The sequence below is a fragment of the Enterococcus sp. genome, assembly GCF_022711995.1.
Lineage (GTDB): Bacteria > Bacillota > Bacilli > Lactobacillales > Enterococcaceae > Enterococcus_D.
Genome location: NZ_JALAHI010000116.1, coordinates 1 through 105,458, shown reverse-complemented (window position 1 = coordinate 105,458; position 105,458 = coordinate 1). Strand labels below are relative to the sequence as shown.

Annotated in this window: 90 protein-coding genes, 2 pseudogenes and 1 riboswitch; of the genes and pseudogenes, 24 read left to right on the top strand and 68 right to left on the bottom strand. The window is 42.3% G+C overall.

The window, feature by feature from the left end:
• Positions 1-665: 665 nt before the first annotated feature.
• Entirely contained in the window at positions 666-1,553 is an 888-nt protein-coding gene (locus Q0A12_RS11840; protein WP_291292851.1) for an Rgg/GadR/MutR family transcriptional regulator, read from the top strand.
• Between the two features lie 73 nt (positions 1,554-1,626).
• Here Q0A12_RS11840 and Q0A12_RS11835 read toward each other — a convergent pair whose 3' ends face one another.
• The 4 genes from Q0A12_RS11835 to Q0A12_RS11820 all read right to left on the bottom strand — a co-directional run bounded on the left by Q0A12_RS11835 (position 1,627) and on the right by Q0A12_RS11820 (position 5,201).
• Positions 1,627-2,814 (bottom strand): glycoside hydrolase family 3 N-terminal domain-containing protein, encoded by a 1,188-nt coding sequence (locus Q0A12_RS11835; protein ID WP_291292850.1) that lies wholly within the window; start codon positions 2,812-2,814, stop codon positions 1,627-1,629.
• Positions 2,815-2,936: 122 nt separating this feature from the next.
• Positions 2,937-3,467, bottom strand: coding sequence for a folate family ECF transporter S component (locus Q0A12_RS11830; RefSeq protein ID WP_291292849.1), 531 nt, complete (start codon positions 3,465-3,467; stop codon positions 2,937-2,939).
• 26 nt (positions 3,468-3,493) lie between these two features.
• A riboswitch (THF riboswitch) is annotated at positions 3,494-3,592 on the bottom strand.
• Between the two features lie 178 nt (positions 3,593-3,770).
• Positions 3,771-3,953, bottom strand: a complete 183-nt coding sequence (locus tag Q0A12_RS11825; protein WP_291292848.1) for a hypothetical protein — start codon at positions 3,951-3,953, stop codon at positions 3,771-3,773.
• Between the two features lie 21 nt (positions 3,954-3,974).
• Positions 3,975-5,201 carry an MFS transporter gene (locus tag Q0A12_RS11820; RefSeq protein ID WP_291292847.1) on the bottom strand — a complete coding sequence of 409 codons (1,227 nt, stop codon included), beginning with the start codon at positions 5,199-5,201 and terminating at the stop codon, positions 3,975-3,977.
• A gap of 251 nt (positions 5,202-5,452) precedes the next feature.
• Between Q0A12_RS11820 and Q0A12_RS11815 the strand changes: the two genes are divergently transcribed.
• Positions 5,453-6,109, top strand: a complete 657-nt coding sequence (locus Q0A12_RS11815) for a Crp/Fnr family transcriptional regulator (RefSeq protein ID WP_291292846.1) — start codon at positions 5,453-5,455, stop codon at positions 6,107-6,109.
• A gap of 139 nt (positions 6,110-6,248) precedes the next feature.
• On the opposite strand, the gene Q0A12_RS11810 is transcribed toward Q0A12_RS11815, so the two are convergent.
• The 14 genes from Q0A12_RS11810 to Q0A12_RS11745 all read right to left on the bottom strand — a co-directional run bounded on the left by Q0A12_RS11810 (position 6,249) and on the right by Q0A12_RS11745 (position 20,135).
• Complete coding sequence (locus Q0A12_RS11810) at positions 6,249-6,641, bottom strand: OsmC family protein (RefSeq protein WP_291292845.1); 393 nt, start codon at positions 6,639-6,641, stop codon at positions 6,249-6,251.
• On the bottom strand, positions 6,638-7,528 hold the full coding sequence (locus Q0A12_RS11805) for an ATP-binding cassette domain-containing protein (protein ID WP_291292844.1): 891 nt from the start codon (positions 7,526-7,528) through the stop codon (positions 6,638-6,640). Before Q0A12_RS11805 ends, Q0A12_RS11810 begins: the two co-directional genes overlap by 4 nt.
• Complete coding sequence (locus tag Q0A12_RS11800) at positions 7,525-8,388, bottom strand: ABC transporter ATP-binding protein (protein ID WP_291292843.1); 864 nt, start codon at positions 8,386-8,388, stop codon at positions 7,525-7,527. Before Q0A12_RS11800 ends, Q0A12_RS11805 begins: the two co-directional genes overlap by 4 nt.
• Positions 8,389-8,393: 5 nt before the next feature.
• Positions 8,394-9,224: an ABC transporter permease gene (locus Q0A12_RS11795; RefSeq protein WP_291292842.1), complete on the bottom strand. Its 831-nt coding sequence runs from the start codon at positions 9,222-9,224 to the stop codon at positions 8,394-8,396.
• On the bottom strand, positions 9,221-10,183 hold the full coding sequence (locus tag Q0A12_RS11790) for an ABC transporter permease (protein ID WP_291292841.1): 963 nt from the start codon (positions 10,181-10,183) through the stop codon (positions 9,221-9,223). Before Q0A12_RS11790 ends, Q0A12_RS11795 begins: the two co-directional genes overlap by 4 nt.
• A gap of 284 nt (positions 10,184-10,467) precedes the next feature.
• Positions 10,468-12,051 carry an ABC transporter substrate-binding protein gene (locus Q0A12_RS11785; protein WP_291292840.1) on the bottom strand — a complete coding sequence of 528 codons (1,584 nt, stop codon included), beginning with the start codon at positions 12,049-12,051 and terminating at the stop codon, positions 10,468-10,470.
• A gap of 15 nt (positions 12,052-12,066) precedes the next feature.
• Positions 12,067-12,879, bottom strand: a complete 813-nt coding sequence (locus Q0A12_RS11780; protein ID WP_291292839.1) for a MetQ/NlpA family ABC transporter substrate-binding protein — start codon at positions 12,877-12,879, stop codon at positions 12,067-12,069.
• A 262-nt stretch (positions 12,880-13,141) separates the two neighbouring features.
• Positions 13,142-14,233 carry a PLP-dependent transferase gene (locus tag Q0A12_RS11775; protein WP_291292838.1) on the bottom strand — a complete coding sequence of 364 codons (1,092 nt, stop codon included), beginning with the start codon at positions 14,231-14,233 and terminating at the stop codon, positions 13,142-13,144.
• 377 nt (positions 14,234-14,610) lie between these two features.
• The gene (gene metA / locus Q0A12_RS11770) at positions 14,611-15,570 is read right to left on the bottom strand and encodes a homoserine O-succinyltransferase (protein WP_291292837.1); all 960 of its coding nucleotides are present in this window, start codon (positions 15,568-15,570) and stop codon (positions 14,611-14,613) included.
• 487 nt (positions 15,571-16,057) lie between these two features.
• On the bottom strand, positions 16,058-16,831 hold the full coding sequence (locus Q0A12_RS11765) for a C39 family peptidase (RefSeq protein WP_366031327.1): 774 nt from the start codon (positions 16,829-16,831) through the stop codon (positions 16,058-16,060).
• A 198-nt stretch (positions 16,832-17,029) separates the two neighbouring features.
• On the bottom strand, positions 17,030-17,644 hold the full coding sequence (locus tag Q0A12_RS11760; RefSeq protein ID WP_291292835.1) for a hypothetical protein: 615 nt from the start codon (positions 17,642-17,644) through the stop codon (positions 17,030-17,032).
• A 268-nt stretch (positions 17,645-17,912) separates the two neighbouring features.
• Positions 17,913-18,800: a 16S rRNA (adenine(1518)-N(6)/adenine(1519)-N(6))-dimethyltransferase RsmA gene (gene rsmA / locus Q0A12_RS11755; RefSeq protein ID WP_291292834.1), complete on the bottom strand. Its 888-nt coding sequence runs from the start codon at positions 18,798-18,800 to the stop codon at positions 17,913-17,915.
• A complete protein-coding gene (rnmV, locus tag Q0A12_RS11750; protein ID WP_291292833.1) occupies positions 18,797-19,372 on the bottom strand; it encodes a ribonuclease M5 in 576 nt (191 codons plus the stop codon). Before rnmV ends, rsmA begins: the two co-directional genes overlap by 4 nt.
• Positions 19,362-20,135, bottom strand: a complete 774-nt coding sequence (locus Q0A12_RS11745) for a TatD family hydrolase (RefSeq protein WP_291292832.1) — start codon at positions 20,133-20,135, stop codon at positions 19,362-19,364. Before Q0A12_RS11745 ends, rnmV begins: the two co-directional genes overlap by 11 nt.
• A 190-nt stretch (positions 20,136-20,325) precedes the next feature.
• Between Q0A12_RS11745 and Q0A12_RS11740 the strand changes: the two genes are divergently transcribed.
• Together Q0A12_RS11740 and Q0A12_RS11735 are read left to right on the top strand one after the other, a co-directional pair.
• Positions 20,326-21,009, top strand: coding sequence for a hypothetical protein (locus Q0A12_RS11740; protein ID WP_291292831.1), 684 nt, complete (start codon positions 20,326-20,328; stop codon positions 21,007-21,009).
• A gap of 479 nt (positions 21,010-21,488) precedes the next feature.
• A complete protein-coding gene (locus Q0A12_RS11735; protein ID WP_291292830.1) occupies positions 21,489-22,349 on the top strand; it encodes a metallophosphoesterase in 861 nt (286 codons plus the stop codon).
• 66 nt (positions 22,350-22,415) lie between these two features.
• Here Q0A12_RS11735 and Q0A12_RS11730 read toward each other — a convergent pair whose 3' ends face one another.
• From Q0A12_RS11730 to Q0A12_RS11660, 15 genes and pseudogenes are all read right to left on the bottom strand, one after another.
• Positions 22,416-24,173 carry a metal ABC transporter permease subunit gene (locus tag Q0A12_RS11730; protein ID WP_291292829.1) on the bottom strand — a complete coding sequence of 586 codons (1,758 nt, stop codon included), beginning with the start codon at positions 24,171-24,173 and terminating at the stop codon, positions 22,416-22,418.
• Positions 24,166-24,897 carry a metal ABC transporter ATP-binding protein gene (locus Q0A12_RS11725; protein WP_291292828.1) on the bottom strand — a complete coding sequence of 244 codons (732 nt, stop codon included), beginning with the start codon at positions 24,895-24,897 and terminating at the stop codon, positions 24,166-24,168. Before Q0A12_RS11725 ends, Q0A12_RS11730 begins: the two co-directional genes overlap by 8 nt.
• A gap of 288 nt (positions 24,898-25,185) precedes the next feature.
• Positions 25,186-26,154, bottom strand: a complete 969-nt coding sequence (locus Q0A12_RS11720) for a D-2-hydroxyacid dehydrogenase (RefSeq protein WP_291292827.1) — start codon at positions 26,152-26,154, stop codon at positions 25,186-25,188.
• 4 nt (positions 26,155-26,158) lie between these two features.
• Positions 26,159-27,421, bottom strand: a pseudogene (locus tag Q0A12_RS11715) (amino acid permease).
• A 169-nt stretch (positions 27,422-27,590) separates the two neighbouring features.
• Entirely contained in the window at positions 27,591-28,802 is a 1,212-nt protein-coding gene (locus Q0A12_RS11710) for an MFS transporter (RefSeq protein WP_291292826.1), read from the bottom strand.
• Between the two features lie 599 nt (positions 28,803-29,401).
• Positions 29,402-29,986 (bottom strand): YitT family protein, encoded by a 585-nt coding sequence (locus Q0A12_RS11705; RefSeq protein WP_291292825.1) that lies wholly within the window; start codon positions 29,984-29,986, stop codon positions 29,402-29,404.
• Positions 29,987-30,086: 100 nt separating this feature from the next.
• Positions 30,087-31,577 (bottom strand): response regulator transcription factor, encoded by a 1,491-nt coding sequence (locus Q0A12_RS11700; protein ID WP_291292824.1) that lies wholly within the window; start codon positions 31,575-31,577, stop codon positions 30,087-30,089.
• Positions 31,561-33,306, bottom strand: a complete 1,746-nt coding sequence (locus Q0A12_RS11695) for a sensor histidine kinase (protein WP_291292823.1) — start codon at positions 33,304-33,306, stop codon at positions 31,561-31,563. Before Q0A12_RS11695 ends, Q0A12_RS11700 begins: the two co-directional genes overlap by 17 nt.
• Positions 33,299-33,919 carry a DUF624 domain-containing protein gene (locus tag Q0A12_RS11690; RefSeq protein ID WP_291292822.1) on the bottom strand — a complete coding sequence of 207 codons (621 nt, stop codon included), beginning with the start codon at positions 33,917-33,919 and terminating at the stop codon, positions 33,299-33,301. The genes Q0A12_RS11695 and Q0A12_RS11690 overlap by 8 nt, the downstream gene beginning before the upstream one ends.
• 169 nt (positions 33,920-34,088) lie before the next feature.
• Entirely contained in the window at positions 34,089-35,558 is a 1,470-nt protein-coding gene (locus Q0A12_RS11685; RefSeq protein WP_291292821.1) for an ABC transporter substrate-binding protein, read from the bottom strand.
• Between the two features lie 22 nt (positions 35,559-35,580).
• On the bottom strand, positions 35,581-36,501 hold the full coding sequence (locus Q0A12_RS11680; RefSeq protein ID WP_291292820.1) for a carbohydrate ABC transporter permease: 921 nt from the start codon (positions 36,499-36,501) through the stop codon (positions 35,581-35,583).
• A gap of 13 nt (positions 36,502-36,514) precedes the next feature.
• Positions 36,515-37,396 carry a sugar ABC transporter permease gene (locus Q0A12_RS11675; protein WP_291292853.1) on the bottom strand — a complete coding sequence of 294 codons (882 nt, stop codon included), beginning with the start codon at positions 37,394-37,396 and terminating at the stop codon, positions 36,515-36,517.
• A 254-nt stretch (positions 37,397-37,650) separates the two neighbouring features.
• On the bottom strand, positions 37,651-38,520 hold the full coding sequence (locus tag Q0A12_RS11670; RefSeq protein ID WP_291292819.1) for an ROK family protein: 870 nt from the start codon (positions 38,518-38,520) through the stop codon (positions 37,651-37,653).
• 5 nt (positions 38,521-38,525) lie between these two features.
• The gene (locus Q0A12_RS11665; RefSeq protein ID WP_291292818.1) at positions 38,526-41,210 is read right to left on the bottom strand and encodes an alpha-mannosidase; all 2,685 of its coding nucleotides are present in this window, start codon (positions 41,208-41,210) and stop codon (positions 38,526-38,528) included.
• 32 nt (positions 41,211-41,242) lie between these two features.
• Entirely contained in the window at positions 41,243-42,532 is a 1,290-nt protein-coding gene (locus Q0A12_RS11660; RefSeq protein ID WP_291292817.1) for a glycoside hydrolase family 125 protein, read from the bottom strand.
• A 154-nt stretch (positions 42,533-42,686) separates the two neighbouring features.
• On the opposite strand from Q0A12_RS11660, the gene Q0A12_RS11655 reads away from it, so the two are divergent.
• Together Q0A12_RS11655 and Q0A12_RS11650 are read left to right on the top strand one after the other, a co-directional pair.
• A complete protein-coding gene (locus Q0A12_RS11655; protein ID WP_291292816.1) occupies positions 42,687-43,745 on the top strand; it encodes a LacI family DNA-binding transcriptional regulator in 1,059 nt (352 codons plus the stop codon).
• Positions 43,746-43,766: 21 nt separating this feature from the next.
• Positions 43,767-45,920, top strand: a complete 2,154-nt coding sequence (locus Q0A12_RS11650; RefSeq protein WP_291292815.1) for a GH92 family glycosyl hydrolase — start codon at positions 43,767-43,769, stop codon at positions 45,918-45,920.
• 106 nt (positions 45,921-46,026) lie between these two features.
• On the opposite strand, the gene Q0A12_RS11645 is transcribed toward Q0A12_RS11650, so the two are convergent.
• Positions 46,027-46,836, bottom strand: coding sequence for an HAD family hydrolase (locus Q0A12_RS11645; protein ID WP_291292814.1), 810 nt, complete (start codon positions 46,834-46,836; stop codon positions 46,027-46,029).
• A 162-nt stretch (positions 46,837-46,998) separates the two neighbouring features.
• On the opposite strand from Q0A12_RS11645, the gene Q0A12_RS11640 reads away from it, so the two are divergent.
• Positions 46,999-47,994, top strand: a complete 996-nt coding sequence (locus Q0A12_RS11640; RefSeq protein WP_291292813.1) for an ROK family protein — start codon at positions 46,999-47,001, stop codon at positions 47,992-47,994.
• A gap of 99 nt (positions 47,995-48,093) precedes the next feature.
• Here Q0A12_RS11640 and Q0A12_RS11635 read toward each other — a convergent pair whose 3' ends face one another.
• Positions 48,094-48,474, bottom strand: a complete 381-nt coding sequence (locus Q0A12_RS11635) for a VOC family protein (protein WP_156247948.1) — start codon at positions 48,472-48,474, stop codon at positions 48,094-48,096.
• 286 nt (positions 48,475-48,760) lie between these two features.
• On the opposite strand from Q0A12_RS11635, the gene Q0A12_RS11630 reads away from it, so the two are divergent.
• Genes Q0A12_RS11630 through Q0A12_RS11615 form a run of 4 tightly spaced genes read left to right on the top strand, consistent with a single transcriptional unit; the run spans position 48,761 to position 54,786 of the window.
• A complete protein-coding gene (locus Q0A12_RS11630) occupies positions 48,761-50,617 on the top strand; it encodes an FAD/NAD(P)-binding protein (RefSeq protein ID WP_291292812.1) in 1,857 nt (618 codons plus the stop codon).
• 58 nt (positions 50,618-50,675) lie between these two features.
• Positions 50,676-51,614 carry a MoxR family ATPase gene (locus Q0A12_RS11625; protein ID WP_291292811.1) on the top strand — a complete coding sequence of 313 codons (939 nt, stop codon included), beginning with the start codon at positions 50,676-50,678 and terminating at the stop codon, positions 51,612-51,614.
• A gap of 2 nt (positions 51,615-51,616) precedes the next feature.
• Complete coding sequence (locus tag Q0A12_RS11620; protein WP_291292810.1) at positions 51,617-52,642, top strand: DUF58 domain-containing protein; 1,026 nt, start codon at positions 51,617-51,619, stop codon at positions 52,640-52,642.
• Complete coding sequence (locus tag Q0A12_RS11615; protein ID WP_291292809.1) at positions 52,639-54,786, top strand: transglutaminase domain-containing protein; 2,148 nt, start codon at positions 52,639-52,641, stop codon at positions 54,784-54,786. The genes Q0A12_RS11620 and Q0A12_RS11615 overlap by 4 nt, the downstream gene beginning before the upstream one ends.
• 101 nt (positions 54,787-54,887) lie before the next feature.
• Here Q0A12_RS11615 and Q0A12_RS11610 read toward each other — a convergent pair whose 3' ends face one another.
• Positions 54,888-57,536: a cation-translocating P-type ATPase gene (locus tag Q0A12_RS11610; RefSeq protein WP_291292852.1), complete on the bottom strand. Its 2,649-nt coding sequence runs from the start codon at positions 57,534-57,536 to the stop codon at positions 54,888-54,890.
• A gap of 354 nt (positions 57,537-57,890) precedes the next feature.
• Here Q0A12_RS11610 and nfsA point away from each other — a divergent pair, with 354 nt between their 5' ends.
• The gene (gene nfsA / locus Q0A12_RS11605; protein ID WP_291292808.1) at positions 57,891-58,625 is read left to right on the top strand and encodes an oxygen-insensitive NADPH nitroreductase; all 735 of its coding nucleotides are present in this window, start codon (positions 57,891-57,893) and stop codon (positions 58,623-58,625) included.
• Between the two features lie 100 nt (positions 58,626-58,725).
• Here the strand turns inward: nfsA and pepV are convergent, their stop codons facing one another.
• Positions 58,726-60,150, bottom strand: coding sequence for a dipeptidase PepV (gene pepV, locus Q0A12_RS11600; RefSeq protein ID WP_291292807.1), 1,425 nt, complete (start codon positions 60,148-60,150; stop codon positions 58,726-58,728).
• Positions 60,151-60,320: 170 nt separating this feature from the next.
• On the opposite strand from pepV, the gene Q0A12_RS11595 reads away from it, so the two are divergent.
• Positions 60,321-61,148 carry an NAD(P)H-hydrate dehydratase gene (locus Q0A12_RS11595; protein ID WP_291292806.1) on the top strand — a complete coding sequence of 276 codons (828 nt, stop codon included), beginning with the start codon at positions 60,321-60,323 and terminating at the stop codon, positions 61,146-61,148.
• A 26-nt stretch (positions 61,149-61,174) separates the two neighbouring features.
• Here Q0A12_RS11595 and Q0A12_RS11590 read toward each other — a convergent pair whose 3' ends face one another.
• The 5 genes and pseudogenes from Q0A12_RS11590 to Q0A12_RS11570 all read right to left on the bottom strand — a co-directional run bounded on the left by Q0A12_RS11590 (position 61,175) and on the right by Q0A12_RS11570 (position 68,461).
• Entirely contained in the window at positions 61,175-63,235 is a 2,061-nt protein-coding gene (locus Q0A12_RS11590) for a beta-galactosidase (RefSeq protein WP_291292805.1), read from the bottom strand.
• A 4-nt stretch (positions 63,236-63,239) separates the two neighbouring features.
• Positions 63,240-65,468, bottom strand: a complete 2,229-nt coding sequence (locus tag Q0A12_RS11585; protein ID WP_291292804.1) for an alpha-galactosidase — start codon at positions 65,466-65,468, stop codon at positions 63,240-63,242.
• Positions 65,465-65,947, bottom strand: a complete 483-nt coding sequence (locus tag Q0A12_RS11580; RefSeq protein WP_291292803.1) for a hypothetical protein — start codon at positions 65,945-65,947, stop codon at positions 65,465-65,467. Before Q0A12_RS11580 ends, Q0A12_RS11585 begins: the two co-directional genes overlap by 4 nt.
• 51 nt (positions 65,948-65,998) lie before the next feature.
• Positions 65,999-67,326, bottom strand: a pseudogene (locus Q0A12_RS11575) (PTS transporter subunit EIIC).
• 97 nt (positions 67,327-67,423) lie between these two features.
• Positions 67,424-68,461: a LacI family DNA-binding transcriptional regulator gene (locus tag Q0A12_RS11570; RefSeq protein WP_291292802.1), complete on the bottom strand. Its 1,038-nt coding sequence runs from the start codon at positions 68,459-68,461 to the stop codon at positions 67,424-67,426.
• A 163-nt stretch (positions 68,462-68,624) separates the two neighbouring features.
• Between Q0A12_RS11570 and Q0A12_RS11565 the strand changes: the two genes are divergently transcribed.
• Entirely contained in the window at positions 68,625-69,809 is a 1,185-nt protein-coding gene (locus Q0A12_RS11565; protein WP_291292801.1) for an amidohydrolase, read from the top strand.
• A gap of 96 nt (positions 69,810-69,905) precedes the next feature.
• On the opposite strand, the gene Q0A12_RS11560 is transcribed toward Q0A12_RS11565, so the two are convergent.
• From Q0A12_RS11560 to Q0A12_RS11545, 4 genes are all read right to left on the bottom strand, one after another.
• Positions 69,906-70,526, bottom strand: coding sequence for a DUF624 domain-containing protein (locus tag Q0A12_RS11560; RefSeq protein ID WP_291292800.1), 621 nt, complete (start codon positions 70,524-70,526; stop codon positions 69,906-69,908).
• The gene (locus Q0A12_RS11555) at positions 70,523-71,380 is read right to left on the bottom strand and encodes a carbohydrate ABC transporter permease (RefSeq protein WP_291292799.1); all 858 of its coding nucleotides are present in this window, start codon (positions 71,378-71,380) and stop codon (positions 70,523-70,525) included. Before Q0A12_RS11555 ends, Q0A12_RS11560 begins: the two co-directional genes overlap by 4 nt.
• Positions 71,381-71,420: 40 nt before the next feature.
• Positions 71,421-72,332, bottom strand: a complete 912-nt coding sequence (locus Q0A12_RS11550) for a sugar ABC transporter permease (RefSeq protein ID WP_291292798.1) — start codon at positions 72,330-72,332, stop codon at positions 71,421-71,423.
• A 119-nt stretch (positions 72,333-72,451) separates the two neighbouring features.
• Complete coding sequence (locus tag Q0A12_RS11545) at positions 72,452-73,777, bottom strand: ABC transporter substrate-binding protein (protein WP_291292797.1); 1,326 nt, start codon at positions 73,775-73,777, stop codon at positions 72,452-72,454.
• A gap of 293 nt (positions 73,778-74,070) precedes the next feature.
• On the opposite strand from Q0A12_RS11545, the gene Q0A12_RS11540 reads away from it, so the two are divergent.
• On the top strand, positions 74,071-74,580 hold the full coding sequence (locus Q0A12_RS11540; protein ID WP_291292796.1) for an isochorismatase family cysteine hydrolase: 510 nt from the start codon (positions 74,071-74,073) through the stop codon (positions 74,578-74,580).
• Positions 74,581-74,611: 31 nt separating this feature from the next.
• On the opposite strand, the gene Q0A12_RS11535 is transcribed toward Q0A12_RS11540, so the two are convergent.
• Positions 74,612-74,884: a hypothetical protein gene (locus tag Q0A12_RS11535; RefSeq protein ID WP_291292795.1), complete on the bottom strand. Its 273-nt coding sequence runs from the start codon at positions 74,882-74,884 to the stop codon at positions 74,612-74,614.
• A gap of 308 nt (positions 74,885-75,192) precedes the next feature.
• Here Q0A12_RS11535 and Q0A12_RS11530 point away from each other — a divergent pair, with 308 nt between their 5' ends.
• From Q0A12_RS11530 to Q0A12_RS11515, 4 genes are all read left to right on the top strand, one after another.
• Positions 75,193-76,326 carry an alcohol dehydrogenase catalytic domain-containing protein gene (locus Q0A12_RS11530; protein ID WP_291292794.1) on the top strand — a complete coding sequence of 378 codons (1,134 nt, stop codon included), beginning with the start codon at positions 75,193-75,195 and terminating at the stop codon, positions 76,324-76,326.
• Between the two features lie 28 nt (positions 76,327-76,354).
• Positions 76,355-76,690, top strand: coding sequence for a YrhK family protein (locus Q0A12_RS11525; RefSeq protein ID WP_291292793.1), 336 nt, complete (start codon positions 76,355-76,357; stop codon positions 76,688-76,690).
• 90 nt (positions 76,691-76,780) lie between these two features.
• Positions 76,781-76,996, top strand: coding sequence for a DUF378 domain-containing protein (locus Q0A12_RS11520; RefSeq protein ID WP_291292792.1), 216 nt, complete (start codon positions 76,781-76,783; stop codon positions 76,994-76,996).
• 199 nt (positions 76,997-77,195) lie between these two features.
• Entirely contained in the window at positions 77,196-78,038 is an 843-nt protein-coding gene (locus Q0A12_RS11515) for a hypothetical protein (protein ID WP_291292791.1), read from the top strand.
• Positions 78,039-78,182: 144 nt separating this feature from the next.
• Here Q0A12_RS11515 and Q0A12_RS11510 read toward each other — a convergent pair whose 3' ends face one another.
• From Q0A12_RS11510 to Q0A12_RS11465, 10 genes are all read right to left on the bottom strand, one after another.
• Positions 78,183-79,037, bottom strand: a complete 855-nt coding sequence (locus Q0A12_RS11510) for a formylglycine-generating enzyme family protein (protein ID WP_291292790.1) — start codon at positions 79,035-79,037, stop codon at positions 78,183-78,185.
• Positions 79,038-79,052: 15 nt separating this feature from the next.
• Complete coding sequence (locus tag Q0A12_RS11505; RefSeq protein ID WP_291292789.1) at positions 79,053-79,829, bottom strand: sulfite exporter TauE/SafE family protein; 777 nt, start codon at positions 79,827-79,829, stop codon at positions 79,053-79,055.
• Positions 79,826-80,935 (bottom strand): SPASM domain-containing protein, encoded by a 1,110-nt coding sequence (locus tag Q0A12_RS11500; RefSeq protein WP_291292788.1) that lies wholly within the window; start codon positions 80,933-80,935, stop codon positions 79,826-79,828. Before Q0A12_RS11500 ends, Q0A12_RS11505 begins: the two co-directional genes overlap by 4 nt.
• 36 nt (positions 80,936-80,971) lie before the next feature.
• Positions 80,972-82,453 (bottom strand): sulfatase-like hydrolase/transferase, encoded by a 1,482-nt coding sequence (locus tag Q0A12_RS11495; protein WP_291292787.1) that lies wholly within the window; start codon positions 82,451-82,453, stop codon positions 80,972-80,974.
• 44 nt (positions 82,454-82,497) lie between these two features.
• Positions 82,498-84,393, bottom strand: a complete 1,896-nt coding sequence (locus Q0A12_RS11490) for a beta-glucoside-specific PTS transporter subunit IIABC (RefSeq protein WP_291292786.1) — start codon at positions 84,391-84,393, stop codon at positions 82,498-82,500.
• A gap of 99 nt (positions 84,394-84,492) precedes the next feature.
• A complete protein-coding gene (locus tag Q0A12_RS11485) occupies positions 84,493-85,317 on the bottom strand; it encodes a PRD domain-containing protein (RefSeq protein ID WP_291292785.1) in 825 nt (274 codons plus the stop codon).
• 202 nt (positions 85,318-85,519) lie between these two features.
• Positions 85,520-86,830, bottom strand: coding sequence for a DUF438 domain-containing protein (locus tag Q0A12_RS11480; RefSeq protein WP_291292784.1), 1,311 nt, complete (start codon positions 86,828-86,830; stop codon positions 85,520-85,522).
• Positions 86,827-87,060 carry a DUF1858 domain-containing protein gene (locus Q0A12_RS11475; RefSeq protein ID WP_291292783.1) on the bottom strand — a complete coding sequence of 78 codons (234 nt, stop codon included), beginning with the start codon at positions 87,058-87,060 and terminating at the stop codon, positions 86,827-86,829. Before Q0A12_RS11475 ends, Q0A12_RS11480 begins: the two co-directional genes overlap by 4 nt.
• A 194-nt stretch (positions 87,061-87,254) precedes the next feature.
• On the bottom strand, positions 87,255-87,983 hold the full coding sequence (locus tag Q0A12_RS11470; protein ID WP_291292782.1) for an ABC transporter permease: 729 nt from the start codon (positions 87,981-87,983) through the stop codon (positions 87,255-87,257).
• On the bottom strand, positions 87,980-88,699 hold the full coding sequence (locus tag Q0A12_RS11465) for an ATP-binding cassette domain-containing protein (RefSeq protein WP_291292781.1): 720 nt from the start codon (positions 88,697-88,699) through the stop codon (positions 87,980-87,982). The genes Q0A12_RS11470 and Q0A12_RS11465 overlap by 4 nt, the downstream gene beginning before the upstream one ends.
• 94 nt (positions 88,700-88,793) lie before the next feature.
• On the opposite strand from Q0A12_RS11465, the gene Q0A12_RS11460 reads away from it, so the two are divergent.
• The 4 genes from Q0A12_RS11460 to Q0A12_RS11445 all read left to right on the top strand — a co-directional run bounded on the left by Q0A12_RS11460 (position 88,794) and on the right by Q0A12_RS11445 (position 91,804).
• The gene (locus Q0A12_RS11460; protein ID WP_291292780.1) at positions 88,794-89,537 is read left to right on the top strand and encodes a polysaccharide deacetylase family protein; all 744 of its coding nucleotides are present in this window, start codon (positions 88,794-88,796) and stop codon (positions 89,535-89,537) included.
• Positions 89,538-89,578: 41 nt separating this feature from the next.
• On the top strand, positions 89,579-90,556 hold the full coding sequence (locus tag Q0A12_RS11455; protein WP_291292779.1) for an ABC transporter substrate-binding protein: 978 nt from the start codon (positions 89,579-89,581) through the stop codon (positions 90,554-90,556).
• 227 nt (positions 90,557-90,783) lie between these two features.
• Positions 90,784-91,104, top strand: a complete 321-nt coding sequence (locus tag Q0A12_RS11450) for an arsenic metallochaperone ArsD family protein (RefSeq protein WP_291292778.1) — start codon at positions 90,784-90,786, stop codon at positions 91,102-91,104.
• 160 nt (positions 91,105-91,264) lie between these two features.
• The gene (locus Q0A12_RS11445; RefSeq protein ID WP_291292777.1) at positions 91,265-91,804 is read left to right on the top strand and encodes a serine acetyltransferase; all 540 of its coding nucleotides are present in this window, start codon (positions 91,265-91,267) and stop codon (positions 91,802-91,804) included.
• 67 nt (positions 91,805-91,871) lie between these two features.
• Here Q0A12_RS11445 and Q0A12_RS11440 read toward each other — a convergent pair whose 3' ends face one another.
• Both Q0A12_RS11440 and Q0A12_RS11435 read right to left on the bottom strand, forming a co-directional pair.
• Positions 91,872-92,486 carry a type II CAAX endopeptidase family protein gene (locus tag Q0A12_RS11440; RefSeq protein ID WP_291292776.1) on the bottom strand — a complete coding sequence of 205 codons (615 nt, stop codon included), beginning with the start codon at positions 92,484-92,486 and terminating at the stop codon, positions 91,872-91,874.
• A 218-nt stretch (positions 92,487-92,704) separates the two neighbouring features.
• Entirely contained in the window at positions 92,705-93,355 is a 651-nt protein-coding gene (locus Q0A12_RS11435; protein ID WP_291292775.1) for a hypothetical protein, read from the bottom strand.
• Positions 93,356-93,440: 85 nt separating this feature from the next.
• Between Q0A12_RS11435 and Q0A12_RS11430 the strand changes: the two genes are divergently transcribed.
• Entirely contained in the window at positions 93,441-94,097 is a 657-nt protein-coding gene (locus tag Q0A12_RS11430; RefSeq protein ID WP_291292774.1) for a cyclic nucleotide-binding domain-containing protein, read from the top strand.
• 54 nt (positions 94,098-94,151) lie between these two features.
• Here the strand turns inward: Q0A12_RS11430 and Q0A12_RS11425 are convergent, their stop codons facing one another.
• The 9 genes from Q0A12_RS11425 to Q0A12_RS11385 all read right to left on the bottom strand — a co-directional run bounded on the left by Q0A12_RS11425 (position 94,152) and on the right by Q0A12_RS11385 (position 105,348).
• Entirely contained in the window at positions 94,152-95,594 is a 1,443-nt protein-coding gene (locus Q0A12_RS11425) for a sucrose-6-phosphate hydrolase (protein ID WP_291292773.1), read from the bottom strand.
• 25 nt (positions 95,595-95,619) lie between these two features.
• Positions 95,620-97,038, bottom strand: a complete 1,419-nt coding sequence (locus tag Q0A12_RS11420) for a PTS transporter subunit EIIC (protein WP_291292772.1) — start codon at positions 97,036-97,038, stop codon at positions 95,620-95,622.
• 385 nt (positions 97,039-97,423) lie between these two features.
• Entirely contained in the window at positions 97,424-98,422 is a 999-nt protein-coding gene (locus tag Q0A12_RS11415; protein ID WP_291292771.1) for a LacI family DNA-binding transcriptional regulator, read from the bottom strand.
• 164 nt (positions 98,423-98,586) lie between these two features.
• Entirely contained in the window at positions 98,587-99,897 is a 1,311-nt protein-coding gene (locus Q0A12_RS11410) for an NCS2 family permease (RefSeq protein ID WP_291292770.1), read from the bottom strand.
• 380 nt (positions 99,898-100,277) lie between these two features.
• Positions 100,278-100,877 carry an NUDIX hydrolase gene (locus Q0A12_RS11405; protein ID WP_291292769.1) on the bottom strand — a complete coding sequence of 200 codons (600 nt, stop codon included), beginning with the start codon at positions 100,875-100,877 and terminating at the stop codon, positions 100,278-100,280.
• Positions 100,878-100,997: 120 nt separating this feature from the next.
• A complete protein-coding gene (locus Q0A12_RS11400) occupies positions 100,998-101,996 on the bottom strand; it encodes an FUSC family protein (RefSeq protein ID WP_366031324.1) in 999 nt (332 codons plus the stop codon).
• Positions 101,997-102,467: 471 nt separating this feature from the next.
• Positions 102,468-103,763: an NAD(P)H-dependent oxidoreductase gene (locus Q0A12_RS11395; RefSeq protein WP_291292767.1), complete on the bottom strand. Its 1,296-nt coding sequence runs from the start codon at positions 103,761-103,763 to the stop codon at positions 102,468-102,470.
• A gap of 21 nt (positions 103,764-103,784) precedes the next feature.
• Positions 103,785-104,390, bottom strand: coding sequence for an NADPH-dependent FMN reductase (locus Q0A12_RS11390; RefSeq protein ID WP_291292766.1), 606 nt, complete (start codon positions 104,388-104,390; stop codon positions 103,785-103,787).
• 1 nt (position 104,391) lies between these two features.
• Positions 104,392-105,348, bottom strand: coding sequence for an FAD:protein FMN transferase (locus Q0A12_RS11385; protein ID WP_291292765.1), 957 nt, complete (start codon positions 105,346-105,348; stop codon positions 104,392-104,394).
• Positions 105,349-105,458 lie beyond the last annotated feature (110 nt).

Here is a 105,458-nt window from a genome sequence, read left to right as displayed (position 1 = left end):
TCCCACGCTCTTATCACGTATAAACGGCGGGAGCAGAAGCAACTCCTTCGGAAATAAGTCGTAATACCCAAAAATTTGAAAAGCAATTTCCGTGTCTTCCTCCTTATTTCTCGGAGTTTAACACTTCTGTCCCAGCCTCTTTTCCTATCAAACGATGTATTTTCTTTGGAAATAAATCCAACTGTTACAAAAACGGGCAATCATTTTCGGATATTCCAGCTTAATTCTTGAAACAGCCCACGTCTGCCACCCTCGCTTTTTTATTTTGAGGCAAAAGAAAAAAACAGAAATCGCTGTTTTTCTGTTTTCTTCTGTTCAAGTTCCTGTTTCCTCCTAAAATTGACAGCCTGGAAAGCCTGATATACAGGACTCTGGGGAGAGGTCACCAATTTTGGAGGAGCAAATAGTAAATTATTACTAGAAACCACTTATTTATATGTGAATGAAAAAGTATCTAACCCTATTTTACAAAAGGGGTGTTAGCGTAAGAAAGAAAAAATGTTGATCATATTTTCAACTACTTCCCATGGAAATCCAAAAAATTGGAACATTTTCTTTTCCTCCTTTAATTGACTTTCCTTTAGTTTAAATGGAAAATATAACTATAGTTGATTTGGACTATTTTTTCGTCCACCTAAATTTAGGTGCACCTAGGAGGTTTTTTTTTGGAAGCCAATCAATTGCTTAAAAAATTACGAACAGAACGGAATTTCTCTCAAAGAAAGCTGGCAGCAGACATATCTGAACGCAGTACACTGGCTTCATTTGAACAAAAAGGGCATCGGATCGCTTTCGATACTCTTTACAAGTACCTCGATCGTTTAAATGTCACTCTTGAGGAATTCGAATACCATTTGACGAACAATCAGTTAAATGAAAAGAAGCAGCTTTCCAAACAATTTCACACAGCTTATTATCAGCATGATTTCGATCAGTTAGCTTGTTTGATCGAAGCGTCAAAAGGGCTCTATCAAGAGACACAAGACTTTTATTATTATTTGCTTTATAGCCAATACTATTTGATTCTGATGAAAAAAGGACAGATACATACTACTGATGAAATCGAACGAATTGAGACATCGATCAAAGACTACCTCAATCGAATCGAAACGTGGGGCAAATTTGAAATCACGATTTTCGTCAATCTCATGTTTCTGTTTACAGACGAATACATTTTATTTCAAATCGAACAATTAAATAAGCAAGAATTTTATAATAACTTGCTTAGCCTCAATTATCATATTTATTCAAAGCTATTGACTAACGCGGCCTTCCTGTTCATTGATCGGAAGCAAATCGATCAGCTTGAACAAATTCTTTTCTATATGACTAAAAACATCCCTTTAGACAATGATCGGATTCGTTTGATGATTCGCTATTTTGAGGGGATCAGCGCACTTTTTCACGGTGAAATCGATAGTGGGAAGCAAACGATTACACGATCCCTTGAAGTCTTGCGTTTTTTAGGTCAATCAGCTTATGCGAATGAACTCTCCGACTTAGCCACCAGTGTTCTTTTAGCCATCGTACCTACCGAAGAACCCTTTGGATAATCGCTGCAAAAAAACGATCTAAGGCCCCTCTTTGCCAATCAACGGCAAGACAGTGACCTTCAGATCGTTTTTTTTATTCGTTGATTAATCCTAGCGAGGCTTTCCACTCCAACACTCGTTTAACAGAAGCATCAAGGGCTTTTTCTGAGTAGTCCCCTTGCTTGATAGCAGCTATGATGACAGGAATCTGCTGCTGATACGTAGAAGACATCACTAAATCATTTCCAGCTTCCAACGCTTTCAATCCGGCTTCCGATTGTGAAATAAAGTCGGCTAAACCAGCCATATCCATGTCGTCTGTCATGATCACTCCCTTAAAATTCAGTTGATTTCGCAAGAGTTCATGGACGGGTTTTGAGATGGAAGCTGGCACGCTGGCATCAATACTGGTGACAATATTATGGGATACTAAAATACTATCTGCTCCAGCTTTGATCCCTGCTTCGAAGGGCAAAAAGTCTTTCGTTTCCAGTTCTTTCAACGAGCGATCATCCGTGACGATCTCTACATGCGAATCCCGGTTGTTGCCATAGCCGGGAAAATGTTTCAACGTTGAACCGATCTGGTTTTCTTTTAACACTGCAACCGTTCTGCGAACAAATTCGCTGGTGCCTGCTGCATCTAAGCCAATCGTTCGATCATAAATAAACGAATGGGGATCTGTTGACACATCTGCGACCGGAAACAATCCAGTAGAAATTCCATAATCATGGAAAATCGCGGCCTTTTGAGCGGTGTCCTCGTCAACTGCTTGCCAACCGCCTTGCTGGTAAAGCTGCTGAGGAGATAGAAAAGGAGCTGGTACCAAAGCGGGGTTGCGACTGATTCGAGTGACAGTTCCTCCTTCTTCATCCATTCCGATCAAGAGAGGGATGGTACTAGCTTTCTGGTAGTCTCGAATCTTTTGTTTCAATGACTCTGCTGTTTCGTTTTCGGTATCTCGACCAAATAACAGGTAACCACCTAAATGATAGTCGCGGATATCCTCCAGTTGATTGATTTCAGGTACCCGAACAAAAAATAATTGTCCAACTTTTTCTTCCAAACTCATGTGGGCCATCTGATCAGCGATCGTTGGTTCTTCCTCCACACTCGCTGTACTTTCACTACTACTTGAGGCACTGCTTGTCGATGAAGACGTTTGGACAGATGCCGCTGGCTCTTCTTGATTTGTCTGTTGATTCATCAGCCACTTCATTCCTCCTATAATAAGCAATAGGAGCAGAATGAACCCACCCATAAAGATTCCTTTTTTATTCATATGTTTCTCCTTGCTCCCTGTTTTTGATTAGTTTAGCACGCTCTTTAACAGAAAAAAAGCGAACAGGACTCACTTGCAGGTTCCTGTCGCTTTAATGGATGTTTGTCTTAATTTCTTAGTGTTTAGCTGAAACGTCGTGTCAATCGTTTATAAGGTACCGCACGGCCAACAACGTAGATCAACACTGTTTGGATTGGGAACATAATTGCCGCCTTCATTAAGCGAACAGACCAGATCGCCCAACTTGTCAACGGGATATTCAACATCATCGCCAACCAAATCGGAGTCAAAATCAATGTGATCAAAACGGTATTCAGCAAAACAACCGTCACTGCCCGTTTCCAAGTGACTTCTTTTCGATAGAAAAAGTAGCCGTAGATCAATCCCCCGATAAACGCATTGATCGTAAATCCGAAGAAGAAGGCGGATTTAGGGAAAAGGATCATTCCTGCTATATCGGCGACCGAAGCCCCTACAGCAGTCCAGAATGGCCCAAAAAGCATTCCCATGATCAATTCAGGAACAAAAGTGAAAGTGAGTTTCAAATAGGCGGTTTCAAAACCCAAAATTTGCGACAAGACCACCATCAGGGCAATCAAAAGCCCCATGACCGCGATCATATGTGCGTCGACTTTTCTTTTCATAACGAGCATCTCCTTTTAGAGCTGCTACAAATTCATGCAGCGAATGCGAAAATAAAACCGCGAACAGATCGTTCTTCGTCCAAAAGGCAACATCCCATCCTTTCGGCACTTAACGCTTTATTTCCTACTCTGATTTATTTAGGTATTTCTACCCAGACAAACTATAGCACAGATCCAAACCCGCTTCAATTTTCGTCACTCTACTGATCAAACTTTTTTGAGAATCGTTCGTTTTTTCGCTGCTTTTCGATAAAAAAACTGTGCAAGCACAGATTTGCTCCGTGAGTGCACAGCCTCTTTTTGAAGAATGAATCAGCCGATAATATTATCGTTGATCAAGACACTTTTGATTGCTTTTAATTCATGGGCGATCTCGACTTGTTCGATGGTCAAACGTTGATTGACTTCTTCCATCGAATGAATTTCTTTATTTAATTCATTAATATTTGTCACCAATTTATTTAATGCTTCTAAAATCAATTGATTGCTGTCCATTGTTTTTATACTCCTTGTTGGTTATTCTTCTTCGATCGAACGTTCTGAAGCTTCAGCATTTTCAACTACTTTTTTCGTTTTGTAAAAGAATTTATACAAGACGATGACAACCACTGGGATCAATCCACAAATGATGTAGATTTGAGAGTAGTTAAACATGCCATTCAAGCTGCCTAATGCGTAAGGGCCAACCCCTAAACCTAGATCAAGACCAATGAAATAAGTAGAAAGAGCGACACCGATTCGATGAGAATCCACTTCTTTCAAACATACGGCTTGTCCATTTGACATAAACGTACCATAGCCAAGACCGACAAAACAGCCGGAAATCAATAGCATGATGCTGTTACCTGTCACGCTTAACAAGAACAAACCTAATGTCAAAAAGATAAAGCTTGGATACATAACGGCATCTGCACCACGACGGTCAAATAAGCGACCTGTCATAGGACGAGTAAAGGTTACAGACAATGCATAAACAACAAAGAAGAATGCCCCTGCTGTTTCAAGACCAAGGTTGCTGGCATAGATTGAAAGGAATCCTAATACACTGGAATAAGATAAGCCAATCAAAAAGGCCAGTCCTGAGATAAACAATACTTTTGGCTCAACAAAACTGCTGAATGACCATTTCTTGAGTTCTGCTCTGTGTTCGGGTGTCAAGACGATGTTTTTTACTGGGAAAGCAAAACAAGCAATCGCTGTTAAGACGGAAAGAACTGTTGCCAAAATAATGATAAAATTAAAACCTAAAGAAGGTAACAGCAACATCCCAATAAATGGTCCGACAGCTGCAGCTAAACTTGTGCTTAATCCGTAATAGTTGATTCCTTCTCCATGTTTTGAAGATGGGATATAAGCTGTGACGATGGCGTTTGCTGCGGTAGACACTGCACCGTAGGCGAACCCATTCAAGAAACGAACGCTATCTAAAATGATAATATTTGATGAGATCAAATAAGCCGCCGTTGTTACAACATAAAATATCATTCCCCAACGAAGAATTGCTTTACGTCCAACTATTTCTAACACTTTACCGATATACAAGCGGGCGATCAGTGTTCCGATGATATAGATCCCTGCCGCAAATCCAGCTTGTGCTGCGGAAGCCCCTAATTCTTGAGTGGCGAACTTTGCCGTGATGACGACAAAACAGTAATAGACTAGAAAAACGATAAAATTAATTAATGTAATTGTAATAAAGCCTTTGTTCCATAGTTTTTCTGTTTGTTGCTCATGTTCTGACATTTTATGTTTTGCTCCTTTTTTTATTGTTTCTTTGCTCATTTGTCATCTGTTTCAGATGACAGGTCTAACTATACCCGAAATTTAACAACCGCGAATTCGCTTTTGTTGCTGAAAAAAAGCAAAAACATAAAACATTGACATTTGTTATTGCTTTTTGTATCGAAATGTTCTTTAATGAAATAGGAATGTTTCAATGCAGGTAACAATGAAACGGAATGAAAAGGACTATAGGAACAAGAGGAGTGCTTTGTTTGGTAAGACAACTTTTAATGGAATATTTGGAAGAAAATAACATTCCAGTCGTCATACGCAAAAAAAGGAGTTATTTGACGTATGAAGGAATCCCTGATCGTTATGTGTATATTTTGAAGAAAGGGATCATCAAAACGAGTGTTGTTACCCGCGAAGGTCGAGAATTCAACTTACGCTATATGAATGATTTCGATATTGTTTCTCTTTTTAAAGATGAATCTTCTCAAGAAGTGGAAGCGCCCTTTAATGTACGCGTGGAATCAGAGGAAGCTGAATTGTATAAAATCGTCCGGGATCAATTTTGGACAGATGTCAATCAAAATCGAGCGCTACAAGATTATGTCAAAGAATACTACCGTAAAAACTTGATGTACTCCATGAAGAAAATGCAGCAAATGCTGATGAATGGCAAATTCGGGGCAGTTTGTACGCAACTGAATGAACTATATGAAACTTTTGGTGTCCCGACAGACGAAGGCACGCTGATTGATTTTGAGGTCACCAATGAGGAAATCTCCCGCTTTTGTGGCATCACTTCAGCAAGTAGTGTCAATCGGATGATGCAGCGTTTACGAGAAAGCGGCGCCATCAAAACCCAAGATCGAAAACTATTGGTTTTAGATATTGGCTTGATTCGCGAAAACATTATTTTTTAAAAAAAATTGCAACAAACATGGGCAGATGCAAGCCATTGCAGCCTAACATCGCAGAAACTGACGCTAACCCTTTGCATTAAAAAAGCAGCTGTGACAAGCTTTTGTCCTAGCTGCTTTTTTCATTTGAAATGATTCCCGCTTAAATAAAATGAACGGTTTCTTCTACCGTGATCGTTGGATCCAAAGATTGGATCACTGGGCAATTTGGTGAAACCAGTTTGAGACAACGAATGGCTTTTTCTTGATATTCTTCAGCGATTCGAGCGTAAAATGCGATTTGGATCGAAGAAATCGGTTCTGCTTTCTTCTCTTTATCTCTGGTATAGCTGACTTCGATTTTTTCAATTTCAGCTGGTACGTGAGAATTTTCCAAAACGGAAGTATAAACATACCCACCACATGCTCCTGCTGCAGTGACGAGCATTTGCACCGGTGAATAGCCTAGTTCTCTAGCTAAGACCCAGTTCCCATTTTGTTGTGGTAATTCAAATTTATCTTTTCCTTGGATCAATGTTAATGTTTCAACAGTCATTGTTTCTCTCTCCTTACGAAATGTCCTTCTTCGACTTCTACCCAGTCAAAGATCGGACTTAATGTGATCGTTTCTTGAATATTCTTTTTAGCCATCGCAGCTCGTGCTTGAATGGGATCAGCAATAGGGGCTGCCGCTAACAGTTTCTTGGTATAAGGATGCTGTGGGCTCTCAAAAAGCCGTTCTGTCGGCGCTAATTCAACCAGTTTCCCTTGATACATCACAGCTGTCCGGTCGCTGATATGGCGGATGACAGACAAATCGTGGGAGATGAACAAGTAAGACAAAGAAAATTCTTGCTGCAGTTGCAAAAGCAATTGAATGATCTGGGCTTGAATCGAGACATCTAATGCCGATGTGGGTTCATCGCACAAGACAAAGGCTGGTCGATTGACCACTGCTCGAGCAATCCCAATCCGTTGACGTTGGCCGCCACTGAAGTTTCGAGGAAGTTTATGGATATCTTCCCCTTTGATTCCGACAATGGCCAGGATTTCTTTTGCTTTCGCTCGTGCGGCATCTTTCGTTTCTTTCAGCAATGGTTCCATCACTAATTCCAGTGCCGTCATCCGGGGGTTCAATGCCGAATAAGGATCTTGAAAAATCACTTGCATCTGCTGATAACGGTCTTTTTGTTCCTCTGCTGACAAATGAGCCAATTCTTGTCCTTCAAAGAAAACTTTACCGGAAGACAATGTTTCAAGATTTAAAATACTTCGACCCAATGTCGTTTTCCCGCTACCTGATTCCCCCACAAGACCTAGCGTCTCACCTTGATGAATCGTTAAGCTGACATTATCTACCGCTTGAACTTCTGTCACTACCCCACGCCAATTTTTACTGCGGAAAGTTTTACTGGCTGCTTCAACTCGGATCAATTCTTTCACTTGTTGGTCACTCCTTCCCAGACACGATGCGTTTTTGTGATTTCTCGAACCTGCAACACATCTGGAAGTTCTTCATGATAGTCAAAGACTACCGTTTCCCCTAAATGGGCTGCTTGCAGCAGTTTTTTCGTATAAAGATGCTGCGGCTGGTAGAAAATTTCTTCGGTGGTGCCTTCTTCCACGATCCTGCCTTGATACATGACCTTGATATAATCACACATTCCCGCCACAACGCCGAAGTCATGGGTCACTAATACCACTGAAAGATGCTCGGCCCGCTGCAACTCTTTGATCAATAGCAAAATCTGGGCTTGGATCGTTACATCTAGTGCCGTCGTGGGCTCATCTGCAATCAATAATTTTGGCTGTGCCAACAGCGCCATAGCAATCATGACCCGCTGCCGCATTCCACCGGATAGTTCATGGGGGTATTGTTTCATCCGCTGTTCTGGAAGCGGGATCCCTACTTTGGCCAACTCTGCAATAGCGATTGCTTGCGCGGATTTTTTTGACATTTTTTGACCTCTGCGAATGACTTCGATTAAATGATACCCAATGGTGCGCAAAGGGTTCAAGGAGGTCATCGGGTCTTGAAAAATCATCGCCAAAGGCAATTTATGGCGATCTGTCACTGGTTTTCCGTCAAAAACAAAAGAATCAAAGGAATCCGAAATCTTTTCTGGTAAAATTCCCATCACACTCTTCATCGTCATGCTTTTTCCACTGCCTGATTCTCCAACGATTCCCACTACTTGTCCTTTAGGAATATCTAAGTTGATTTCTTTCAGCAGTTGTTGATTGCCTTGTTTTCTATGAAAAACCACATTCAAGTTTTTTACCGTCAATAACGATTCTGTCATGATTGCTACACCTCCCGCTGCAAGACACGCTTGATCATGTCTCCAAGATTGTTAAACGAATAAATGGTAAAGATCACGAATAAACCGGGTAAGATCGCCATATAGGGCGCTCGCTGCAGACTACTTTGGGCATTTTGTAACAAACTTCCCCAGGAAGCCATGGGTTGCTGGATTCCCATACCCAAAAAGCTCAATGCCGATTCTGTCATGATTGCTCCTGAAATACTAGCAGAAGCTGCAACAATCAGTGTGGGCAAAACTGACGGAAAAATATGCCGAAAAATAATACTCATCGCTGAACGACCAATAAATTTTCCATAAACAACATATTCTCTTTCTTTGGCAGCCAGCGTTTCTCCCCGAATCAACCGGGCAATATTCATCCAAGAAAAGCCGCCGATCACAATAATGATCGTGGTTAATCCCGGACGTAAAAAGACACTTAGTACAATAACCAATACTAGCCAAGGGATGGAAGACAAAACGTCTACAAGGCGCATGAGAATGCTATCCACCCAACCACCAAAATAACCAGCCGTTAATCCCACCACTGTGCCAATCAGTGTCGCTGTGGTCATCGCCAAGACCCCTACTAATAACGAAACCCGTCCACCATAAACCACTCGAATGAAATAATCCCGTCCCACTTCATCGGTACCGAACAAGTGCCCCCAGCTAGGTGCTTGAGACATATTGCTGACATCCGTCGCATTGGGATCAATCGGAATCAATGGTGCCAGGAGGGAAAGCAAAATCAACACTGTCAAAAAGAGGAACGAAAATGCATACACAGGAGAAGAAAAAATCGCTTTTCTGACCTTTTGTAACCGATTCATGAACGACTCCCTCCTTTTCGTATTCTTGGATCAACAATCGAATAAAGAACATCGGCTAATAAATTACCTAAAATAACTAAAGTCGCCGACAACAACATAATTGCCATGATCACTGGGTAATCTAAACTTTTCGTCGCACTCATCAAATAAGGACCGACCCCTGGCCAACCAAAGATCGTTTCTGTAATGATTGCTCCGGTCACTAACATGGGCAATGCCAGACCTATTTGCGTCACGATGGGAATCATCACATTACGGCTGATATGACGACTGAAAATCTGCCATTTCGTGGCATGAAACGCTTGCTGCACCACGACATAATCCTCCGATACTTGTTGGGTCGCTGACGCCCGAATGTAACGAGTCAATTCTGGGAAAAAGGCGACTGTCAATGTCGCGTAAGGCAAAATAAAATGTTGCAGGAAGTCTTTAAAATCGCCTTCTTGCCCCACCGTATACATTCCGATAATCGGAAATAGATTTAGTCGATACCCGAAAAGATAGATCAAGATCATTGCAAACCAGAAAGTAGGTACTGCAATTCCTAAAGAAGCGACCCCATCAATGATTCGATCCCAAATCTTACCTTTATTGGCTGCCGCTAGTAATCCTAAAAGGATGGCTAACAGTAACGCCGTTAAGTAAGCTGGTAAAACCAAGCGAATCGTATTTGGGATTCGGACGGCCAACTCTTGCGAAATACTGTTTTGTGAAACTAAAGAAAAACCTAAATTACCAGAAAAAATATTTTTGATCCATAAAAAGTATTGCACTAAAAAAGGTTGATCCAAACCGTAACGTTGCCGTAAAAGATCAATCTGCTCTTGGCTCATATTTGGCGTAGTGATTGAATCAATGACATCATAGGGGGCAATGTGGATCAATGAAAAAACGATAAATGAAATAACGAATAATAAAGGAATCGCCTGCAATACTCGTTTTAAAATATATCGAAACATGTCTCTCCTTCTCTCTCAAAAAAAGCATGACAGAAGTCGGCTAAACGAAAAACAGAATACCTCAAGAAGCCAGTCAGAGCAATGGCTCAAGGAAGCTCTCGGAAAGAGGCAGATGACAGCTAGGAAAACATCCGCTTTATGCGTCCTGTCTTCCTAGCTCAGCCCCTGCAGATCCTTTCGCCTTGATGTTCCAGTCTCTAACCTCTTGATACAGCTGCTCTGATCAAAAGCAACGAGTAGCTGTCACTCTTTTTTTCTTTGTTTGACTTCTGTCACAACCATTCTTATTCCTTGATCGTCAATTTTGACATATCTTCAAATGTATAGATTGGAATCAAGCCCGCTTCTTCTACATTGGCAATACGCTTGTTGACCGCTAAAATCTTTTTATTGTCTACGATTGGATAGATGCGGGCATCATCCGCAATCGCTTGTTGCAGCTGATTATACAACTCTTTCCGTTTGGTTTCATCTAACTCAACTGCGGCTTTGGCAAACAACTCATCCGTCGTCTTGTTCTTTGTTTGGAAATAATTGGAACTGCCATCCGTTTTAAATAGCATACCATAAAGGTCAGGATCATTTCCCATAATATAGCCGCCTAAAAATAGGTTGTATTTTGTGGAGCCGGCTTTTTTCAATTCAGTGAAGATCGCTGTGCCATCGCCCCCCTCTAATGAAACATTGATTCCGGCTTGTTGCAATTGTTGTTGGATCAGTGTTGCTTGAATCGTTTGCGCTGGATCTGTTGAAGTAAATGCCAGATTTAGTTGCAGATTGGATACACCGGCTTCTTGCAATAATTCTTTGGCTTTCTCAACATTTGTCTCGTATTTTTCCACGTCTTCGGTCGCAAAAGGATTGTTAGGTGGCAAGAATGAATAAGGCGTATCATAATACTTATCGCTCAAATAAGCTGCTTGATTCATTTCATTTTTGTTCAAAGCATAAAGAACGGCTTGTCGTACTTTGACATCTTTCAAGGCATCGGAATTCGTATTCAATCCCAAATAACCAATCCGATTTTCAGAATACGGATAAATGGAAATCGTTGAGTCATCTAAATCTTCAATATCAGAAGGCAAGACAACGGCTGCATCCACTTCACCTTTTTGCAAAGCGACTTTGGCTGTATCGTTGCTTTCAATGATTCGTAATGTCACATTTTTGATGGCAGCTTCGCCACCATAATAGTTTTCATTGGCTTCAAAAGTGAAATACTCGCCGCGTTTGTATTCCTTTAATTTATAAGGGCCAGTACCTACAGGTTTTTCCGGCAACTCGTTGACCGAAAAATCAGTGACATCTTTATAAATATGTTCAGGAATGATATATGTCTCTGTTGCGATATTATTTAGTGCTGCGGCACTTGCAGAAGGCAAGACAAATTTCACCGTGTAGTCGTCAACTTTTTCAATGCTGACTGGTTTTCCGTCAACCCACAAAGCATCGGCGTTGCCATTTTCTTTTTTCACTTTTTGTTCATAGGTAAACACAACATCATCTGCAGTAAATGCTTCACCATCTGACCACTTCACATCCTTTTTCAAATGAACAGTCAGAGACAAACCGTCTTCAGCTGGATCAACCGAGTCAGCTAATGCATTTTGCGTCGTTCCGTCAGCTTCGACGATCACTAAAGGGGAGTAGATCATATTCGTCACGGTCAATCCCCAACGGTCACTCGTATTGATCGGATTCGTTGAAGAAGGATCCCCGTTAATTGCATAGGTGAATGTGTCACTATCCCCCTTTGGCGTCGTTGTATTTGCTGATGAATCTTTTGTACCCCCTGATGAGCAAGCGGCTAAGAAAAAGCCTAAGCCAATGATTGCTGCTCCCATCAATCCTTTTTTCCAATTTTTCATCGTTCTCCTACTTTCTTACCATACAGGTATACTTGATTTTTTGGTTACTTTATCAATGATTTCTTTGACTTCATCGGTTTGATAATAGTCAACGATCTTCTGATAAGTCTGATTTTCTTTGTCCTCTGCACGTGAAGCAATGACATTATAGTAAGGTTTTGACGAATCAGCGACAGGTTCCAAGAAAATCGCATCTTCTGTTGGAATAAATCCGGCATCGACCGCCATCCCGTTATTGATCAGTGAAATAGCGACATCGGTTATCGCTCGTGCGGTCTGGTTGGCATCTAACAGTTTGAAAGTCAGTTGTTTTGGATTATCGGTAATATCATTCGTCGTGGGCAGTAACCCTTTTGCTGGATCCAATGTGATCACTCCTGCCGTCTGCAACAGCAACAATGCCCGACTTTCATTTGAAACATCATTCGGCAACGCAACGACTGAACCTTCTTTCAGTTCAGAAATGTCGTTGATTTTATCTGAATAGATACCTAATGGATTAAGTGTGGTATACGCAATCGTTGTATTGGAATAACCACTTTCTTGATTGACATTATCCATAAAGATTTCTGTCAATGCTGCATGCAAGTCGATCGAACCATCTTCTAATGCCTCGATAGGCTGGCGATAATCAGTGAACTTAACGATCTGTAGATCAATTTGCTCATTTTCCAGCAATTGTTTCTGTACATATTCCCAAGCTTCATTTTGTTCCCCCACTACGCCAAGCTTGACTGTCGTCTTAGAAGCCGGTTTGCTGCACGCTGCTAAAGCAAATACTAGCAGGAGTAAAAATGCCCCAATCCATTTATTCCAACGTATTTTCATTTTTTCTTCCCCTTTTTTCCCCCTTTGAACGAAGCCTACAAAAGCTGTAGCTTTTGTACATGTCGCAGATAAACGCAATGTCTGAATAGGCTGCCTGCATTCGACCATTTCTCTGTCATTGATAAACCAAAAAAATGATCATCGGAATAACTATTCATATGTAGTGTAACTTTATCTTATACACCAAAAACTGTCAATAAAGAAACACCAGTTGATCCTTACAGGATATCTGTCTGTAGACACACTTCAGGAGAACTATTTTTTAAATTTGAGCCAATGCCTGTGTAAGATCTGCAATCAAATCTTGTTGCTTTTCGATGCCAATAGAAAGCCGCAAAAGATCTGGTGTTAACCCATAGGACTCCCGCAATTCTTTGGGAATATCCGCATGGGTCTGAGTCGTGGGATACGTAATGAGGCTTTCTACTCCCCCCAAACTCTCTGCAAAAGTGAAGAGGGAAAGCCGCCTCAAAAATTCCTTGATTTTCCCTGCATCTTTTAATCGCAGACTGATCATTCCCCCTACCCCAGGATATAAAACCTCTTTAATCGCTGGCTGACGCTTTAAAAAATCAGCGATTTCTTTGGCATTTTGTTCCTGTCTTTCAAACCGTAAAGGTAATGTCTTTAAGCTGCGAATAAACAACCAACAATCAAAGCTGCTTAAAGTAGGACCTGTCGTATTTGCAAGGTAGGTCAAACGTTCGCCAAGTGCTGCCTCTTTGGCAACAACCACGCCGGCTAGAATATCATTGTGCCCCGTCAGAAACTTCGTCCCCGAATGAAGAACAATGTCTGCCCCTTGATCTAATGGTTTCTGCCTCAATGGCGTCAAAAAAGTATTGTCGACAATCAGCAACGCCTCTATCTGGTGAGCAAGTTCAGCAGCTGCTGCCACATCGATTTCTGTCATCAGTGGATTTGTCGGGGTCTCTAAAAAGACCGCCTCAATCTTCGGATTGATTTGTGCTGTTAGGTCTTCTAATGTAGCGAAATAATGAAAATGAGCCAGCTGACGCGCTGCTAATTCTTCAAAAAAGCGAAAACTACCACCATATAAATCTCTTGATACTAAAAATTCGCTTCCGCTAGGAAAAAGATCGAAAACCAGTGCAATGGCACTCATCCCTGAACTGGTGACCACACATCCAGCCCCATTTTCTAATGTAGCTAAACCCGCTTCTAATAACTCTCTGGTAGGATTTTTGGTACGCGTATAATCATAGCCCGTGCTATGACCTAGTTCGGGATGAGCATAGGTGGTAGAAAGATAGATCGGCGCACTGACCGCTCCTGTCGCCTGATCCGAACGATTGCCCAGTTGCGTTAAAAAAGTTGCAATATCAATAGTCATACTCACATTTTCCTTTCTGTGTCTGGTCTTTTTTTGCAATAAGATAACATGATTGTCGCAAAATTCTGACGATAAAAAACGAAGTGGAGTCTCTTAAGAATTACCTTCCTTGTTGCGGGTAGAGTATCTAATTTTGCTGGCGATTTTTGTGGGACATTCTTCAAACAAGTAACTACCAAGGAAGAACCTTTTGTGAAACAATGAAGCAAAATATCCTCTTTTTTACGATTCCTTGTGGAAAACTAGTCCTTTACCGCTAGTAGCAACTATTCTCAGTCAACCTCTTCCGTTTATTTTCGATGCTTTATCGCTTTGACTTGCGAAACACAGCTTGCCTTTCAACCTCCTTCGAGATATCCCTTTGTTTCACTAAAGATTCATGCGTTCTCGTTTGTCTCTAAGTCCTCCAAATCATTTCCTATATAATAGCCACTATGTGTAGGTAAAACATGCAAATCATACGGAGTGCGCTGATACGTTTCATGGATCCAATTGCTGAAAAATAAAGAAGCATGCCCTCGCCAACGATTGACGATAGTTCCTTGAGGATCAGCGAAATAGTTTTCTGGAATCCTCGTAGAAAGTCCTTTGGCTTGATCCCGTAAATACTCCTCTTTCAATGTTTCCGTATGATATTCAAAATGACCTAACAGAAAAACATTTTTATGATCGTCAGATACCAAGATCGCTGGTCCAGTTTCAGCACTCGCAGCAATCACGGCTAGAGGTGCCTGCTGCAGCTGCGCCTCATTGATCCCGGTGTAACGAGAATGAGGCATCTTAAAAGAATCATCAAAGCCCCGGATCAACGGATGGCTTCGGGTCACCTGTTGTTCAAAAATGCCAAACAGTTTTTGCTGGTAACGGATCTTATCGATCTGGTAATGATAGTATAGACCCGCTTGTGCCCCCCAGCAGATATGTAATACCGAGGTACAATTTGTTTGACTCCAAGCCATCACTTCTTGAAGTTCCTGCCAATAATCAATTGCAGCAAAAGGCATCTTCTCGACCGGTGCCCCAGTAATGATCAAGCCGTCAAAACGTTCCTCTTGGATTGACTGAAATGGGACATAAAATTTTTCCAAATGATGACTGCTGGTATTTTTACTTTCATGTTGCTGCATCTTCACTAATTTCACTTCGATTTGCAAAGGGCTCTGGGACAAAAGCTGCAAGAGCTGATTTTCCGTCGTGATTTTTTGCGGCATTAGGTTTAGGATCGCAATTTTCAACGGTCGAATCTCTTGCTTGACCGCCCACTTTTCTTGTAACGCAAAAATATTGTGCTGCAAAATGGCTGCTGCAGGTAATTCTTTGGGAATAATGATCGGCATTCTCTCACTCCTTTTCCATTGGCTCTGATTCCTGTTTCTAATCCTTCGGTCTTCTGGTCGTTCATTTTCTGGTCTATTCTGAAAACTTGCAGTCACTTCTAAGTTGAAGCAGGATTTGCATGGTCTGCAAAGCAGTCCAGATGATGAACAGCAAAAAGTCGTCCCTTTTACCGTTTATTAACGATAAAAGGGACGACTGACTCGTGTTACCACCCTAATTCGTGCTGCCTTTGCAGGCAGTCACCTCAACAGTACCAATGATACTTGGCGCGTTATCGGGCGCATACCGTCTATTTGGCGTGAACCAAATAAAAACTCAGAGTTCATCTTCATCGCTTGTCTCCTGTCTCCTTTTTCACCCTCCGGAGTCTCTGTACCTTCAACGTAGCGATTACTCTTCTCTTCAACGTTTCATTTCTATTTGTAATTTCTAAGAATTATAATCGTTCTTTCATTCAATGTCAATTGACTTTTTTCAATAATCTGCTTATTTTTTGGAAAGATAAAGGTATTGTTGCCCCATCTGTTCATAGATTTCTTGAAGATCTTCACGGGAGACTTCACGATCTTTGTAGCCATAAGGATCATTGACATACATTTTATCCCCGTCGATTCCTGTGATCACGACGGAATGGATCAATGCAGTCTCATAAATCATGCCAGATTGCGTCGGCCATTCAAAAAAATCTGCATTGGTTGGCACTTGTAATTCTAGTGTGGCGATCATCCAGATAGGCGTTCCCTGTTCCAAAACTTCAATAATATCCTCAAAAGATTTGTCTCGACCACTCACCACTTGATAAGAGGTGCCTACCACTTGACTGGCAACTTTGGCAATAGGTTCTACCGCAACCCCCATAGCACCGTCTCCGCCATAAATATCCCCTACAAACCCTTCACGAGGATCTCCTCGATGGGTACCATCCACATATACAGGAACATAATCTAATTCAGCGGCAAGTGCATTTTTATTTGTTTCAAAGCCATAGAAGTTCAACAACATGGATAATGCGGTTACTTCACAGCCATTGCCTAAATATTCTTCATCAAATTGGTTCTCTAACGGAACATCTAGCTGGATCACTGGGTCTTTCTCTGCAACCAGCTTTTGTTCTGAGATAGTAGTGGCCAGTTGTACATCCGCAATCTCTTTTTTCTTCACATAGGGAGATTCCCCTGCTTTATCGTAAAATAACCAAAAAAAACAAAAACTACATGCTAGCAAACCTAAAAGCAATCGAATGCTTTTCTTTTTCATCAGTTTACCCCTTTCTTACTTGATTATTATACCTTGAATAGCAACCAAACGAAAAGAATTTATATTTTTAAAAATGAAGGTATTGAAAATCAAGGGCGCAGTTTTTCTGCTTAAACCATTCTGCACAACAAAAAAGGCCACAAAAAAGATAAGGAATGATGATGCTTTCCTTATCTTTTAGCAGATTGGTTCTTATTTGGTTTAAGAAAGGGCTTGTTCTTTTTTTCCGATCCCTAATTTTTTGGCTCTTGAAAAAGAGTAGATATCAAACTGCTTGCTTAATGCGCCGGCGACAAAATAAGCCAGATTATAATCCACTAAGCTATGGATCAAGCCGCCAACACCCATCAACACGAACAAGAAGTAATAAAAATTGCCATCAAAAGCGGTACCTGGTACGTTGCCGGTAAAGTAAAAGACTGCAACAACAAGCATCTCCACAATCGAATGAATCAAACCGATCACTAGGTTAAATGCTTGAAAACGGCCATTGAGCAATGTTGGCTTGCCATTTTTTAATAAGATACCGGGATTCTTTTGTAAATAAATGGCACCGATCACAGCAAAAACAACATGGGAAAGTGCCCGCAATGCAATGATTGGCGGCAATGTGAGAAAAAAGCCGAAGGTGGTTCCTAAAGCAACTGCGATTGCCATTCCTGGCGAAAAGAACATGGCCATAAATAAAGGGACGTGGCTTGCTAATGTAAAGGAAGCAGGACCAATGACGATCTTTGGCATCACCATCGGAATAACGATCCCCATACCGATCAAAAGCGCGGCAATGGTTAAATGACGAACTGAATGTTTTTTCATGAATAACTCCTCCTCTAATGTGTCTTGACACATTTATCTCGCTCATTGTAGCTTGAAAAACAAAAGGTGTCAAGACACAAAAAAATAAAGCTGTATCCCAAGTCATTCCAGACAAACATAGCCCAACCTCTCACTTTCGTTGAATTTTTTTTTACGAAAGTGCCCTCTGCCCTACTGAATAGTGGAGGCACGTCAAACGCTTCGGATTGTCTATTTGTTGATCGACTTGGATCACAGCTTTTGTAGTTTCGTTACTCATTCAGTTGTCTCAAGAATTTTTTTGTGCCAACATTTCATTGCTCAACCGGGCAAACTCGGCTAAAGATAATGTCTCCCCGCGACGCGTAGGATCGATTTCACTGGCAGCTAAACTCGCTTTAAGCCATTCTTTCGTTTGTTCATCTTTTCCATAGGAATTCTGCAAATTATTCCATAACGTTTTCCGTCGTAATTGAAAAGCCGCCTTAGTCAATTTAAAGAATTCTTTTTCGTCTGTTACTTGTACCGCAGGAGTTGCTCGGCGGGTCAATTTCAAAATCGCAGAGTCAACATTTGGTTGGGGGACAAAAACCGTCTTTGGTACGATAAAAGCCAATTCTGCCTCCATGTAATACTGAACAGCGATCGATAAAGACCCATAGGCTTTCGTTCCCGGTACCGCTGAAATTCGATCAGCTACTTCTTTTTGCATCATAACTACCATTTCCTGAATCGGAGCATGTGACTCTAAGAAATGCATCATGATGGGCGTAGTAATGTAATAAGGAAGGTTGGCGACTACTTTGATTGGCAGCTCTTCCGTAAACGCTTCTTTGATCGTGCTAGCTAAATCTGCTTGCAATACATCTTGATGGATCACTTGAACATTGGGATAAGGTGCCAATGTATCCTGTAAAACAGGAATCAAGCGGTCATCGATCTCAAAAGCCAAAACTTGGCTGGCGTGCTTCGCTAATTGCTCGGTCAATGCGCCGATCCCCGGACCAACCTCAATCACATTTGTCTGGGCATCAATTGCTGCGGTTGCAACGATTTTGCGCAAAATATTCGGTTCCGTCAAAAAGTTCTGTCCTAAGCTTTTTTTAAATGTGAAGCCATGTTTCGCTAGTATTTCTTTCGTTCTAGATGGGGTTGCAATATCCCTTTGTTCTTTCACAATTCTTCCTCCACTGTCTTCATTGCTGCTGCTAGTTCTGTTTCCGTGATACGAAACATGGCAAGACGTTTTTCCAACTGTTTGGCATTCGTATAACCAATTCGTAAAATGTCTCCCAGCTTTTCCCGTTTTAATCGCGCTTGCTGCCCCGCGATCAAGCCATAATCGGCCAAAATTTGACGAGAAATCTGTGGGCTTTCAGCTCCCTCTTCCTGGCTGACTGGCGTCACAATTTTGCGGAGCGCTTCTTTAAGTGCTTCATCACTGGCATGTTCCACCCCTAGGCTGCCTTTCTTCTTTGGTGCCGCTTGACTGCGGGGCAAAAAGGCATGTTGGGCATCCGGAACAGCTTCCATAATGATTTTTCGGATTTTTTCACCTGAAAAATCTGGGTCGGTAAAAACGATCACTCCCCGGGTCTCCTGCGCATGGGCAATTTGCGTTAAGATGGTTTCATCGATTGCTGATCCGATGGTTTCGATCGTATCAACATCAAACACTTCCTGTAATCTGCGGGTATCATCTTTGCCTTCGACGACAATGATTTCTTCGATTCGCCATCTATCCTTCATACAAATTGAACAACTTTTCGGCATTGGTATAGGTTTGTTGGGCAACTGCGTCAAAAGATAGTTGCCGCAATTCTGCAATCTTTTCGACAACATAACGGGTATAGCCCGGTTCATTCCGTTTTCCTCGGTAAGGCATCGGCGCAAGATAAGGCGCATCCGTTTCTACTAACAGTCGATCCATTGGAACCACTTGCGCAGCTTCTTGGACATCGAGGGCTTTTTTGAAGGTCACTACACCACTAAATGAAATGTGCATCCCTAAATCCAAAAAGCGCTTTGCCCATTCCCCATCACCGCTAAAACTATGCATGATCCCACCGATATCAAAGATTTTTTCTTCTTTTAAAATCTGATAAGTATCTTCCAGTGCTTCCCGAGTATGAATACTAATTGGCAGCTTCATCTCTTTGGCAATGGCGATTTGTCGGCGAAAGACAGCAGCTTGCACATCTTTGGGATCTTCCATCCAATGATAGTCCAACCCAATTTCGCCTAATGCCACAACTTTTGGCTTGGTTAAGCGATCTTGAATAAACGTCTCGATTTCTTTTGTATAAGACCCAGCTTCTGTCGGGTGCCAGCCAACGATGCTATATATCCCGTCATATTCTTGACTTAACGCCAATGATTTTTCAATCGTAGGTTGATCAAATCCGACAACTGCCATTTTGGTTACTCCAAGCTCATAGGCTCTGGCAATCGTTTCGGGAATCTCGTCATTAAATTGTTCCGCATTTAAATGCGTGTGTGAATCAAAAATCATTCTAATTCCTCCTTGTTTCCCTCTATACTCTAGCATATTTTGCAGCTTTAAGAAATGAATCCTCCTTGTTTTTTCATTCGCTAAAGAAAGTTTTCAGCAATCACGAAAAAATCAGTCCCAAGGTGGAGGGAGGAAAAATAAGCTTCGACTATAATAGACTTACGATCCATCAGACTTGGAGGTGAAAAAGATGGAAAAATCAAAACCATTTACAAAATGTACCTTACGACAGCGCTATACCTATTATCGCCAGCAAAACGCCCACCAACAATATCAGGGGAATTTCAAAAATGATTTTCAAAAAGATTTCCCAAGTTTTGCGAACTGGCTCAAGTTGCAACAAAAGCCAACTACCAATGATCAAACAGCAACATTCTCCCACTGGTTCTTATTGATTTTATTTAGTTTATTGACGGTTGCCACCTTCACGCAACAGCTCTTATTTCTTTTATTGGTTTTTGTGATCGCTGCCCTTGTCAAAGGTCCAGGGATGATTCTTCTGGGAGTTCTTTATTCGTTTTTGGTGACGCTGTTTCCACCACTAGGTCTATTGTTTTCAGCCCTTTTCTTTTTATTGACACTTAAACAATTGACGAGAAACGTGACCTTTATCTTTACAGCAATGTATTTTTACAGCTATCCGTTCTTGATTACAGCGATCCATCATTTTACAGCATGGGATGATCGATGGATCATGATTGCAGCAGTTGTTTTTGCACTGATCAGTGGTCATTTGTTGTTCAAGAAAAATTATCCCACCGCTTCTAGTAAAGCCTTTGCTTGGCGACTGCTCACTGCGCCCTATGATTGCTTGACTGTCTTGCTTCCTTCAAAAAAAGGTCGGCGCTTGCAAAAATTTTCACGTATCAAATAATTTCTAATGAGCTGTATACTCGTATCTACTGGCAGCATTTTACTTCCGGTATCGTCCCGGGGATTCCTCCTATTTGAAACCGATTGGATTGTGTTCGAGTGGATTCATTTTAAAAAAGGAGCTTTTGGGAAAATCTTTGCTTGCAACAATGGAACTGTGACGCAAATGCTTTGGCAAATATTACAGCCAAGTGAGATTGCTTGGGTTCTTTTCCTTTACCAAACAAGATGAGCAGAACAGCTTTGCTTGCCGCTAACTGTTCTGCTGTCGAAACGGTCACCGTTGTTATCCTAGCTGAATCATTTTCAATGAATATTCATTTGTTGGTCATTTAATAGGATTCCACGTTGTGTTTTTTTATCTATTGAAAAGCAATCAAAAAAAGACTTAATTTTTTTACTGAATGTCTTTTGTTTGATTGCTTTTTTGAGATGAATCTACTATGCTATTAGTTAGTTAAACAAAAAAGGAGACCCGCCATGTTGACCTTCATTTTTATCTTTTCCTTCCTTGTGGGCTTGCTTTTTTATGCCTTTATCATCGAACCGAGGCGCTTGAAACAACGGCATTATTTGATCAAAAAAGAGAAGCAGACGGTTCTTGATATTTCCAAAGCGTATGATCTTTATCAAGATGAGAAGAATGTCGTCATCGCCCATATCAGTGATCTTCACTTTTCCCATTGGTTCAAGCCACAGCGAATCAATCGCATCATTCGGTCCACGATTTTAAACAAGCCTGATTTAATCATCATTACCGGTGATTTGATTGATGATTACCGCAAGTGGCCCCATCGTTCCACCAGTCGTCTTGTTGAAAAATTGAAGAAGTTGAATGCCCCAATGGGTAAAATTGCGGTTTTAGGCAATCATGATCATTTAAGCGATGGACACTTTTTTGTAAGTGAAGTGTATAAAAACGCAAATTTTACATTATTAGATAACGAATCAATTTTTGGCTCTGACGAAAAAACTTCAATGAATATCGTAGGAATCGATAGCGCCAGCAAAAATGTGCATTATCACTACGAACCGACATTAGCGGAATGGCAGATCCTCCTGATTCATGAACCCGACTATGTCTCGCGCGTAGACAACATTCGTGATTACGACCTAGTTCTCTCCGGTCACAGTCACGGCGGACAGATTCGCGTGCCCTTTTATTTTGCCAAGACCAAAGGTGCCCTTAAATATACAGATGGCCTTTATCTTTTAGCACCGAATACATTACTTAGTGTTTCCAGTGGTGTCGGTACGACCGCAATTCCAGCGCGTTTTGCAGTGCCTCCGGAAATCACTTATTATCATCTCGTGCCGGCTGAGAAACATGCCGTAGCCTAAAACAAGCTCTTAAGCCCCCTTCACTATCTTGACTAAGATAGCTGAGCAGCTTCAGAGCTTGTTTATTTATTGGCGTAATCCGTTATAGATCGTTTCTAAGTTCCACTTCATCATCGCATAATAACTATCGCCATCTTCTCCAGGTTCAGCAATCGAGTCGGTAAAGACCGTACCATAGATCGGTATCCCTGAATCCCGAGAGACGCTTTGCATGGGGCGGGTATTGACACTACTTTCGACAAAGAGTGAAGGCACGGCGGACGCTTGCAATTGATCGACTAAGTTTTTGATTTGGGCAGGAGTACCTTCCTCTTCGGTATTGATTTCCCAGATATAGGCCGACGGGACGCCATACGCTTTAGAAAAATACTTAAATGCCCCTTCGCTGGTCACGATCAATTTCTTTTCTTTGGGAATCGCGGCAAAGTTTGCTTTGGCTTGCTGATCTAATTCTGAAAGCTGCTTGAGATACTGCTCCAAGTTCTCTTGATAAAAGGCTTGATTTGCGGGATCTTTGCTGCTTAAATGTTTGGCGATATTTTGGGCATAGATCATGCCATTTTCCAAGTTGAGCCACGCATGGGGATCTGCTTTTGTGTGATCCTCATCATCAGAAAGATAAAGCACCTCGACGCCATCACTGACAGCAAAGTAGTCTTCATCCGCTTTTTTGTTGGCATTGTTCATCAATTTGGTAAACCAGCCATTGCCGCCAGTTTCCAAGTTCAAGCCATTGTAGAAGAGCAGATCGGCATCGGTGGCTTTCTGGACATCTTCTGCCAAAGGTTCATATTCATGAGGGTCACGTCCTACTGGAACAATACTGTGGAGATTGATTTTGTCCCCTGCAATGTTTTTGGTTATATCTGCTAAAATCGAATTAGTTACTACAACATTTAACTTGTCCTCAACGGCTGCGGCTTGCTCTGTTTGCTGATAAATCAAGAAGCCACCGGCAATGGCTGCCGCAGAAACTGTTGCGGTGGTCAGCCAACGTTTGGCAGGAGTCGTTTGTTGTTTGGGTGAAAAGAGAAATCCTAAGACAAACAAGACAGCTGCAGTGAGAACGATGCTTGATCCCGCAGCAATATTAAAGGTATAGCCGATAAATAGCCCGATTACAGAAGAAGCACCGCCTAGTATCCCTGCAATCACCATCATGTGGCTCAGCCGCTTTGTATACAAATACGCTGTTGCAGCTGGCGTGACCAGCAATGCCACGATCAAGATGGTACCCACACTTTGCATCGCAGTCACAGAGACCAATGTCAAAAGCAGCATCAACAAGTAGTGATAGACTTGTACGTTCATTCCAAAGGCTTTTGCCATCATGGGATCAAAAGAAGTGATCAGCAACGGTCGAAAGAAGAGCAGGATCAGTGCCAGAACGACTAGAGCAATCGCAATGGTGATCCACTTATCGCCATCTTGTACAGCTAGCACGTTCCCAAATAAAATGTGGAACAAATCCGTAGAGCTGTTGGCAACTCCGATCAAGATGACCCCTAGTGCCAAAAAGGAACTGAAGGTGATCCCAATGGCCGTATCGCTTTTGATCAAACTATTGTTGGAAATATAAGTGATGATGATGGAAGCAAGAACACCAAAGAAAATCGCCCCCACAAAAAAATTCACCCCTAAAATATAGGATAGTGCCACGCCCGGCAGCACGGCATGAGAGATGGCATCCCCCATCAATGACATCCCTCGCAAAATAATAAAACATCCGATCACTCCGGCAACGATCCCAATCGCCACAGCCGTAATCAACGCATTTTGCAGAAAGTGATAATTGACTAATCCATCAATAAAATGACTAATCATCTGAAACGCCTCCTTTTACGATGATTGCATCGCCAAACGTTTTTTTCAAATTGGCTTCCGTAAAAACAGACGCCGTTGGTCCATAGGCAATCAACCGTTGATTCATCATTACCAATTCATCAAAGTATTCTGTCACCTTCCCCAAGTCATGATGAACGATAAAAATCGTTTTTCCCTGTTCGCGAAACGTCCGTAAAAGGTCGATAATAATCGCCTCGCTCATGGCATCGATTCCTACAAAGGGTTCATCTAAAAAAATGTATTTGGCATCCTGAACTAATGTACGAGCAATCAGCACTCGTTGGAATTGGCCACCAGATAGTTCACCAATCTGACGTTCAGCAAAATCTGCCATTTGCACAGATTCCAATGCCGTAGTGACTTTTTGCCACTCCTTGCTCTTGATGCGTTGAAAGAGAGTCAGCTGGGGATAAAGTCCCAATGACACCACTTCTTTGACTGTGATGGGAAACGTATAGTCCACTGCTGTTTTTTGTTCCACATAAGCAATCGTTTTTTGAAATGTATTGAGCTTCTTCCCTTCAGAAGTGACTGTCCCTTCTGAAGGAATCAGCTGAAGTGCGGCTTTGATGAAAGTTGATTTCCCTGCCCCGTTGGGCCCGACGATCCCAACGATAGCAGGTTGATCGACAGTGAATGATAGGCCAGTAATCGCTTGGTTTTTCCCATCATAGCTTGCCGAAATATCTGAAAATGTGAGCATGATTTGTCCTCCTTGGCATTTATATTAAAGTATCGTTTATTTATTTTTTAGGCACGCCTAACTTATGATCAATTATACCGATTTTTTAAGTGATTGCAAGGACTTTATCCAGAGATATTATTTTTGACTTAATCTTGCCAAACTTACTAAATGATTGTTTGTTTCGAGTCAGCCAGATTTTTTTTAAAAGAAAAACAAAAAAAGTTTCCACTCGACCGAGGGAAACTTTCCTATCAAAACTATTGGCTTTCAACTACTGTAACAAAAGCCACAGTAGTTGTTAGCTCTTTATTTGCCGTTGACGACATTGATTGGCTGTTGTTCTAAGAAGTGTCGATAATTTGAAACAGCAATCGTCAGCAATCGTTGGCGGGTCTCCAACGGTGCCCAAGCAATATGAGGGGTTAAGTAGCAGTTAGGCGCATGGAGCAGCGGATTGTCTGCGGTGATTGGTTCCTGAGAGACCACATCCGCCGCCAAAGCCGCGATTTGTCCAGCACTTAATGCTTCTGCCACTGCTGTTTCATCCAGCAGTCCTCCTCGAGCCGTGTTGATTAAAATCGCTGCTTTTTTCATTTGAGACAGTGCATGGGCGTCGATCATTTTCTCTGTTTCAGGAAATTGCGGCAGGTGCAAACTGATGATATCAGCTTGTCGAAAGAGTTGTTCCAAGGAAACTTGTTCTGCCCATTCCGCTTGTGGTGTTTTGGGGCGATGATTGTAATAGATGACGGTCATCTGAAACGCGTGAGCAATTTCGGCAACCGCCTGTGCGATTGCGCCATAGCCAATCAACCCAATCGTCTTGCCAGCCAGTTCCATCAAAGGTGTCTGCCAATAAGAAAAATCGGGACTATTCTGCCAATCTCCTTGATGAACCGATTGGTTATGCCTGCCTACTTGATTGGTCACCTCAAGCAATAATGCAAATGTCGCTTGTGCCACTGAATTTGTACTATAACTAGGAATATTGGTTACGGTAATTCCTTGTGAGGTAGCCGCCTCTAAATCAACAACATTGTAGCCAGTTGCTAAGACCCCGATATAGTTTAATTGTGGGCAAGCCTGGATCACATCTGCGGTGATCGGTGTTTTATTTGTCAAAATCGCTTCGGCATTACCGATCCGCTCAATTATTTCTAGCCGATCTGTATACGAGGTGCGATCATAAACCGTCACCTCCCCCAATTCTTCAAAACCTTGCCAGTCCAAATCGCCAGGATTCAAGGCATAGCCATCAAGTACAACGATTTTCATTCTTTCACTCCTCTCGTTTTGCTTTTGCATAAAAAACAGGAATCCCTAATAAAGTCACACCGATCCCCACTATCGCTAACCAAGTGTCAGTGATCAATGTCATGATCAAAATAAAACAGCCACCTAGGATCGCGATCAATGGAATGATGGGATAGAAGGGAACTTTATATGGACGCTTCATCTGCGGTTCTGTCTTTCGCAAACGAAAAACCCCGATAAACAATAACACGCTAAAGAACCACATAACAAAAACCAGCATATCGGTCAATAGATCAAAGGTTCCTAAAAGCATCATGACACAAGCGATCCCTAATTGTAAAAAGGCCGCCGCATAAGGGGCATTGGTCCTTTTACTTAAAGTTGCAAAGGTCTTGCTAAAAGGAATTTCGTCTTCCAGCGCCATGGCATAAGGGACTCGCAATCCAGTCATAGTATAGCCATTCAATGCCCCATAAACAGAAATCAAAATACCAATCGTGACCAGCTTACCGCCAAAACTGCCGAACAAAGCCATCGCTGTTTCTGAGGCACTGTTCAAATTGCCGGCGATTTGATCAATCGGCAATGTTTTCAAAAAAGCGATATTGATCAACACGTAGACCAATGTGACAAAACTCAACCCAAAGATAATGGCTTTAGGCAAATCTTTTTCTGGTCGCTTCATTTCCCCGGCAACATTGCCCACACCCATCCAGCCGTCATAAGCAAAAAGTGTCGCTAAAAGGGCACTGCTAATACCCGCGGCTAGGGAGCCTTGAGTGTTGGAAGAAACATCAACCAATGAGACCGAGACTTGTCCAGGTGTCAGCAGACCTGCCACGATGATCACTGCAATCGGGATCAACTTGACAGCTAAGGTGAGAGACTGGACTTGAGCGGCGACTTTTGTCCCTAAAAGATTGATCAAAGTCACACTCGTTCCCGTTAAAATCGATAAAGGAAGCAAATAATTGCTTGGAAGATGAAATAAGTTCAAACACTGGGTAGCAAAAATAATACTTAATGCTGCAACATTCGCTGGAAAGTAAATGATACTTTGTGCCCAGCCTAATAAAAAAGAGGGTAACTTCCCATAAATTCTTTCAATATAGCGAATGGGACCGCCGGTTTCGGGAATTGCCGTTGCCAACTCTGCCACGGTCAAGCCGCCGCAAATGGTTAGAAAACCGGCAAGTAGCCATACCAACAAAGTCAAACCGGTGGATTGGGTCTGCTGAACCACAGCCGCTGCTTTGAAAAACACGCCTGCGCCAATCACTGTTCACATGACTTTTTATAGCGCTCCGAAAAAACTGATTTCTTTTTTTAATTGACTTTTCAAATACTCACTCTCCTTTTTTTGACTAAATCAAAGTATAGCGGATAGATCCCAGGTTGGCTAGAGTGATTCCTTTGCAAAAATAAAAAAACAGCTGCTCATGAGCAACTGTTCCCTCTTATTTATTTACTGGCGGAACCAAAACTTGCGTACGCCGCTGATGCATTCGTTTCACGAGGAAAACTGTCATCAAGAGAATCAAAGGAAAAATCCCTGCTCCTAAAATGCCTTGTTGCAATCCTTTGTCACTGCCTTCTGCCAAGAAACCCACCAGTGAAGGACCCAACGAGCAACCTAAATCCCCTGCTAAAGCGAGGTAAGCAAACATCGCCGTGCCGCCATTTCGAATGTATTTTGTCGTCAAACTGAAAATCCCCGGCCATAAAATACCGACAGCGAACCCACTCAATCCACACCCGATAAATCCTAGAATTGGGACACTTGATAACCCAATCAAAAGATACGCCATCAAACACAGCAATAAGCTGGCAAACATAAACTGCCGCAGATGGATACGTTCCCCAAACTTGCCATAATACAGGCGTGCTAGCCCCATCATGATCGCAAATAACATGGGACCGGCTAGATCCCCCACTGTTTTGGAGACACCAAGCCCTTGTTCGGCAAAGGTTGACGCCCATTGACTAACGGATTGTTCACTTGCACCGGCACAGACCATCATGACTAGAAACAGCCAAAAGCTTTTCAATGAAAACAATTCGCGATTCTTCAGTCCGACTTCGCCTTCTGCTACGATCGGTGCTAATGGCACTTGAGTAAAAACAACCAAATTGACCAGTGGAAAAATAGCCCAGATCAATGTGAGAAACGGCCAACGGGCAATGCCAAAGACAAAGAAAAATAGCGTTGAGACTAGAACAACCCCCACATAGCCCCAGCAATAAAACGAATGGAGCATACTCATGGTCTTCTCTTTATTTGGCGTAGGACAAGCTTCCACGATAGGACTCACCAATACTTCCAAAAGGCCACCGCCAATCGCATAAATAAAGACCGCCAGCAATAAGCCGCTGAAAGGTGTTGGAAAAAGCATCGGAAAAACAGCTAATCCGATCAATCCGACCGCCGCAAATAAATGAGCCGCAACGATGGAGATCCGATACCCAATCCGATCGACAAAAAAGATGGCCGCAAAATCCACAGCCAGCTGCGTCAAGAAGTTAAATGTCACCAAAAGTGTGATTTGACTTAACGGAATCTGATATTGTGTTTGAAATGTCAAAAATAATAAAGGCGCAAAGTTATTGATGATTGCTTGAACAATGTACCCTGCAAAGCAAGCAAAGACCGTGTGTTGATAATTTTTCATATTTACCTCCTCCAGATTTATTTAGTATAGCAAAAGCCCCTTCTCTATCACCATGGAAAATTCGCTTTAAAAAGCTGGAGAATATTCTCCTTTTGACAGCAGTTTCACTCTTCTCTAAACAATTCTAAACTCTGACCCGTCTACTAAAAAAAGGGGGCCTGTGACATAAGTCATTATCCAACAAGCTACACCGAACAATAGTCTCTTGCGATAGATTCCTACTTTTGCGACGAGGAGTCCCTGCACAGCAAGAGCAATAATAGTTTCGGATAGTATGACTTGTCGGAGACTTATGGCACAGCCCCTCGTTCCCTTAAAAAAAGACGACTAAAAAAGCAATTTTTGAAGTTTTTTTAGCACTCTTGTATGTATCATAGGATAGCAACGACCCTTCCAATAAAAGCCCTTGCACATCTGCTATCAATCCCTTAGCTTGATAAAGAATTTTTATTGAAAGACGATTTTGAAAGGTGATGATCGGACAGAAGGATCATAGAAAAGAATTGCTGTCTGAAGGAGCGGATGCTCAACCAGTTGCATTACCTTTAAAATCGGCTGACATCTCCTTTCACTTTACGATCGTTTGCGCAAGCATTGTGTTATTTTCGCCGTGCGGCTAGAGTTTTGACGGTAGCTTCAAAAATCGGGCCCACAAAAAGAATGCACAACAATGTTCCCAGTCCAATCCTGGCGCCTAATCCAAAACCAACCAACACCATCGTGGCATCCAAACCGATCCGGATCGTTTTTTGGGTCAGCTTCGTGCGTTTATAAATCACCGCAGTCAATGCTTCCAGTGCCGCCGATCCTTGATTTGCAGAGACATAGATTCCCGCGCCTATTCCGAACAAAATCGGGGCGGAAAAAATCGCCAACCAAGAATAATAGGGCAAATGAACAAAAATCTTATCCATGACTGGCTCAAAAATCCCAATCAGCAACCCAAGTCCGATTCCATTAAGATAGCTGCCGATCCCTAACTCTTGCCGATCAATGATCGCGATGATTCCTAAAATGATAAGATTAAAGCAGAGGCTGGCAACCCAGAAAGGAACAGACACATGATTCAAAATTCCTAATAAAAATGTACTGATCGTATCGTAGCCTTGGTGGGCGGTGATCAGTAAGGAAATAGCAAGTGCAATCAAACAAGTACCTAACAAGATCTGAAAAATTTTATTCACGACATCACGCTCTTTTCTTCGTAGATTTTCTAGACTCTTTAAGTGTACCTTGCCGCCACAGAGATTACTACTCTTTCCGTCTAAAAAAACCTGCAATCGGTCAATCCAGTGATTCGTAACTTTGTTCGTATTTCTCCCGAAATTCTTTTGGCGTCAACCCATTCAGCTTCTTGAACATCTTTGAGAAATAATTGGTATTGTTGTAGCCGATGGCATCCGCAATTTCATTGATCGTTTGCCCAGTGTGAAGCAGCAATTGCTGGGCTTTTTTGATGCGAATAAAATTGACGTATTGATTAAAACTCAGTTCCGTTTCTTTCTTAAACAGCTGGCCAAGATAAACTACACTGATATGAAGCACCTCAGCCGCTGCCTTCACGGTCAATTCTTGCGTGTAGTTGGCTTCGATCATCCCAACAGCTTTTTGAACAATTTCAGAATAGCGTTTTTGTTGCGGCTGGTCTTTGGCTAGTTGCAAAATCTCATTGAAGAGCTGGCGCAGGACTTGAATCGTATTCGAGCTGCGAATCCGAGTGATGATCCGATCATAGTTTTCTCTAGTCAATGCAGGAAACTGCCGGTAAATATCATTAAATAATAAAAAGGCCACATAGCGAACGTGTTCCGGATCTGCCTGTACCTGCTCAAGTCGTGAAAAAATGTTATCCAATTCATCTTGAACGGTTTTGGTATCTCCAATGGTCAACGCTTTATTGAAAGACAAAAAAGGCAATGCTTCATTGCGATCCAGAATATCGACTTGAATGATTTGTTCGTTGATCAGTAAATCCGGATAAAACGTCTGCAACGATTGGACCTGTTTGATCTTTTCATACCCTTTATATAGATTTTCCCATTCGTTGATCGTTTCACTGACCACCAATTGCCAGTCTCCTGACAAAACTGCTGACAGTTCTTTTAGTAGACACCAGAGATTTCGGCGTTCCCCATAGAAAATAATCAACAGCTGATCTTCTCCCAATCGTCCTGGTAACAGCAGCGGTTGCTCCTTTTCGACAAAAAAACCAAAGCCCTTATCAAGGATCTCTTGTGTTCCTGTCAGCTGTAAAATCGTATACGGCGGATGGATAGGCAGTGCGGATTGTTCCAGTAACAAGTGGTACTCACTTTCATTTAGTTCATCATTCAACCAAAGCAACAGGCTGGATTCGCGATACAAATCATTTTGTTCATCGATGCGTTGCTGATGGGCCAGTTCTTCAGCGATTGCCTGCACACTTTCATAAAGCTCGACCTTATTGACTGGCTTGACCAAGTAATTACGAACCCCTAGCTGCATGCCTTGTTTGACAAAAGCAAATTCTTGGTAACCGGATAAAATGATGGAAAAGAAGGTGTTGCCTTTAGCCTGTGCTTTGGCAATCATATCGATGCCATTCATTTCCGGCATGCGAATATCCGTGATCAAAAGGTCGATGGGTTGTTTTTCCAGATAGTCCAACGCCTCCGAAGCACTTTTCGCTGTATGAACCACTTCAAAGCCTAATTCTTTCCAAGGAATGATCATTTTCAGACCTTCTAAAATCATATACTCATCGTCCACAAACATTGCTTTATATAAACTCATCATTCAACATCTCCTCATCGATCGCTATGGAAATCTTGAAGCCGTGATTTCTTTCAGATTCAACTTCCATCTGATAATGATCGCCAAACATCCCCCTTAAACGTTCATGGACATTCTTCATGCCGATGGATGTCTGTACCACAACTCGCTCATCGGCGAGTTCTTGGCGAATCATTGCTAATTGTTTGGGATCTGCTCCTTTGCCGTTGTCCCTTACCAGTAGAATAATTTTGCCATTTTGTCGGAAGGCTTTGATGCTGATGGCATTATCATTTCGCTGATAGTCGATTCCATGAACAAAATAATTCTCTACTAATGGCTGCAATGTGAACTTTGGCAAGAGCAGCTGTTTTAAGTCTTCTTCGATACTTACATGATAGGCAATTTTATCCGGATACCTCATTTGATACAAATAGACATACTTCTCACAAAAAGCCACTTCTTCTGCTAAAGTTTTCACCTTTTCCTGGGTCGTATTGTTGCGCAGAAGCGCAGAAAACGCGTATACCACATCTGCCAGCTCTTCCTGTTGCCGACTTAACGCATACATGCGAATGTATTCGAGGGTATTGTATAGAAAATGAGGATTGATCTGGGCTTGTAATGCGCGCATATCCGCATCCCGCTGTTTGATTTCCAGGGTATAGATGTCTTCAATGTAATCATTGATACTGCCAGTCATTTGATTGATCGCTTCGGCGATGGTTTTTAATTCTTGTTGGACCCCCGTTGTATCGATGCGCTCATTAAAATCTCCTTGACTGACTTTCTGAGTTGCTTGCACGATTCGCTTGACTTGTTGGGTGTAACGCTTGAAGGTCCGATGTAAAATCAGCAACAGCACCAAAAGAATCAATGTTCCGCAGCCAAAAATCAACAATGTATAATTAAGGACATCCCGCCAGATCACTTGCTTATCCAGTAAAACCAGAATGCCTTCTCCATTGATCGTCCTTTGTTTTTTTATGTAAAAATCATGGGACAATTTCGGCACGATCTCTTTTTGATTGTTGGCCATTGCTTGATCGATTTTGTCGATCATCGCTTGATCCAGATTTGGTGCATCTTTATAGAGACGCTGACCACTATTGGTATAGATAAAACTTTTGATACCATGTTCCCTATTATCCTCGCTGCGATTCGCTAAAACGTTTTCTTCATTAAATACCACAAACACTTGTCCCATGGGCTGGGCAAAATTACTTGGTTGGGCAATCGACCGCGCAAAAAAAAGCCGGTTCTTTAATTGAATCTGCTTGCCTTGCACTTTTTCACCATAAGGTCGCTCTGGTGTGGCGACCAAGTATTCTTTGCTTTCATCCAATTGAATGATGATTTCTTCAATATCAGGATGGCTGCTGATCAAACGATAGAGAATATTCGGCAAATAAATATTTTGGCCCGATTGCCGAAACACGTCATTACTGTAGGAAAAATAATCGGAAGTCGACAGCTGTAAATAGTTGCGCAACGATTCAAACGTGGCATCTGAACTAGTGAATTCTCCTAATACTTCCGAAACGATCGTATTACGCTCTTGGATATACGTATCTAAGTACGTACTGGTGGCATCGACGAGCCGATTGCTCATGCGAAAGCGATCGACACCGGTATAGACACTCAATCCTAGCATGATCAAAAGCGAAATCAATATCAGCAAGACACTATAGAGCTGCATCAATTGATTGATCAGGAAGTCACGCTTGAAAAGGGCTAAGACTCGTTTATTCATAGTGCAGTTTTCCATCGATCAACCCACGGTCTTTGCGGGAAGCAAAATGGACCCAAAATAAGAGCAAACTAAAGGTACCAAATAAGAAGAGTCCTTTCATGCTCCACGTGAGCAACACGATACTAGCCATGCCAAAAATGATTTTTGCAAAGGTACCAAAACTCAAAAATAAGCTGATAAATGCCAGTTTGATTGTATTTAACAAAGAGGTTTCATAGCTCGATTCAAACAACAAACTGTACAAATACAAGAGCAATAACAGACCACTCACAACGACTAACAAAAAGTCGATCATCAGCCATAGGAGTCCTTGGATCTGGCTTGAGAGATACAAATTATACAAGACGATCGCCTGTAAAGTAAAAAACAGATAAAAACGAGCATTGGCCCGCCAAAAATTTTGCTTCCAGCGGCTAAATGCCTGCTTCAGCGTTTGATCTTCATAAGATAACCCGTTTGCCTCGATCAAGTCACTGATGGTTTGAAACGCAGGTCCTATGCCAAACACAATTCCACCCATCAGTGTAAACAATACAAAGAAAAGATTCAGTTTAATGATCCCCCAAATCAAGCGAAAAGCCTGTACGAGTCCCCCACTGGTTGTATCTTTCATTTTATCCATCTCCTCTTAGTACATATCTGTTATATTATAACTTGTTTTACTCACTTATCAAAAAGCATTGCTTGGTGCTCACTACCTATGTACAACAGATGAGGAGTGACATAAGCAAACCTCTGCTACTCCTCATCTGTTCCCTGCTATAGTTGGTTAATTGACTCGATTATTTTTGTGATGCACGGAATTCGTCGAATTGTTTTTGCATTTCGTCGCGGACTTTGTCCCAACCAGCAGTTTTCAACTCTTCGGTTAATTTTGGTACATTTTCTTCTGGATCAATGGTACCTGTTGCTAAACTTGCTTTGTAACGATTCATCACATTGGCAATGTTGGTGATTTCAGTTTTTACACTGTCTGTCTTAAAGTTGAAACCTAAAATTGGTGATGTTTCTGCTTTAGCAATGTTTTCGTCACGTTCTTTGATCATTTCATCGGTGATGGATTCTTGTGTATACAAGATCATATTGTTCCCCGTGTTCCATGCGGCCATGTGAGTGTTTGGTTTGTAGCCATCCAACAATTTGATTTTGTTGTCTTGTCCTTCTACTTTTTCCCAAGCTTCTCCTTCAACACCCCAAACAAGTCCATTCAACAATTCAGGATCACTGTTCAATAAACCAAGGAATTCGACGGCTTTTTCTTTGTTTTTAGAAACATTTGCCACCACGAAGTTGGCCATTTGTGCTTGTGCTGTTGATTTCAATTGTTTAGTAAGCGGGCGAGAAATCAATTCATGACCGGCAGCATTGTTCAAGATGGTATCGCCGTAATCCATTGGTCCTTGAGTTTCTTCACGCATGAACCACGTATTTCCTTCTAATGGATAACCTGTGGTATTGGTTGCAGCATCTGTTGGAATCAAGCCTTCTTTGTACCATTTGTGCATCAATTTCAAGTTGGCCATTTGTTCATCATCTTCATATGGATTGATGATTTTTGTGGTGTCTCCGTCAAGTTTGACCGCAAACGGATAATCTTTCCCCATGACGTAGTCATAATTCCCGGAAATGTTGAAGGTTTGACCAATTGCGAAGCTGGCAATATTTGGTTCCTTCTCATGGAATTTCTTCAAGGCATCTTCGGCATCGGCATAGGAATTGATATTGCTGATATCAATGTCGTATTTATCAAGGTATTGTTTGTTGAATGTCAATACTTGTTGCGCATACACGTTGCCATTAACTGGAAAGGCATATAGTTTGCCATCGATGGTATTGCCTTTGATATATGATTCGTCTAATTGATCATAAGCTTCCTTAGCATATTTCGGTGCCAGATCCGTCAGATCCGCATAGGCGCCTTTTTGAGCATTCGCTACAAAGTTGGATGCAAAAGAAATATCATAGTTTTCACCAGAAGAAATGATGGTGCTCATTTTTTGATCCCAATCACCCCAGCCAATGTACTGCAGATCGATCTTGGCATTGATTTTTTCTTCGATTCGTTTGTTGGCGATCTCCATCAATTGATCGAAGTTCTCTGGTTTGTCCCCTACTTGATACATCAGCAACGTCGTTACGCCATCCGCACTGTTGGAACTTGAATCTTTTTCCCCGTTTGACCCGCAGGCCGCTAAGCTCAACAGCATTGCTGAAGCGAAGCCTGCAAACATTGTTTTTTTCCACGATTTCATTTGTTTTCCTCCTATATCCTTATTATTCTTTGACACCGCCAATTGTCAAGCCACCCACAAAATAGCGTTGGAAAAATGGGTAAGTAATGGCAATTGGTAATGTTGCTACCACAACGATTGCCATCCGAGCCGTCTCGTTTGGCAATGCAGCCAATCCTCCTTGGACTTGAGCAGCCATACCGGTGCTTTTCGCTAAATAATCCAAGTTTGATTGAATCCGCATCAATAGTGCTTGTAACGGCACTAGTGAATCCTTTTGAATATACAACAACGCATTGAACCAATCATTCCAATAACCTAGTGCCGCAAACAAACTGATCGTGGCGATTCCAGGAACCGCTAATGGTAACACGATCGATAAGAAAATTTTCATTTCGCTGGCACCATCGATCCGTGCTGACTCAATAATACTGTCTGGCACAGTCTTCTTGAAGAAAGTCCGCATCACTAAAATATTGAAAGGGCCTAATGCAATCGGCAAAATCAATGCCCAGATCGTGTCTTTTAATTGAATCAAATTAACCATTACGAGGTAATTGGCTACCATCCCTGGGGCAAAAAGCATCGTTACCAATGCAAAGAGTGTAAAGAAGCGCCGAAATGGGAAATTGGAACGAGAAATCACATAGGCATACAATGACGTCATGGTTGCATTGATGACCGTCCCGAAAACCGTAATGAAGACGGAGATCCCAAATGCTTGAAAAATCTTACTGCTCATGGCGCCACTGAAGAGATAGCTATAGGCTGCAAATGAAAACTCACCGGGCCAGAAGCGATAGCCATTTTCAGCTAGCGACGTCTCATTTGTCAAGGAAATCGCAATTACAAATAAAAATGGTAAGACACAAGAAAAGGCAAATAGTGCCAAAACAATATTGAAAATCAGGTTGACCGTTGGATTAAAGGAACGGACTTCGACCTTTGCTACTTTCTTTTTCATTCGTCCATCCTCCTTAGAATAATGCTGAATCTGGTTCTAATTTCCGTACCACTAAGTTGGCAGCTAAGAGCAAGCACATACCCACTACGGATTGATACAGGCCAGCGGCAGCAGTCATGCCAAAGTCACCTGTGGCCGTCAAGCCGTTATAGATGTAAGTATCTAGTACGGAAGACACTTGATACAATGCCCCTGAGTTACGAGGAACTTGGTAAAACAGCCCGAAGTCGGCTCGGAAGATCCCGCCGATGTTTAAAATCAATAAGACGGAAATCATTGGAATCAGCTGCGGCAGTGTGACATTTTTGATTTGCTGCCATTTATTGGCACCATCCACCATCGCTGCTTCATAATAGGTTTGATCGATCCCCATCACTGAGGCGTAATAAATGATGCTGTTGTAACCCAAGCTCTTCCAAACATTCATGAAGACAAAGATGAATGGCCACCATTTCGGATCGGCATACCAGTTGATCCCTTCACCGCCAGCATTGGTGATCCATTGATTGATGATTCCTTTGTCTGGACTCAAAAAGGCATAGACAAAATAGGAAATGACTACCCATGAAAGAAAATAAGGCAGCAATGACATGGTGTGATACACTTTGACCAATCGCTTGTTCCGTAATTCGCTCATTACGATGGCAAATGCGATGGCAAAAAATAGATTGAATGCTAGAAACACGATGTTGTAAAGCAATGTATTTCTAGTGATCAGCCACGCATCATTTGATGCAAATAAAAATTTAAAATTATCAAACCCGACCCACGGGCTCTGTTGCAGACTGGCAAAAAATCCGTCTGGTGAAAGACGAAAATCTTTGAATGCAACGACATTGACAAATACTGGAATATAGAAAAAAAAGATGAACCAAATGACACCAGGAAGTGCCATTAAGATAAGTGCTTTATATTGCCACACATTTTTCCAAAATCCCTTTTTCTTCACATTTGATCAACTCCTTCTGTTATAAGAATAACGCTTTCATTGTGAATATTTAAGGAACAAACTAAAGGTAAAAAGAAACAAATTAAAGATTTTGTCTCTGCTATTATTTTTTGTATGATTTTCTTCATCGATCAAAATCGATCAAAAAGCGATTTTTCTTCACAAAAAAACAAGCAGCAAATCATTGCTGCTTGTCCTCTCTATTGATTTTCTTGGTAGGCTGCTTTTCCTAATAACAGACTGCCAATAATACCGCTTTTGTTCGGCAGTCCCCAAGCAACGATGTACTCCGAGGCTGGCGGTGTTTCCATATAGCCGGCCATTTGTTCAATAAACTGCTCTTGGATCTTCTTTAACAGATGCGGCTGATTCATGACACCGCCGCCTAAAATGATTCGATCAGGGGCAACTGTCAAAGTAATATTCACAAGCGCTTGCCCAATATAAAAAGCTTGTAAATCCCAAATTTCATGCTCTTTCGGCAAATCCTGACCTTTAATGCCTGTCCGTGCTTCCAGTGAGGGACCAGCTGCTAGCCCTTCCAGACAATCCCCGTGATAGGGGCAGGTGCCGGCATAATCATCTTGCGGATGCCGTTTCACAAATGTGTGTCCCACTTCCGGATGTCCTGCGCCTTGGAAGATTTCCTCATTGCTCACGATTCCCGCTCCAATACCAGTACCAATAGTCAGATAGACACAACTGCGCATTCCTTGTGCCGCTCCTTGTTTCAGTTCCCCAAAAGCTGCCGCATTGACATCTGTCGTCCAAGCCAAACAAGTGTCAGGGTAGCGTTTTTTCAACGTCCCTAAAAAATCAAACTGCTGCCAGCCTTTTTTAGGAGTTGCTAAGATTTTGCCATAGGTTTCCTGTTGCGGATTGATCCCGATCGGGCCAAAGGAGCCTACCCCTAAGGAAGCTAAGGTGTACTGATCAAAAAAAGCAAAAATAGCAGCCAGTGTTTCCTCTGGTGTCGTCGTCGGTAGCGAACATTCATCAATGATGGTCTCTTCATCCGCGACCGCACAGTTCATTTTTGTTCCACCGGCCTCAATTGCACCATACAACATCTTTCTCACTCCTTCAAACCGATCGTCCAAATTTCATAAGCAGCCAGTGTGTCTTCAACTGATTGCGGCTGTTCTTCTTCCAACAAATTAAGCAGGCAGCGATCCGTTTTCTCTTTTTTCACGACAAACGGCGTTGCGGTATCGGCAAGATTGTACCCTCTTAGAACGAGCAAATCATCTTGACGCCGACGTTTAAGAGCCGTGACCGCCACTGATTCACCCTGTGCTTCCACGAATTGTGTCTGCTTTTCTAGTTGACCCGAATGGATCGCTGTTTGCCGAGCGATCCAAGGTACTTGAGCCGCTTGTGCTTGACGATAAGTTTCGTAACGTTGATGGGCTTGACCATGGAGTTCAATGCCGTACTCAAAGGTATGCTTACCGATACATTGTGCTTCTGGTGTTGGGAAATAGCCCCAATCCCCAAGTTCTCCTGTGCATCGTAACAATGTCAAACAAATTTTGTCTTCTACGATCTCGTATTCATTTAACCCAGTATTAGAAACGGTAACGCCGAAATCTTCCTCATGCAAATTAACAAATGCGTGTTGATGCTGCGGATTTGTCGGATTTTGCCAATGGCTAGAGACTTGGTTTGGTCTTCTAACGGCTTCGTAGATACTATCGGCTTCATGTTGATCTGTATGGATACCCGTAGGGAAAAGCGCCCGTAATCGGTGGTCTTTGCTTTGGTTATCCACTGTCGTTTTAAAACTGATGCGTTTACTGTTGCAGTCCAAGCGAATTTCTGTTTCCAAGGTAAACGGCACTGTTTGTTGTGCCCGCTGTGCTTTACGGAAACGGAAATCGACGACTGCTTTTTGTTCTTCAAGTAATTGCTCATCCGCAGATACTGGAATTTGCATCATCTGTGTCACTTTAACGACACCATAAAGTGCCGAATTTGCGACGACCTCAATTTGATGAGGGAAAGCTGTTGAGTAAATGGCGCGATCCCCTTCTGGTTGTTTGAAAATATACTCATTGCCAATATCGCCAACATTTTCAAAAACCAATAAATCCTTTAATTCTTTGCCGGTTGCTTTTTCTTTGATGGTCAGACTGCCATCTGAAGTGATGGTTGCTTTGACAAACGCGTTTTCTAACACACGCCCATCTGCTGAAACGATTTTTTCTGTCGCAGCTGCTACTTGTGGCTCGTCAGCCTCGATCAGTGCAAAGGTTTGCCATGAAAATTCCGGCATTTGGTCCACTTGGATTTGCACATTGACAAAGCGCTTCATAAACGGAATCCGGAAAGCATCTTTCGGTAACTCATAATCAAACAGCACTTCTTCTTCGCTGATTGTTGCCGGCAGGATATTCCCTTCAGAATCAATGATTTGGTAGAAACCTTTAGGCTGTTCCTGTAACTCATGATACAAACGACTTGGAAGTCCTTCTCGGAATGTTTTCCGGCTTAACTCTACTTCCACTTCAACGATTCCTGAGCGTAGTGTCCCTGTGGTATTAAAGACTACAAATGGGCGACTCTCTTTGGGAAAAGCGGAAGTATCAATAGCATTTAGCAACTGTGCTACTGCTTCATCAGCGACATACTTGCCGATTTCATTGGCTTTTTCAAACCGCGGCATCATCTCCCGATGCACTTCGTCCACCGAACAGCCACAAATACTATCATGAGGATGATTTTGCATCAACAGTTTCCATGCGTGATCCAACACATCATGAGGATACTTCTTCGTTACCTCATACGCCATTGTTGCCAATGGCTCTGCCACATTTTCTAATTGTCGTGAGACCCGTGTGTTCCATTGTTTCAAATAAACCCGCGAAGAAGCCGTATTGGCTAACGTATACCAGCCATCTGTCTCTTGACTTGTTAATTCACCATTGACGGTGCCTAGGTCTGCTGGCAAATCCCCTTGAACTGCTGCCAGATACTCCGTGAACCCCGCATGTTTGAATTCATAATCAGGAAACAATTCATTGGCTAAGCGAATCGCTTCACTGATATTTTTTTGAACAGGCTGATGATCGACACCATTCATCATCAAATAATGATTTGTCGAACCAAATTTCTCAACATCCTGCAATTTTTGGGTCCAAAACTGGCGTGCTTCTTCCCGATCAACCGGAATCTCATTGCCATTGGAATACCAGTTAGCAAAGAGTAAGCCAAAGATCTCGCTGCCATCTGGACCTCGCCAATTCATCTCTGAGTATTGGGAGGTAAATTGATCATCCGGTAAGACTTCGTTATCAAACCCAATCGGCTTAACCCCACGGCCAAAAGCGGCACTATGCAAGTTGGCTTGTTTCATCATTTGCGGTGTTTGTCCCATATTCCCGAAGGTATCTGGGAAATAGCCCAGCATAACAGGCGTTCCCCATTTTTTGCTTTCAGCCATCCCAATCAACATATTGCGAGTATTGGACTCTGAACTAATCAAGAAGTCATCTTGAAGAATATAAAAAGGACCAATTTGTAATTTCCCTTGATCGATTGCTCGTTTGACCGCTGCCCGCTTTTCCGGACGAACTTCCAAATAGTCATCTAGAATGATGGTCTGACCATCTAAGTGAAAACTGTGGAACTCAGGATCTTTCTCAAACAATTCCAATAAATCATCCATCAATTCAATCAAACGCATATGGTGCTGTTCATAAGGCATATACCACTCACGATCCCAATGACTATGAGATACGATATAAATTTGTTTTTTCATTGTCTTACTCCTCTCGTTTTTGCCGGAGATGCTTATTTTTCCACTCGAATATCAAAGTAATCCATGACTAGCTCACAAAACATCATATTGGCCCATGAGAACCATTCCCGGGTATATTTCGTCGGATCATCTACATCGAATCCTTCATGCATCAAATGGGTGCCAGCATCGGTTGCGACCAATTGATTAAGAATCCGTTCTTTCTCCGCCTTATCCGGTGTCGTCATGCCTTCCATTGCCATTGCAATCGGCCAAACGTAGTTTTCTGGTGTATGGGAGCTTCCGATTCCCTTCGCATATTTTCCTTCATAGAAGTAAGGATTTTCGGAACTAAGCAACGTTTTGCGTGTGGCTAAATAAGTTTCATCTTGATCTGATCCATAGCCTAAGTAAGGAGCGGCAATCAAATTGGGCACATTACTATCATCCATCACAGTGGCATTGCCTTGACCATCGACTTCATAGGCATAGATTGTTTGACCCGCTTGATTGGTGGTTTTGCCAAACGCATCGATCCCTGATTGGATCTCTGATTGGAGCTGTTTTGCTTGGGCCACGATCTCTGGTTCATCCAAGATAGAACTGAAAATTTCAGCAATGTAGCCTAAGACCACTACCGCAAACATATTCGAAGGCACTAGATAACCATAGGTACAGGCATCATCACTGGGACGAAATCCTGACCAGGTCATACCAGTAGGCGCAACAGGTGCTCCTTTCCCGTCATTGATCAAGGTATCTTCTTTCCGCCAGGTTTCTCTTTCAAAGCGATAAGGCGATTCTTGATGATTTTGTTCCGTAGCAAACACATGAAGGGCTTTTTTGATACCGCTCACAAAATCATCATTAAACTGATCTGTTCTGCCAGTATTCTTATACAACAGATACGCCAATTGAATGGGGTAACACAAAGAATCGATTTCATATTTTCGTTCCCAGATCCAGTCATTCATCTCGGTCAAATCGCTTTGATGGCCGGCGCCATTTGCCGCTTCATTAAAGGCATTGGCATAAGGATCGATAGTAATATAAAAGAATTGCTTCTTGACTAACCCACTGATCATCGCTGCTAATTCTTCATCTTCTTTGGCAATTACTAAATAAGGCCGTACCTGTGCGGTGGAATCTCGCAACCACATCGCTGGAATGTCTCCCGTCAGCAGAAATGTTGTGCCGTCTTCGTGGCGTTTGACCGTCGTCAACAATGTGTTGGCAAAGGCAGCGTTAAAGTTTTTTGCCCAGTCCGCATGTTCATTTCCACAACGTTCGGTTATTTCCTGCATGAATGTCGCAACTGAATTTGGTATTTCTTGATAAGCCATTTGGTCACCATCCTAAATTTGATATATCATTTCACGGACTCAGTATAACGATATTTCTTGAGATTGTCTAGTAAGATTTTGTTAAAACTCTATTTTCAATTTTGTTGGAATATGCTATTCTGAAAATATGATATATCAAAAAGGGGTTTTACTCATGAAAGAGCCGTTGTACAAAAAAATTTATCACGAGTTGTATGCGCAAATCCAAAGCGGCGAGCTGCCACCAGAAAGCCGCGTTCCTACTGAAAAAGAATTATCAGAGAAATACCAAGTCAGCCGCATCACTTCTAAACGAGCGTTGACTGAATTGGAACAAAATCAGCTGATCTATCGTATTCAAGGAAGCGGCAGTTTTGTTCGACGCCCCATTCAGCCGCAATCAAAAGGAAAAGTGCTGTTTATTTTGCCCTTTGCCAATGACCTTTCCCTCGGCAATTTTACGGAAGGAATCTATCCGGTCATGCAGGAAGAAGGTTTTGAATTAATGCTGACACCGGTTGACTATCTTGAACAAACGACAGCAGAAGCATTGTCAGAAGAATTTGATGGGATGATCTACTACGCCAGCAATACAAATTCAAATTATGATCTTCTTTTCGAGTTAGCATCACACGGCTTTCCTGTTGTGACACTTGATAAAGCGTTACACGAATTTTCTTTTCCAGCCGTTTTGGCAGACAACTTTGAAGGGGGACAGTTAGCGACAGCGCATCTTTTAGCACAAGGCCATCAGCGGATCGGGTATATTTTTGGCGAAGGCCACCATCCCCAATCTGTCCGCCAGCGTTATCTAGGCTACGTGGATCAATTGAAAAGTCAGCAGGCGCCCTTTCGAACAAAGTTGGATGATCCCCAAGCGCTTTTGCCTGCAGCGGTTCCCTACATCCAACAAAATCAGTTAACCGCTGCTGTCTGTGAAAATGATCTAGTGGCGATTGAATTGATGCGACAGCTAAAACAAGCAGGGCTTCAAATTCCTAGCGATTTTGCTGTGATCGGCTTTGACGACATTCAAGCAGCGGCTTTAGTCGATCCCCCTCTCAGCACAGTAAAACAAGATTTTGCAGAGTTAGGTCGTTTGGCTGGTACAAAATTAATGCAAATGATCCAATCAGACACCAACGCCTTGGCCAGCTCTCCTTTTGAGGAGGCTAATGCAGAAAATCAGAAAGTAGCCGTTTCTTTAGTTGTCAGAAATTCGACCATTGCCTGAAAGAACAAAGGAGTGAACAAGATGAAAGTAACACAAATCGATACCAGACACGGCACCGACAATCAATACAGCTTTTCCCATGGCAACTGTCTCCCTTATACAGGTGTTCCATTCGGCATGAACTATTTTGCCCCTCAAACAAGCGACCAACGAGGAAGCTGGTGGTTTCATCCGGAAGACTGCACCTTTCAAGGCTTTCGACTGACCCATCAACCAAGTCCCTGGATGGGAGACTTTAGTCATCTGACGTTTTTGCCGATCAATGGGAAATTATCGGAAAATACTCTTTTCCATGCCCAAAGCTCCTACCGCCCAGAAGAAAGTGTCTTCAATCCGGCTTACCTGAAAGTAAAAAGCCAGCGGTATCAACTCACCACGACATTGGTTCCTAGCATGTACGGCGCCATTCTTGAACTGGAAGGTGCTGTCACAGATCCGGGATTGGGAATCTCATTACCCGGACGCTATCAGCTGCAACAAGTCGACGAAGGAACTGTCATCGGAACAGTGATCAATTATTCCGGCTGCGAAGACAAGGATTTGACCTTCCATTTCAGCTTACGATTTGAAACAGCCGTGCATGCCATTGAAGGTGCTTTATCTGGGGAAAACGGTTTTGTCGTGATTCGTTTTGCAGAAAAAAACCAGCAAACGATCCATTTAGCTACTTCTTTTTTAAGCCCCCAACAGGCTGCTTTGAATCTTAGCCGTGAACTTGATCAAACGACTGCTGACTATTTGGCTAATGCTCAACAAGCTTGGGAGGGCTACTTGAATCGAATCGCTATCACCCATCACGACCCTCAACAAGTTGCTACTTTTTATCACAATTTTTATCGGCTGTTTTTATTCCCGCAAACGTTTTATGAGTGGGATCAATCTGGTCAAAAAATGCATTACGATACCTTAGCCAAAACCATCAAACCAGGACCGCTATATACGAATAATGGCTTTTGGGATACCTACAAAACAGTCTATCCCCTCTTTTCTCTGATTGCGGTCGAGCAGCTTGAAGATATGTTGGAAGGATTTTTGAACAGTTATAAAGAAAGCGGATTCTTACCGAAATGGTTGTCTCCAGATGAGCGAGGACTGATGCCTGGCACACTGATCGATGCAGTGATTGCCGATGCCTGCGTCAAAGGGATACGTCTTGACTTGATGCCGGAATTCTTAACTGCTATGAAAAAAGCGGCCACCGTTCAGAGTGAAAATCCCAATTATGGTCGCCAAGGAACCGCTGATTACTTGAAGTATGGCTATGTTCCTAGTGAATACCACGAATCCGTCAACCATACCCTTGATTATTGCTACAGTGATTTTTGCATTGCTCAGGTGGCCAATTCCCTTGCTGATCCTGAAGCAAGCCATTACCAGAAGCAAGCCAAAAACTACTTGGCGATCTTTGATAGCGAAACAGGCTTTATGCGAGCAAAGGATAAAAACGGGGACTTTCGCGCAGATTTTGATTCTTATCGCTGGGGTCGTGACTATGCAGAAGGCAGTGCGTGGCAAAGCAGCTTTGCCGTGTTCCATGACTTTGCCGGCTTGATCGCAGCCCATGGCGGCAAACAGACTTTTGAACAGAAATTGGTTGATCTATGCAACCAAGAGCCTCGCTATACAACCGAAGGCTATGGTTTTGAAATCCACGAGATGAGCGAAATGGCAGCATTGGATTTCGGTCAATTAGCTATCTCGAATCAACCTAGTTTCCACTACCCTTATCTCTTTAGTTACATTGGCAAGCCGGAAATGGCGCAGCCCTTGATCAAACAGCTGCTGACCCAATGTTTCGATGCTTCTCCTAAAGGGTATCCTGGTGATGAAGATAACGGCAGTATGTCTGGTTGGTACGTTTTTAACGCATTAGGTTTCTATCCGGTGACGCCGGGTACCGGTGAATATGTGCTGGGCATGCCTTTATTTGACGAAGCCATTCTTTCATTGTCGAATGGCAAAAAACTCAAGATCCAAACTACACCAAATCAACCCCAGCAACAATTTATTGATCATGTGACACGAGACGGAAAGAGCCACTCCCGCTTGTTCTTTACTCATGAAGAACTGCTTACCGGGGCGCCGATTCGTTTCAATCTCGGCATCGTTCCCCGCAGTAAGACATGGGCAACAGAAGCGTATCCTTATAGTCTGACACATGGTCAAGAGGATTAGACAACAGCCAATCTAAAACGAAGGGACACAACGACAGGCCTCAAAGAGGAAACCTGTGGTTGTGTCCCTTTTGCTTTTTCTATTCTCGCAAGTGTGGAGGATCGGCTTAATGATTGGATTCCTGTAATGCCAACAGCAGTTCAATGGTTCGCAGCACGCCGTCTTCATCGTTTGAGCGGGTCACAAAAGCGGCAGCTTCTTTGATTTCTTCAAAAGCATTTTTCATGGCAAAGCTATACGTACCAGCCGCCATTAATTCACTATCATTCAAGCCATCCCCAAAGACCATCGTCTCTTCTTTGCTGACTGCCAGCTGTTCTTGCAGCTTGGCTACTGTCGTTCCTTTATGAACTCCTTGATTGGTGATATCGATCCACGCCGCTTCCGAAGCCACGATATAAGATTCCTCAGCAAAAGAATCTAAGTGCTTGACGGTATCAAAACAGCGCAGTTTCGGATCATAGACGGTTACTTTTACAAAATCTTCTTGAAACTCCTGATAGCTAGCAACGGTCTTGACCACGCGATAAGAACCGCGAACCTTCTTGGCATTCTCTTGGTTTGTTGTCTCCTTGATATAAGCAGCAGTTGGTGTACAAGCAATGATCACATGGTCATCTGCTACCTGTTCCAATTGTTGGATCAGCCGCTGACCCAATGCGTTGGGAAGTAAAGATTCAAACACATACTCTCCCTGATGCTTGATTCGTGTTGCACTATCCCCTAATATCCAAATTTTCGCTGCTTCCTCACCAAAAAGCTCTTCGACACGCTCACATTGCTTGCCTGTACAAGCAGCAAATGCAATGCCTTTTTGTTCCAGCAACTGACTGACTTTTTTGAAGTGCTGCCGATCAAAATCTCCATGACTGTTTAAAAAGGTTCCGTCCAAATCTGTAATGATCAGTTTGATCATCTTATGCCACATCCTTCTCTATCCGCTTTTCTATTTAATTAACTTTATTAATTAAGTATACTTATTTAACTAAAAACCGTCAATCACTATCCGAACTTTCTTTACATTCCCTTCCTTCGTCGCTATACTTAATTAACTAGATTCATTAAAGGAGGCAACCTAATGTCTGCCAACAAAAACTTGATTCGGCAACAGAATATTCAAGTCGTTTTAAAAGAGTTATTCAAGAAAGGATCCTCTTTTGCATCCGACCTAGTGAAAGATACCGGCATCAGCATGGTAACGATCAATTCTTTATTAAAGGAACTTGTTGCAGAAGGCAGCGTGACCAAGGGCGAGCTCATTCAAAGAGAAATCGGCCGGCCGGCGATCGAATATCGCTTTAATTATCAATACGCCAAATCACTCTTATTGGCATTGGTAGAAGTTGACCGCAAGTTGGTGTTAAAAAGCTATCTCATTGATTTAAAAGGAACAGTCTTAGCCACTCAGCAACAGGCATTCACTGAAATCACACCCGCTGCCTTTCAAATCCTGGTTCGCCAATCCATCGAAGCCTTCCCCGAAGCGCAGCAAATCGCTGTGCTGTTACCAGGGAAAATCAGTCAAGGTGTGGTGACCTCCAGTTGGTATGAAAAATTTGATGGCTGGAATCTTGACCAGCTATTTAAAGAAGTTACTTCTCTGCCTTGCGTGTATCAAAACGACGCCCACCTGCTGACTGTGGGCCACTGTATCGCTAAACAAATTTCCTTGTCAGAAAACATCGTAGGGATCTATAACCCTGAAAATAGCATGCCGGGGATCACGTTGATTTTCAACGCTTGGCTTTTGGAAGGAAAAAACGCCCTGGCTGGAGAAGCAAAATACTTGCCAGGCTTTCTCGATCAAGGCGCACCGAAGAGTATCCAGGAATTAATTGCTCGTCTAGCTGCATTAGTCCCTTTTTACAATGCTGCCTTAGCACCGGACCGGTTTATTTTCGCCAGTACAGCAGCCATTGAAGAGGACTTGTTAGCGGCCATCACCCAAGATCCATTGATTGCCAAGCAGCCTAATCAACCTATCTATACCTTTGTGCAAGACTTCGATCAAGCGATGATCTTCGGACTTCACTGGCTGCTTTTCCGCAACACCCCTTATGATTTATCCTGCTAACCCCTCACTGTTGTTCAATAAGGTTGGCAAAAAAACGAACGTGAGTCTTTCATTCAAGCGTCTATGTACGTCAAATGCAAAGAGAACGTTCGTTTTTTGTTAGGCTACCGTAATTTCGATCAGATTTCCTTCAGGGTCTTGGATTACCGCTTCATAGTAGCCATCCCCTGTGGTTCTGGGACCACTCAGTAAAGGAAAGCCATCTGCAACAAACCGTTGGGCATAGGCATCGACTTCTGCTTGGCTTTTCAGCGCCATCGCTAAGTGCGTGTAGCCCAATGTGTCGGTTCCGCCAGGGTGAAGATGCTGTTTTGTCGTTAATTCGATCCGACTGCCGGAGTCAAAACGCAAAAAATAAGATTGAAAGCCAGTCTTGGTATTGTGGTATTTTTCAGAACGTTGGGCACCAAAATAGGTTTCATAAAATTCGGCCATTTTTTCTAAATCACGAACCCAAATGGCAATGTGTTCTACAAACATCGTATCCCTCTTTTCGCTTTTAGTCTGAAAAGAATCGACTGTATTTGTCTTTTGATCATTCCCGATTCTTCTCTTCTTCATTGTATCGAAGTTTCCGCTTTCCAGCAATTTTATTCCTATCACAGAGCAATCCGCTTTCTTCTTTCCTCTTATTTTTAGCCATTACTTGAATGGTTTTTCTAAAAGCAGTCGCAATAGTTGCAGTTCCGCTAAAATTTCTCTAAAGTGAAAGAAAATAAGTCATTGATCAAAAAAAAATTCTCCCGTTTGCGAAGGAGGAATGAAAATGAACATCGCTGTCATCGGTGCCGGACCACGTGGATTGTCACTATGTGAAAGGTTGATTGCTCAAGCCAGTGTCAACCAGCAGTCCCTATCCCTTACATTGATTGATCCCTATCCACCAGGAGGGGCGATTTGGCAAACGAATCAACCGCAAAGTTTATTACTCAATTCTGTAACCAGTCAAGTCACCCTCTTTACTGACGAAACGTTAGGAACTGGCGGCCCAATCAATCCCGGTCCCAGCCTGTACGAGTGGGCAAAAAAAGACGGTAGGAATTTTGCTAAAAAAAATCAGCCCTCACTGGTACTAGAAATTGACAACTTAGATCCTGACGGTCATTGTTCTCGGGCATTATACGGGCTGTATCAGAAATGGTTTTATCAGCAATTGATTGAAACTCTGCCCCCATTCATCACATTGACATACTTGCAAGAAAACGCCATTGGCCTGAAACTGAAACAATCCTGCTATTTACTTGAAACAGACAGTCATTCTTTCCAATTGGACCGAGTGATTCTGGCAGTCGGGCATCATCAAGTCTTGCCTACAGAAGAAGAAAATCGATTAAACGAATTTGCTCGCCAGAAAGGCTTTTTGTACTCTCCGCCTCAGAATGCCGCGGATGTCGATTTCCATAAAGTTAAAGGCGGAGAACCTGTCATTCTGCGAGGTCTAGGATTGACCTTCTTTGATTATGTCACCCGTTTGACCACAGATCGCGGCGGTGTCTTTATTGGTTCTGATCACCTTCGCTACATTCCTTCGGGCAATGAACCCCTAATCATTGCCGGCTCAGGAAGAGGTGTGCCCTACCATGCACGAGGAGCCAATCAGAAGCAGCCAACAGAACAGATTACGCCCCGCTTCTTGACAACGGAACGACTCCGCTCTTGGCAAGTACAAGGGCCAGATCAGTCCACTGAGTTTTTCTTTTATTTGCAAAAAGAAATGGAACTTGTGTATTATCAACGCTGGCTGTCTCAAGAGTCTGAAGGTGATCAAGCGGCTTTTCAAGCGGCTTTTACTGAACAGTTTGTCCGCCAAAATGGAGCCACCGATGTTTTGATAGACTTCCAAATCCCTCGCCAAAATTGGTTAGACTGGCGCTATATCTTAGATCCTTACGAAAGAAAAGAGGGCCAATCGCTGCGCGACTTTCTGTTAACCTATCTTACTTGGGATGTCACAGAAGCGGCCAAAGGAAATTTAACTAGCCCCATCAGCAGTATGTTTGAACTATTAAAAGATTTGCGAGATCCCTTGCGCTTTATGCTTGATCATCAATTGTTTTCGCCAAAAGCATTGAAAGAAACATTCTGGCAGTCATTCGTTCCTTTGAACGCCTTTTTATCGATTGGTCCCCCACTTCAGCGCATTCGAGAATTGATCGCACTGATCGAAGCAGATATCGTCACGATACTTGGTCCAAAAATGACCCTTGAAGAAAGCGACACCTTCGTGGCCTATTCAACAAACTATCCCCAACAACGATATTCCGCCGAGCAGGTATTGGAGGCTCGGATTCAATCGACAGATATTCGTCGTACCGCTAATCCATTGTTACGGCAATTACTCGCTGATGGCATTGCCCATCCTCATAAGTTATACATTCCTGAGGAACCCCCTTTTTACACAGGAGCCATTGCCGTCGATCCGACCACAGGTCAATTGCTTGATCCAAACGATCAAGTCCAAGAAGGGCTTTACTGTTTTGGCATTCCGACAGAAGGCATTCACTGGCTAACCGCCGCCACAGCGCAACCAGGAACAAACGCTTGGAATTTGCGACAAGCAGATCAGATAGCTGCCCATTGCTTGACTCGTTTTCTTCCTGAAGCTGGAAGTCGCCGTCAATAAATTGCGATTGCAAATAAAAACCGATACAATAAAAGAAAAGGCTCAAGGAGGTTGAAAAATGGCAGATGAATTACAAAAAATCGACGCCCTGATCAATGAAGTTGAGAAGGTGATTTTAGGTAAACGAGACGTGATCCAACTCACTGTGGCGGCTTTGCTGGCAGGGGGACACGTTTTATTTGAAGATATTCCGGGAGTAGGAAAAACGATGCTGGTCAAATCGTTGGCAAAAGCCATCCAAAGCGACTATAAACGCATTCAATTTACCCCCGATCTGTTGCCCAATGACATCTTAGGTGTATCGATCTTCAACCCGGAAAACCAGCAATTTGAATTTCGACCGGGTCCCATCTTTACTTCTGTGTTACTTGCAGATGAAATCAATCGGACCACCCCTCGAACGCAAGCGGCTTTATTGGAAGCCATGTCGGAGAACCATGTCACCATCGATAATCAAACCTATCCGCTAAGTCCACATTTTTTTGTTTTGGCCACTCAAAATCCAATCGAATATGAAGGAACCTATCCATTACCGGAAGCACAACTGGATCGCTTTTTGTTTCGCTTGCATATTGGCTACCCTGCTTTTCAAGATGAGCTGTCTTTACTGATTGGTCAGCGTCAGCAATCGCTGGAACAAATCCAAACAATATTGACCGCACAAGAAGTTACCTTACTGAAACAAAGAGTCGATCAAGTGTTGGTAGAAGACCAAGTCGCCCGCTATGCGCTGCAATTGGTCCAAGCAAGCCGCAATCATAATGCCATTGATTTAGGCATCAGCCCTCGTGGTGGGATTGCTTTTTTAAAAGGGGCAAAAGCGCTGGCATTGACAGAAGGTCGCAGGTATGTGACACCACAAGACTTGCAACGAATCTTACCAGCTGTTTTTGGGCATCGCTTATTATTGAAAGGCGGAATCGCCGGCACTCAAGAAAGCCTGTCCGAAATCATGAAACAGATGATTCAGCGAGTTCCTGTTCCAGTGAGGCGCTGATTATGAGACGAACGCGTTTGATTGGAAAATTTTGTTTGTTTTTTGCCACTTATTTCCTTCTACTAAGCTATTGCATTGTTTTTAATAATGAAGCAGGCTGGAGCCTCTTCTTTTTTCTGACCTTGTTACTACTTGCTGACCTGTTATTCACATTGCCTTCCCTCAATAAAATCCAAGTGACACTAGAAGAGTCGATCCAAACACAACGAAATCAAGAAACGCCTTTGCCGCTGCAAGTATTCAACTATCGGCCAACCCTATTGCCGATCCCTAAGTTGACGCTGCGCTTTCAAGAGCAGGAACAGACCCTCACCTTTTACCGGGGAGAATCCTTTCGCTTAGAGGTGTTATGGCTCCCCACCGCTCGCGGGGTATACAGTGGTCTACCAGTAACCTTAACAAGTCATGATCTCTGGGGAATTTTCAAGAAAAAGCGGATCCTTCAACTACAACAAGAGCTACTTGTATTGCCAGAAAATAAGCCCGAAGTCATCTCATTACTGACGCTTTTTGAAAAACAGGTGCGAAAATATACTTACGGCGAGCCGAATTTCACGATTCGCAATTACCGCAATTACCAGCAAGGAGATTCATTGAAGCATATTGACTGGAAGCTGTCCAGCAAACAGCAAGAACTGATCTATCGGGAACATGAAACGGAGCAGCAGCAGGAGTTGACTTTGCTGTTTTGGGGTGAATCTCATGCACTGTTTGAAGAGACATTGGCCCTCTTTTTTTCGTTACACAATCTTTTGTATAAAAAAATTACTTTTCAACCAGTGCTGATCGGCGAAAAGCTCGCTTCTCCTTATCAGGTTCAAGCTGGTGCTTTCGCAGCGATTCAACCCTTTACCGCGACGCCGCAACAACTACCAAAAATTTCTGGCCATCATGTGATTATCCTTGCACCGGTTATCTCCTCTGCACTAGAAGCCTATAGAGAAACCATGGTGCGAGGCAACACACTACAAATTTATACCTATCAAGACTTGATTCAACGAATGGCAAGAAAAGAGGTGTCTGGATGAATCGTTTGATCAAAAAAGCGGTAATCGGAGCATTGACTTATTTAGGCATCCTTTTGACGGCACTACCGTTTTTAGCCGTCTACCACTTGGGGCATCAACCCACCCTACTACTCTATGCATTGCTGGTTTGCCTCGTGAGTATAGTAAGTCCGCGGATTCGCTACAGCTTGCCCTTTTATTTCATCGGCTGGCTAGTGACTCTTTATCGTTTTTTTCCTTACGGAGAAAGTTTCTCCTTCACCTGGTTTGTCCGGTATTTCGACGACCTGCTAACAGCTGTCAGCGAGATTCTAGCTGGCAGGGTCGGTTATATTACTGAAATTGTTGCGGTAACAATTATTGTTACCAGTATTCTCTTGCTAGCCGTGTGTTCGATTTATCTTCAGCGCTTTTCTCTCGTCTACGGAGGAATGGCCGTTTATTTGCTGACTGTCGTGATTTTTAATGATTTCAATTTAACCTGGCATTTGCTAGGTGTCTGTTTTTGCGGAGTTCTTTGTAGCCTGATCAAAACGCAACAGCTAAAGACAATTAGGGAATGGCGATTCTGGTTAGGTCTGACACTGCTATGCGCATTTCTCTTGGTAGGTGGGAGCTTGTTGCCAAAAACAGGGATTCGTGATCGCTTGGTAGCTGCTACTACAGGAATCCGCACGCAAGCCAATCAGATAGGATTTTATCGCTTTGTCGAGGAATACGGTGCACCTAGTGGATCACGAACAGGCTTTAGTGAGAATGACCGACAATTAGGCGGCCCCTTACTAGACGATGATACGGTCTTGTTTACCGCACGGCAGGAGACCCGCCACTATTGGCGAGTAGAAAGCAAAGATTTCTATTCTGGCAAGGGATGGATCAATACGCAGCGGGAAGAAGACCTGCGGACAGACCCACACTCCCTGAAGATCGCCGATAGCAGTTACCAGCAGCCCTATCTGGAAATGACAAACATCCAACTTTATTTAGCCAATCAAGGGGACTATTTGCCACTACCCTACGGAAGCAGCGAAATTACGATTGAAGAAGGCGCCACTGGATTTATCGTTGATGATGCGGTCCAGCGAGTGGATTTAATGGAGCCGCAGCAACAGATCGAAATCTCACTGGCTTGGCAGCCAGCGGAATACGCCGCTGAAGCATTGCAGTCATTGCCGCTGCAACAGCCAGATACTCCCGTTGATTATACGCAATTGCCAGAGAACCTTCCCGAACGGATTCCGGCACTTGCCCGCTCGATCACAGAAGAGCAAGATACTGTCTTCGAACAAGTCACAGCCATTGAAAATCACTTGAAAAATTCGATTGAATTCCGCTATTCAAAGACGGATGCCGTCTATCCAGCAGAAGAACAAGACTATGTCGATCAATTTTTGTTTGAATCTAAAGTTGGCTATTGCGACAATTTTTCTTCCGCAATGGTGGTGTTATTACGGACACTCGATATTCCAGCTCGCTGGGTCAAAGGGTTTTCGCCGGGAGATGCTCAAACTGAAAATGGCTTGACGACATTTACCGTGAGAAACCGCAACGCCCACTCTTGGGCTGAAGTCTACTTTGCCGGTTTTGGCTGGGTACCCTTTGAGCCAACGCCGAACTTTCAAAATCCTGATCGTCCTGAATTGCCAACAACCACGGTCTCTTCAGAAGAAGTACCCGAAACCAGCAGTTCTAGCCTCACTTCTGCCAGCAGCAGCGAGACCAGCCCGTCGACCACCAGCAGCTCCACTGTTTCATCAACGGAGATGCAGCCGGCTACCACTGAAACAACGCAATGGCTCCGCTATTTTCTACGAGGGGCTGCTTGTTTGATCGTGTTGGGATTGCTGTATCTTTTGCGCCGTTACTTTTTCCGGATACGCATTTGGTTGATTTGTCGTTTTCGCCCGGAACCATTAGCGACGGCCTACCCTCTCTTATTGAAACAAATGACAAAGGTGCTTTTTCACGCTGATTCGGAACCGCTTAGTGAGTATGCCCGCCGATTGGAGGCTATTTATCCTATTTTTCATGGCAGTTTTGTCCAACTGACTGAGAGCTATGAAGCGTATCTTTATGGAGGAACACTTACTACCAATCAGCAGCAGCTGATCTTGCATGTTGCCCGACAAATCAATCAATTAAAGAAAATCAGTCATGTGCATTAAAGCAACCAATAGCAAAAACCGAAGACGCCTGCTGTATTCAGCGCCTTCGGTTTTTATGTTGTTCATCTGATCAGCGAAAACAATTTCGCGGGTATCACTCGTTAGTTCTTGTCTCGCGACTGTACTGCCAAAATAATCAGTTTGGTCATTTCCATCAGCAAGACAGCACCGGCTGCCATCGCCATACTTAATCCAACATGGTTCATTGTAAAGGTTTCTGGAATGGCGAAGACTTCCCGAATCCCTGGAATCAATGTCAAACTGTAAAGCAGACCGCAGACCACGATCGCTAGCCAAACCATTTTATTCGCAAACAATCCAGCTTGCCAAGCCGTCTCTGTATTGGAACGAGCAGGCAATGTTTGGAGTGTCCGGCTCCAGATCAACGTTGAGAATGCCATGGCAACACCTAACTCTGGCGATTGATTCATCCCAATCCATTGCGCCACGATCACTACTGCCGCAATCAAGATCCCACGATAAGTAACTGAGATCAGCGTTTTACCAGAAAAGATGCCAGCATCAGGATTTCTCGGTTCTCTTTGCATGATGGTTGGCTCCGCTTTTTCCATCCCTAAAGCAATTGCAGGAAGCGAGTCATTCACTAAGTTGATAAACAGCAATTGCAAAGCTGTAAATGGATTGTCCCAGCCCATGACCAGTGCAAAGACAATGGCGATAATCGCACCGAGGTTACCGGCAAAAAGATAAGAAATCGCCTTTTTGATATTATCAAACACATTGCGGCCCACTTCTACCGCTCGAATAATGGAAGCAAAGTTGTCATCTGTCAAGACCATTGCTGCGGCATCTTTTGCCACGTCCGTGCCGGTCCCCATCGCAATCCCGATGTCTGCTTGTTTCAATGCTGGTGCATCATTGACGCCATCACCGGTCATAGCAGAGATTTTTCCTTTCTCTTGCCATGCTCGCACAATGCGGATTTTGTTTTCAGGAGAGACGCGGGCGTAAACGGTGATTTTCTCCAACTGATTCGTCAGTTCTTCTTCCGACAGGGCATCAAGCTCGGTACCGGTCAATGCTAAGTCACCTGCTTGCGCAATTCCGATCTCCTGAGCAATGGCCACCGCCGTCGTTTTGTGGTCACCAGTGATCATCACCGTTTTGATGCCAGCCGATTTCGCGTCTGCCACGGCTTGCTTGACTTCCTTCCGAGGGGGATCGATCATCGCCATCAAACCAACAAAGATCAACTCTTCTTCGACACCTAAATGCAATTCTTCGTCTTCAGACACTGTCAGTGGGCGATAAGCAAAAGCCAAAACCCGCAGCGCACGTTTCGCGAAGGCTTCATTTTGATGCTGCAACTGCTGTTTGATTTCTTCTGTCAATGGGACGATTTCATCATTGATCAGCACCTTTGTGCTTCGTCCGATCACAATATCCGGACCTCCTTTGGTCAAAAGGAGTTGTTCTGAATCGATGGTATGCAATGTGGACATCAATTTCCGATCGGAATCAAAGGGCAATTCTTGTAAGCGGGGGTAGCGTTGCCGAATCTCACGATACGGTTGGTTCAACGTTTCTGTATAATCAAGAAAGGCAATCTCTGTGGGATCTCCTAGTTTGGCTCCTTCGGGACTAATTGCCGCGTCATTTGCAAGCACACTAATCTCAATCAAACGTCGTTCAGGCAATGTCCATTCCGCAGGATTCTTAGGAAATTCACCCGTCTGTCCATTCGGCAAATAAAAATCAACCACCGTCATTTTATTCTGGGTCAATGTTCCAGTTTTATCTGTACAAACGATACTCGTAGAGCCTAGTGTTTCCACCGCTGGCAGCTTACGAATGATCGCATGCTGACGAGCCATTTGTTTAGTCCCAATCGATAAAACAATGGTAACGATCGATTGGAGTGCTTCAGGAATCGCTGCTACTGCCACAGCAACTGCAAACATAAAGGCGTTGACTAAGTCCGCCGTCATATCTCCCGACCCATCGCCTAAAAACAAGCGAGCAACTTGGACCCCTAAAATAATCAAGGAGAGAACGAGGATTGCCAAGCTCAGCTTTTTACTGAAGCGATCCAACCCGCGTTGCAATGGTGTTTTGTGTTCCACCGTATTTTCCAATAAACCAGCAACTTGTCCAATTTCTGTGGCATTTCCTGTTGCAGTCACAATAAAGCGGCCGCGACCATAAGTCACAATCGTCCCACTGAAAACCATGTTGTCACGATCACCAATCGGTGCGATGCGGTCAATGACTCCAAGTTCTTTTTCCGCAGGTGTCGATTCACCGGTCAGCATTCCTTCGTCGACTTTCAATGCCCCTTCTTCAATTAGACGGCCATCGGCAGGTACATAGTCCCCTGCTTCTAGAATAACGATATCCCCTACTACCAATTCTTTGGCTGGTACCGTTTGTTCCTTTCCGTCTCGGATGACATTGGCATTGGGGGCCGAAAGACTTTTCAATGCGTCCAACGATCCTTCTGCTTTTTTCGTTTGGATGACACTAACAACCGAATTCAGTAGCAAAACGGCAAAGATGACGATCGATTCAACATGGGCCCCCATAATCATCTGGACGATTGCCACGATCAGCAAAACGATCACCATCGCATCTTTGAAGGTTTCTAAAAAGAGTGTTACACTTGATTTTTTTGGTGCTTCTTTCAGCTGATTCAAGCCATTTTCCAAGCGTTTTGTCGCTTCTTGCTGCGTCAATCCGGTGGGACTGCTGTTTACCTCGTTGATAACCTCTGTAATTTCTTTTTGATACATCTCTTTTGCCACTATTTTCTCTCCTTTGGTAGTTGCTATCCCTTGTCTAAAGTCTCTCATTCAGAAAAAAAAGTGAGACCTAAGACAAGTGGATGCTTGTCTTAGGTCTCACCATTTCATATAATACCAGAAAACTGTCGCCAGTTTACTTACTGTTGATATTATCGCAGCCGAAGCTACTGGTTACTCCCCTAAGGGTTTATCAGAATGTAGAACCATCATAACGAATTTTTTTGCAAAGTGCAACCTTTACGTATAGCTTTGCTCTTTCTTAAACAAATTTTTTTGAAATCTGCGACTTTTTTCTGTTACACTAATCTACAGCGTGATACGCGTTACATAGGAGGAACAATAATGGAAACCATTGATTTTTTTACCCAACACACCTCCGTTAGAGACTTCAAAAAACAGCCTCTATCGGCAGAAATGAAGCAACAGCTTGTCAAAGTCGCACAAAGCGGTTCAAGTTCAAATTTCGTTCAAGCCTATTCGATCATCGAGATCAAAGATCCTGAAAGATTGGCAGAAATCGAGAAAATCGCCGGAGCTCCCCACTATATCACCCAGACAGGCGTCTTTTATCTCTTTGTTGCAGACTTGTACAAACACCATCAATTGTTGCAGCAAGCAACTCTGCCTAGTGATGGACTATCGAATATGGAGGCCCTCTTGGTTTCGGTCGTAGATACCACCATCGCTGCTCAAAACATGGCAGCCTTTGCAGAAACCCAAGGTCTGGGTATCTGCTACATTGGCGGAATCCGGAATGACTTGTTCCGCATCGCTGAACTTACGAATCTGCCCCCGTATACACTGCCATTGTTTGGATTGACCATTGGTTATCCGGCAACGAAAAATGAGCCAAAAGTCCGCTTACCGCAATCCGCTGTGTTAAGTGTCGATCACTATCAGCCTCTGACCGAAGACCTCATTGCTCGCTACAATGAAACTACCGCGAACTACTATGCCCATCGGGGAAGCAACCAACAAAAAACGGATTGGCAAACCAAAATGACTGGCTTTTTCCAAGAACCCCGCCGTCCGGACGTAGAAAAATTTTTGAAAAAGCAGGGCTTTTTGACACAGTAACTGTGAAAACAAGCACCTGCTCCTTGTTACCGGTCGCTAGACGATCTCCATCAAAAAAACACCTCATGAAGAAGTTCTTCATGAGGTGTTTCGAGTTGTTTTATTTTGCCAAACGGTAGATGGCATCTGCATAAATCACTGCCGCGTTGAATAGATCGTCCAAGCTCATAAATTCGTTTGCTTGGTGCATCGTATCTGTGTAGCCTGGGAACATTGCTCCATAAGCGACACCACGTTTTAATAAACGGCCATAAGTACCACCGCCAATGATTTGTTCATAGCCTTTTTGACCAGTATGTTCTTCATAAACTTCCAACAATGTTTTCACCAATGGATCATCGATTGGTACATAGTGAGGCTCCATGTTGCGTTCGTTCCGAGTCACAGTTGCGCCTTCCATGCCAACGGTCTTTTCAATACCGATTTCCAGACCTTCTGCAGTCACCCCTTGTGGGTAACGGAAATTCAAGGCAATAAAGTTGTCTGCTTGAACGCCTGATTGGTTGGCTTTAAAAGCAAATAAACCAGCATTCATGGTTAGTTTACCCATTTTTTCATCTTCATACGCCACGCCTAATTTTTCACCATAAAAATCTTCATGGACATAAGTAGCTGCCGTATGGATGTATTGTTTTGCACCGCCGCCAAAAGCAAAGCCGTCTAAAAAGACTGCTAAGAAAGTTCCTGCATTGATCCCAGACTGAGGACTTGCACCATGGGCGCCTTTACCAACTAGTTCAATGGTAACTTCTTCGTTTTCTGTTTCGATGGTGCCAGTCACTGGTTGACCTTCGACATAATCAAAGAAAGCTTTTTCCATTTCTAATGCAGCTTCTGTAGATGGGGCAGTCAATTTTGCAACCGCAGTTCCTGGTACCATGTTTTCCCGCAAACCAGCAGTGAATTGTTGTAATTCATAAGCACCTTCGTTATTTCCTTGGAAATGAAGCCCTAATGTGACGTTCCCTTTTTCGCCATTGATGATTGGGAATTCAGCATCAGGAGAGAAACCAAAATCAGGTTTTTCTTCATGCTCGAAATAGTAATCCATATCGCCCCAGCCGCTTTCTTCATCAGATCCTACGACAAAGCGGATTTTTTTAGATAATGGCAAGCCTAACTCTTTAATGATCTTCATTCCGTAATAAGCTGCCATTGAAGGACCTTTATCATCGGAAGAACCACGAGCAAAGATTTTATTGTCTTTGATCACAGGTTCGTAAGGATCCGTCGCCCAACCATCCCCTGCTGGGACAACGTCCATGTGGCCGAAGATTCCTAACGTTTCGTCTCCTTCACCAAATTCAATATGTCCAGCGTAGTTATCGACATTCTTGACAGTGAAGCCATCGCGTTCCCCATAAGCCAACATATGCAGCAAGGCATCACGAGGTCCAGGGCCAAACGGAGCATCTGCCGTTACCTTATCATCTTCCCGTTCACTTTTTACTTTCAAAAGATCAATCAAGTCATTCAGCAAATCGTCTTTACGCGCTTCGACTTCTTTTTTCCAATCGATTGTCATACGATTCCCTCCAATTCTTTTCTCGCCTTTTATGATAACACTCTTAACTGAAAAAAGGAAAAAAAATTGTGTATTTTCAGACGATATCTTTCATAAAACGAGTATAATAAAAGCAGCCGGTTTATTCCAGAAAATGAACCCAGTGAAAGAAACAGAAAAGGAGTCATTGTATGAAACAACTGGAGCAAACTATTTTAGCATCAGTGATTCGCAAACGCCCCGCCGAAAGCCACAAAGGTACCTTTGGTCGTGCGGTAGTGATTGGCGGTAACCAGCAGTACGGGGGTGCGATCTTAATGGCGGCACAAGCCAGTGTGTATGGCGGAACAGGCCTTACCACGGTGATCTCTGACCCTGTCAATCGCACGGCGTTACATGCGCGACTGCCAGAAGCGATGTTCGTCTCTTGGGATCAGACTGAGCTTATCGGCACAGTCACTGAATCTGCGGATGTCCTATTGATTGGTCCCGGGATGGGCGAAGGCAAGACCAGTTTCAATCTGCTGCAAACAGTCGTCGCTGCCCAAAAAAGCCACCAATGGCTAGTCGTTGACGGGTCAGCGATCAATTTAGCTGCGAAATACCCATTGACTTTCCCTTACCCTAATCAAGTCGTATTTACCCCTCATCAAATGGAGTGGCAACGATTAAGCGGCATCGAGATCAGTGAGCAAACGCCGGAGAAAAATGCAGCCTTCCAGAAAAAATTAGCCAGTATCGTGGTCTTAAAAAGTCATCGCACCCAGATTTATGGCACAGAAATCGTCGAAAACCCATTAGGAACGCCAGCTATGGCCACTGGCGGCACTGGTGATACCTTAGCCGGAATCATTACCAGTTTTTTGGCACAATTTGATCGAACCGAAGAAACGATCCATGCCGCAGTTTATCTCCACAGTTTGATTGGCGAACATTTAGCTGACGAGAACTATGTTGTCTTGCCCACCCAGATCAGTGAAGCATTGCCTAAATTTATGAAGGACCATTCGTTGCGCTGATTGCCGTAACGAATGGTCCTTTTTTCTCAGTATACTTCAGAGGGGTGATACACGACTCTGACTTCATAAGGTGCCAACGTGATCTCTCCCGCTAACTGTTGATTTTTTTCCAGATCGGTTACTGGCTGCTTCAATACTAGTTGCTGTTCTTCCTCTGAAAAATTCATGATGAAAGCATACTCTCGTTGCCCTCCGATGCGTGTTTGAATCGATACCTCAGGAAGTGCTTCAGCAATCGCTGTTCTTCTCAACCCCAACTTTTCAATCAACTCTTGATAAAAAGCAGCTAAGAAATCACTGTTCGTACGGGCAGCCAAATAATACGACGACCCTGCACCGAATGGCTTCTTCGTAACCGCAGGTGTGCCTTGATAGAAATCTGTCTGATAACGGCTTAAAACTTCTGCATCCAACACGTCAATGATCGCCGAATAATCTTTGGTAACAAATTGCTGATCTTGAAAATCAATCTGATTGTGTTCGTCTTCTAAAAGTGTTTCAAGCTCTAATACCTCAATGCCAAAGAGCGCCTTTAATGGTTGAGGCAATCCGCCAATATAAAGCAAATCTGTTTCATTGACCATTCCTGTGAAATAGCTGGATATTAGTATTCCACCCTTTTCAACATAGCTCGTTAATTTTTGCATCGTTTTTTCTGTCATCATATACAGCATTGGCGCAATGACTAACTGATAATCAGAAAAATCCTGCTCAGGAGTCAGAATGTCAACCGGGATGTCTTGTTCCCAGAAAACCTGATAATGCTCCTGCAACGTTTGGGGATAACGTCTCGTAGGACGGCCGAATCCTCCCCCACGCTTCAATGCCCAATTGCTTTCCCAGTCAAAGAGAATCGCCACTTCTTTCTTGCGGATGGTTCCTTTGATTTCACTGATTTTTTCGAGACGAGACCCGTATTCAGCAACTTCTTTAAATACTCGATTGTTCGTGGAATCATCATGACTGACAACGGCACCATGGAATTTCTCCGAATTGCCGCGAGATTGGCGCCACTGGAAATACAAGGTACTATCTGACCCATGAGCTAACTGCTGCATACTACTTAAAATATGGACCCCGGGGCGCTTGGATTTGTTGTATTGGTGCCAATTGACATAACTTGGGGTACATTCCATAACTAAAAAGGGTTGTTTCTTCAAAGACCAATATTGATCATGGACATAGGCAGACTTCATAGCGGTTGTAGAGATTGCTTCAAAGCGATTGTTCCAATCGGGATAGCTATCCCAACTAACCACATCCACATGCTGAGAAAACTTGCCATAGTCGATTCCTTCCAAAGGAATGAAATCCTGTGTGGCATGACCTTCCGCCATAAAATTCGTCGTTACCGGAATATCAGGGGTTCGTTCCCGAATAGGGGCAATCTCATTCAAATAAAAATCAATGGTCTGATCGGTGACAAATCGTTTCCAATCCAGATCCATCCCATGAACTTTGTGTTCTCCTAAAGGGGAAGGGGGCAAGACTTGTTTCCAATCAGAATAGCGATTACCCCAGAAACTCATCCACCATGCATGATTCAATGCTTCTAGGTTTTTGTACTTTTTCTTTAACCAGTCACGCCAATTTTCTTGGCAGTATTCGCAAAAGCATTCCCCTGAATACTCATTGGAAATGTGCCACATGGCTAGTGCCGGATGGTCGCCATAGCGTTCAGCTAATTTTGTGTTGATCTGCCGCACTTTTTCGCGATAGATAGGTGAAGAATAGCAATGATTATGGCGAAAGCCATGGGTATGTTTTTGTCCATACGCATTGGTGCGATTGACTTCCGGATATTTCTGACTCAACCACTGAGGACGACCACCGCTGGGGGTAGCCAAAATGACATTGCCCCCCATAGCATGGATCGCATCAAACTGTTCATCAAGCCAGTCAAACTGATAGACCCCTTCTGTTGGTTCCAAAGCACTCCAAGCAAACACCCCTAGTGTGACCGTATTGATGTGAGCTTTTTGCATATACGCCAAATCTTTCTTTAGGATTTCCGGATAATCAAGCCACTGATCGGGATTATAGTCCCCACCATGTAGGAACCGCTGATCAAAGAAATAATTCGTCATCTTTTTACTCCTTTTTGATTGCTTTGATTTGATAAACAAACGACTGGAAATCTCCTGTTGCTTGCGCCGTTTGGTGATTGACAGCATTGAATAAGTACGGTTTGCGCAGTCCAATTTGCTTCAAAACCTTGCCAGACAACTGCGCATTCTCCAGCAGATAGCTTCGATCCGGATCAACGAAGGGTACCGGTATAAAAGCTTCCGCTGCCGGATTTGCTTCAGCAAGAATCCGAAAATAAGCAATCAATGCCTCCTCTTGATGAGAGACTCCCCATACAACTTCATTTTTTTGGCTCAAATCGGTCATCCGATAGAAGGTGCCATATGTCAGAAGTTGTCGATGAGCTTTATAGAAAATGATTTGTTCTTTGATTGCTTGTTTTTCAGCTGCTGATAAACTGAAAAGATCCAGCTCGTAGCCTAATGGACCAAACATAGCCGCCGATTGCCGAAATGCCAGTGACGTATTGCGCCCCACTTGATGATTTGGACAAGCGGAGACATGATTGCTGAATGAAGACATCGGATAGCCAAGTAATGTGCCGGTTTGAATCTGTAGTCGTTCCACGGCATCGCTGTCGTCACTCGGCCAAATCTGAGGACTGTAAAACAAGATCCCTAAATCATAACGACCGCCGCCGCCAGCACAGCCTTCGATCAAAATCTCCGGAAATTCTGTTAAGATTTTCTGATAAAGGGCATAAACCCCTAAAATATAGCGATGGAAGAATTCTGTTTGGGGAATCCCTTCGGCTGCTAAATAAGGTGAATAAGCTTCTGTGATATTCCGATTCATGTCCCACTTGATATAATCAAGATCCGTTTCGACGATGATTGTTTTGATCGCAGCAAAGATCGCCTCCACGACTGCCGGATTGGCAAAATCCAAGACATACTGGCCCCGCCCCACAGAGATGCGTTCATAAGGATGTCGAACCACCCAATCAGGATGTTCTTGATAAAGCTGGCTATCAGGAGAGACCATTTCCGGTTCAAACCAAACGCCTAACTGCAACCCTAGATCGTGGATTTGTTTTGCAAAATGACCGATGCCATTAGGAAATTTCGCTGGATCTGGCACCCAATCCCCTAAAGAACTGCGATCGTTGTCTCTTTTACCAAACCAGCCATCATCTAGGACAAAGCATTCCATTCCTAATGCCTGACTTTCTGCTGCTAATGCTACTAATTTCTCTTGATCAAAATCAAAATAAGTTGCTTCCCAATTATTGAAGACAATCGGCCGCGGCCGTTTTTGCCAATAAGGGGCAATCACGTGCTTTTCAATAAACGCAGCTGACTCTTGTCCTAACCCATTCAACCCTTCATCGGTAAATGTGAAGATACATTCTGGGGCTTCAAAGACCGCACCTTGCTGCAATGTCCAAGAAAACTGTTCGGGATGAATCCCCAGCATCAAGCGGACATTGTCCCACTCATCCATCTCGACTTGAGCGAGAAAATTCCCTGAATAAATCAGATTTGCTCCATAGACACGCCCCTGATCATTGGTGGCATTGGCAGCCTTCAGTGCCACGAAGGGATTGTGCTGATGCCCAGAGGCCCCTTTTAAAGACCCCACTCGAAAGGTTCCTTGCGTCAATGGTGTGGCTTTGATTTGGCGTTCCTTTAGCCAAGCACCAGAAAGGTGAACAAATTCAAATTGCTGATTTCTTAATTCCAGCACCCCGCTCATCAACGAAGAAAGTTGTTTTTTCTCAGCGCCAAGATTGGTGATCCGCTGATTACGCGCAATCGTGCCTAAACCAGCAAAAATAGTATAGGTGATTTCCATTTTCAATTGCCGCTGCTCATCGATCAACGTTATTCGCAGGCTCTGACTTTCTGCTTTTTCGGCAAAACTCGCCGGCTTTGCCAGCTCTCGTTCCTTTCCTGCGAAAGTCTCGACTTCTGCGACTTTAAAATCCACATACAAAGGAACGTCTTCTGCAAAAATAGTAACGGCGCCTTCTCGAAAGTCAGAAGAACCATAGGTTGGCAACTCTTGAAAACGATCCGCTAACGTAAACAGGCCATCATTTTCAAAAAATTTGACCGTGCCGGCAGATTTATTTTCTTTTTTGGTTAAATAGTCCATGTCATTGGCACTCAAATGCCCCAAAGACGGCCCAAAGTATAGATGACCTAATTGTTGATTTGGCAATACATGCATCACATAACTAATCTTCTCATTGTATAAATGAAAAATCGTATCGGTTATTATCTCAATCATTTTTTTCCTCTAATTTCAAGTTTATTCTCGTCTAGTTCATTTTGTTTCTGGCATGCAGTTTCCAAATACTGCATGCGCTTTTTGACCCCTTTGTTAAAAAAGAACTTATAAAATAGTGCTGCCAGCATGAAACCATACGTATTGCGGGAATGATCAAAAGAATTCTGTTCTGAATACGTAACCTCAATCTTTTCTGCTCCGCTAGGAACAAAGCGATACCTTTGACAGATTTCCCCTTGTTCATAGGCTGTTATCAAAGCAATCTCATCTTGCGCGATTTTTTTGACTTTCATCACCGCTGGCACCAGCGTGGCCGCTGATTTTGTGCGAATCATCAAATCAATTTGACTGTTCTCGCCGAAAGGTTCTTCTGCTCCTTTTGAGCGAAAAAATGCCGCTTGTTGCGCGATCATCACTTGATAGAATCGTTCCGGTGTTGTACGCATCTGATAAGTATAGGTCAATGTATCTGTTCGCATCTTCGATCCTCCATTTTTCCGTTTCCATGCTGACAGAACGACATGCTAAGCTTAGTTTTCTTTGATTCTTTCGTCGATGGCAGGGCCAGTTTGTGCGAGTGCTTCTTTGGCTAGCTCTTCTTTTTCTTCTTTCAAATAGCCACGATCCATCACGATTAGGAATGGCACCCAAATCAATGTCATCACAGCAACAGTTACCAATTGTAGAATGGCACCTGCTACAGAGCCAGTTCCCAACCAGCCTGATAAGAAGACCGGTGTCGTCCAGACTACTGTTGCTCCGATTGGGCGAGGCACAAGTCCAGCAGCGATTGCAAAATAAGAAATCGTCGTACTAGCAAGCGGGGCCAAAATCCACGGAACAAAAGCAATCGGGTTCAATACGATCGGCAACCCAAATGTCATTGGCTCTGACACATTGAAAACAGAAGGTGCAACGACTGTCTTCATCAGCTTCTTCATCCGAATCGAACGAGCAATAAAAAATGCCATCGTAATCGAGATTCCTAATTGCATTCCTTGGTTTACAAAAACGCCCATGAAGGTTGTATTGATGATATGAGGCAATTGTTCTGCACCTGCTTTATAGGCTTCATAGTTTTCAATCGCCAATGCATTCATGATCGGATCAATCACGGCGTTGACAACCAATGTGCCATGGATCCCAAACCACCAGAAGAATTGGGTGAATAAAACGGCAATCAAGACTGCAGGCAACGTGCCTCCCAAGCCCATTAATGGTTTCTGTAAGATTTCGTAGACAAAGTCAACCGCATTGTGAATGTAAACAAGTAACGGATCAAATTAAATAAAAACAATGGCGCAGCACCTGGAATGATAGCAAGGAAAGACTCAGCGATCATCGGCGGAACCGATTCAGGCATTTTGATCGTTAACCCGGAAGCACTGATCTTGCAATAAATTTGTGTAGCGATAATCGCTGTGATGATCCCTACGAACATCCCTTCCGCACCTAATTTTGAAAGAGGAATCACTGTTCCCAGTTCATCGGAAGAACCGTAGGGCAAAAGCATTAAGAAAGAGGACAGTGAGATTGCTCCGGCAAAAAGTTTTGGCTGCCCATATTTTCCTGCTAATTGATAGCCGATTCCGAAAACAACAAAAATCGCTGTGATACTCATGGTTGCATTCCCGATGGGACCAAAGAAATCATTCAAAAAGGTCATCAGTCCTGCGGGCAGTTTCTCAGATAAGCCAAAGGTAGCGGGTAAATTTTGAATAATGATCATGATTGAAGCAAACATTGTCGCGGGAAAAGCCACCATAAAACCATCACGCAGACTCAATAAATACTTGTTATTGGCAATGATTTGGGCAAAAGGAACCATTTTCTCTGCTAATTTATCAATAAATTTCATAACTAATCTCCTTTAATTTGTCTGTAAACGTTTACTATAATCAGTATAATTGTTTAGTTAATGTTTACACAACTCTAAAATAAAAAAAGATCATTTCTCATGATCTTTTTTTATCGGCAATCGATTCTCTTAATATCAATTCACTTTTACAAATCACTCGGACTGGCATTGTCCGAACGCCCAATAATTTGTTTTTCGCCAGCTCTACACTCATTTGACCCATTTCTTCCGCTTTCATTTTGACTGAAGAAAGCGCTGGTGTCATAAACTGCGCCATTTGAATATCATCAAAACTAACTACTGATATATCTTCTGGGATCTTCAGTCCGTGTTCATTTAATGCTTTATAGACCCCCACTGCCATGGGATCACTAGCAACGACGATGGCTGTCGGCCGTGGAGTCATCTCGGCGATTTTTCTGCCAAAAGCTAATCCAGTCTCTGGAGACCATTTCCCTTGAAGGACTTGGCTATAAGCCTCCAGCTTGTTCATCAGCATCCAATTTTTGTAATTCTCTGCACGAATTTCTTGTTCATCATAAACAACTTCTCCTGTGATCGTTACTCGACTGGAAACACCCCCAATAAATGCTATGTTCTCATGTCCTTTTGCTTTTAAGATATCCAAAATTTGATGGGTCTTTCGGGCAAAATCAGTTTGTATGCAATCATAGGCGTCGTTTTCACTATAATTATCTACCAAAATAATATGTTGATTGTATCGGCTGATTTCTTGCAATGCCTCTTGCGTCATTTCCCCAATGATGATGACAGCCCCATACTTTGCCAGTTGAGTCAGATCTTTGTCTTGGTCGCGCATGGAAAAGGCACGCACCGTTTTTAAACGCCATTTGGCAGCCTCTTTCTCTATTCCGTTACGAATCATCATAAAATAAGGATCATTACGCTCCGATTCACTGTTATGCCTTGTAATGATTGCTATCGTATTTTTATCGCCAACTTCTCGCGAACTCGACAAGTTCTTGTCTTTTGAATAATTCAGCTGGTTGGCGATCTCGATCACCCGTTTGCGGGTATTTTCGTTGATACTAAATGTTTCATCGTTGTTTAAGATTCGCGACACACTTGCGACGGAAACTCCTGCCAATTTTGCAATATCCCTCATGCTTGCCATTCTGCCACCCCATTGTTTACTGTTTACTAAACCTCTTTTTAAGAATAGAGAGAAACAGTGATTTTGTCAATCCCTACTTGTTAGGCAAGAAAACACTAGGTTATCGCGTGCAGAAAAATGGTTGTTTCGTGTATGATAAAAGAAGAAAATAGGAGGGATTCAGATGGATATCACAACAACACTTATGCAGCAATTGGAAAATGACGAAGGGGAAATGATTGCGATTCGCCGACACTTGCACCAACACCCAGAGCTTTCATTTCAGGAAAAAGCAACCGCCGCTTATATTAAAGCCTACTATGAAAAGCTAGACTGCCAAATCACAGAATGTGGCGATGGCTATGGCTTGATCGTAGATATCATCGGTGGACAATCTGGGAAACGGCTGGCTTTACGGGCCGACTTTGATGCCCTTGCTGTCCAAGAAGACAATCAACTGCCTTTTCGCTCGAAGGTTTCTGGTGTGATGCATGCTTGTGGTCATGATGGGCATACGGCCTATTTAATGGTCTTGGCTAAGAATTTGATTGACTTAAAAGACCAATTAAAAGGAAGCATCCGCATTATCCACCAACCAGCTGAAGAAGTATCTCCTGGCGGTGCCAAAGGCATGATTGCCGACGGTTGTTTAACAGACATTGATCATGTTCTTGGGGTCCATGTGATGTCTTCAATGGAAACAGGTAAGATTGGCTATCACTCTGGCGAAACCCAAACTGGACGTTCCAATTTTACTTTGACCATTCGTGGCAAAGGTGGGCATGCTTCCATGCCGCAACTAGCCAATGATGCTATCGTCGCCGGTAGTTATTTCGTGACCCAGCTGCAGACCATCGTATCTCGTCGGATCGATCCTTTTGACACAGCCAGTTTAACCATTGGTTCATTTGACGGCAGCGGTTCCTTCAATGCGATCAAAGAAACAGTCATCCTCAAAGGAGATGTGCGTGTGATGAAAGAAACTACACGGCAAACGATTCACCAACAGATTCAGCAAATGGCCGAGGGTCTAGCACAAACTTTTGCGGTAGAAACCAGTCTAGAATATGATGACAATTATCCGGTTCTTTATAATGATCCAGCTTTTACATCACAAGTGATTGATTCCCTCAAAGAAGCTCACTTACCTGAAGTGAAGGAGATTTTTGATTGCGGTCCTCAAGATCCTTCTGAAGATTTCGCCTATTATGCCCAAGAACGGCCAAGTCTCTTCTTTTACATCGGTTGTATGGCAGAAGATCATCTCAATCATCCCCACCACAGCCCTGATTTTCTGATGAATGAAGATTGTCTTTTAATTGCAGCCAAAGCGGTTGGTACCGCAACAGTGGCTTATTTAATGGATTAGCCGCGAAACAACTAAAAAAAGGAGCCATAAGTTTCCAAAACGACGATTTCCTTTATTCAAGGCATCGAAACGTTTTGTTTCAACTTATGGCTTTTTTTAATGAGAAAGCTGTAAGGATGTAAGGGACGACGGACAGATGAGTAATTGAATCAAACACCAGCCGCTTATTCCCACCAAAAATAGGTACGCCGGACCGAAGAAGCCAAAAAACAGCAATAGCGCGACTGTCCAAAAAAGATGGAGCAACACTCGTTTAGGGGAGCGACCGGCTTGATAAAAAGCGTAAAAGAAGCTGACTTGCTGTTTCTTTTCCCCCATTAAAAGCGTCTGATAAAAGAAAACCAGCCCACAAATTCCCAGAATCAATAGCAGCATAATCGCCAACATTTGAAAAAATGATTGTGGTAGTCGGCTGAAGATTGCAGAATCAATCAACAGAAAAAGCCCGTAGAAACTGAATACAACCTCTTTCTTTTTATTCAGTTGCCAAAACTCAGAGAAATTCGCAAAGAAACGCCTCGTCGTTTTTTCTTGTTCTGCCTGAGCTTCATCTTTGATCTGCTTAATCGCCGCAATCATACTTCTGGTGGCTGTAGCCACTGTAAAAAGTGGCAATGAGCAGACCAACCACAAAAATTGTAAAAGAATCAGCTTTGGCATCCAGTTGATCCAAGTGATCAGACCATTGAATAAACGTTGCGGTTCAAATTTTCTCATCCTTTGGTTCCTCCCGTCAAATCCATTCCTTCAATAAAATAGCGTTGTGCAAAAAAGAATAATAAGATCGTTGGCAATAAGACCAGCGTTGCGCCGGCCATCAAATAGTTCCATTGGGTCGTCGATTGATTTTGGAAAACTTGCAAACCGATTTGCAGTGTATATTTTTCTTGATTTTGAATATAAAGCAACGGCCCTAAAAAGTCATTCCATGCGCCATTGAAGGAATTGATAGCGATCGTGATTAGCGCTGGTTTGGTTAGGGGAATCATCAGCCGACTCCAAATATATAGATGATTGGCGCCATCCATTTTTGCCGCTTCGATCAATTCATTATTGATGGACAAATAAAACTGTCGCATCAAGAAGATATTGAAGGCATTCCCAAAAAAGGAGGGAACAATCAATGGCAAGTAAGTCCCTACCCAACCAATTTTAGAAAAAAGCACATATTGTGGAATCATCGTTACAAAACCGGGAATCATCATCGTCGAAAGCACCAAAGCAAAAATCAGATTTTTCCCAGGGAAATCCAACTTGGCAAATCCGTAAGCGATAAATGAATTGGAAAGCACATTGCCAAACACGACTAATACGGTGATAAACAAAGTGTTCTTTACATACTGCCAAAATGGAAAAGCATTGATCGTATCAAGGTAATTTGAGAAATTGATTGTTTCTGGAAAAAAAGTTGGTGGATAGCGGACGATCTCTTCCATTGGTTTTAATGAAGTGAACACCATCCACAACAATGGAATGATCAAAACGATGCCAATGACAGTCATCACCAAATAACTCGTCAGTTTTTTGATCCGCTGTTGTTGAGAATTACTTTTTATTTTGTACATCTGCATCCAGCCAACCTCCCTGTCCTCATGTTCTTTTTCTTAGCCATCAGTTTTGTCCTCCTGCGTAGTGGACCCAACGAGGAGCCAATTTCAGATTGATAAACGTCAAGACTAAAACGATCAAGAAAAGAATCATCGACATGGCCATCGCATACCCCATATCAAAAGCTACAAATGCTTTGTTCCACATATGAAGGTTATAGAACAAAAGCGAGTTGGCGGGGCCGCCAGTGCCATTTTTTGTCATGACATAGGCTTCTTGAAAGATCTGGAAAGAACCAATCGTCGAAGTGATGACATCATAAAAAATAATCGGCGTAATCAATGGAATTGTAATGTGTTTGAACTTCGCCCACAACCCTGCTCCATCGATCTCTGCGGATTCATAAAGAGTGCTAGGAATGTTTTGCAAGGTTGCAAGGTATAAGAGCATCGCCCCACCAGAACTCCATATCTTCATTAAGATCAGCGCCGGTTTGGTCCATTCAGGGTCAAAGAGCCAAGCAGGTCCTTTGATGTGGAACCAGCTCAAAAAAGTATTGATCAAGCCAGCCGAAGGCGACAGCAGCTGCATCCATAACACATACACCGCCACCCCGGATAAAATCGCTGGCAAATAAAACGTCGTCCGGAAAAAGCTGATTCCTCGTATCTTTTGATTCAATAATGTAGCTAGGAATACACTAAATAAAGTCGTCAAAGGAACATTGAAGAGAACAAAATAAATCGTATTATAAAGTGATTTCCAAAAAAGAGCATCTTGCGAAAACATACGTTTGAAGTTCCCTAAACCAATGAAATTCATTTTTGACGTAAGGTTGTAGTCCGTAAAGCTGCCGATAAATGAAAACAGCATCGGGCCAAGCATAAATACCATGAAACCAATCAGAAAAGGCGCCACAAATAAATATCCCCAGAGGGCGTCTTGTCTTTTGCTTCTGGATCTTTTCTTTTTCATCATTTCCCTCCTTGTATCCTCTGTTTTCTGCCATCTTTCCTCAATAAGACAGCAATGCTGTAAGTAAAGCAACGATAGAAAAGGGAATGCGGCTAGCCGCAACTCCCTATCTCAATCTGTTATTTGTTTTGTTCGACAAGATCTTCGACTGCTTTTTGAGCATCGGCTAATCCCTCTGCCGGTTTCTTATTGCCCAACAAAATTTGATCAATTTGTTCATTGACCAAGCTGCTGAAATCCGGTGCATCCAATGGCACTGGTGTAATTACTGTGTTCGCAAAGTTTTCATCCGCCATTTGATAAATCATTTGGCCTTTTTCATCTAGTTGGTCATTTTTGATCAGATTTTCATTTGCCGTTTGATTGGCCATGATATCAAAACTCTTTTCACCAAATTTTTCTTGCACTTCTGGTGTGGAAAGGTATTCAATAAACTTGTAGGAAGCTTCCGGATTTTTGGCGCCTTGAGGTACTTCTAAAACAAAACCGCCGCCCCAAGACCAATGGCCTGAACCTTTTTCTTTTTCTGGAATTTGGATAACACCAAAATCAAAATCATCGGGGGCATTTTCCATCAAGCTGGAGTAATAATTGATATTTTGTGCCCGCATCGCGACTAAGCCAGAAATAAATGGATCAGCGACACCGGAACCAAATTCAGCTTCCAAGCGATTGATAGTGTCCTGACCGTAATAATCTTGCCAATCCAAGATCCAATCCAGTGCTTCTACTTTGTTTTTTGTATCAATGGAAACTTTTTCATCTTTATCGAACCAGCTGACACCATTGTCAGCATTCAATGCCCAAACATCCGCGCCTAAGTTCCAAAGCGGATAAAAACCGATTCGTTCAAAATCGTCGCCTTTTTTGACATCTAATTTATGTGCTACCGTCTCAAGTTCATCCCATGTTTGGGGTAGCTGATCTTCACTGATCCCTGCTTCTTTGAAAATTTGTTTGTTATAAAAAATCACTTGGGTATCGGTATTAAAAGGAATGGCATAAGGGTCTCCTTCATATTCCACCGTATCCCATAATTGCGGATAGAATTCATCCGCCAGCCCCTCTTTGACATACTTGCTCAAGTTTGTCGCTTGCTGTGCTTCTGCCCGCTGCGCCACGGAATTGATGTCTTGAACAATAACATCAGGTGGATTCCCTGCAGTGATCGCCGAAAGGGATTTGGTCCAGATATCTCCCCAAGGTTGGTAACTATATTTGACTTCTATTTCATCTTGCGACTGATTGAAATCTTTGATGATATCCTCGATGACTTCTTGGCGAGCCCCCGATCCCCAAAAAGACCAAAAATCCAAAGATATTTTCCCATCACTGGTCTGTTTTCCCGATGCATCAGTATTTTTATCCCCTGAATTACTGCCGCAAGCTGCTGTCACCAATGCGGTCGAAAACAGCAACAACCCTATTGAAAGTGCCTTTTTCATCTTTTATCCCTGCTTTCATTTTTATCATTATTTTATAATGTTGTAATTTCAAAGTATCATGACTCTAAACAATGAGCAAACAATTCGCTTGGTATTTTATTCAAAAAAAATAACGATTTTCCTTTTAATGGCTTTTTTAGAGCGTTTTCTTTGAATTCTTGGTTATTTTCATGCATGATGACTTTAGAGTCCTTTTCTTGATACGCGATCCTTTTACCGAATTTTTTGGCACTTAGGGGGAAACCGCAAAAAGAAAACAATGTTTTATGAAAAAAAAGAAAGAGGGTTTATCGATGCTAGTTGTTATTGATATGCAAAATCAGATTCTTGATGAAAACAGCCAATCCTTTATTTCTGATAGTCCGGCTTTGATTCAGCGAATCGCCAAGCGACTCCAACAAGCTCGGACAAATGGCGAATACATTCTTTTCACTCGAGACATCCCAATTGATTACAAGGACACCCCGGATGAAGAACACGAAGCACTACAGATTGTTCCTGAACTACGCCCATTGCCCAATGAGAAAGTGGTCAAAAAATATTACTTTAGTATTCCTCCAGAAGTCTTGCTAGAAATCAAAGAGCAACTTTTTAAGACGCAGGATGAACAAAAGCAGATTGAAGTGACTGGTGTAGAAACCAATATTTGCGTATTGTCTAATACGATTGAGCTTCAGAGCGCTTTTCCCGAAGCGGACTTTTTCATTGATCGACAGTTAGTTTCAGGCAGAAATCATGAATCTTCCGGATTGAAAATTTTACAAGACTTTAATGTTGAAGTGGTTGATCGGACAGATAACTAAAAAAGAAACGCCAGTAGTTGGCGTTTCTTTTTTAGCTATTATGCAGTAATTCTTGGGGTATTTCGATACGAACATCATTTGTTGTTTGACAAGCAGGACAAACAAATGTGCCTTCAATGGCATCCTCTACTTCACCATAGTCATAATGAATCGCGATTTCATCGGAGTTCAGCTCATTTTCTTCTAGAGGCGGAACTGTTGTCAGCTTCCCATCTGCATCTTCTTGCAGATGAACAATCAGTTTGCCATCATAATTCTCCTTGCAATTTACACAAGATGCTTTTCCACGAATCGTAATATCCATGTTTTTCTCCTCTTTTCTCGTTTTTCTGATTCATCAGTGGAAGACGCTTCGACAGAAGGTCCCACCGTTCCTGTTTGGAATCTATCTTAATAGTGTCACGCTTAGATGCTTAACGCAACTATTCTGTTTCGGCCGGCTTTCGTTGGCAAAAAATTCGGCACTCTTTGTTCTCTTGAGCGTTTCTTTTGTCAAAAGTTTTTTTTCCTTGCACAATTATTAAGAACACGAATTATTTTGTCGTCCGAAAAAATGGCAGACGCTAGGATTAGAAAAAGTTGCAGTCACATCTTATCAAAGGAGGAACAACAATGCGTGCAGTAACATGGCAAGGAAAAGAAAAAATGGAAGTTCGAAACGTCAGTGATCCGACGATCATCGATCCAACAGATGCGATTATTCGAATTACAGCTACCGCCATCTGTGGCTCGGATCTCCACTTGTATCACCACGGTGGTGCCGTTTTGGAAGAAGGGTATGTTGTCGGTCATGAGCCAATGGGCATCGTTGAAGAGGTCGGCAGTCAAGTCAAAAAATTGAAAAAAGGCGACCGAGTTGTCATCCCATTCAATATTGGTTGCGGGCATTGCCACTTTTGTCAAAATGGAATGGAAAGTCAATGCGATAACTCTTCTGATCAACTTTATGGTGGACTCTTTGGCTTTGGTAAGTTGAATGGCAATCATTGGGGCGGACAAGCAGAATTTCTGCGGGTACCCTTCGCTGATTTCACTTCATTTGTCGTGCCAGATACTGCGATTCCAGATGAAAAAGTGCTTTTTCTGTCCGACATTTTGCCTACTGCTTATTGGAGTGTCCAAAATGCCGGTGTCAAATCAGGAGATACTGTCATCGTTCTTGGCTCAGGACCTGTAGGGCTTTTTGCCCAAAAATTCGCCGTTATGGCTGGTGCCAAACGAGTGATTGCCGTTGATCCAGTTGCCCATCGTCTGGAAAAGGCACAAAGCTACAATCAAGTAGAGACCTTCCAATTGGATGATCTTGCGACAAGTGCGGATGATTTGTATGAATTAACAAAAGGCGGCGCCGATGTCATCATCGATTGCGTCGGTATGGATGGTATCGAACCTGTCAAAGAAAAAGCCAAAAATTTGGTCAGCTTGCAAAGTGGGACGATTTCGCCGATCCAGATGGCGGCGAAAGCGGTCAAAAAATTTGGGACGGTGCAAATCACTGGTGTCTATATGACTCCGGCTTCCTCTTACCCATTACAAGAATTTTTTATGCGGAATATAGCCGTCAAACATGGCCAAGCACCTGTCATTCATTTAATGCCTAAGATTTATGAAATGATTCAAAAGGATGAGATCGATCCCACAGCGATCATTACCCACACAATGCCTTTGGAAGAAGCAGCCGCGGCCTATGACATTTTTGACAAAAAAGAAGACAAAAACATCAAAGTGGTATTAACACCGGAATAACTTTGCGAAGAAAGGATGATCGCCTGTAGTGCCAAAAATCAAACGAAATGAGCATCAGATCGAGCTGGGAAAAGAAGAAGACGTGATCATAAAAGGTCGCCGTTTTCATATCTATTTCAAAAATCGCTACATGCTGATTTCTTTAACGACTGATATTTTGACTGGTTTATTCTATATTTTCGGCAGTATCGTTTCTTTAACGAATCTGCCTGCACTCTATGGAACCATCGCCTATTTGATAGGAGCGATTTTCTTAACGATTCGCCCATTGTTGAAGATTGTTCGTCATGTATTTATCTACAATGAACAAAAACAAAACGGTGAAAAGAAAGTGGCAGTCTCTGATTCTGATGACGATGAATAAGCCTTGACGATTTTCCTCAAGCAGTATTTTCGCTAAAATAAAACACTTACTATATACTCTAAATATGCACAAAGAAAGGAGAATTCTAAAATGAAAGTATTAGACAGTATAGCATTAGCGCTTCTTGTCGTTGGCGGTTTAAACTGGTTATTGGTTGGACTATTTGAATTTGACTTGGTTGCAGCAATTGCGGGCGGATCCACTACATTATTCGCAAAAATCATTTACGTAATTGTCGGTATCTGTGCGATTTATTGCTTGAAATTTTTCGTTGGTATTGCTCGTCAAGACAATGTAAACCGATAGATATAGATTGAGACAAAAGCAAGAAACGAAGGTCCTTGACGATAGTGATTTCTCTATTGATTCGATCTTCTCGTGTGTTCTTGCCTTTTGTCTCCTTTTTTGTTTTTTGCCCTACTACATAAAAACAACTGGAATGAATTTGCGACAACATGCTGGACCTGTTCGGTCTTTTCCATTCATTCGACAAAGGAAGTGGCCTATGACTGATAAAAAACGGATTTCCAAGCTTTCCTCACTACTTTTTTCTTTTAGTATTCTGCTGATTCTTGCAGGAATCCTAGGGATCATTGTACTGACGAACATCAATATTGCTGAAAATTGGTTTGGACTGGATGAGTTCACGGTTGCAGCAACTCGAAACCAAGTGATCAGCTATCTCCCTTTTCTCTGGTACTTCGTTATGGCATTGCTGGTGGTATTGGCATTGATTTTTAGTATCAGAAAAAGAAAGTCTTTGTTTTATTGGATCGGCACATTGGTCATTCTCCCAGGCATCTTGTTTGCTTTTGGTGCTTTAACAACCTTGCTGCCCTTTGACCGCAATTTTTTTAGAGAAGAAGCTTCTGCTTCCGCAATCATGACAAAACTAACCGATAAAAAAACTTTGAAAGATCAAGAGATTCAGCTAATCAGTTATAGCTACCACGTTCGTAACGTTCCTTTAAAAAGCGGTATCTATGCCGTTGCGCGCATTATCAATCCCACCACGAAACTACAAGACGAATACTGGTACTATTCGACCAATCTTTTACAAAAATGGCAGAAAGACAGTGATACGATCGAGTTACCTATTCAAGAGACCATTTCCTTTCACGAAATTGATTGGGGCGTCATTCCCAAAGTTATCAAAGAAACGGAAAAACGCATTGAAAAACTGGACCATTATTACCCTGGAGTCAGCATCGTGATACTCAACGGTTCTCAAGACAAATGGACTTGGACGGTCGGCGTCGATGATATTCGCGGACATACTGCATTGAATTTAGTTTATGATCTTTCAGGAAATTATCTTTCTGAATGGGACTCGGCAACACATGCTTGATTGCTAGCCTCCATTACGACACCAATCAAACAAAAAAACTATCTAAGCGATCATTGATTGTTCCTATCAACGGACGACTTGCTCAAAAAAGCAATGAGACAATCAAGATTTTTTAGATAGTTTTTTGTTATTCGCAAAACTCGTCTAGCTTTTGGCACAGCGAAAACCTAAGTTATTGGCCGCAGACATCCCGGAGTTTCCATTGCGGGCTGCAATCCGATAACGTTTGCAGTAAGATTCATGACACAAGAAGGATCCTCCCCGTGTCGCATACATGGCATCATCCACTTGCTGAAAGCGTTGCGCAAAAAATTCACTGTCCAATGTACGAAATTGTTCCAATGGTATCCTTGCCGGATTGCTGCACCATTCCCACACATTACCAATGACTTGATAAAGACCATAGCCATTCGGCTCATAAAACCGGGCAGGTGCAGTATTCGCAAAGCCGTCTGCCTTAGTATTTTCTTTGGGAAACGCGCCTTGCCAGATGTTGCAATGATAATTGCCTCCTGCTAAAAAATCTGTTCCCCATGGATAAACGTCACTCTCTGTCCCACCTTTTGCCGCAATCTCCCATTCAGCTTCTGTGGGCAGCCGCTTGTCTGCCCAGCGGCAAAATGCCAACGCATCATTTCGCGAGACTTGAACGACTGGATGATCCATCCGCTGCTCAATCGATGAATCCGGTCCTTCAGGATGGCGCCAGTCTGCTCCTACAACCGCATACCACCAACTCATATTGGGGATCAGTTGGCTCTTTTGTTTCGTTCTTTCAGAAAGAAAATAATGAAAGACAAACGACCAGCCAAATCGTTCTGCTTCCGTCACATAACCGGTTGCCGCAATAAATGCTTCAAACATCTGATTGGTAACAGTCGTTTCAGCGATTTCAAAAGAGGTCATCTCAACTTGAATCTGGGGACCTTCTTGGTCCTCTTCAAAACCAGCTTTTGTATCCGTGCCAATTCGATACGTTCCAGCAGGAATCGTGATCATCTGTCCGCCTTCTTTCTATAATAATTGATAGCCGTTATAAAGATTAATGACTAACACCAGCAAAATCACTGCTTGAAATACGGTCGTCACTTTTTGTGGTGAGAGGACAGTGCTGGCTTTTGCCCCTAACAAACCGCCAACAATCGCGGCTGGAATCACGAACCACAAAATTTTTAAATCATAGAGGCCAAATCCAGTGGTTCCAGCAATCGTCACGATTTTCGCCAATTGAGAGAAAAAAATCGTACAGATCGAATAAACGGTCGCTTCTTTGATGGGTAAAGCAAACATCAGCATCAGCAAGGAGACATTGATTGGTCCACCGCCGATCCCTAGAAGACTCGCTAGAAAACCAAGGACTAGACCACAGAAGCAATACCAGAAGCTTTTTTTCAGTTGAAATCCAGGCCAGTCATATTTGGTATAAAAGAAGGCAAACAACAAGGTCAAGACGGTCAAAATGATCTGCACCATCTGTACTTGATCTTCATTCTGGAAAAACAGCAACAGCTGATCAAAAGCGACATTCCCCAAAATACCGCCTAAGATGGCTCCTCCGGAAACCCAAAGAACGATTTGCCAATTGATTTTACGCCCGCTAGCTAACTGTCTGCCAGTCGAAACCAGTGACATGGTAAAAACGGCTACGGCAGAATAAAACGAGATCGCCGCAACAGAATGGGCACCGATAAAGTCAAAAATAGGCTTGATCAGAACGCCGCCTCCCATACCTGAAACGGCACCAACGGTATTCGCCAACACGATTACGATAAAATAGATGAATCCAATCACGCACTTACCCCCTGTAACAAACCTAAAATCCGATTGATCTGCGGAACAAATTCCTGCAAAAATTGCTGATAACCGCAATAGTCCCCATCCACATAGATAGCATCTTTCATCCGTTTGCAACCACCACGACACATTTTTTGAAACGGACAGCTTAGGCATTTTTTTGACATTTCGGGCCGTTCACACACAAATCTTTTGGCAATATCTTTTTCAAATAACTGTCGTAAGGTCTGTTCTTGAATATACCCCATGCGATAGTCGTCCAACACATAAAAATCACAGGGATAGACACTGCCATCTGCTTCAATGACATATTGCACTTGACAGTTTCCTAAGATCCCGCAGGCAGTGACTTGTTGCTTGACCAATAGATTCAAAAGATCATCAAAAAGCTTGATACTCATATAATGCCCCGCCGCTAATTCTTGTAGCCATAGCTGCAAAAGCTGGTGGTAAAATTCCGCAAAACGTTTTGGTGTGAGGGCATAACTATTTCTTTCTTTCGCATCTAAATCATCCAAACAAGGAATAAACTGGACAAAATCGATTTTTTGTTCTTTTAGAAAGCGAAAGACTTTCTTGGCCTCTTTAGCCAATGGATTGGTCAGGACACAAAGCACATTGTAGTCAATCTCATAGTGGTCAAACAGCTGCTTTGTTTGCAGTACCCGCTGAAAAGTTCCTCTTCCCTTCGGATCGACCCGGTGCAGATCATGGTAAAGCGGGTGCCCATCGATCGAGAGGCCAACCAAAAAATCATGTTCTTTCAAAAAGGCACACCATTTTTCATTGATAATCGTTCCGTTCGTCTGAATCGCATAGTGAACCTGCACCTGTTTTTGTTGTTGATTCACTAGCCGAGTCACTTTTCGAAAATAATCGAGGCCCGCCATCGTTGGCTCTCCACCTTGAAACGCTAATGTCAATTGATCGCCGTTTTCTAAGTCTGCATAAATATTTTCGATCATTTTCTCTGTCACTTCTTCTTTCATTTTGCCAAAAGAGCGGACTTCCCGCAAGGAACTGACATTGGCATAAAAGCAGTAGCTGCAGCGAAGATTGCAGATAGAAGATGCGGGTTTGATCAATACGGAAATATGTTTCATGATAGCGGCCTCGATTCTAAAAACTTTTTGAAGTTACTAGGTTGTTTGTTGTCTTAATCCTAATCGAATATATTCGCTTTCTGGTACTTCAATTCGATTCATGATTTTTATTAATTTCTGAATCATCATTTCTTCAATTTCAGGATTACCTAATGGGGTTAACTGTTGCGGATCTTCCTCTAAATCAAATAGTAAATGCCCAATTGAATAAGAATCAATGTATGTGGAAACTTCAATCTCTGTATAAGGATACTGATTTGTAAACCGATTTCCCTTTCCTTGTTTCATGGTATCTAATGCTTCCTTATTGATGAATCCCCTCAACATGGAGTAATTTAATGTTTGGATAGTGATTGGGCCATTGGAAGGATCAACAGACGCACGCATATATACATACTTCCCATCATAAATATTGACATGTCCGCCATTTGTTCCAAAGATGATTTCATCGTGTAAGACAGTATCCTTAGCCTTTAGAGCTGGTAATAATGATTTACCATCCATATCCAATTGGTTATCAATACCGAAAAAATCTAATAAAGTTGCGGGAATGTCAATCGTTTGACTTAGAACACGAGTATGCTTCCCCACTTCAGCATTTGGGTAACTGATAAAAAATGGTAAGTGGATGATTTCTTCATACATGGGAGCAACATTTTTTCCTAGCCAATCATGCTCACCGAGAAGAAACCCGTGATCTGTATTAATAATCACCAACGTATCCTGCCACATTTGATTCGTCTCTAGAAAATCAATGACTTTCCCGAGATGATGATCACACATAGATACCAATGCGGCATACTCTTTTTGTAGTTCAACTAAATCATCAGAAGAAATGTCATCTGTTACTCGGCCATACTTTGGCCAAAAATAAGGAGACTCATTTGGACTGTCCTCATAGAGTTTACGATAGTTTTCTGGAACAAAAAACGGTTCATGAGGATCGAAACATTCAATTTGTAAAAACCAATTATCATCTTTTTTGTACTCTTCCAAGAAGTCGAGTCCGGCTTGAATTGTTTGAACACTTGACATCTCATTCTCATCAACTTGTCTCGTACGATTCGCAAAATGCTGTTCAACAGAAATCCCTTGCTTATTTAAAGGATTTATTTTTGCATGTCCTTCAGCAAATTTCCTAGGCACCCAGCGATCACCTTCCTGTCCACGAAATCCCTCCCAAGTAGAATAACGGTTATGATAAGTTGCCCCTCCATCCTCAAAATAGTGGGAATGGTCCGTCACTAGATGACAGTAAATGCCATTCTGTTGTAACACATCAAAAATGGAATAATCAAAAGGCTCCAATTGTCCCCACATACGATGCATAAAATTATATCTTCCTGTATGAAGTTCACGACGTGCTGGCATACACGGCATACTTCCTCCATAAAAATTATCGAAAGTGACCGTTTTTTCCCTTAATCGTTCGAAATTTGGTGTTTGGATCCAGTCATTTCCATAGTTTGATAGAAAATCTTTTGACAACGTGTCAAACATTAGCATGATAGCGCGCATATCTTTACTTCCTTTCCTTACAGTCGAATCATACGGAACCCAACTTAATTAACCACTTGAATAACATTATTTACAACATCAGGGATTACATCCAAATAAGTATCTGTATTTGTTACAACGACCGGTGTTACGATTGAATATCCCTTGGATTGAATTTTATCTTTATCAAATCGAAGCAACAATTCGCTTTTTTTGACTTGCTGTCCCTGTTTTACGTATGATGTAAAGTATTCTCCTTTCAAGTTTACAGTATCCATTCCGATATGGATCAGTAATTCTATACCTTCTGTTGACTTCAAACCAATCGCATGATTAGTTGGGAATAATGTTTCTACAGTAGCATCAAAAGGTGCATAGATTTCTCCATTACTCGGAACAATCGCAACCCCCTTACCTAGTAAGCCAGAAGCAAAGGCTTCATCTTCAACGTCAGCTAATGCCAATATTTTTCCTTTGATAGGCATATCAATCTTCGTTTCAGTTAATAAATTATTTTCTTTTGATATTACTTTTTTTTCTTCTGCTTCAGCATTTCTCCGATCTTCGGCAGGATCATACATGAATGAGATAGTTAAAATAAACGATAGAGCAAATGCTACACTAATTGCAAGTACATAGCCATAAAGACCACTGCCGATTCCGTCACTAGGACTAATATAATTTGGAAGACTAAAAATCCCCATTCCTCCCATAATAAATGACTTTGTCCCGAAAGCCCCCATAATCAATCCTCCTATTGAAGAGGAAATCAATGTTGCAATGAATGGTTTCTTACGTGGCAAAGTCACTCCATAAAGCGAAGGTTCTGAAACACCGAAAAGGCTAGAGATAAAAGCAGGTATACCGATAGCACGAACCGAATTATTTTTGGATTTGATAATAACTGCCAACACTGCCCCAGCGGTTGCAAATGGAGTTGCTTGCCCTAAAACCATTACAGGATCGTACCCTAACACACCAATATTGTTGATAGCAATCGGAATAATCCCCCAATGAAGACCAAACATAACAAGAACTTGCCAAACTGCGCCAACAGCAATACCGGCAACAATCGGACTAAATTGATAAATACTTAATACAGCGGCCCCTAAAATATTACCGATCCATGTGGCTATTGGTCCAATTACAATAAATGTTAAAGGAACCATAATTAAAACTGTTAAGAAAGGAACTAAAAAACTACGTAAAATGCTCGGAATTAATTTTGTAATCATTTTTTCCAATTTTGCTCCAAAGAAAGTTGCAATCACAATTGGAATAACGCTAGAACTATAGCTCATTAGAACAACAGGTATACCCAAAAAAGTTACATAAACAGGTGATTCAAAAATCGTTCCACTAAATAACGTATATAGAGGTTCTGCGTTAGCAGTTAGCCCCGATAAGGCGGGATAGACGAGTGCCGCCCCAATGGCCATACCAACAAACTGCTTCAAACCAAATTTTTTTGCTGCTGTATAACCAAGAAAAATTGGGAAAAAATAGAAGAAGCAATCACCTGCTGCTTGCAAAATTGCATATGTCCCTGAAGTGTTTTCAATCCATCCCAGAGAAACAAAGAGAACATTCAATCCTTTGATCATTCCAGTAGCTGCCAACAATCCCAATACTGGTGTAAAAATTCCTGAAATGACATCTATAAAAGCATCCAATGGTCCCTTCTTTTGTTGACTTTCATCTGAGGCTTCGTTTGATAATCCAGCATAGTTAATAAACTCTTGATAGACTTCTGGTACATGGTTTCCAATAACTACTTGATATTGTCCACCACTTTGAACTACTGTTACAACACCTTTCGTTTTTTTCAATGCCACAGTATCTGCAATCGATTCGTCTTTTAAATTAAAACGTAGGCGAGTAATGCAGTGAGTAAGACCAGCAATATTTTCTTTTCCACCCACATATTTTAATATTTCCTCAACTAATTCTTTGTATGCCATTTTATTCATCCCCTTATTAATAATCAAAAAGGCAAGACAAATAATTATTCCCTTCAAAGGAATAACTATCAGTCTTGCCTGCTTTACCAGTAACAACCTTTACTCGTTCTCTATTAATTTTTGAATGTGTAATGATAAGTATAACTTCTCATCATCGCTTAGAGAGACTTTAAGATACTGCTCAATTAGAATCATCGTTTTATAAGCTGCTGGATATTGAATATGAATATGTTCCAACAATGGATTCTTCTTATTCATCTCAGTACGGGTAGTCAATCGCTGAAAGAAGAAGCGTAGATGAGTGATGAAACGATCGAACGCCAATGAATCTTCATTGATTTGAATCTGATTAGATAGACGAATAAGTGAAATAATATCTCTAATTTTCTTTGCAATTAGTTGAACATCTTCTGGCTGATCAATTTCATCCGTCAGCTGTGCATTAATCAAATGCATGGCAATATTCCCGGCTTCTTCTTCCTCGAACAGAATACCCGTTTTTTCCTTGATCAAGGATAGAGCTTTTTTACCTATATCAAATTCTTTTGGATAAAATTTCTTAATTTCCCATGAAAGACGGTTATGAATACCCATTCCCTGTTTGTGTAATTTAATCAAATGGTACAAATGATCGGTTAAGGATACATACAATGTTTCACTTAACTTGTGCTGTAGTTCATTTTTAGCTAATAGAATTATATCATCTGCCAGGGAAACATACTTGATCGGAATTGATTCCATTAGTGTCAAAAACCGTTCAGAAGCTTTGTTTTTATGCAGTACAAACACTTTCTCTATTTTCGACTCGTCTGCTGCTTGTCCTGGTTTCATTTTGAAGCCTAGCCCAGTGCCGATCCAGATAAAATCTTTGCCATCTTTTCCGACCAAAACCGCATTATTATTTAGAATCTTTTTGATCTTCAAGACGTTTCTCACCTCCTTAAAATGAAAAAAGGCTATACCTTAATACATGTGTAGGATCCTTACACACGTAAAAAGGTATAGCCTGCATGATCAGTAACTACCCAATTGATTGTTTATACTATACTATTTATTTGATTTCCATGCAAGCGTTTTTATCATTTTTTTCTGCTTGGATGTGTTTTGTTGAGTAAATCCCCCATTTTTATTCCTCATCTAACAAGCGACTTTGTCCTTCGATCTTTTGGATCTCTGTGATGTCTTGGGTGACTTCCAGACAGCCTAGATATTTCCCAGTTGGATTTTTCAACGCAAAATAGCGAATATAGATTTTTCGTCCCCGCATGTCAATCCAGAAATCAGCTGTTTCTCTTTTGTCTGACCGAAAATCGTCTAAGATTTTTTGAACGATGTGCATACTTTTAGGGGGGTGGCAATTCACTACTTCTCGACCAATCACTGAATTTGTCCGGGGGAAGACTCGACTCTTCCCTTCAGAATAAAAGCGTACCCGATCTTCATTGTCCACAAACGTCAAATCGACTGGCAATGTTTGGAACATAGCAATCAATTGTTCCAGCTGCAAGGAACCGGTGGGAAATTCAATGGTTTGGTTCGTGGGAGCAGTCATTGTCACTGGCGGTTCAGCGAATTCTTCAAACCCAAGTCCCGCGGCAATACCAGCTGTAGTTTCTTGGGCTTGTTTGATGGCCAATTGACGAGCTGGCTCCCGTTCCAATTCTTTCTCCAGTGACTCTTGGCTTGGTTTCCAAGGCAATGGTTCAGGAATATAAGCAAACCCAATGTCAAAGCTATCTTCCGCGATCCGTTGCCAATCCGCTAAACTGAAGACATCCAATGTCATAGGAACCATGATTTCTTCTTCTTTAAAAATCATTTCTTCAATTTCAGATTTTACTGCCTGCCATTTTTCAGCTAGAGGATTATATGCTGCTTTTTCCGTTGCCAAATACTGGTTCAAATCTTTGATCATTTCGCGAATATCATCGTCGACTCCCCACATGACTTTCGGCGGAGCAGAGATGCCATATTTCTCCATATATGAAAAGATCAGCGTTTCTTTTCTTGCGTAATGCTTGTCGATTTGCAATAGATCCTGTAATGCTGCTTGCAGACGGCTTTTTTGAGACCAGTCGCCGGCTTTGATTTTCTTGAGCAAGCCGTCGATTTCGTCCGTCAATAACGATTGCAAGACTTGGTTTTCTAGCTTGAGGGTATGGACTGGATGCCCTGGTTGTCCATATTCTTCATTTGAATGATGGATTTCGTTGATCGATCCTTTGAAAACTGCCGCATGAATGTTGCATAGACGTTGGATTTCTGAAGGATCCAAGCCGCTTTGGATCAGCGCTTTTTCCGCTGAGGTGATTTCAGTGACATCCACACCATCAAACTCTTCATTGAATAAGCGTTTGGCTTCTTCAAATGAGCCACCTTGATGAAGTAAGCTCAAAATTTCGACGATTCGTTCTTGTCTTTGTTCTTTTGTTCTCATTTGTCGATTCCTTTCACAAGAAAACCTTGGTTTTCAAAGGTTTGCACGATTTTTTCTAAAGGGATTTTTTTCATCTGTGCCCCTTTAGGAATCGTCATATAGCGACCAGCAGTCTGGAGCATGCCGGGTTTATTGATAGCGGTAAAGCCAAGTGTGCTCATTATCTCTTTGATTTCCGGATGTTCTACTACTAAATCAAAGAGGGTTTTTGAAAAATCTACTTCTCTCATTCTTATCCTTCTTTCTAATGAGAATAATTCTCAATCAGTTGATTTTATTATATACGAAATTGTTCACATTTACACTATCATTCCCAAATTTGTCTCCCCTCACTTGGCACAAAAAGAAAAGAACCACTAGATCGCTGCGAGCGAGTAATTCTTTAATAGCAAGATGAAACGCTTGATTTAGTGAGGGAAAATAATCAACTGCGATAGCGACACACCCATTTTTCTAAGGCATCCACCACACCAAAGAAGAAAAAGCCCATCAATGCAATCACGACAATGCCTGACAGCATTTGTTGATAATCCATTTTTGACCAAGCACTTAAAATCAAATAGCCAACCCCATAAGTCGTATTATAGTTTTCGGCAAAGAACAAGGAGGCAAGAGAAATACCGATACTGACTCGCATACTGGCAAACAAGGCCGGCATGATTGCTGGCAAGATCAAGAAACGGATTTGATACAGCGGGTTTTGCGTGTAATTTTGCATCACTTGAAAGTATGTGCTAGGGATCCCTCTCACACCATCGCGAATTGATACCACTACTTGGATGACGATCACTGAAAAAATCAAAATGACTTTTGAGACATTTCCTAAACCAAAAAAGATCATGAAAACTGGTAAAAAAGCGACCTTCGGAATCGGATATAAAAAATATAAGAGAGGATCAATGATTGCAGCGATTTTTGCTCTTCCAAGTAAAATCCCTAGTGGGACACCAATCACCAACGCAAAAAACAGTGAGATCAGGACACGAATCATACTTGCCCCAGCATGTAAGCCTAATTCTGCCCGCAACTGCCAAAATCGTTGAAAGGTTTGATAAGGATCCGGTAAGGAACGATTATTCGCTAACAAGCTGATTCCCCACCATAATAATAGAAACGACACCGCTCCCCACAAAAATGAACGTCCAGTTTTCATCTGTCAGATCCTCTCATCTTTTTTTTCAGCGCTAATGAAAAAGCATAAAAATCCAGGGAATCTCGCCGATCAGCTTGGTGAAAAACCGGGTTTTTGATTTGTTGTATTTGCTGATCTTGAACGAATAAAATGGTCTCCCCAAGATAAGCCGCTTCTTCGGTATCATGGGTCACAACCACTAAGCCATTTTGCAGCCGTTGCTGCTGAGATAAAATCATCGTTTGCGTCCGTTCTTTGGTTTCCTGATCCAAAGATGAAGTCGGCTCATCCAGTAATAAAAATGCTGGAGACGTAATCAACCCTCTCGCCATGGCTATACGTTGCTTCTGGCCGCCACTTAATTGACTGGGAAATCGCTCTTTCACAGAGGGTAATTCGAGTTCTTGCAAGCATGCGGTAACCCTTTTTTCTCTTTGCTCCTTTGGAACTCTTTGAATAAGAAGAGGCATCTCTACCGCTTGATAAACGGTTTGCCAAGGAAATAATCGCAAGTCTTGAAAAACCAATTCGATCTCAGAAGGATCGCTCTCCCCATAATCGATATGGCCGGATTGCGGTTGCTGCCAACCTTTCACCAATGAGAGGAATGTGCTTTTACCAATGCCCGATTTCCCTAAAACAACGTAGGTATGTCCTTTGTCCAATGTTAAATCCAGATTGTTAAAGATTACTCGATCTTGAAAAGAAAAAGTGACAGATTGCAAATTGATCGCCATAAAATAGCTCCTTCATTCTAAAAATAATTGTTCCCTCTTTCACATTCTATGCTATACTGATTGTTGCGAAAAAAAATAGAAAGGGATGCATTTGATGTTCCGTACACTTGTATTTCATGAAATACGGCCGGAAAATGAGCTAAGTGATCAACCACGCCCCATCGAAGTTGCCGATGGCTATCAAGATGCTCTTCCATTGCCGTTATTCAACAGCTGTTCTCATTTTAAACAACAAATTGACTTTTTGAAAGCAGAAAATTTTCACACACTGACTCTGAAGGAAGTCAAAGACTACTACCTTCAAAAGAAACCCTTGCCGGAAAAAGCGATTTTATTGACCTTTGATGACTGCTACCAGTCAATGAAGGAATATGCTTACCCCATCTTGAAAGAAGCCGGCTTCAAAGCAACTGCATTTGTTGTCAGTGGTTGGTTGTTTGCTGATCCTAGTCCTTACCAACCTGCTGTCTCAAAAACATTGAGTCTCTCTGATTTGGACGAGATGAAGGATGTTTTTGAATACGCCAATCATACGACACACTTTCACGAACGAAAAGGAATGATGGGTCGTTCGATGTGGGAATCAGCAGATAAGTTTGCGGCTGACTTAGATCGTTGCAATCAAACTGTAGCTATACAAGATGTTTTTGCTTATCCCTTTGGTTTCTATGATCAACAGACGATCAAAACACTAGAAGCGAAAGATTTTGTCTTGTCATTCACGACGATTCCAGGGTTCAACACCCTAGAAACCCCACCTATGGAATTACGAAGAGACATCATTCCCTTCTCACTGGATAAGACATCTTTTGAAGAATTATTCAAAAAGACCCATTAAGAACATTCCTTCAGGGAATAAATAAGAAAGAGGAACGAAAAATGAAAAAAACCCTTTTATTCACTTGCTTATCAATATTGGCTTTAGGAGTTGCTGCTTGCGGAAATAATGCAGATTCCACTTCAGAAACTAAGACAACTGACACCTCTGCGACAACAGCTAAAGTGACGGATCAAACGTTGAATGTGGGTATCTTGCCAGCAGAATCTGCGATCCCGATTATTTTGGCAAAAGAAGAAGGCTATTTTAACGATTTAGGTTTAAATGTAGAGATCAAATCCTTTACTTCTCCGAACGATCGCAATGTCGCTGTCCAAGCAAAAGAATTGGATGCAACTATCAGTGATGTGATGACGGAAGCAACTTTTAAACAAAATGGCATCGATATGACGATCACTTCAGACATTTTAGAAGATTTCAAAATCTTAGCATCACCAAATTCAGGCATCACGGACATGAAAGGATTGGCTGATAAAAAAATCACGCTTGTACCGAACTTCATTTTAGAATACATCATGGACCAATTTGCTGCAGAAAATGATTTCACTTATCAAGTCGTTGATATTGCTTCCTTTGCTGCCCGCTCCGAAGCCCTATTAAGTGATCAAGTCGATGGCGCTGTCTATACAGAACCACAAGCGAGTATGTTGGCTGCTCAAGGGGCAGTCGTACTAGGCAGTTCCAAAGAAGCTGGCATCAAAGGTGGTACCTTGCAATTTATGACTGACGTGGTAAAAGATCGTCCTCAAGATATTGCCGCATTTTATCAAGCTTACGATCGAGCAATCGATTATATGAACACCCACAAAGCTTCTGAATATGCAGATATCTTAGCAGATTATCAGTTCCCAGATGCCATGAGTACCTACTTAGATAGTCAAAAAGAAGACTATCCTTATGCTGCCAAAGTCCCACAGGACCAACTAGACAAAATCGTTGCTTGGACTAAAGACAAAGGACAAATTGATCAAGCTTACACTTATGATGAATTGACGGACTTCAGTTTCTTAGCCAACTAATTCAGCCCTTTTCTTAACAAGAAACAACACTCGGATCAATCAAAAGACTAGGCGTTTTTGCCTTAAGTGTCCTCTTTGATTGATCCAAGATTTTTTATATAGTCGTTTGCTTGACGAATAGCAGAACACCGCGTATCATTCACAACAGAGTTGCGATTGATACACGGTGTTATTCACTCTGCTGAAACGAGAAGAATCAAAACAAAAGGAAAGGCAGAAAATAGACTATGCCCAAAATTGATCTTTTTTTATTGCAGGAAACAGAAGAGTCAAAATTTTATGAAAATTTAACCCAACCGGAATATTGGCTGCAAGCCTATGAACAGCTCCATGGCGAACCACTCGTCATCCAATGTTCTGTTTTGACTGAGAGTATTTTGCCGTTCATCAATCACCCACTTGTGCTGGACCTTTTACAGAAAGAAGATTTAGCCTGTTTGCCTTTAGTTTTAGCTGAAAATAAACTGTATTGCAAAGGCCGCCTTCTTACGATCAATGAATGGGAAGAACTTACTCATGTTGGTATCTCGATTCAAAGAGCAGACTAATTTCTGATCACAGCTGACTATGAAGTTCACACCAGTCTCTTGCTAAAACTCAATTGAGACAAGAAAAGCTTGCTAAACTGGTGTACCTGTCCGGTCAGCAATTGCAATCGTTCATTGTCATACTTTCTGTAAAAAATCAAAAATGAATGAGGGTGAAATCATGGAAACAATGACTTTTGAAGAATTAATCCAAATCAACTGTTTTTCTGAAGACAAAGAAGAACAAAAGAAAGCTGCTGAATTGTTAGAATATCGTTATGGTTGTGAGATTCGTTGTGGCGAAATGGACCAAAGCGTCCGCTTTGCCCATCACGCTCGCGGTTGTACAATTGTTGCTGCAAAACTTTGCGCCAACGTTGTGATTTTCCAGAATGTAACGATTGGTTCCAATCAGCGCTTTAACCGAAAACAGAATGCCTGGGAAAATCTGGGTACTCCTATCTTAGCAGAAAATGTGATCGTTGCAGATGGTGCCAAAATTCTTGGCCCAGTCATCATCGGTGAAAATACTGTGATTGGAGCAGGTGCCATTATCACTAAGGACATTCCTGCCAATAGTGTAGCCTTTGGCGCCAATCAGTACAAACCAAAAAATCCCGACTTCGATCTTATCATCAATGACCAAAACATCTCTGGAGAAGAGATCCTGCGAATCAATGAAGAACGCGTAGCTGCATTTAATCAGTCACATCAACGCTAAATCAATGTTCATCTAGCAATCAATGTCGTTATCAAGCGGCGTTGATTGCTTTTTTTCTGCTAGCGGATCACCTGATTATCGCTAGCAAGACAACCAAGGAATTATAAGCAATATGAGCAAAGACTGACTCCCAGAGATTTTTGTTGCGTAAATAGACGATTGTTAGCCAAAACCCAATAATAAAGTACGGTATTAACAAAAAAATTTTACCATTTGCATTAACAATATGTGCCATCGAGAACCACAACAGACTGCACAATGTCGTAAGAATTCTCAACCATTTTTTCCTGCCGGTATAAATGAGCGTGTAGCGATAGAACATTTCTTCGAACAATGGGCCTACTACTAATGCACCTAAAAGAAAAGGAAGCGATCTTTGAGACGGTGGATAATGAAAAATCATTGAACGCTCACCCGGAAAGGCAATCAGGTTGAAGATAACCGTGGATAAAATAATCGCTGTAGGTGCCAGCAAGCCTATTTTTATCAATGAGAGAACCTTCAGTTCTTTTAAACGATCCAGTAAATACCTGTAAAAAAGGAGCACAAAGAAAAAAAGCAGCAATAGCTTGGCGCCTAATTCATGATAGCTCATTAAAAACTTTGCATAAGAAGAAGGAATACCGTGTATGGTTATCCCTTTCCAGATAATAACAGCCAAAAGAAAAAGTAGTTTCTTCAAGTCTCCACCTCTTTTTGAGTAATTTCGATAGCATAGCCCGATACCTTACTTCACATTCAGATGATAAAACGCCCCTTTCCGATCCCCGCTTTCTCATTGACCGGCTTTTGAACGTTTTTCAGATCACTTTCAGTATTTTTTTAACTATACCATAATTATACATATTAATAAAAAAACAAACAACATTCATCCGAGAGAATGAATGTTGTTGAACCTTGTCACTGACTGATTTGTTTTTTAGAACGGACAGAAAAAGACCGTTCTCGTGACCATGAGATGGCACCGGATAACAAAAATAAGCTAATAACCGTTCCTTCTCTTACAACCAGTGGAAATGAAAAAACTGTAGAAAGGCCGATTGATGTAAGGACACACAATACATCGATTCCATAGCGGTACTGTTTAAAGGAAAAACGACTTCTGTCTGCCATCAGTTGACAAAAATTTTCAATCGGAAATTTCAAGTGATTGAGTCGCAACACTTGTCCCGTAGCCAGTCCCGAAATCAAGGTTCCGACAGTAAAACATAGAATTTGTGACGCATGATTGGGCAACGTCAGTTTAGGTAGTACGCCATACAAAATGCCATTGACTAAATTACCAAAGAAAAGCAATGCTACCACCAGAATCAAATAGTTGCGCCACTTCTGATAGCGGCTTTTGTGACCATGATCTAGTCCCCAGCAAGTCACCAAGAAGAGCAAATTGATGGCTGTTGTAATGGTTCCGACTTTGATTCCTGTGATTGTAGATAGTGACACATTCAAAGAATTAAAGCTGCTTACACCAACTGCTGCTTTAATCGTTAAGCTGATCCCTAATGCGCTAATACCATAGAAGACCAGTGACCAAAAAAGGGTTCGTTTCATTTGAGCACTCCTTTCAGTTGTTCCTCCATTATGTGGTATGCTAAGAAAAACAACTAGGAGATATCTCCCAGAAAGAGAGAAAAAAATGAAACGAACCCTTTATCCTGTTGCCAAAAAGTTTCATCAATTGGACTTGCCTTTTTCCACTGAAACATTGCAGCAATCGTATATTTATGAATTTTCCCATAATGAAATCATTCAAGAAGAAGCCGGGATGATCACCCACTTGTACGTGATTCTTCAAGGAAAAGCAAAGATCATTAAATCTCAAGCTAATGGCAAACGATCGATCTTACAATTTTTGCATCCCAAGGATTTCATTGGGGATTTGACCTTAGTCTCCGCGGAAAAGACGACCAAAGAAGTTTTAGCCATCGGTCCGACGGTTTGTTTAGCGATCCCCATTGATCATGCCAAGCAAGTGTTGATGGAAGACATTGGTTTTGTCAAAATGATCAGTCGTTATATTGGCGATAAATTAATTAGACGGATGGAACATTTTACCATCAATCAGACCTACCAATTGAATTATCGCTTGGCACTTTTGCTTTTGGAAGTAGCTGTCGCGGGAATTTATCAAGAAAAACTGACCGAAACCGCGGAATATCTCGGGGTCAGTTATCGTCACTTGACCTACACGTTAAAAACATTCAAAGAAACGGATTGTGTTTCTCGTGAATCCGGGGGCTACCGCATCAATGAAACAAAGCTTAAACAATGGATTCAATCGATACAGAACTAGCTGACTCCTATGTTCTTTTTCCCCGTTTCTTAGCTGGTTGCTCCTACTTTTTCGCTAGGTTGAGAAGGGCCACAGTTGAATCGCCAAATTGCCAGCCCCTGAGAAGACGATTTGATTTTGCTCTTTTTGCGGATATAGTCTGGAAGTAAAGGTATACTCGCCGTCGTTTAGGAACACTTCAATCGATGAAGTGTCCATGAACACGTGGATCTGTCGTAGCTCTGGCAGTTGAATGCTTCTCTTTTTTCGGCCATAGCCGGAAGGACCATGAGAAAGCGAAAAAGTTTGCCCATCATAAGAGAGGGTCGTGTCTTGGCGCAAGCGAATCTGCAGTTTTTCTCTCTGCTGGGTTAGCTCCACCTGCAGTTCATAGACCTCACCAGCTAATTCCGGAGCGGCAAATGTATCCTTTAACTCGACGTTCCAAGAAAGATGCCTTCCCCGCAATTTTTGCTGTTCTGGCAAGGGTTGTTGGAGCAATCGTTGCCCGTTGAAGCGCAATTCTCGCGGCAATGTCGCCGCATGCTGCCAGCCTCGGGAAACGGTGGGATTCGAATATTCAGGGCTGGTGTCCCCTAGACCCATCCAGCCCCATAACAATCTACGTCCTTTTTGGTCCAAGAAGGTTTGCGGAGCATAGAAATCAAAGCCCCAATCCAATTCTATGAACTCCGATGTTGGCTTAAATTTCAGGTTTTCCCAATCGACTTCTCCTAATAAATAACCAGACTGGTATAAATTATTGAAAGCATATGCCTGTGGATCTACTCCTTGTGGTGAAAAAAGGAGGATATCTTGTCCGTCAAGTTGAAAGAAATCAGGACATTCCCACATATAGCCCAGTGAATAATCATCCCCAAAAAATATCCCACGATACCTCCATTGGGAAAGATCCTCGGATTGATAAATCAAGATCTTTCCTTCGCTTTCCCGGGTTCGAGCCCCTAAAATCAGATAATAATGTCCCTCTTTTTCAAATACTTTTGGATCCCTGATATGATCGGTAAACCCTGCAGGATAGGCTTCATGCGGGATCACTACTTCTTGTTTTTCAATCGAATACCCATCACTGATTACATGGACCGTATGTTGTTCTCTGCCACTAAAAGTATAATCATGGTCCCCTTCTTTTTTCACATTTCCGGTATAAAAGAAATGGATCCGATCATCCTTTACAATCGCACTGCCAGAATATACACCATTTCGATCATAGGAATGTTCCGGTGAAAGAAAAATTGCTTCTTCTTTGAAATCTACCAAATTAGTTGAGGTTTTATGCCCCCAATGAGGGGCTGCTTTTCCTTCAGGATTTAGAGGAACATATTGGTGATAGAAGTGATAAACTCCATTAAACTGACAAAGTCCATTGGGATCATTCATCCACCCGGTTTCCGGCATCAAATGAAAGTGCAGTCGCCAGTCGTCTTGGGCGATCTTTGCTTTCAGTTCCGCTTGTTTCTCCAATTCTTGATCGGTTTCTTTGGCACACAAATCCATCTCCTACTTTCTTTTCGACAATTTTCTATTCAGTTTCTATTGCGCTTACTGTTTGAAGGTCATCCTCCATCGTGGTTTCTTCATTCAATTCAGCAGAAATCTTTCTTCGCTGCAGTTGAACGCAGGCAAAGCCTACACTAAATGCTATCAGGATCACTGCAATATATTTCAACATGGCGCCGAAATCTCCCGTATACAACAGCAAGCCAGGAATAAATGTGATACCCATTCCGGTTGCTGCCAATTGGAAGATGTAGGTCATCAAGCCACCAATCGCACCGCCAACCATGCCAGAAGCAAAAATGCGCAAGGAACGAAGATTGATCCCAAACAATAAGGGTTCCGTAATTCCGAACAAGGTTGGTACAGCTGCACTAATGGCATTGGAACGTTTCACTTTGTTTCGGTAAAGGAAAGCTGCTGCAATCGCTGCCCCAAATTGCCCTGCCATACTCGCTGTTCCCAAAACTTGCAGAACATTCTCTCCTGAAGTATTCAATAAGCCAAGCTCGATGATGCTCAATGAGTGATGCAGACCAGTAATAACGATCAATTGCTGAACCGCTGCATATAAGATATAGCCAATCCCAAAAGGCGCTTGTACGAGGTAAACAATGCCGTTGATCACTGCTTTTTCTGCAACTTGCAAAATGGGCCCTAATGCAAACAATACTAATGTCAGCGTTACTACGATAGTCAAAAATGGGGTGACGACTAAATCCATCATTTGCGGCACAAATTTTCTAAAACCTTTTTCTAATTTGGAAACAAGCCAACCAACAATAATTGCGGGAAAAATCGAACCTTGGTATCCTGAAATAGAAAGACCGAACAAGTGAAGGGGCTGTGCATCGCCACTGGCAACTACCCAAGCATTGGGTAACTGAGGTGCTACCAGCATCAACCCAACAACGATCCCGATGATCGGATTACCGCCAAATTTTTTGGTGGCGCTGTAAGCAATCAATACCGGTAAGAAGGCAAAAGCCGTATCCGTTAGCATTTCAAAAAGCGCGTACCAGTCCGCACTAAACGGAACCCCTAATTCAACTAGCAGACCGCGGATCCCCATCAAAAGTCCGGTTGTAACTAATGCCGGAATCAATGGCACCAACACATCAGAAAGAGTACGAACAACTTTCTGAACCGGCGTCAGATTGGAATAAACATCTTCTTTAAAGTTTGCTTGCTGTTCTTTGCCCATTGTTTGAGCAAAAGCCTCATAAACTTCATTTACCTTTCCTGTACCAAAAATAAATTGATGCTGTCCTGTATTAAAGAAATAGCCTTTGCTTTCAGAAATGTTTTCTGCCTTTTGCTTGTCTAGCAACGAGTCATCTTTCAAAATAATGCGTAGTCGAGTGGCACAATGCTCGTAATTTTTGACATTCTCCCTACCACCCACTGCTTGGAGCAACTGATCAATGATGATTTGATCTTTCATTTTAATTTTCCTCCATTTCAACTCACTTCATTTTGTGGAACCGGTTCTACAAACACAGAGTAACAGAAACCGTTTGCAAAATCAACCCGTTTATCAAAAAAAAGGGACGATGACATAAGTCATCTTCCAACAAGTTAAACCGAACCCTATTCTAATGCGATAGATCCCTCAGACTTTTGCGACGAGGAGCCACTGCACCGCAGGAGCAATAAAAGGAACTCTGACATAAGTCATCTTCCAACAAGTTAAACCGAAGCCTATTCTATTGCGATGGATTCCTCGGACTTTTGCGACGAGGAGTCCCTGCACCGCAGGAGCAATAAAAGGTAAGGTTCGGATAGTGTTACTTGTCGGAGACTTATGGCACAGTCCCTTTCACGAAGCATTATGGTATTTGTTTTATGGGTATCGTTGATTGTTTGATCACCAGTTGATTCGGCAACTTGATCAATTCTGGCACTTGAACTTGTTGGATCAACTTCTGGATCGTTTCCACTGCATCGATGCCCAACTGGTGGTAAGGGTAGTGAGTAGTCGTAATGGTGGGAAAGACATAATCGGTCGAGTCATAGCCGCCAAAACCACTTAGTGAGAAATCCTCTGGTACTTTTAAACCTAACTCGTTGGCTGCTTTCAATACCGCAACAGCAATGTTGTCCGTGGCACAAGCTAAAAAGGTTGCTTGATTTTTTTTCAGAAACGAGCGCGCTTTTTGATAGGTTTCACTTCTGGAAAAAGACGTTTCGATAAAAGCCATTTTGGTCCCTTCCCTTTGCGCGACCACATCGGTAAAACCTTTTTTTCTCAAGATCCCTACTGCTTCGTCTTTTTCTGTCACCCCGATAAACAAAAACGAGCGATGGCCGAGATCAAGTGCATACTCTGCCAGTTTCTCTCCTGCCAGATAATCATCATGGACAATCGAATGGATCCCTTGTAGGTGTTGGCCTAGCATCAATACAGGGACGGTCAATTGTTGCAAGACTTGTGCCAACTCACTCGTGATCTCTCTGGCCAACATAATGATTCCAGCAACTTTTTGTTTGACCAACATCTCAATATTTTCTAATTCCCGCTGTGCATTTTGATTGGAGTTGGTGATCAGTAATTGATAACCGTTTTTTCTAGCTGTTTCATCGATTCCCTCCAAGACACTGTTGGTGGAAGGCGAGTCCAGCCTTGGAATGATCACTCCCAGCAGTTTTGTGTCTTGTGCTTTTAAACTACGGGCAAACGTATTGGGCCGATAGCCGGTCTCTTCAATAATTGCATCAATTTTTTTACGGGTTTGCTCGCTAACATATCCGTTATTCAAATAGCGGGAAACGGTGCTTTTCGCAACCCCAGCTTTTTCAGCGATATCTTTAATCGTTACCGTTACCATAGTCACCCTACTTTGCTTTTTCTTTTATTATACCAAGAACTGAAACAAAAATAAGCACTGATTCTCTTTCAGATGTCGTTCACTTCATCAAAAGACAGGAAGCCACAAAAAAAGACGCTTGCTACTCATGAAAGAGCCAGCAAGCATCTGTTTATTTCTCGTGATCAAACGTTCAAGATCCACATAAAACCAATAAAGACAAAGAATAGTACATACATGATCGGTGAGACTTCTTTACCACGTTTGGCCGCAATCATTGTGATTGGATAGAAAATGAAACCTAGCGCGATCCCGTCAGAAATACTATAAGTCAAAGGCATGCCTAATAAAATCAGAAAAGAAGGAATCGCGATTTCCATTTCATGCCATTTGATTTCTCTTAGTGATTGCGCCATCAATACCCCAACTACGATCAGTGCGGGTGCTGTGACTTGAGAGGTTACTACTGATAAAAGTGGAGAAAAGAAAAGACCAAACAAGAAGAAAATCCCGGTCGTCACAGCTGTTAAACCAGAACGTCCGCCGACAGCGATCCCTGCTGAAGATTCCACATATGCGCCTACTGGAGAAGTTCCTAGTAATGATCCAGCCAACATCGCTGTCGAATCTGAAGCCAATGCTTTCCCCACACGAGGCATCTTATTGTCTTTCATGAAACCTGCTTGATTGGCTAAGCCAACTAATGTACCGGCAGTATCAAAGAAAGTTACCAATAAGAAAGTCAATACGACGACCCACATTTGCAATGTGTTAATATCACCGATATGCTTCAATGCAACTAAAAAAGTCGACGAGATACTTGGTGCTGCCGAAACGATCGAACTTGGAGCTTGGATCAAACCTGTTACTAAACCGAGAATGGTCGTTGCGGCCATTCCGATGAAAATTCCACCGGGTACTCGACGAACCATCAACACGGCTGTGATGATCAAACCAAAGATCGTTAACCAAGTCGTTCCTACACTAAGTGACCCTAATGCAACCAAAGTTGAATCATCAGAAACAATGATCCCACCTTCACTCAGACCAAGAAAAGCAATAAACAAACCAATCCCGCCAGAAATTGCATATTTTAAATCGGAAGGAATCGCATCAATGATCATTTCACGCAGTTTAAAAATCGTGATTGCAATGAAAATCAGCGAAGCGACAAAAACACCGGCTAGTGCTGTTTGCCAAGGTACACCCATTCCGATACAAACGGAATAAGAAAAGAAGGCATTAATTCCTAATGCTGGAGCTGTTGCAATCGGATATTTTGCCAAAACCCCCATTAAAATACAGCCCAAAGCACTTGCTAATGCCGTAGCGGTAAAAACGGCACCTTCATCCATCCCCGAAGCGCCAAGCACTGTGGGATTGACAAAAAGAATATAGGCCATCGAAATAAATGTCGTAAACCCTGCCAAGAGTTCTCGCTTGATGGTGGTGTTGAGTCCATCCAGCCCAAAATACGAGTGAAGCACATTTTTCATTTTTTGAATCCTCCATTATTCAGAGAGCGTTTTTTCCTGCTGTCTGAATCATTATTGAAACAACGAAATCAATGATATACCAACTTCCTCTTCAAGTAAACAAACTTTTCTAAAAAATTTCAGGACGTTTTTCATTAACACTGCAGCTGACAAAAATCAAATTCTTTCCCTGAGAAATGCCTCGTACTTCTCGATTGTACCACCGGAATAGCAAAAATAAAAAAAGTCTGTACTGGCAGAAACAAAAATAAGCAGCCAAAGAAGGAGACTCGTTTCTACAGATTTTCTACAGAAACGAGTAATCTTACCTGACATACCAAAAGGCCAGGTTTTCTTTCGCTGACTTATTTGTTTAGATTGTCGACTTTGTCTGTGAATGCTTAATCCACAAAAACTTGTTTTTCTGACATCAAGATTTTCAATTGTTCTGCTGTCGTTCGTTTTATTGACAACGGCGGCAACTCTTCCAAGGCAAAAAAGCCACTGGCAGAGGTTTCGCTATTTGTCACAAAAGAACCTGCTTGGATCGAACAGGCAAAGACGAACTTATAATATTGAAACAATTGCGGAATATCTTTCCGCAAATTGGTGTCAAATACAGCCGCTAACTTGTCGACTGCAACTACCAATCCAGTTTCTTCCAACACTTCTTTAATAACATTTTCTTTCGGTGATAGCCCGACTTCTGCATAGCCACCAGGTAAAGACCACTCTTTGGTATGGATGTCTTCCACTAGTAAGACTTTATTTTCCTGACGAATCAATGCCCGGACATCCACTTTTGGTGTTGGATAGCCTTCATTGGTGTCCAGCATAAGTTTGAGCTCATGGAGGGATTCCCCCGTTGATTGACTCATTAGTGCCAAAACAATTTCTTTCATTTCTGCATAACGCTCTTGATCATAAATATCTTTGCCATAATAAATACCGGCATCCGCGATCGCTAAGAGTCGCTGATACTTTTCAAAAATCTCTTCCATTGGATTCCCTCGCTTTTTTGTGTCATGTACTCTTCTTTATCATAATGGAAATCTAGTCAGATAGAAAGCCGAGCAGTCAGCGCCAAAAACACAGTCCTTCATGGAGAGATGCCCAATCACTCATTCTTTATGATAGATCATACTTTGCTGGATCTGCTTTAACGCAAAGTCCATCAGAAAAATCAAGCCCATTGCCAATAAACTACCGATCAAAATGCCTGAAAAACGCCAAGGAATCAAGTGCAGCGGCACAAAACTACTGCCGATGGTCATCAATAACAAGACTTGCGGATTGGTAAAGAAATTGGCGATCGTATAATTGATGGGCATGAAATACTCCGTCAACACATTCAATAGAATCAAGATAGCCGCTTTCGCTTCTAAAGGCAGATCCAGCGCCATCAATAAGAACCCTAGCAAGATCCCCACAAGGCCACCTAGTACCCTGCCAATCGTTCTTTTTTTGATATTTTCCATATGTTCCCCTGCCAGCACTGCGGCGGCTGAGATCAAGATCCAGTACCCATTACTTCCCCTTAATAAATAGCCAGTATACGTAGCGATAAATAAAATCATTGAAAAATGCAGCGCTTTTAAAATCATTTCTGGTTGGTGATACAGTGCCACGTAATATTTGTCAGTAAGAGAAAGCTGCTGAAAACGATCTTTAGGTAAACGAAACGGCAATCTTTCGGCAGCAGAAATCAGTAACCCTGCTGCTAATGAGCCGACTATGCCATACAAGAGGTAAGAACTTTGATGAAGAATGGCGAATAATGATTCAGTGATATTCTGGGCATGATGGTGAAAATTGAATCCTGTGGCATACAGCATCAGGACAAAGAAATAATCTGGCTTGGGTAAACGGTAGATTTTGGAAAGTAAAAAAGCGGTAAATGATAAACAGCCAATGATAAATGGGGCACTCCATGGGATCAATGACGTAACCGCGCCTAGGATAAAGGCACTTAATAATGCAGCCCCATGAATAAGAATTGCTTTGATATTGTAGCTGAACGAACGGTGCTGAAAAGCCAAATAAGAAAATGCCCCCATGGCCCCTACCGAACAAATCAGCGGGTCCTTTGTTAGGATCCCAGTAATCAAAGGCACAGCCATTGCAATCCCAGAACCTAATGGGCGTAATAGTTTCGTAGTTAAAATCACGACATTCCTCCTCTTGCCATTATGACCGGCAAATTTTTTATGTATCTCTCTTGTGGTATTTTTGTTGTATTTATCCTAGAGCATTCTTCTTAGGAACGAGTGTGATTGGGCAAACGTTAATGAAAAAAATTGGTGTGGCAAAAAGCGGGGCAGGCTTATTCTTGGAGACATCCACGTGCAAATGACTAGCAGCGAAATCGACCTTCCTAATCAATTATAGGAATGAAAACAGAAAGATGCAAATTTTTCAAGAAATTTTCCGCAAAATATCTTTTCATTCTTGATTCATCTTAAAAGACATCCCCTTCCACAGAGCAAAAAGGACAGGGCTGGCAGTAAAAAAGACCAAAACATTCTGAATCCACCAAATGATGGCTTCAGCTCGTTTTGATCTAATCGGATTTTTCTGATTGGCTAGAGGGCTTATTTTACAGAGGCACTCGCGACGGCATCGACTGCAACAGCAGGTGCAGCATCCGCTGCACTGGCTGATTCTGTTTGGTCTTTTACAGAAGCACTTGCAACAGCATCTGTTTTTTCTTCATGAACAGAAGCACTCGCGACAGCGTCTGTTTTTTCTCCATGAACAGAAGCACTAGAGATAGCATCTTCGTTTCCCACCAATTTTTGACCGGTTTGTTGCAAATACCATTCAATAATCGGTTTGAAATCTAGAATATACTCGTTGATCCCTGCATATTCGCCATTTTCATCGTGCATGGCTTGGTAATTATGGACGATGTATTTTTCTGGAACCTGTTTCGGTACATGAACACGAACTGCATCCGTAGCACCACTCCGAAGTTGTTGGATCACCCATTCCACATTTTTATATGATTTTTCAGGATGACAGTTTGCTAATGGATTGCCCACTTGGCCGGGAACACGAGCTGCCAACATGTCCTTGGCTTCTTGACGTAAGTTGTAATACAAGAACTGATTATTGCTATCCGCAAAAGTCAACTCCATCGGCATTGAGTCTAAAAAGTAATTGATTTGATCGACGGTCAATAATCCCCGGTTCAACTGAACATAGGTATTTCCAGAAACAGCCCCCACGGCTTCTGCAGCTTTCTCAAGCCATTGATCATCAGACATATCGACACCTTCCACCGTGGTAGCAATCTTTCCAGTCGCATGCAAATCTTCAGGTGGCAATTGTTTAGGTCCAGCTAATGCAGAGACCACATTAATGAATTTGACGAAGCTTGCTAATGTGCTGCCCAGAAAATCAATCGTTCGTTGATCCATCAAATTGCCTTCTTCATCAAACGCTTCTTTTGACTTCCCTAGTAAAAACTCATTGCCTGGCATCACAAGTGCGTTGACCCCTGGGGCATCCAAAATTTGCCGCAAATGCAACTGTGATCGAGAAGTTCCTTGATCATAATAAGAAGCCCCAACCACCATTACGGGTTTATTTTCAAGGGGATGGATCTTAAATGACAACCATTCTAAGACACTTTTCAAACCAGCAGGCACGGTGTGATTGTGTTCTGGTGTAGCAATGATCACGCCATCAGCTAAAATGATTTTTCGATTCAGTTGTTGGATTGCTGGACTGTTCGTTTGGTCATCATCTTGATTGAATAATGGCAAATCTTTGATTTCGACCAGTTCCAAAGTAAAAAGTTCGTTGAACTGTTTTTTGATAAATCTTAATAATTTTCGATTGGTTGAAACTTCTGCTGTTGATCCGACGATACCGATTAATTTCATCTTTTCTATCTCCTATCGCAATTAAATGGTTTCCCAAGAAAAATTTTCTGCTTCGCGTTTATTGGCTTGATGGGCATGCTGTAACTGGCTTGTGATCGTCACGAACAAGAGGAAATCACTAAATAGTTCCCGCAATTTTTTTACTTGCTCTTCTTCTTTCAAACGTCCTTGCTCATCAAAAGCTTGTAATGAATGACCCAAAAGAAATTCTGAACTCGGCATGATCCGTGCTTTTAATTCCGGTGAATCTAAAATCTGCCGCAAGTGAGCCTGCGCTCTAGAAGATCCTAGCGTGCCATAAGATGCCCCTGTAATCATAACGGGCTTGTCAACAAAGGGAAAAATACCATAAGAAAGCCAGTTCAATGCATTGATCAACGAAGCTGGCACGGCATGGTCGTATTCCGGTGTGCTGATGATTACGCCATCTGCCTCTTCAATTTTCTCTGCAATCCTTTTAACTTTTTCTGGCAACTCATGGTCTTCTGGTTTATTGAATAAAGGAAGACCTGTAATTTCGACAAGTTCGATCTCCGCTTCACTGGCAAAAAAGTTTTTCATGAAGTTTAAAAGATCGCGATTCGTTGATCGTGATGAGTTGGTTCCTACTAAGCCGATAAATTTCATTTTAAATATTCCTTTCCAAATCATTCTCTTTGATTCCTGATGTGTGTATTACTTGGTTCTCCTTGGTCACAAGAATTCCTTCTAAGCCAGATTGATTCGTTAGTTGAGCCATTATCTGAGGGAGTGATAGACCGAATAAGCGAGTGGTCCAGATTTCTCCTTCCAACGATGACTGAGAAATAATGGTTAGACTTGCTAAGTCGCTTTTCGTTGGAAATCCTGTTTTGGGATCGATGATATGGTGGTAAACGGAGGTGCCTTGCTTTAAATAGCGTTCATAGATACCAGAAGTCACAAGCGAAGCATCCTTGATTTTGATGATTTCAAGAGACTGTTGCCGTGCTCCTTGGGGATCTCTAATGCCGATGCGCCAAAAACCGTCCTGGTGGTTAGGAGCCGATCCGTAAGTCACGATATTTCCGCCTAAATTGATCAATACATAGGTCGCCTGATTCTGCTGACAGTACATTCGCAATTTATCCGCAATGTAACCCTTAGCCAGTGAACCGAGATCAATCAGCATCCCCTTCTTTGCTAAGAAAACACTTTGCTCTTGCTCATTCAGATGTATTTGCTGTGGATCGGTCAAAGGTAGCAGTGTATTTACTTCTGAGGGTGTGAGGACTTTTGCATCTGTAAATCCGATCCGCCATTTCTGAACAAGCGGTCCGATGGCAATGTTCAACTGGCTGTCTGCTGCACAACTATGATCTTTGCCGATTTTGATCAGTTCAAAAAGTTCTGGATCGACGACCACAGGATGTTGACCAGCTGCATGATTCACCGCCATTAATTCTGAGTTTGCGTCATTGGCGCTAAACCGTGCTTCATAGTCAAGCAACAGGCCTTCTAGTTCTGTTAACAACCATGCTGGATCTTCGTGGGCGACTTTTAAGGTGATGGTTGTTCCCATTTGATAAATGACCCTTGTTTCTTCCCGTAGAACCCTCTGGCTCATTGTATCCCTTCTTTGCTCTAAAAAACCGGTCGTTTGTCCGCGTTTTTTGTAAGTTTTTTCACAATCAAAGAATACTCCGCTAAAACATTTTTGTCAACAAAATTATATAC

Coding starts and splice junctions, on each gene's coding strand:
- Q0A12_RS11835 (WP_291292850.1), bottom strand. CDS start 2,814: ATGAATAAAAAAGGAATCTTTATGGGTGGGTTCATTCTGCTCCTATTG.
- Q0A12_RS11830 (WP_291292849.1), bottom strand. CDS start 3,467: ATGCTCGTTATGAAAAGAAAAGTCGACGCACATATGATCGCGGTCATG.
- Q0A12_RS11825 (WP_291292848.1), bottom strand. CDS start 3,953: ATGGACAGCAATCAATTGATTTTAGAAGCATTAAATAAATTGGTGACA.
- Q0A12_RS11820 (WP_291292847.1), bottom strand. CDS start 5,201: ATGTCAGAACATGAGCAACAAACAGAAAAACTATGGAACAAAGGCTTT.
- Q0A12_RS11810 (WP_291292845.1), bottom strand. CDS start 6,641: ATGACTGTTGAAACATTAACATTGATCCAAGGAAAAGATAAATTTGAA.
- Q0A12_RS11800 (WP_291292843.1), bottom strand. CDS start 8,388: ATGACAGAATCGTTATTGACGGTAAAAAACTTGAATGTGGTTTTTCAT.
- Q0A12_RS11795 (WP_291292842.1), bottom strand. CDS start 9,224: ATGAATCGGTTACAAAAGGTCAGAAAAGCGATTTTTTCTTCTCCTGTG.
- Q0A12_RS11790 (WP_291292841.1), bottom strand. CDS start 10,183: ATGTTTCGATATATTTTAAAACGAGTATTGCAGGCGATTCCTTTATTA.
- Q0A12_RS11785 (WP_291292840.1), bottom strand. CDS start 12,051: ATGAAAAATTGGAAAAAAGGATTGATGGGAGCAGCAATCATTGGCTTA.
- Q0A12_RS11780 (WP_291292839.1), bottom strand. CDS start 12,879: ATGAAAATACGTTGGAATAAATGGATTGGGGCATTTTTACTCCTGCTA.
- Q0A12_RS11775 (WP_291292838.1), bottom strand. CDS start 14,233: ATGACTATTGATATTGCAACTTTTTTAACGCAACTGGGCAATCGTTCG.
- metA (WP_291292837.1), bottom strand. CDS start 15,570: ATGCCGATCATTATTCCCAAAGAATTACCTGCAGCAGCCATTTTGCAG.
- Q0A12_RS11760 (WP_291292835.1), bottom strand. CDS start 17,644: ATGAAAAAACATTCAGTTCGTCATTTAACCATTGCCGCGCTTTTGATC.
- rnmV (WP_291292833.1), bottom strand. CDS start 19,372: ATGAAGGATAGATGGCGAATCGAAGAAATCATTGTCGTCGAAGGCAAA.
- Q0A12_RS11745 (WP_291292832.1), bottom strand. CDS start 20,135: ATGATTTTTGATTCACACACGCATTTAAATGCGGAACAATTTAATGAC.
- Q0A12_RS11740 (WP_291292831.1), top strand. CDS start 20,326: ATGGAAAAATCAAAACCATTTACAAAATGTACCTTACGACAGCGCTAT.
- Q0A12_RS11735 (WP_291292830.1), top strand. CDS start 21,489: ATGTTGACCTTCATTTTTATCTTTTCCTTCCTTGTGGGCTTGCTTTTT.
- Q0A12_RS11730 (WP_291292829.1), bottom strand. CDS start 24,173: ATGATTAGTCATTTTATTGATGGATTAGTCAATTATCACTTTCTGCAA.
- Q0A12_RS11725 (WP_291292828.1), bottom strand. CDS start 24,897: ATGCTCACATTTTCAGATATTTCGGCAAGCTATGATGGGAAAAACCAA.
- Q0A12_RS11720 (WP_291292827.1), bottom strand. CDS start 26,154: ATGAAAATCGTTGTACTTGATGGCTATGCCTTGAATCCTGGCGATTTG.
- Q0A12_RS11710 (WP_291292826.1), bottom strand. CDS start 28,802: ATGAAAAATTATCAACACACGGTCTTTGCTTGCTTTGCAGGGTACATT.
- Q0A12_RS11700 (WP_291292824.1), bottom strand. CDS start 31,577: ATGATGAGTTTATATAAAGCAATGTTTGTGGACGATGAGTATATGATT.
- Q0A12_RS11695 (WP_291292823.1), bottom strand. CDS start 33,306: ATGAATAAACGAGTCTTAGCCCTTTTCAAGCGTGACTTCCTGATCAAT.
- Q0A12_RS11690 (WP_291292822.1), bottom strand. CDS start 33,919: ATGAAAGATACAACCAGTGGGGGACTCGTACAGGCTTTTCGCTTGATT.
- Q0A12_RS11685 (WP_291292821.1), bottom strand. CDS start 35,558: ATGAAATCGTGGAAAAAAACAATGTTTGCAGGCTTCGCTTCAGCAATG.
- Q0A12_RS11680 (WP_291292820.1), bottom strand. CDS start 36,501: ATGAAAAAGAAAGTAGCAAAGGTCGAAGTCCGTTCCTTTAATCCAACG.
- Q0A12_RS11675 (WP_291292853.1), bottom strand. CDS start 37,396: ATGGCACTTCCTGGTGTCATTTGGTTCATCTTTTTTTTCTATATTCCA.
- Q0A12_RS11670 (WP_291292819.1), bottom strand. CDS start 38,520: ATGTTGTATGGTGCAATTGAGGCCGGTGGAACAAAAATGAACTGTGCG.
- Q0A12_RS11665 (WP_291292818.1), bottom strand. CDS start 41,210: ATGAAAAAACAAATTTATATCGTATCTCATAGTCATTGGGATCGTGAG.
- Q0A12_RS11660 (WP_291292817.1), bottom strand. CDS start 42,532: ATGGCTTATCAAGAAATACCAAATTCAGTTGCGACATTCATGCAGGAA.
- Q0A12_RS11655 (WP_291292816.1), top strand. CDS start 42,687: ATGAAAGAGCCGTTGTACAAAAAAATTTATCACGAGTTGTATGCGCAA.
- Q0A12_RS11650 (WP_291292815.1), top strand. CDS start 43,767: ATGAAAGTAACACAAATCGATACCAGACACGGCACCGACAATCAATAC.
- Q0A12_RS11645 (WP_291292814.1), bottom strand. CDS start 46,836: ATGATCAAACTGATCATTACAGATTTGGACGGAACCTTTTTAAACAGT.
- Q0A12_RS11640 (WP_291292813.1), top strand. CDS start 46,999: ATGTCTGCCAACAAAAACTTGATTCGGCAACAGAATATTCAAGTCGTT.
- Q0A12_RS11635 (WP_156247948.1), bottom strand. CDS start 48,474: ATGTTTGTAGAACACATTGCCATTTGGGTTCGTGATTTAGAAAAAATG.
- Q0A12_RS11630 (WP_291292812.1), top strand. CDS start 48,761: ATGAACATCGCTGTCATCGGTGCCGGACCACGTGGATTGTCACTATGT.
- Q0A12_RS11625 (WP_291292811.1), top strand. CDS start 50,676: ATGGCAGATGAATTACAAAAAATCGACGCCCTGATCAATGAAGTTGAG.
- Q0A12_RS11620 (WP_291292810.1), top strand. CDS start 51,617: ATGAGACGAACGCGTTTGATTGGAAAATTTTGTTTGTTTTTTGCCACT.
- Q0A12_RS11615 (WP_291292809.1), top strand. CDS start 52,639: ATGAATCGTTTGATCAAAAAAGCGGTAATCGGAGCATTGACTTATTTA.
- Q0A12_RS11610 (WP_291292852.1), bottom strand. CDS start 57,536: ATGTATCAAAAAGAAATTACAGAGGTTATCAACGAGGTAAACAGCAGT.
- nfsA (WP_291292808.1), top strand. CDS start 57,891: ATGGAAACCATTGATTTTTTTACCCAACACACCTCCGTTAGAGACTTC.
- pepV (WP_291292807.1), bottom strand. CDS start 60,150: ATGACAATCGATTGGAAAAAAGAAGTCGAAGCGCGTAAAGACGATTTG.
- Q0A12_RS11595 (WP_291292806.1), top strand. CDS start 60,321: ATGAAACAACTGGAGCAAACTATTTTAGCATCAGTGATTCGCAAACGC.
- Q0A12_RS11590 (WP_291292805.1), bottom strand. CDS start 63,235: ATGACGAATTATTTCTTTGATCAGCGGTTCCTACATGGTGGGGACTAT.
- Q0A12_RS11585 (WP_291292804.1), bottom strand. CDS start 65,468: ATGATTGAGATAATAACCGATACGATTTTTCATTTATACAATGAGAAG.
- Q0A12_RS11580 (WP_291292803.1), bottom strand. CDS start 65,947: ATGCGAACAGATACATTGACCTATACTTATCAGATGCGTACAACACCG.
- Q0A12_RS11570 (WP_291292802.1), bottom strand. CDS start 68,461: ATGGCAAGCATGAGGGATATTGCAAAATTGGCAGGAGTTTCCGTCGCA.
- Q0A12_RS11565 (WP_291292801.1), top strand. CDS start 68,625: ATGGATATCACAACAACACTTATGCAGCAATTGGAAAATGACGAAGGG.
- Q0A12_RS11560 (WP_291292800.1), bottom strand. CDS start 70,526: ATGAGAAAATTTGAACCGCAACGTTTATTCAATGGTCTGATCACTTGG.
- Q0A12_RS11555 (WP_291292799.1), bottom strand. CDS start 71,380: ATGCAGATGTACAAAATAAAAAGTAATTCTCAACAACAGCGGATCAAA.
- Q0A12_RS11550 (WP_291292798.1), bottom strand. CDS start 72,332: ATGAAAAAGAAAAGATCCAGAAGCAAAAGACAAGACGCCCTCTGGGGA.
- Q0A12_RS11545 (WP_291292797.1), bottom strand. CDS start 73,777: ATGAAAAAGGCACTTTCAATAGGGTTGTTGCTGTTTTCGACCGCATTG.
- Q0A12_RS11540 (WP_291292796.1), top strand. CDS start 74,071: ATGCTAGTTGTTATTGATATGCAAAATCAGATTCTTGATGAAAACAGC.
- Q0A12_RS11535 (WP_291292795.1), bottom strand. CDS start 74,884: ATGGATATTACGATTCGTGGAAAAGCATCTTGTGTAAATTGCAAGGAG.
- Q0A12_RS11530 (WP_291292794.1), top strand. CDS start 75,193: ATGCGTGCAGTAACATGGCAAGGAAAAGAAAAAATGGAAGTTCGAAAC.
- Q0A12_RS11520 (WP_291292792.1), top strand. CDS start 76,781: ATGAAAGTATTAGACAGTATAGCATTAGCGCTTCTTGTCGTTGGCGGT.
- Q0A12_RS11515 (WP_291292791.1), top strand. CDS start 77,196: ATGACTGATAAAAAACGGATTTCCAAGCTTTCCTCACTACTTTTTTCT.
- Q0A12_RS11510 (WP_291292790.1), bottom strand. CDS start 79,037: ATGATCACGATTCCTGCTGGAACGTATCGAATTGGCACGGATACAAAA.
- Q0A12_RS11500 (WP_291292788.1), bottom strand. CDS start 80,935: ATGAAACATATTTCCGTATTGATCAAACCCGCATCTTCTATCTGCAAT.
- Q0A12_RS11495 (WP_291292787.1), bottom strand. CDS start 82,453: ATGCGCGCTATCATGCTAATGTTTGACACGTTGTCAAAAGATTTTCTA.
- Q0A12_RS11490 (WP_291292786.1), bottom strand. CDS start 84,393: ATGGCATACAAAGAATTAGTTGAGGAAATATTAAAATATGTGGGTGGA.
- Q0A12_RS11480 (WP_291292784.1), bottom strand. CDS start 86,830: ATGAGAACAAAAGAACAAAGACAAGAACGAATCGTCGAAATTTTGAGC.
- Q0A12_RS11475 (WP_291292783.1), bottom strand. CDS start 87,060: ATGAGAGAAGTAGATTTTTCAAAAACCCTCTTTGATTTAGTAGTAGAA.
- Q0A12_RS11470 (WP_291292782.1), bottom strand. CDS start 87,983: ATGAAAACTGGACGTTCATTTTTGTGGGGAGCGGTGTCGTTTCTATTA.
- Q0A12_RS11465 (WP_291292781.1), bottom strand. CDS start 88,699: ATGGCGATCAATTTGCAATCTGTCACTTTTTCTTTTCAAGATCGAGTA.
- Q0A12_RS11460 (WP_291292780.1), top strand. CDS start 88,794: ATGTTCCGTACACTTGTATTTCATGAAATACGGCCGGAAAATGAGCTA.
- Q0A12_RS11455 (WP_291292779.1), top strand. CDS start 89,579: ATGAAAAAAACCCTTTTATTCACTTGCTTATCAATATTGGCTTTAGGA.
- Q0A12_RS11450 (WP_291292778.1), top strand. CDS start 90,784: ATGCCCAAAATTGATCTTTTTTTATTGCAGGAAACAGAAGAGTCAAAA.
- Q0A12_RS11445 (WP_291292777.1), top strand. CDS start 91,265: ATGGAAACAATGACTTTTGAAGAATTAATCCAAATCAACTGTTTTTCT.
- Q0A12_RS11435 (WP_291292775.1), bottom strand. CDS start 93,355: ATGAAACGAACCCTTTTTTGGTCACTGGTCTTCTATGGTATTAGCGCA.
- Q0A12_RS11430 (WP_291292774.1), top strand. CDS start 93,441: ATGAAACGAACCCTTTATCCTGTTGCCAAAAAGTTTCATCAATTGGAC.
- Q0A12_RS11425 (WP_291292773.1), bottom strand. CDS start 95,594: ATGGATTTGTGTGCCAAAGAAACCGATCAAGAATTGGAGAAACAAGCG.
- Q0A12_RS11420 (WP_291292772.1), bottom strand. CDS start 97,038: ATGAAAGATCAAATCATCATTGATCAGTTGCTCCAAGCAGTGGGTGGT.
- Q0A12_RS11415 (WP_291292771.1), bottom strand. CDS start 98,422: ATGGTAACGGTAACGATTAAAGATATCGCTGAAAAAGCTGGGGTTGCG.
- Q0A12_RS11410 (WP_291292770.1), bottom strand. CDS start 99,897: ATGAAAAATGTGCTTCACTCGTATTTTGGGCTGGATGGACTCAACACC.
- Q0A12_RS11405 (WP_291292769.1), bottom strand. CDS start 100,877: ATGGAAGAGATTTTTGAAAAGTATCAGCGACTCTTAGCGATCGCGGAT.
- Q0A12_RS11400 (WP_366031324.1), bottom strand. CDS start 101,996: ATGGCTGTGCCTTTGATTACTGGGATCCTAACAAAGGACCCGCTGATT.
- Q0A12_RS11395 (WP_291292767.1), bottom strand. CDS start 103,763: ATGAAATTAATCGGTATCGTCGGATCAACAGCAGAAGTTTCAACCAAT.
- Q0A12_RS11390 (WP_291292766.1), bottom strand. CDS start 104,390: ATGAAATTTATCGGCTTAGTAGGAACCAACTCATCACGATCAACGAAT.
- Q0A12_RS11385 (WP_291292765.1), bottom strand. CDS start 105,348: ATGAGCCAGAGGGTTCTACGGGAAGAAACAAGGGTCATTTATCAAATG.